Source organism: Streptoalloteichus tenebrarius, assembly GCF_024171885.1.
GTDB classification, from domain to species: Bacteria; Actinomycetota; Actinomycetes; order Mycobacteriales; family Pseudonocardiaceae; genus Streptoalloteichus; species Streptoalloteichus tenebrarius.
In genome coordinates, this window is the sequence record NZ_JAMTCP010000002.1 from 115,344 (window position 1) to 230,686 (window position 115,343).

99 protein-coding genes, 2 pseudogenes and 2 riboswitches (2 of these 103 cut by a window edge) are annotated in these 115,343 nt (G+C 73.6%); of the genes and pseudogenes, 62 read left to right on the forward strand and 39 right to left on the reverse strand.

Translation table 11 applies throughout. From position 1 onward, the window contains the following. Together LX15_RS02275 and LX15_RS02280 are read right to left on the reverse strand one after the other, a co-directional pair. Nucleotides 1-618: the 5' portion of a HAMP domain-containing sensor histidine kinase gene (locus LX15_RS02275; RefSeq protein ID WP_253667759.1), read on the reverse strand. It extends 738 nt beyond the left edge of the window; the window shows 618 of its 1,356 coding nt (coding positions 1-618); its start codon is at nt 616-618; its stop codon lies off the left edge, out of view. Beyond that, nucleotides 615-1,286: a response regulator transcription factor gene (locus tag LX15_RS02280; RefSeq protein WP_301303867.1), complete on the reverse strand. Its 672-nt coding sequence runs from the start codon at nt 1,284-1,286 to the stop codon at nt 615-617. The genes LX15_RS02275 and LX15_RS02280 overlap by 4 nt, the downstream gene beginning before the upstream one ends. Before the next feature lie 69 nt (nt 1,287-1,355). Between LX15_RS02280 and LX15_RS02285 the strand changes: the two genes are divergently transcribed. Next, nucleotides 1,356-3,359, forward strand: a complete 2,004-nt coding sequence (locus LX15_RS02285; protein WP_253667760.1) for a glycoside hydrolase — start codon at nt 1,356-1,358, stop codon at nt 3,357-3,359. Between the two features lie 265 nt (nt 3,360-3,624). Beyond that, entirely contained in the window at nt 3,625-4,503 is an 879-nt protein-coding gene (locus tag LX15_RS02290; protein ID WP_253667761.1) for an endonuclease/exonuclease/phosphatase family protein, read from the forward strand. A 3-nt stretch (nt 4,504-4,506) separates the two neighbouring features. On the opposite strand, the gene LX15_RS02295 is transcribed toward LX15_RS02290, so the two are convergent. Further along, a complete protein-coding gene (locus LX15_RS02295; protein ID WP_253667762.1) occupies nt 4,507-5,439 on the reverse strand; it encodes a TAXI family TRAP transporter solute-binding subunit in 933 nt (310 codons plus the stop codon). A gap of 59 nt (nt 5,440-5,498) precedes the next feature. On the opposite strand from LX15_RS02295, the gene miaB reads away from it, so the two are divergent. Next, complete coding sequence (gene miaB, locus LX15_RS02300) at nt 5,499-6,983, forward strand: tRNA (N6-isopentenyl adenosine(37)-C2)-methylthiotransferase MiaB (RefSeq protein ID WP_253667763.1); 1,485 nt, start codon at nt 5,499-5,501, stop codon at nt 6,981-6,983. After that, nucleotides 6,980-7,483 (forward strand): Rv2732c family membrane protein, encoded by a 504-nt coding sequence (locus tag LX15_RS02305; RefSeq protein WP_253667764.1) that lies wholly within the window; start codon nt 6,980-6,982, stop codon nt 7,481-7,483. The genes miaB and LX15_RS02305 overlap by 4 nt, the downstream gene beginning before the upstream one ends. Nucleotides 7,484-8,157: 674 nt before the next feature. Here LX15_RS02305 and LX15_RS02310 read toward each other — a convergent pair. Next, complete coding sequence (locus LX15_RS02310; RefSeq protein ID WP_253667765.1) at nt 8,158-9,513, reverse strand: DUF349 domain-containing protein; 1,356 nt, start codon at nt 9,511-9,513, stop codon at nt 8,158-8,160. Between the two features lie 216 nt (nt 9,514-9,729). Between LX15_RS02310 and LX15_RS02315 the strand changes: the two genes are divergently transcribed. The 3 genes from LX15_RS02315 to dapF all read left to right on the forward strand — a co-directional run bounded on the left by LX15_RS02315 (nt 9,730) and on the right by dapF (nt 12,300). Next, nucleotides 9,730-10,443 (forward strand): class III extradiol dioxygenase subunit B-like domain-containing protein, encoded by a 714-nt coding sequence (locus tag LX15_RS02315; RefSeq protein WP_253667766.1) that lies wholly within the window; start codon nt 9,730-9,732, stop codon nt 10,441-10,443. Between the two features lie 61 nt (nt 10,444-10,504). After that, the gene (gene miaA / locus LX15_RS02320; protein WP_253667767.1) at nt 10,505-11,413 is read left to right on the forward strand and encodes a tRNA (adenosine(37)-N6)-dimethylallyltransferase MiaA; all 909 of its coding nucleotides are present in this window, start codon (nt 10,505-10,507) and stop codon (nt 11,411-11,413) included. A 47-nt stretch (nt 11,414-11,460) separates the two neighbouring features. Next, complete coding sequence (gene dapF, locus LX15_RS02325) at nt 11,461-12,300, forward strand: diaminopimelate epimerase (RefSeq protein ID WP_253667768.1); 840 nt, start codon at nt 11,461-11,463, stop codon at nt 12,298-12,300. Nucleotides 12,301-12,346: 46 nt separating this feature from the next. Here the strand turns inward: dapF and LX15_RS02330 are convergent, their stop codons facing one another. Then, a complete protein-coding gene (locus tag LX15_RS02330) occupies nt 12,347-13,231 on the reverse strand; it encodes an SMP-30/gluconolactonase/LRE family protein (protein ID WP_253667769.1) in 885 nt (294 codons plus the stop codon). Nucleotides 13,232-13,544: 313 nt separating this feature from the next. Here LX15_RS02330 and hflX point away from each other — a divergent pair, with 313 nt between their 5' ends. Together hflX and LX15_RS02340 are read left to right on the forward strand one after the other, a co-directional pair. Continuing rightward, the gene (gene hflX / locus LX15_RS02335; RefSeq protein WP_253667770.1) at nt 13,545-14,996 is read left to right on the forward strand and encodes a GTPase HflX; all 1,452 of its coding nucleotides are present in this window, start codon (nt 13,545-13,547) and stop codon (nt 14,994-14,996) included. A gap of 106 nt (nt 14,997-15,102) precedes the next feature. Beyond that, nucleotides 15,103-16,206, forward strand: a complete 1,104-nt coding sequence (locus LX15_RS02340; RefSeq protein ID WP_253667771.1) for an SdiA-regulated/phytase-like domain-containing protein — start codon at nt 15,103-15,105, stop codon at nt 16,204-16,206. A 118-nt stretch (nt 16,207-16,324) separates the two neighbouring features. Here LX15_RS02340 and lexA read toward each other — a convergent pair whose 3' ends face one another. Beyond that, nucleotides 16,325-17,071 carry a transcriptional repressor LexA gene (lexA, locus tag LX15_RS02345; RefSeq protein WP_308213400.1) on the reverse strand — a complete coding sequence of 249 codons (747 nt, stop codon included), beginning with the start codon at nt 17,069-17,071 and terminating at the stop codon, nt 16,325-16,327. 396 nt (nt 17,072-17,467) lie between these two features. Between lexA and LX15_RS02350 the strand changes: the two genes are divergently transcribed. The 3 genes from LX15_RS02350 (at nt 17,468) to LX15_RS02360 (ending at nt 21,875) form a co-directional block, all read left to right on the forward strand. Then, a complete protein-coding gene (locus LX15_RS02350; protein WP_253667772.1) occupies nt 17,468-17,953 on the forward strand; it encodes a hypothetical protein in 486 nt (161 codons plus the stop codon). 351 nt (nt 17,954-18,304) lie between these two features. Further along, a complete protein-coding gene (gene nrdR / locus LX15_RS02355) occupies nt 18,305-18,796 on the forward strand; it encodes a transcriptional regulator NrdR (protein ID WP_253667992.1) in 492 nt (163 codons plus the stop codon). A gap of 220 nt (nt 18,797-19,016) precedes the next feature. Next, complete coding sequence (locus LX15_RS02360) at nt 19,017-21,875, forward strand: vitamin B12-dependent ribonucleotide reductase (protein ID WP_253667773.1); 2,859 nt, start codon at nt 19,017-19,019, stop codon at nt 21,873-21,875. A 259-nt stretch (nt 21,876-22,134) separates the two neighbouring features. On the opposite strand, the gene LX15_RS02365 is transcribed toward LX15_RS02360, so the two are convergent. After that, entirely contained in the window at nt 22,135-22,326 is a 192-nt protein-coding gene (locus LX15_RS02365) for a phosphoribosyltransferase family protein (protein WP_253667774.1), read from the reverse strand. Between the two features lie 43 nt (nt 22,327-22,369). Here LX15_RS02365 and LX15_RS33425 point away from each other — a divergent pair. Continuing rightward, nucleotides 22,370-22,663: pseudogene (locus LX15_RS33425) on the forward strand (DNA-processing protein DprA); the annotation flags it as partial. A 589-nt stretch (nt 22,664-23,252) separates the two neighbouring features. On the opposite strand, the gene LX15_RS02370 reads toward LX15_RS33425, so the two are convergent. After that, nucleotides 23,253-23,720 carry a MarR family winged helix-turn-helix transcriptional regulator gene (locus LX15_RS02370; protein WP_253667775.1) on the reverse strand — a complete coding sequence of 156 codons (468 nt, stop codon included), beginning with the start codon at nt 23,718-23,720 and terminating at the stop codon, nt 23,253-23,255. Between the two features lie 92 nt (nt 23,721-23,812). Here LX15_RS02370 and LX15_RS02375 point away from each other — a divergent pair, with 92 nt between their 5' ends. The 7 genes from LX15_RS02375 to LX15_RS02405 all read left to right on the forward strand — a co-directional run bounded on the left by LX15_RS02375 (nt 23,813) and on the right by LX15_RS02405 (nt 29,942). Next, a complete protein-coding gene (locus LX15_RS02375) occupies nt 23,813-24,724 on the forward strand; it encodes an arylamine N-acetyltransferase family protein (RefSeq protein ID WP_253667776.1) in 912 nt (303 codons plus the stop codon). Between the two features lie 117 nt (nt 24,725-24,841). Further along, the gene (locus LX15_RS02380; RefSeq protein WP_253667777.1) at nt 24,842-25,423 is read left to right on the forward strand and encodes a TetR/AcrR family transcriptional regulator; all 582 of its coding nucleotides are present in this window, start codon (nt 24,842-24,844) and stop codon (nt 25,421-25,423) included. A gap of 130 nt (nt 25,424-25,553) precedes the next feature. Beyond that, complete coding sequence (locus tag LX15_RS02385; protein WP_253667778.1) at nt 25,554-26,315, forward strand: SDR family NAD(P)-dependent oxidoreductase; 762 nt, start codon at nt 25,554-25,556, stop codon at nt 26,313-26,315. Nucleotides 26,316-26,380: 65 nt separating this feature from the next. Beyond that, a complete protein-coding gene (locus LX15_RS02390) occupies nt 26,381-26,959 on the forward strand; it encodes a TetR/AcrR family transcriptional regulator (protein WP_253667779.1) in 579 nt (192 codons plus the stop codon). An 85-nt stretch (nt 26,960-27,044) separates the two neighbouring features. Further along, nucleotides 27,045-27,827, forward strand: coding sequence for an oxidoreductase (locus LX15_RS02395; RefSeq protein WP_253667780.1), 783 nt, complete (start codon nt 27,045-27,047; stop codon nt 27,825-27,827). A gap of 205 nt (nt 27,828-28,032) precedes the next feature. Beyond that, nucleotides 28,033-29,292, forward strand: coding sequence for a sensor histidine kinase (locus tag LX15_RS02400; RefSeq protein WP_253667781.1), 1,260 nt, complete (start codon nt 28,033-28,035; stop codon nt 29,290-29,292). After that, nucleotides 29,292-29,942 (forward strand): response regulator, encoded by a 651-nt coding sequence (locus LX15_RS02405; RefSeq protein ID WP_253667782.1) that lies wholly within the window; start codon nt 29,292-29,294, stop codon nt 29,940-29,942. Before LX15_RS02400 ends, LX15_RS02405 begins: the two co-directional genes overlap by 1 nt. Here the strand turns inward: LX15_RS02405 and LX15_RS02410 are convergent. From LX15_RS02410 to LX15_RS02420, 3 genes are read right to left on the reverse strand one after another with little or no spacing between them, the layout of a single operon-like run. Beyond that, nucleotides 29,912-30,499, reverse strand: a complete 588-nt coding sequence (locus tag LX15_RS02410; protein WP_253667783.1) for a DinB family protein — start codon at nt 30,497-30,499, stop codon at nt 29,912-29,914. The two genes, LX15_RS02405 and LX15_RS02410, sit on opposite strands and share 31 nt — an antisense overlap. Beyond that, the gene (locus tag LX15_RS02415) at nt 30,415-31,158 is read right to left on the reverse strand and encodes an adenosine deaminase family protein (protein WP_253667784.1); all 744 of its coding nucleotides are present in this window, start codon (nt 31,156-31,158) and stop codon (nt 30,415-30,417) included. Before LX15_RS02415 ends, LX15_RS02410 begins: the two co-directional genes overlap by 85 nt. A 14-nt stretch (nt 31,159-31,172) precedes the next feature. Then, the gene (locus tag LX15_RS02420; protein ID WP_253667785.1) at nt 31,173-31,316 is read right to left on the reverse strand and encodes a hypothetical protein; all 144 of its coding nucleotides are present in this window, start codon (nt 31,314-31,316) and stop codon (nt 31,173-31,175) included. A gap of 356 nt (nt 31,317-31,672) precedes the next feature. Here LX15_RS02420 and LX15_RS02425 point away from each other — a divergent pair, with 356 nt between their 5' ends. The 3 genes from LX15_RS02425 (at nt 31,673) to LX15_RS02435 (ending at nt 38,869) form a co-directional block, all read left to right on the forward strand. Further along, the gene (locus LX15_RS02425; RefSeq protein ID WP_253667786.1) at nt 31,673-33,523 is read left to right on the forward strand and encodes a Xaa-Pro dipeptidyl-peptidase; all 1,851 of its coding nucleotides are present in this window, start codon (nt 31,673-31,675) and stop codon (nt 33,521-33,523) included. 197 nt (nt 33,524-33,720) lie between these two features. Further along, a complete protein-coding gene (locus tag LX15_RS02430) occupies nt 33,721-37,080 on the forward strand; it encodes a phosphodiester glycosidase family protein (RefSeq protein ID WP_253667787.1) in 3,360 nt (1,119 codons plus the stop codon). A 736-nt stretch (nt 37,081-37,816) separates the two neighbouring features. Continuing rightward, nucleotides 37,817-38,869, forward strand: coding sequence for a DUF4192 domain-containing protein (locus LX15_RS02435; protein WP_253667788.1), 1,053 nt, complete (start codon nt 37,817-37,819; stop codon nt 38,867-38,869). A 119-nt stretch (nt 38,870-38,988) separates the two neighbouring features. Here LX15_RS02435 and galE read toward each other — a convergent pair whose 3' ends face one another. From galE to LX15_RS02450, 3 genes are all read right to left on the reverse strand, one after another. Next, complete coding sequence (galE, locus tag LX15_RS02440; protein ID WP_253667789.1) at nt 38,989-39,951, reverse strand: UDP-glucose 4-epimerase GalE; 963 nt, start codon at nt 39,949-39,951, stop codon at nt 38,989-38,991. Between the two features lie 132 nt (nt 39,952-40,083). Next, nucleotides 40,084-41,262 carry a galactokinase gene (gene galK / locus LX15_RS02445; protein ID WP_253667790.1) on the reverse strand — a complete coding sequence of 393 codons (1,179 nt, stop codon included), beginning with the start codon at nt 41,260-41,262 and terminating at the stop codon, nt 40,084-40,086. Beyond that, nucleotides 41,259-41,948, reverse strand: a complete 690-nt coding sequence (locus tag LX15_RS02450; RefSeq protein WP_253667791.1) for an iron-dependent transcriptional repressor DtxR — start codon at nt 41,946-41,948, stop codon at nt 41,259-41,261. Before LX15_RS02450 ends, galK begins: the two co-directional genes overlap by 4 nt. A gap of 159 nt (nt 41,949-42,107) precedes the next feature. Here LX15_RS02450 and LX15_RS02455 point away from each other — a divergent pair, with 159 nt between their 5' ends. The 5 genes from LX15_RS02455 to LX15_RS02475 all read left to right on the forward strand — a co-directional run bounded on the left by LX15_RS02455 (nt 42,108) and on the right by LX15_RS02475 (nt 48,744). Beyond that, entirely contained in the window at nt 42,108-42,968 is an 861-nt protein-coding gene (locus tag LX15_RS02455; protein WP_301303868.1) for a sulfurtransferase, read from the forward strand. 104 nt (nt 42,969-43,072) lie between these two features. Beyond that, nucleotides 43,073-44,248 carry an acetoin utilization protein AcuC gene (locus LX15_RS02460; RefSeq protein ID WP_253667793.1) on the forward strand — a complete coding sequence of 392 codons (1,176 nt, stop codon included), beginning with the start codon at nt 43,073-43,075 and terminating at the stop codon, nt 44,246-44,248. 38 nt (nt 44,249-44,286) lie between these two features. Further along, a complete protein-coding gene (locus tag LX15_RS02465) occupies nt 44,287-46,992 on the forward strand; it encodes a bifunctional acetate--CoA ligase family protein/GNAT family N-acetyltransferase (RefSeq protein WP_253667993.1) in 2,706 nt (901 codons plus the stop codon). 521 nt (nt 46,993-47,513) lie between these two features. Next, entirely contained in the window at nt 47,514-48,008 is a 495-nt protein-coding gene (locus tag LX15_RS02470) for a hypothetical protein (protein WP_253667794.1), read from the forward strand. Further along, entirely contained in the window at nt 47,974-48,744 is a 771-nt protein-coding gene (locus tag LX15_RS02475) for a GntR family transcriptional regulator (RefSeq protein WP_372502143.1), read from the forward strand. Before LX15_RS02470 ends, LX15_RS02475 begins: the two co-directional genes overlap by 35 nt. Nucleotides 48,745-48,816: 72 nt before the next feature. Here the strand turns inward: LX15_RS02475 and LX15_RS02480 are convergent, their stop codons facing one another. Then, complete coding sequence (locus LX15_RS02480; RefSeq protein ID WP_253667796.1) at nt 48,817-49,371, reverse strand: cupin domain-containing protein; 555 nt, start codon at nt 49,369-49,371, stop codon at nt 48,817-48,819. A gap of 212 nt (nt 49,372-49,583) precedes the next feature. Between LX15_RS02480 and LX15_RS02485 the strand changes: the two genes are divergently transcribed. From LX15_RS02485 to LX15_RS02515, 7 genes are all read left to right on the forward strand, one after another. Beyond that, entirely contained in the window at nt 49,584-50,702 is a 1,119-nt protein-coding gene (locus LX15_RS02485; protein ID WP_253667797.1) for a TIGR03364 family FAD-dependent oxidoreductase, read from the forward strand. Then, complete coding sequence (locus LX15_RS02490) at nt 50,699-51,379, forward strand: phosphonatase-like hydrolase (protein ID WP_308213392.1); 681 nt, start codon at nt 50,699-50,701, stop codon at nt 51,377-51,379. The genes LX15_RS02485 and LX15_RS02490 overlap by 4 nt, the downstream gene beginning before the upstream one ends. A gap of 142 nt (nt 51,380-51,521) precedes the next feature. Then, nucleotides 51,522-52,559, forward strand: coding sequence for a 2-aminoethylphosphonate ABC transporter substrate-binding protein (locus LX15_RS02495; protein ID WP_253667798.1), 1,038 nt, complete (start codon nt 51,522-51,524; stop codon nt 52,557-52,559). After that, entirely contained in the window at nt 52,556-53,629 is a 1,074-nt protein-coding gene (locus LX15_RS02500) for an ABC transporter ATP-binding protein (protein WP_253667799.1), read from the forward strand. The genes LX15_RS02495 and LX15_RS02500 overlap by 4 nt, the downstream gene beginning before the upstream one ends. After that, nucleotides 53,626-54,537 carry a 2-aminoethylphosphonate ABC transporter permease subunit gene (locus LX15_RS02505; RefSeq protein WP_253667800.1) on the forward strand — a complete coding sequence of 304 codons (912 nt, stop codon included), beginning with the start codon at nt 53,626-53,628 and terminating at the stop codon, nt 54,535-54,537. The genes LX15_RS02500 and LX15_RS02505 overlap by 4 nt, the downstream gene beginning before the upstream one ends. Next, entirely contained in the window at nt 54,515-55,312 is a 798-nt protein-coding gene (locus LX15_RS02510) for an ABC transporter permease (RefSeq protein ID WP_253667801.1), read from the forward strand. Before LX15_RS02505 ends, LX15_RS02510 begins: the two co-directional genes overlap by 23 nt. A 47-nt stretch (nt 55,313-55,359) precedes the next feature. Further along, the gene (locus LX15_RS02515) at nt 55,360-55,881 is read left to right on the forward strand and encodes a GNAT family N-acetyltransferase (protein WP_253667802.1); all 522 of its coding nucleotides are present in this window, start codon (nt 55,360-55,362) and stop codon (nt 55,879-55,881) included. Between the two features lie 51 nt (nt 55,882-55,932). Here LX15_RS02515 and LX15_RS02520 read toward each other — a convergent pair whose 3' ends face one another. Both LX15_RS02520 and LX15_RS02525 read right to left on the reverse strand, forming a co-directional pair. Further along, complete coding sequence (locus tag LX15_RS02520; protein WP_253667803.1) at nt 55,933-57,111, reverse strand: RtcB family protein; 1,179 nt, start codon at nt 57,109-57,111, stop codon at nt 55,933-55,935. Between the two features lie 61 nt (nt 57,112-57,172). Beyond that, on the reverse strand, nt 57,173-57,376 hold the full coding sequence (locus LX15_RS02525; RefSeq protein WP_253667804.1) for a hypothetical protein: 204 nt from the start codon (nt 57,374-57,376) through the stop codon (nt 57,173-57,175). A 362-nt stretch (nt 57,377-57,738) separates the two neighbouring features. Here LX15_RS02525 and LX15_RS02530 point away from each other — a divergent pair, with 362 nt between their 5' ends. After that, entirely contained in the window at nt 57,739-58,203 is a 465-nt protein-coding gene (locus LX15_RS02530) for a hypothetical protein (RefSeq protein WP_253667805.1), read from the forward strand. A gap of 131 nt (nt 58,204-58,334) precedes the next feature. Here the strand turns inward: LX15_RS02530 and LX15_RS02535 are convergent, their stop codons facing one another. Beyond that, nucleotides 58,335-59,996 carry a fumarate hydratase gene (locus tag LX15_RS02535; protein WP_253667806.1) on the reverse strand — a complete coding sequence of 554 codons (1,662 nt, stop codon included), beginning with the start codon at nt 59,994-59,996 and terminating at the stop codon, nt 58,335-58,337. Nucleotides 59,997-60,089: 93 nt separating this feature from the next. Next, complete coding sequence (locus tag LX15_RS02540; protein ID WP_253667807.1) at nt 60,090-60,731, reverse strand: hypothetical protein; 642 nt, start codon at nt 60,729-60,731, stop codon at nt 60,090-60,092. A 91-nt stretch (nt 60,732-60,822) separates the two neighbouring features. Here LX15_RS02540 and LX15_RS02545 point away from each other — a divergent pair, with 91 nt between their 5' ends. Further along, entirely contained in the window at nt 60,823-61,563 is a 741-nt protein-coding gene (locus LX15_RS02545) for a tyrosine-protein phosphatase (RefSeq protein WP_253667808.1), read from the forward strand. 315 nt (nt 61,564-61,878) lie between these two features. On the opposite strand, the pseudogene LX15_RS02550 reads toward LX15_RS02545, so the two are convergent. The 3 genes and pseudogenes from LX15_RS02550 to LX15_RS02560 all read right to left on the reverse strand — a co-directional run bounded on the left by LX15_RS02550 (nt 61,879) and on the right by LX15_RS02560 (nt 65,074). Then, nucleotides 61,879-62,864 (reverse strand): annotated as a pseudogene (locus LX15_RS02550) (sigma-70 family RNA polymerase sigma factor). A gap of 228 nt (nt 62,865-63,092) precedes the next feature. Further along, entirely contained in the window at nt 63,093-63,518 is a 426-nt protein-coding gene (gene dtd, locus LX15_RS02555) for a D-aminoacyl-tRNA deacylase (protein WP_253667809.1), read from the reverse strand. After that, nucleotides 63,515-65,074 carry a DUF7782 domain-containing protein gene (locus LX15_RS02560; protein ID WP_253667810.1) on the reverse strand — a complete coding sequence of 520 codons (1,560 nt, stop codon included), beginning with the start codon at nt 65,072-65,074 and terminating at the stop codon, nt 63,515-63,517. The genes dtd and LX15_RS02560 overlap by 4 nt, the downstream gene beginning before the upstream one ends. A 190-nt stretch (nt 65,075-65,264) precedes the next feature. Between LX15_RS02560 and LX15_RS02565 the strand changes: the two genes are divergently transcribed. Next, nucleotides 65,265-66,059 (forward strand): polysaccharide lyase, encoded by a 795-nt coding sequence (locus LX15_RS02565; protein ID WP_253667811.1) that lies wholly within the window; start codon nt 65,265-65,267, stop codon nt 66,057-66,059. Nucleotides 66,060-66,143: 84 nt separating this feature from the next. On the opposite strand, the gene LX15_RS02570 is transcribed toward LX15_RS02565, so the two are convergent. Further along, nucleotides 66,144-67,364, reverse strand: coding sequence for a macrolide family glycosyltransferase (locus LX15_RS02570; protein WP_253667812.1), 1,221 nt, complete (start codon nt 67,362-67,364; stop codon nt 66,144-66,146). Between the two features lie 370 nt (nt 67,365-67,734). Between LX15_RS02570 and LX15_RS02575 the strand changes: the two genes are divergently transcribed. Next, nucleotides 67,735-68,880, forward strand: coding sequence for a J domain-containing protein (locus tag LX15_RS02575; RefSeq protein WP_253667813.1), 1,146 nt, complete (start codon nt 67,735-67,737; stop codon nt 68,878-68,880). Nucleotides 68,881-68,956: 76 nt separating this feature from the next. On the opposite strand, the gene LX15_RS02580 is transcribed toward LX15_RS02575, so the two are convergent. Beyond that, nucleotides 68,957-69,457: a hypothetical protein gene (locus LX15_RS02580; protein ID WP_253667814.1), complete on the reverse strand. Its 501-nt coding sequence runs from the start codon at nt 69,455-69,457 to the stop codon at nt 68,957-68,959. A gap of 233 nt (nt 69,458-69,690) precedes the next feature. On the opposite strand from LX15_RS02580, the gene LX15_RS02585 reads away from it, so the two are divergent. Continuing rightward, nucleotides 69,691-70,263, forward strand: a complete 573-nt coding sequence (locus LX15_RS02585; RefSeq protein WP_253667815.1) for an HhH-GPD-type base excision DNA repair protein — start codon at nt 69,691-69,693, stop codon at nt 70,261-70,263. 131 nt (nt 70,264-70,394) lie between these two features. Then, nucleotides 70,395-70,736, forward strand: coding sequence for a DUF3099 domain-containing protein (locus LX15_RS02590; RefSeq protein ID WP_372502148.1), 342 nt, complete (start codon nt 70,395-70,397; stop codon nt 70,734-70,736). A gap of 70 nt (nt 70,737-70,806) precedes the next feature. Here the strand turns inward: LX15_RS02590 and LX15_RS02595 are convergent, their stop codons facing one another. Continuing rightward, the gene (locus tag LX15_RS02595; protein ID WP_253667817.1) at nt 70,807-71,724 is read right to left on the reverse strand and encodes a pseudouridine-5'-phosphate glycosidase; all 918 of its coding nucleotides are present in this window, start codon (nt 71,722-71,724) and stop codon (nt 70,807-70,809) included. A gap of 29 nt (nt 71,725-71,753) precedes the next feature. Between LX15_RS02595 and LX15_RS02600 the strand changes: the two genes are divergently transcribed. After that, nucleotides 71,754-72,023, forward strand: a complete 270-nt coding sequence (locus tag LX15_RS02600) for a DUF3039 domain-containing protein (protein WP_253667818.1) — start codon at nt 71,754-71,756, stop codon at nt 72,021-72,023. A 1,228-nt stretch (nt 72,024-73,251) separates the two neighbouring features. Then, on the forward strand, nt 73,252-75,099 hold the full coding sequence (locus LX15_RS32150) for a hypothetical protein (RefSeq protein ID WP_301303870.1): 1,848 nt from the start codon (nt 73,252-73,254) through the stop codon (nt 75,097-75,099). Nucleotides 75,100-75,213: 114 nt separating this feature from the next. Here LX15_RS32150 and LX15_RS02610 read toward each other — a convergent pair whose 3' ends face one another. After that, nucleotides 75,214-75,492 carry a WhiB family transcriptional regulator gene (locus LX15_RS02610; RefSeq protein WP_253667819.1) on the reverse strand — a complete coding sequence of 93 codons (279 nt, stop codon included), beginning with the start codon at nt 75,490-75,492 and terminating at the stop codon, nt 75,214-75,216. Nucleotides 75,493-75,767: 275 nt separating this feature from the next. Next, nucleotides 75,768-76,889: a YihY/virulence factor BrkB family protein gene (locus tag LX15_RS02615; protein ID WP_253667820.1), complete on the reverse strand. Its 1,122-nt coding sequence runs from the start codon at nt 76,887-76,889 to the stop codon at nt 75,768-75,770. A gap of 236 nt (nt 76,890-77,125) precedes the next feature. Here LX15_RS02615 and LX15_RS02620 point away from each other — a divergent pair, with 236 nt between their 5' ends. Together LX15_RS02620 and LX15_RS02625 are read left to right on the forward strand one after the other, a co-directional pair. After that, nucleotides 77,126-78,865: a DEAD/DEAH box helicase gene (locus tag LX15_RS02620; protein ID WP_372502151.1), complete on the forward strand. Its 1,740-nt coding sequence runs from the start codon at nt 77,126-77,128 to the stop codon at nt 78,863-78,865. A 105-nt stretch (nt 78,866-78,970) separates the two neighbouring features. Continuing rightward, the gene (locus tag LX15_RS02625; RefSeq protein WP_253667822.1) at nt 78,971-80,146 is read left to right on the forward strand and encodes an ROK family transcriptional regulator; all 1,176 of its coding nucleotides are present in this window, start codon (nt 78,971-78,973) and stop codon (nt 80,144-80,146) included. A 131-nt stretch (nt 80,147-80,277) separates the two neighbouring features. Here the strand turns inward: LX15_RS02625 and LX15_RS02630 are convergent, their stop codons facing one another. Beyond that, on the reverse strand, nt 80,278-80,460 hold the full coding sequence (locus tag LX15_RS02630) for a DUF7455 domain-containing protein (protein ID WP_253667823.1): 183 nt from the start codon (nt 80,458-80,460) through the stop codon (nt 80,278-80,280). A gap of 213 nt (nt 80,461-80,673) precedes the next feature. On the opposite strand from LX15_RS02630, the gene LX15_RS02635 reads away from it, so the two are divergent. Further along, nucleotides 80,674-81,600 (forward strand): EamA family transporter, encoded by a 927-nt coding sequence (locus LX15_RS02635; protein WP_253667995.1) that lies wholly within the window; start codon nt 80,674-80,676, stop codon nt 81,598-81,600. Between the two features lie 967 nt (nt 81,601-82,567). On the opposite strand, the gene LX15_RS02640 is transcribed toward LX15_RS02635, so the two are convergent. Then, a complete protein-coding gene (locus LX15_RS02640) occupies nt 82,568-83,956 on the reverse strand; it encodes an RNA polymerase sigma factor (protein WP_253667824.1) in 1,389 nt (462 codons plus the stop codon). 230 nt (nt 83,957-84,186) lie between these two features. Beyond that, the gene (gene ppgK, locus LX15_RS02645; protein ID WP_253667825.1) at nt 84,187-84,948 is read right to left on the reverse strand and encodes a polyphosphate--glucose phosphotransferase; all 762 of its coding nucleotides are present in this window, start codon (nt 84,946-84,948) and stop codon (nt 84,187-84,189) included. Nucleotides 84,949-85,051: 103 nt separating this feature from the next. On the opposite strand from ppgK, the gene LX15_RS02650 reads away from it, so the two are divergent. Continuing rightward, nucleotides 85,052-85,879: an inositol monophosphatase family protein gene (locus tag LX15_RS02650; RefSeq protein WP_372502154.1), complete on the forward strand. Its 828-nt coding sequence runs from the start codon at nt 85,052-85,054 to the stop codon at nt 85,877-85,879. Nucleotides 85,880-86,117: 238 nt separating this feature from the next. Here the strand turns inward: LX15_RS02650 and cei are convergent, their stop codons facing one another. Beyond that, nucleotides 86,118-86,816 (reverse strand): envelope integrity protein Cei, encoded by a 699-nt coding sequence (cei, locus tag LX15_RS02655; protein WP_253667827.1) that lies wholly within the window; start codon nt 86,814-86,816, stop codon nt 86,118-86,120. A gap of 461 nt (nt 86,817-87,277) precedes the next feature. Between cei and LX15_RS02660 the strand changes: the two genes are divergently transcribed. Next, nucleotides 87,278-87,577 (forward strand): DUF4193 domain-containing protein, encoded by a 300-nt coding sequence (locus tag LX15_RS02660; protein ID WP_253667828.1) that lies wholly within the window; start codon nt 87,278-87,280, stop codon nt 87,575-87,577. Nucleotides 87,578-87,927: 350 nt separating this feature from the next. Here the strand turns inward: LX15_RS02660 and LX15_RS02665 are convergent, their stop codons facing one another. Further along, nucleotides 87,928-88,410 carry a DUF3093 domain-containing protein gene (locus tag LX15_RS02665; protein ID WP_253667996.1) on the reverse strand — a complete coding sequence of 161 codons (483 nt, stop codon included), beginning with the start codon at nt 88,408-88,410 and terminating at the stop codon, nt 87,928-87,930. 72 nt (nt 88,411-88,482) lie between these two features. Here LX15_RS02665 and dut point away from each other — a divergent pair, with 72 nt between their 5' ends. From dut to LX15_RS02715, 10 genes are all read left to right on the forward strand, one after another. After that, complete coding sequence (dut, locus tag LX15_RS02670) at nt 88,483-88,989, forward strand: dUTP diphosphatase (RefSeq protein WP_253667829.1); 507 nt, start codon at nt 88,483-88,485, stop codon at nt 88,987-88,989. Between the two features lie 5 nt (nt 88,990-88,994). Continuing rightward, the gene (locus LX15_RS02675) at nt 88,995-89,660 is read left to right on the forward strand and encodes a DUF3710 domain-containing protein (protein ID WP_253667830.1); all 666 of its coding nucleotides are present in this window, start codon (nt 88,995-88,997) and stop codon (nt 89,658-89,660) included. 117 nt (nt 89,661-89,777) lie between these two features. Then, nucleotides 89,778-90,416, forward strand: a complete 639-nt coding sequence (locus LX15_RS02680) for a LysE family translocator (protein ID WP_253667831.1) — start codon at nt 89,778-89,780, stop codon at nt 90,414-90,416. A 113-nt stretch (nt 90,417-90,529) separates the two neighbouring features. Further along, nucleotides 90,530-90,655, forward strand: a riboswitch (cobalamin riboswitch). An 80-nt stretch (nt 90,656-90,735) separates the two neighbouring features. Then, nucleotides 90,736-92,784, forward strand: coding sequence for a putative cobaltochelatase (locus LX15_RS02685; RefSeq protein WP_253667832.1), 2,049 nt, complete (start codon nt 90,736-90,738; stop codon nt 92,782-92,784). A gap of 40 nt (nt 92,785-92,824) precedes the next feature. Further along, nucleotides 92,825-93,439, forward strand: coding sequence for a cob(I)yrinic acid a,c-diamide adenosyltransferase (cobO, locus tag LX15_RS02690; RefSeq protein WP_253667833.1), 615 nt, complete (start codon nt 92,825-92,827; stop codon nt 93,437-93,439). Beyond that, on the forward strand, nt 93,436-94,797 hold the full coding sequence (locus LX15_RS02695) for a cobyrinic acid a,c-diamide synthase CobB (protein ID WP_253667997.1): 1,362 nt from the start codon (nt 93,436-93,438) through the stop codon (nt 94,795-94,797). The genes cobO and LX15_RS02695 overlap by 4 nt, the downstream gene beginning before the upstream one ends. Before the next feature lie 547 nt (nt 94,798-95,344). Then, a complete protein-coding gene (locus LX15_RS02700) occupies nt 95,345-97,294 on the forward strand; it encodes an SAM-dependent methyltransferase (RefSeq protein WP_253667834.1) in 1,950 nt (649 codons plus the stop codon). An 871-nt stretch (nt 97,295-98,165) separates the two neighbouring features. Further along, complete coding sequence (gene cbiE / locus LX15_RS02705; protein WP_253667835.1) at nt 98,166-99,398, forward strand: precorrin-6y C5,15-methyltransferase (decarboxylating) subunit CbiE; 1,233 nt, start codon at nt 98,166-98,168, stop codon at nt 99,396-99,398. Beyond that, nucleotides 99,395-101,161: a cobalamin biosynthesis protein gene (locus tag LX15_RS02710; protein ID WP_253667836.1), complete on the forward strand. Its 1,767-nt coding sequence runs from the start codon at nt 99,395-99,397 to the stop codon at nt 101,159-101,161. The genes cbiE and LX15_RS02710 overlap by 4 nt, the downstream gene beginning before the upstream one ends. Nucleotides 101,162-101,259: 98 nt before the next feature. Beyond that, nucleotides 101,260-101,754 carry a DUF1203 domain-containing protein gene (locus tag LX15_RS02715; protein WP_253667837.1) on the forward strand — a complete coding sequence of 165 codons (495 nt, stop codon included), beginning with the start codon at nt 101,260-101,262 and terminating at the stop codon, nt 101,752-101,754. A gap of 634 nt (nt 101,755-102,388) precedes the next feature. Here the strand turns inward: LX15_RS02715 and LX15_RS02720 are convergent. The 5 genes from LX15_RS02720 to LX15_RS02740 form a co-directional block, all read right to left on the reverse strand. Continuing rightward, nucleotides 102,389-103,273, reverse strand: a complete 885-nt coding sequence (locus LX15_RS02720; protein ID WP_253667838.1) for a 5-oxoprolinase subunit C family protein — start codon at nt 103,271-103,273, stop codon at nt 102,389-102,391. After that, nucleotides 103,270-103,881 carry a 5-oxoprolinase subunit PxpB gene (pxpB, locus tag LX15_RS02725; protein ID WP_253667998.1) on the reverse strand — a complete coding sequence of 204 codons (612 nt, stop codon included), beginning with the start codon at nt 103,879-103,881 and terminating at the stop codon, nt 103,270-103,272. Before pxpB ends, LX15_RS02720 begins: the two co-directional genes overlap by 4 nt. Nucleotides 103,882-103,952: 71 nt before the next feature. Beyond that, nucleotides 103,953-104,732, reverse strand: a complete 780-nt coding sequence (locus tag LX15_RS02730) for a LamB/YcsF family protein (protein ID WP_253667839.1) — start codon at nt 104,730-104,732, stop codon at nt 103,953-103,955. Nucleotides 104,733-104,745: 13 nt separating this feature from the next. Further along, nucleotides 104,746-105,966: an NRAMP family divalent metal transporter gene (locus LX15_RS02735; RefSeq protein WP_372502164.1), complete on the reverse strand. Its 1,221-nt coding sequence runs from the start codon at nt 105,964-105,966 to the stop codon at nt 104,746-104,748. 68 nt (nt 105,967-106,034) lie between these two features. Further along, the gene (locus LX15_RS02740) at nt 106,035-107,345 is read right to left on the reverse strand and encodes a PA0049 family protein (protein ID WP_253667840.1); all 1,311 of its coding nucleotides are present in this window, start codon (nt 107,343-107,345) and stop codon (nt 106,035-106,037) included. Between the two features lie 305 nt (nt 107,346-107,650). Here LX15_RS02740 and LX15_RS02745 point away from each other — a divergent pair, with 305 nt between their 5' ends. Beyond that, nucleotides 107,651-108,361, forward strand: a complete 711-nt coding sequence (locus LX15_RS02745; RefSeq protein ID WP_253667841.1) for a GntR family transcriptional regulator — start codon at nt 107,651-107,653, stop codon at nt 108,359-108,361. A 970-nt stretch (nt 108,362-109,331) separates the two neighbouring features. Here LX15_RS02745 and LX15_RS02750 read toward each other — a convergent pair. Next, nucleotides 109,332-109,472, reverse strand: coding sequence for a hypothetical protein (locus LX15_RS02750; RefSeq protein ID WP_253667842.1), 141 nt, complete (start codon nt 109,470-109,472; stop codon nt 109,332-109,334). Nucleotides 109,473-110,120: 648 nt separating this feature from the next. On the opposite strand from LX15_RS02750, the gene LX15_RS02755 reads away from it, so the two are divergent. The 3 genes from LX15_RS02755 to cobA all read left to right on the forward strand — a co-directional run bounded on the left by LX15_RS02755 (nt 110,121) and on the right by cobA (nt 113,317). Then, nucleotides 110,121-111,161: a cation diffusion facilitator family transporter gene (locus LX15_RS02755; protein ID WP_253667843.1), complete on the forward strand. Its 1,041-nt coding sequence runs from the start codon at nt 110,121-110,123 to the stop codon at nt 111,159-111,161. A 134-nt stretch (nt 111,162-111,295) separates the two neighbouring features. Further along, nucleotides 111,296-111,419, forward strand: a riboswitch (cobalamin riboswitch). Nucleotides 111,420-111,494: 75 nt separating this feature from the next. Then, nucleotides 111,495-111,941, forward strand: coding sequence for a hypothetical protein (locus LX15_RS02760; protein WP_253667844.1), 447 nt, complete (start codon nt 111,495-111,497; stop codon nt 111,939-111,941). A 128-nt stretch (nt 111,942-112,069) separates the two neighbouring features. Continuing rightward, nucleotides 112,070-113,317 carry a uroporphyrinogen-III C-methyltransferase gene (cobA, locus tag LX15_RS02765; protein WP_253667845.1) on the forward strand — a complete coding sequence of 416 codons (1,248 nt, stop codon included), beginning with the start codon at nt 112,070-112,072 and terminating at the stop codon, nt 113,315-113,317. Nucleotides 113,318-113,918: 601 nt separating this feature from the next. Here the strand turns inward: cobA and LX15_RS02770 are convergent. Further along, nucleotides 113,919-115,343, reverse strand: partial view of a DEAD/DEAH box helicase gene (locus tag LX15_RS02770; protein ID WP_253667846.1) — the 3' portion only. It continues 114 nt past the right edge of the window; only the last 1,425 of its 1,539 coding nucleotides appear in the window; its start codon lies beyond the right edge, outside the window; the stop codon is at nt 113,919-113,921.

A 115,343-nucleotide genomic window follows, 5' to 3' on the forward strand; every position in this document is an offset into this window, starting at 1 on the left:
GGCCAGCTCCACCCGGTGGCCCGGGTCCCGGGTCGCCGCCACCCGCTCCGCCGTGGCCGTGAAGGCGGCGACCGGCCGCAGGCCCGCGCGCGCCACCGCCCAACCGGCCAGTCCGGCGACACCCACGCCGACCAGGCCGGCGGCCAACAGGGCGACACCGATCCGGTTCCGGCTCTCGTCGACGGTGTCGGCTCGGACCGCCACCCGCACGGCCGTACCGGGCACGAGTTGCGCCGTCACCACGCGCACGCGGTGGCCATCGAGGTCGACGTCGCTGAAGTAGGTCGCGTGCTCACCACGCGCGACCGCCCCGGCTTCGGCCGGGACGGGAAGCGTGGCGGAACCGTCGCCCACGACCCGCCCGTCCTCGCCGACCTTCTGGACGCAGGCGGGCGCGGCCAGGAACTGGCAGGGGCCGGACGGGCTCCACGCCCCCGGCTGGTTGGCCTCCAACCGGCGCAGGCGGGTCACCTCCCGGTTCAGACCCCGGTCGATCTCCTGGTTCAGCTCGTGCGCGACCAGCGCGTAGGCGACGGCCGCGAGCGCGGCCACCGCCACCGCGACGGCCGCCGAAGCCGCCAGGGCGATCCGCGCCCGCACCGACCGGCGACGGCTCACGGCGCGCCCAGCCGGTAGCCCACGCCCCGCACCGTGTGGATCAGGCGCGGCTCGCCGCCCGCCTCCAGCTTGCGCCGCAGATAGCGGACGTAGACCTCCAGAGAGTTGGAGCCGGGGCCGAAGTCCCTGCCCCACACCCGCTCGATGATCACCTCGCGTGGCAGGGCGTGGTTGGCGTTGCGCAGCAACACCTCCAGCAACGCGAACTCCGTGCGGCTGAACTCGATCACCCGGTCGCCCCGGCGCGCGGTGCGCGCGGCCGGGTCGACCACGAGGTCGGCGTGCCGCAGCACGGCGGGGTCGTCCGGGTAGGCGCGGCGCAGCAGCGCCCGCACCCTGGCCAGCAGCTCGTCGAGGTCGAACGGCTTGACCAGGTAGTCGTCCGCCCCCGCGTCCAGTCCGTCCACCCGGTCGCCCACGGCGTCGCGCGCGGTGAGCATGAGGATCGGCGTGCGGTCACCGGTGGACCGCAGCCGCCGGCAGGCGTCCAGGCCGTCCAGGTACGGCATCGCCACGTCGAGGACGACCGCGTCCGGCCGCCACGCGTCGATCTCGACCAGGGCCCTGGCGCCGTCGCCGACGGCGCGGACCACGTAGCCCTCGCTCTCCAGCGCCAGGCCCACCGCGTCCCGCACCGCCGGCTCGTCGTCCACCACCAGCACGCGCATGACCAGGGCGATGCTACCGACCGGCCGGTTCTCATCGGACTCTCATCTTCCTCGCCCAGGGTGGCCGCCATGGCACGTGGAGCACGACCGACGAGAACCAGGGCGAGGACGAGGCGACGGCACACCGCCTCCGGGGTCCTGGCCTGCCTCGCCGTGGCCGGCACGCTCGTGACCGGGTGCGGCGGTCAGGCCGGGGCAACCGCCGGGGTCCGGGTGACCGGGGACGACGTGGTGGTCCCCGTGGACGGCGGGGAGGCCGTGGTGCGCCTGCGGTCGCTCGCCGTGAGCGCCAGGGCGCGGGACGGCCAGGAGCTGACGCTGTCCGGGCCGGCAGCGGCAGACCTGGGCCGGGTGGACGGGGTGAGCCGGGAGAACGGCGCGGTGCGCTGGACCTACCCGGACCGCGGGCTCTCGGTCACGGCCGCGGCCGAGGACGGCCGACTCGCCGTGACCGTGCGCTCCAGCCGCGACGGCTCGCTCGTGTGGCCGGTCACCGGCACCGACCCGGCGACGACGTCCGTGGCGTTCCCACGCGGCGAGGGACTGTCGGTGCCCGTCGCCGACCCGTTCTGGAACTCCCCCGAGGCCCGCCTCTCCGGCGCAGAATTCGATCTCGTCGGCGGTCTGACCATGCCCTTCTGGGGGCACACCATCGGCGGTCGGGGCGTCAGCTACATCGCGCCGACCGACATCGACACCAAGCTCCGGTTCGTCTCCGACGGCGGACGGCTGCGCACCGAGGCGAGTCACGTGTTCGCCGAACGCGCGAACACCCGGGACTACACGGTCACGTTCGCTCTCACCGAGGCCACTCCGGTCGCGGCGGCCGAGGACTACCGGAAGTGGCTGGTCTCCCACAACGGTCTCTCCCGACTCCGGGACAAGATCGAGCGCAACCCCGAGGTGGGCAGGCTCGTCGGCGCGTTCCACGCCTACGTGTGGGGCCAGGCGCGGACACCCGAGGGCATCCGCAAGCTCCGCGAGACCGGCGTGGACCGGATGTGGATCGGCTACGACGCGGACGCGGCGGGCATGGGCGCCGAGGCGGTCCGCGCGGCCAGGGACGCCGGCTACCTCGTCGGCCCCTACGACTCCTGGGCCAACGCCCAGGACCCGGCGACGGCCGACACCAGGGCCTCGGTCTGGCCGGGGTCCCTGTGGAAGGACGGATGCGTCAGGGACGCGGCCGGGAAGATCGTCGCCGGGTTCCACGACCGGGGCTGCTACCTCAGCTCCCAGGCGTTGGCCCAGGCAGAACCCGCCGCGCACGTGCTCGCCGACCGCGTGAAGGCCATGACCGCCGCCGGGGCGAACAGTTACTTCCTCGACGTCGACGCCGCGGGAGAACTGTTCGACGACCACGACGGCGCGCACCCGATGAACCGCGCGCAGGACCGGCGGAACCGCCTCGACCGCATGCGGTGGCTGAGCGAGGACCGCAAGCTCGTCCTCGGCTCCGAGAGCGCGGGCGGCTGGGCCAACCCCGTCCTGGCCTTCAGCCACGGATCGGCCACCCCCGTCAACGACGGGCTGTGGCCGGCCGAGCGGAACCGTGAGGAGTGGGGCCGCTACTACCCGCAGGAACGGCCCGGGTTCTTCTTCAAGCCGACCTCGCTGCCGGCCCCGGTCGCGAAGGCGATGTTCGACCCGGTCTACCGCGTCCCGCTCTACCAGACGGTCCTGCACGACTCGGTGATCAGCCTCGACCGGTGGGAGCTGCCCTACTACAAGCTTCCCGAACTCACGACCACCAGGGCGCTGCTGGCGATGCTCCACAACACGCCGCTCAACTTCGTCCTGGACGGCAAGGAGATCGACGCGCACGGTCGGCGGATCGCCGCGCTCCAGAGGTTCTTCGCCCCGCTGCACAACGCCGCGGCCACCGAACCGATGACCGGGTTCCGCTGGGTGACCAGTGACCACCTCGTCCAGCAGACGACCTTCGGCGACGGGGTGCTGACGGTCACCGCCAACTTCGGGAGCCAGACCGTCGGAGACCTGCCCGGCGGCTGCGTCGAGGCGACGCTCCGGGGTGACCACGCGCCGAGGCGACTGTGCCCGGGCTCGCTGTGACACCACTGTCACGGCGCTGTGACGTCGTTGTGGGTGCCGCTGCAACGCCGTTGTGAAAGCCGAGCAGGACCATCGCGTGAACGACCGAGTGAACAGCCGCGTGAACGGCGGTGTGAACGACGGTGTGAACGACCACCCGAACGACAGCAAGGAGATCAGCGGAGTGCTCGACACACAACCTCTCCGACCTGTCCGGGAAGAACACGCCACCAGGGCGTGGCGGCCGGGGCGTCATCGGCGCCCCGGCCCCCGCCGGCGGCGAGACGTGCTCATCGCGGTGGCCGCCGTGGCGCTGGCCCTGGTCCTCGCCGGCCACCGCCTGGTCCCGGACGTCGCCGGCGTCGGCACCGTGCTGGACAGCGGCCTGCCCTGGCTCGGCGCGCTGGTCCCGGTGCTCGCGCTCGTGGCGTTGGTCGGGCGGGCGCGGCGGAGCCTCCTCGCGCTCACCGCGCCGGCCCTGGTGTGGGTGTTGATGTTCGGCTCCGCGTTCGCGCCCGGCGGCGCCCCACCCGGCCCCGCGGACCTGACCGTGGTCACCCAGAACCTCTACGCCCGCAACCCGGACCCCGGGCGCACCCTCGCCGAACTGGCCGCCACCGGGGCGGACCTCGTGGCGGTGCAGGAGATGGCGAACCGGTCCGCCGCCGAGGTCCTCGACGAGGCGTACCCGCACCACGTCGTGGTCGGCACCGTCGGGCTGTGGAGCCGCCACCCCATCCGGGACCACGCTCCGCTCGACCTCGGGCTCGGGTGGCCCCGCGCCCTGCGCGCCCGCGTCGCCACGCCGCGCGGCGAGGTCGTCGTCCTCGTCGCGCACCTGGGCTCGGCCCGCCCCGGGGCCACCGCCGACCGCGACCGCAGCCTCGCCCACCTCACCGAGGCCGTCGCCCGGGAGGACCAGCGCGTCCTCGTGCTCGGCGACCTCAACACCGCCAGCACCGACCGTAGGATGGCCGACCTCACCGACACCCTGCGCGACGCGCAGCGCGAGGCCGGCGTCGGACTCGGCTTCACCTGGCCCGCCACGTTCCCCGTGACCCGCCCCGACCACGTGCTCTTCCGCGGCCTCACCGCCGTCGACGCCGCCGTGGTCCGCACCAGCGGCAGCGACCACCGCGCCGCCACGGCCCGGCTCCGACTGTGACGTCTACTGCTTCTTGGCGTCCCGGTAGTAGCGTTCGGCCCCCGGGTGCAGCGGCAGGGGAGCGGTGCCGATCGCGGCCCGCACACCGATCGTCGCCGCCGCCTTGTTGGCCCTGGCCAACCCGTCCAACGCGGTGAACAAGCCCCTGGTCAACGCCTCGGCGAGGTCGTCCGGCATGTCCGCCCGCACCAGCAGGAGGTTGCGCACCACCAGCGTCGTCACCGGGTTCCCGAGCCGGTAAGTGGAGGCCGGGATCGTGCCCTGGTCGTACACGCGGTAGCGGCGACGCAGCGCCGCCAGCACGTGGCCGAGGTCCAGCAACTGGATCGGCGTCTCCTCCGCCAGCCGCCGCACCCCGGCCGTCGGCAGCCCGCCCGACCAGAAGAACGCGTCCAGCCGGCCCTCCGCCATCTCCCGCACCGACTCGTCGATGCTCAACCGCTCCGTCTGGAGGTCGCGGTCCGGGTCGATGGGGGCTTCGGCGAGCAACCGACGCGCGATCATCTGCACGCCGGACCGCTCCGCGCCCATCGACACCCGCATCCCGCGCAGCTCGGACAGGTTCGTGATCTCCGGATTGCGGCGCACCACGACGTGCATGTAGTCGTCGTGCATCCGGGCCAGCGCCCGCAACGGGGAATCCGGGGTGGGCTCGGCCGCCGCGTCGACCTGGCTGAACACCACGTCCGCGCCCCCGCTGCGCAGCAACTCGATGTTGGCGACCGACCCGGCGGTCGTCCGCACCTCGGAGCGGATGCCCAACTGGTCCGCCCACGTCCTCGCGAGCACCTGGCCCAGCGCGAAGTAGACCCCGTCGGCGCTGCCGGTGCCGATGGTCAGGCGCCGGACCGGCGGCGGCGAGCCGGTGCAGCCCGCCGCGCACAGCGGCAGGCCCGCCAACAGGGCCAGCGCGGTTCGCCGGGGGAACGGGGGCACCAGGGCATTGTGCCCGGCGCGCGCCGTACCCTGGGAGGTCGGGAAGAAGGGGTTGAGGAGTGTCCCGGACCTACCAGATCCGCACCTACGGGTGCCAGATGAACGTGCACGACTCCGAGCGGCTGGCAGGGCTGCTGGAGGACGCCGGCTACGTCCGCGCGACCGACGAGGAGACCGTGCCGGACGTCGTGGTGTTCAACACCTGCGCGGTCAGGGAGAACGCCGACAACCGCCTCTACGGCAACCTCGGCCACCTGCGCCCGGTGAAGAAGGACCACCCGGGCATGCAGATCGCCGTGGGCGGCTGCCTCGCGCAGAAGGACCGCGGCGAGATCGTGAAACGCGCGCCGTGGGTGGACGTCGTGTTCGGCACGCACAACATCGGCTCCCTGCCGGTGCTGCTGGAGCGGGCCAGGCACAACGCCGAGGCGCAGGTCGAGATCCTGGAGTCGCTGGAGGTCTTCCCGTCCACGCTGCCCGCGCGGCGCGAGTCCTCCTACGCCGGCTGGGTGTCGATCTCGGTCGGCTGCAACAACACCTGCACCTTCTGCATCGTGCCGTCGCTGCGCGGCAGGGAGAAGGACCGCCGGCCGGGCGACGTGCTCTCCGAGGTACGCGCGCTGGTCGACGAGGGTGTGCTGGAGGTGACGCTGCTCGGGCAGAACGTCAACTCCTACGGCGTGGAGTTCGGCGACCGGTACGCCTTCGGCAAGCTGCTGCGGGCCTGCGGCGACATCGAGGGCCTGGAGCGGGTCCGGTTCACCTCCCCACACCCGAGGGACTTCACCGACGACGTCATCGCCGCCATGGCGGAGACGCCCAACGTCTGCCACCAGCTCCACATGCCGTTGCAGTCCGGCTCTGACCGGGTCCTGCGCGCCATGCGGCGCTCCTACCGCTCCGACCGCTACCTGTCGATCATCGAAAAGGTGCGGTCCGCCATGCCGGACGCGGCCATCACCACCGACATCATCGTCGGCTTCCCCGGTGAGACCGAGGAGGACTTCCAGGGCACGCTGGACGTGGTGCGGGCGGCGCGGTTCTCCAGCGCGTTCACCTTCCAGTACTCCAAGCGCCCGGGGACGCCGGCGGCCGGCATGGACGTGCAGGTCCCCAAGGAGGTCGTCCAGGAACGCTACGAGCGGCTGGTCGCCCTCCAGGACGAGATCTCCTGGGAGCTGAACCGGGAGTTGGTCGGCCGCACCGTGGAGGTGCTCGTCGCGGAGGGCGAGGGGCGCAAGGACGCCGAGACCCACCGGATGAGCGGCCGCGCGCGGGACGGCCGGCTGGTGCACTTCACCCCGATCGGCGACGCCGTCGACGGCGAGATCCGACCCGGCGACGTCGTGCGCGCCGTGGTCACCTACGGCGCGCCGCACCACCTCGTGGCGGACGGCCCGGTGCTTGGGCACCGGCGCACCCGCGCGGGGGACAACTGGGAGGCGGGGGTGCGGCCGAAGACCTCCGGCGTCACCCTCGGTCTGCCGTCGTTCGGGCCGCCCGCGGCCCAACCCGAGCCGACAGGTGGGTGTTCGGTCCGATGAGCCACGCGTCCAGCCCAGGAGAGCCGGCCGACATGGCCCGGCTGCGCGCCGAGATCGACGCGGTCGAGCGGGGAGTGCTGCGCCACGTCGAACCCGGCCCCAAGGCGCTGTTGGTGACGGTGTGCGTGGTCGGGTTGCTCGTCGCCGCGATCCTGCCGTGGGTCGGGGACACCACCGGCTGGCAGGTGGTGCTCGGGCACTCCGCGCCCGGCCAGCGGATCCACCTGCTGCCGGTGTTGTTCTCCGGCGCGGCGTACCTGCTCGGCGGGTTGCTGTCCGTGCTCACGCTGGCGACGCGGCGCTGGGCGCTGGCGTGGGCCAGCGCGTGGGGCTGCGCCCTGTCCACGGTGTTGGGCGCGTTGGCGGTGTGGACGCAGCAGACCGGGCGCGTGCACGACCCGGGCCCCGGTCCCGGCGCCGGCCTGATCGTCGCGGTGGCGGCGCTGTTCCTGCTGACGATCCAGTGGTTCCGCATCGCGTCGTCCCGCCCCCTGCGCTGACGCCTGTCCGGCCGGGGCCGTCGTGACTGTCGCGGCGGCCCCGGCCCGTGCTCACCGATGGTGAGCAGCGGAACCTTCTCTGTCACGGACACGAAACGCGGCAGGGATGGGGGCGGCGGATCCGGCCTCGATATGTCGGCGTCGGAACCTCGCCGAGGACAGTGAGCGGCGCGACCCGGCAGCGGAAGTGGGTACGCCGGCGCGGCGTGGTGTGTTCCGCCCGACCTTCGAAATCCACCTGATCAGGTTCTCTTCCTGTTCCCACGCGCCCTGGGCGGGAAAAGTGTCAGACCTCGCTGCGACGCTAGAGATGGGGGGATCCCCCTAGTAATGGCTGAAGTGCGCGCGCGAATACCTCACAGGTCAGGGCGAGCGCCCGCACGCCACGCCGAGGGATCACCACATTCGCCTGATCAGGTACTTCTCATGCCAGTCCGCTGTCAGAGAGCGCCTTTTGTCAGACCTTGCCGGCAATGTGGAAAACGGGGGGTCCACCCCCAGTCTTAATCTTTGGTGAGATAGAGAGCGCGCGGCCGACGAGAGCACCGGAGCTTCTGGGCATTCTCCGGCAGTGTGAATTCGCCGAGATCATCAGTAGACGGCGCCGCGCCCGACCCCGCGACGAGAACGGGGGCCGGCCCACACCCCGTGGACCGGCCCCCGTCCTGTGCCGCTCAGCGGTTGCTGACCGCGGCCTCGGCCGCCGCCAGCCACTCGCGCCACTGCGCCGCCTGCGCCTCGGCCTGCTCGGCCCGCCGCCGGTCGCCGGCCGCGCGCGCCTTGGCCGCCTGCGCCTCGAACTGCTCCACCCGCTCCCGGAACTGGGCCACCCTGGCCTCGGCCTCCGGATCGGTGCGCCGCCAGTGCGCGTCCACCGCGGCCCGCACCCTCTCCTCGACCGCGCGCAGCCGGCCCTCCAGCTCGCGGATGCGCTCCCTCGGCACGCGCCCGATCTGCTCCCAGCGCTCCTGGATGCGGTACAGGTGCGCCCTGGCCGCCTCCAGGTCCGCCTTGGGGTCGATGTGCTCGGCCTCGGCGAGCAGCTCCTCCTTGAGCTTGGCGTTCTCGGCGAACTCCGCGTCCCGCTCGCTGAACGCCTCGGACCGGCGGGCGAAGAACCGGTCCTGCGCGGCGCGGAACCGCTGCCACAGGGCGTCGTCGGCGTCCTTCGGCGCCCGCCCCGCGGCCTTCCACTCCGCCATCAGCTCCTTGTAGCGGCCGGCGGTGGGGCCCCAGTCGGAGGACTCGGCCAGCTCCTCGGCCTCGGTCACGATCTCCTGCTTGCGGGCGCGCGCGGCGAGCCGCTGCCGGTCCAGCTCGGCGAAGTGCGAGCCCCTCCGCCGGTTGAACGCGTCCCTGGCGCGGGAGAAGCGCTTCCAGAGCTGCTCGTCGGTCTTGCGGTCGACGCCGCGGACCGCCTTCCACTCGTCCAGCATCGCCCGCAGCCGGTCGCCGGCCGCCTTCCACTGGGTGGCCTCGGCCGCGATCCGCTCGGCCTCCTCGACCAGCGCCTGCTTGCGCGCCACCGCCTCGGCGCGGGCCTGGTCGCGGGCGACCTTGGCGGCCTCGACCGCCTGCTCGGCGCGGGCCACCAGGTGGTCGGCCTTGGCGGCCAGCGCCGCCAGGTCGCCCACCACCGAGGCGTCGGCCAGGCTGTCCCTCAGGTGCCGGGCGCTGGTCAGCGCCTGCTTCGGGTCGCCGGCTCCGGACGCCAGCCGCGCCTGGAGCAGCTCGGCCTCGGTGCGGATGTCGTCGAAGCGGCGGGCGTAGTGCGCGAGGCCCTCGGCCGGCTCGCCGGCCTGCCACGAGCCCACGGCCCGCTCGCCCTCCGCCGTCCGCACGTACACGGTGCCGTCGGCGTCCACCCGTCCCCAGCGCGCCGGGTCGTCGGACGCCGCCGGCACGTGGGGCGCGGGCCGCGCGGGGTCCCCCTGCGCCGGGGACCGCCGCTCCCCGGCCACCTGGACGCCACCGTCCCGGTCCGTGGTCTCCGGGGCCGTGGTCTCCGGGGTCGTTCCGTGCTCGGTCATGCCGGCTTCCTCCTCGCCTGCCCACCTCGTGCCCGCGGCTCGCGGGCGCCCCGCACCGCGGGGCCTGCGCCACCGGGAACGCCGTGGGCCCTGTCCGCCCGAGTTGTCCCCGTGCGCGCATTCAAACAGGTCACAGCGCGCGCCGGTACTCCGATCCCGTTTCGGGGCCCGATCACGCGGTGCCGGACACCGGGCGTCGCCGGCTAGCCTGCCGGAGTGATCGTCGGAGCCGCGGTGCTGCCGCACCCGCCGTTGTTGGTGCCCGAACTGGTCGCGGGCGCGGCCGGCCGGACCGAGCCGGTCCGCGCGGCCTGTCTGGACGCCGGCCGCCGGCTCCTCGGGCGGGCCGCGCGGTGGGTGGCGGTGGCGGCCGACCCGAGCGGGCCGAGGACGGTCGACCCGGCCACGGCGGGCACCTTCGCCGGGTTCGGCGTCGACGTGCCGGTGACGCTCGGCCCCGGCGCCGCCGAGCCGGACGTCGAGCTGCCACTGCCCGCCCTCGTCGCGGGCTGGCTGCGCGGGCGGGTGGGCGCCGAGAGCGTGCGGGTCGAGCTGGTTCCGCCGGACCTGCCGGCCGACGAGTGCCGCCGGGTCGGCGCGGACCTGGCCGCCGGTCCCGAGCCGGTCGGCCTGCTGGTCCTCGGCGACGGGTCCGCCCGGCACCCCGACCGCGCGCCCGGTCGGCCCGACCCCCGCGCGCCCGAGTACGACGGCCGGGTGCGCGACGCTCTGGCCACGGCGGACGCGTCCGCGTTGCTCGCGTTGGACGTCGCGGTGGCGGCCGAGCTGGTCGTCGGCGGTCGGGCGGCGTGGCAGGTGCTGGCCGGCGCGGCCCTGGCGGACGGACGGCGCTGGCGGGCCGAGCTGCTGTACTCGGACGCGCCCTTCGGCGTCGGCTACCACGTCGCCGTCTGGGACCCGGTGGACTGACGGCCGGGCGCTCCCCACCGCTGACCGGCTCGACGCGGCGCCCCACGTACCCTGGCCTGTCGTGACGACCCGCTCTCCCCGTCCCGTCGCCGTCGTCGGCCCCACCGCCACCGGGAAGTCCGACCTCGGCGTCGACCTGGCCCTCCGGCTGGGCGGCGAGGTGGTCAACGCCGACGCGATGCAGCTCTACCGGGGCATGGACATCGGCACCGCCAAGCTCACGGTGGAGGAGCGGCGCGGCGTCCCGCACCACCTGCTCGACGTGCTCGACGTGACCGAGACCGCGTCGGTCGCCGCCTACCAGCGGCAGACCCGGCGGACCGTCGAGGAGCTGCTGGCGGCCGGCCGGGTGCCCGTGCTGGTCGGCGGCTCCGGCCTGTACGTGCGGGCGGTGCTCGACGAGCTGGAGTTCCCCGGCACCGATCCGGAGGTGCGGGCGCGGCTGGAGGCCGAGCTGGCCGAGGTCGGCCCCGCCGCCCTGCACGCCAGGCTCGCCGCCGTCGACCCCGCCGCCGCGGCGGCCATCCTGCCCGGCAACGGGCGGCGGATCGTCAGGGCGCTGGAGGTCGTGGAGATCACAGGGCGGCCGTTCTCCGCCACGATGCCCCGACCGGGGCCCGCCCGCTACGGCACCGTCCTGATCGGACTGGACAGGGAGCCCGCCGTGCTGGACGAGAGGGTCGACGAGCGGGTGCGCCGGATGTTCGCCGCCGGCCTCATCGACGAGGTGCGCGCGTTGGAGGCCGAGGGCCTGCGCGAGGGCCGCACGGCCTCCCGCGCCCTGGGGTACCAGCAGGTGCTCGCCGCGCTCGACGGCCAGTGCGACATGGACACCGCCGCGGCCGAGACGGCGCGCGCCACCCGTCGCTTCGTGCGCCGGCAGCGCTCCTGGTTCCGGCGCGACAAGCGGATCACGTGGCTGGACGCGGCCCGCCCCGACCTGCTGGCCGCGGCCCTGTCCCTCCTCTGACCTCCGCCGGGACCTGCCCGCGGCCCCGACGCACGTAGGCTGACGGGGTGCGCGGTGTGGAGTTCGTGAAGGGGCACGGCACGGAGAACGACTTCGTCGTGCTGCCCGACCCCGAGGGCGTGTTGGACCTGACCGACCGACGGGTGCGCGCGCTGTGCGACCGGCGGAGGGGACTGGGCGCCGACGGCGTCCTCCGCGTGGTCCGGGCGTCCCATGTGGACGACGCACCGTCCGATGTGGACCCATCGTGCTGGTTCATGGACTACCGCAACGCCGACGGCTCCGCCGTGGAGATGTGCGGCAACGGCGTGCGGGTCTTCGCCACCTACCTCGTGAGCGCCGGACTGGCCGAGCCCGGCGAGGTCGTCGTCGGCACCCGCTCGGGACCGCGCCCCACCCGGGTGCGCGCCGACGGCGTCGTCACGGTCGGCATGGGGCCCGCCCGGGTCACCGGGGGCTCCACGGCCAGCCTGGGCGGCACCTCCTTCCCCGGCTTCGTGGTGGACGTCGGCAACCCGCACCTGGCGTGCCTCACGGACTTCCCCGTGGCGGAGTTCGACCTGTCCGACCAGCCCTCCTACGACACCAGCGTCTTCCCGCGCGGCGTGAACGTGGAGCTGGTCAACGCGCTGGACGCGCGGACCCTGCGCATGCGGGTCCACGAGCGCGGGGTGGGGGAGACGCGCTCCTGCGGCACGGGCACGGTCGCGGCGGTCGCCGCGGCGCTGCACGCCTCCGGCGAGCACACCGGCCGCCGGACCGTCCACGTCCCCGGCGGCACCCTCGAGGTGGAGATCACCGAGGACGGCAGCACGCTCACCGGACCGGCGGTGCTGGTCGCCAGGGGCGAGCTGGACGCCGACTGGTGGGCGGCGGCCGACCGCTGACACCCCGCGACGCGCCGCGGCCGTCTCCGGCCCGACTCCTGCCGGCTCACACCCCGGGGACGTCCACCTCGGCGACCTCGAGCCGGCCGAGCCGCCGCTCGGCGACGTCCCGCGGCAGCGAGGAGGGCGCGGTGCAGCACACCAACGTGCGGCGGTCCGGCCCGGTGAGTCCCACGGCGAAGCAGTTCTGGCTGGTCGCCACCTGGTCCATGACCTGGCCGCCGGCGGCCACCCGCAACGCCGAGGGCTGGACGGCCGCCGACACCCACACCCGGTCCTCGACGTCCACGCAGACGCCGTCCGGCGCGACCAGGCGCTCGCGCAGGTCCGCCCAGACGCGCCGGCCGCTCAGGGAGCCGTCCTCGGCGACGTCGAAGGCGAGCAGGCGCAGCCCCAACGTCTCCGCGAGCACGAGCGTGCCGTCGGAGAGCGCCACCATGCCGTTGGGGAACCGAAGGCCGTCGGCGACGGGACGGACCTCGCCGTCCGGCTCCACCAGGGCGAGCGTCGCGGTGGGCGGCTCGGCGTCGGACGCGAGGACCGCGTCCAGGCCGCGCTCGGCGAGCAGGCCGTGCAGGTCGAAGCCGAAGTTGCCGACGTAGGCGCGTCCGTCCGGGCGCACGAGCATGTCGTTGGCGTGGAAGGTGGCCACACCGGACAGGTCGGCGTGGGGCGTCAGCCGCCCGTCTGGCTCCAGCCGCCACACGGTTCGGTCGAGCATCGACACCACGAGCATCCGTCCGTCCGGCAGCCATCCGAGCCCCGACGGCTGGCCGGGCACCTCGCACACCACCTCGCGCGCGCCCGTCCGCACGTCCACGGCGAGCACGTGCCGGTCGTAGAAGTCGGAGACGTAGAGGCGGCCGTCGGGGCCGGTGCGGGGCCCCTCGGCGAAGCGCAGGCCGTCGAGGAGGACCTCGGCTTTCTTCATGATCGCTGACCGTAGCGACCGCCGCCGCGCCCGGGTACCACCCGAACCGGTGCGCCCGCGTTCGACGGTGGGACAAGCGGGAACAGGTCCGGCGCACGTCCCCCGGACGAGCGCCGGACACGCCGAGAGCAGGTTCGGGGCAGGCACGGAACACGTCGAGGAACAGGCATGCGACAGGGGCGGAACAGGCGGGGCCCGGGAGGCGTTGAACGACACGAGAACCGGTCGCCGGTGCCCCATCGACGGCCACCCCGCCACCTCCGGTTGCCGACCTGGGAAAACGGGTAGCCGGGCGTGGGAGCATGGAAGGCGTATGACGGATATCAACCATGACCCCTTCGGGGTCCACGAAGACGAGCTGGACGAGACCCCCTCGACGGGTGACCTGGAGCTGGCCGAGCGGGCCGCCCTGCGTCGGGTCTCCGGACTCTCCACCGAGCTCGCCGACATCTCCGAGGTCGAGTACCGGAAGCTCCGGCTGGAGCGCGTCGTCCTGGTCGGGGTCTGGACCGAGGGGGACTCCACCGAGGCCGAGGCCTCGCTGGCGGAGCTCGCCCGGCTGGCCGAGACCGCCGGCTCCCAGGTCCTGGAGGGCCTGGTCCAGCGGCGCGGCCGGCCCGACCCGGCGACCTACATCGGCGCCGGCAAGGCCAGGGAACTCCGGGACGTGGTGATCGCGACCGGCGCGGACACCGTGATCTGCGACGGCGAGCTGTCGCCCGGCCAGCTTCGGCAGTTGGAGGAGCAGCTCAAGGTCAAGGTCATCGACCGGACCGCCCTGATCCTCGACATCTTCGCCCAGCACGCCCGGTCCCGGGAGGGCAAGGCGCAGGTGGAGCTCGCGCAGCTCCAGTACCTGCTGCCGCGCCTGCGGGGCTGGGGTGAGGCGATGTCCCGGCAGGCCGGCGGCCGGGCCGGCGGCAGCAACGGCGGCGTGGGCCTGCGCGGCCCGGGTGAGACCAAGCTGGAGACCGACCGGCGGCGCATCCACAAGCGGATGGCGAAGCTGCGTCGGGAACTGGCCGCGATGCGGACCGTGCGGGAGACCAAGCGGGGGCGGCGCGCCGCCAACGAGGTGCCCAGCGTCGCGATCGTCGGTTACACCAACGCCGGCAAGTCCAGCTTGCTCAACGCGGTCACCGGCGCGGGCGTGCTGGTGGAGGACGCGCTGTTCGCCACCCTGGACCCGACGACCCGTCGCTCGACCACGCCGGACGGCTGGCCCTACACGCTGACCGACACCGTCGGGTTCGTGCGGCACCTGCCGCACCAGCTCGTGGAGGCGTTCCGCTCCACGCTGGAGGAGGTGGCCGACGCCGACCTGCTGCTGCACGTCGTCGACGGCTCCGACCCGGCGCCGGAGCGGCAGGTCACCGCGGTGCGGGACGTGCTGGCGGAGATCACCGAGGAACGCGACGCGCCGATGCCGCCGGAGCTGCTGGTGGTGAACAAGGTCGACGCGGCCGACGAGGTCGCGCTGGCCCGCCTGCGCCACCTGCTGCCGGACGCGGTGTTCGTGTCGGCCCGCACCGGGGCGGGCATGGTCGAGCTGCGGGAGCGGATCGCCGAGCGGCTGCCGCGACCGGACGTGCTCGTCGACGTTCTGGTGCCCTACACCAGGGGCGACATGGTGGCGCGGGTGCACGCCGAGGGCGAGGTGCTCGCCGAGGAGCACACCGCCGAGGGCACCCAGCTCCGGGCCAAGGTCCGGCCGGACCTCGCGGGCGTGCTGGAGAAGCTCGGCGTGCCCGCGGGCGCGCGCTGACCGATCGCCGACCAAGGCTGATCAGGACGGTCGACGGCCGTGGGCGGGACGAGATCTCGCTCGCCCACGGCCCCCCTCAGGTCCCCGCGCTGTCAGACTGGGCGGGGTGACCAGTCGCCGAGCCCGTGCCCTGTCGTCGGTGTTCTCCGCTGTCTGCGGGGTCGTGCTCGCGCTGGTCGCGCCGCTGGCGCCCGGCGCGGCCGCCGAACCGACGCCACCGCCCGCGTCCGTCCGGCCGACGGAGGTCTGCCAGGTCAGGGACCCCCGCGTGGCCGAGCTGTCGGGACTGGCCTCCGACGGGTCGAACTGGTACGCCGTGCCGGACGGCGGCAGCCAGATCCAGATCTTCGTGCTCGCGCGGGACTGCGCGGTGCGGCGCGTGATCACCGCTCCCGTCGACCCGTACGACGTGGAGGACATGGCACGTGCCGCCGACGGCACGTTCTGGCTGGCCGACACCGGCGACAACCGCAGGCAACGGGAGACGGTCGCCCTGCACGCCGTCTCGCCGAACGGCAGGGCGGTGCTGCACCGGCTCACCTACCCCGACGGGCCGCACGACGCCGAAGCCCTGCTCCTGGACCGCGCGGGCGTCCCGCACCTGGTGACCAAGGAGCCGCTCGGCGGCTCGGCCGTCTACCGCCCCGCGGGTCCGCTCGCCGCGCCGGGGCCGACCGCGCTGGAGAAGGTGGCGACCGTGCGCCTGGGGCCGACCGACACGAAGGGCGGCCCGGTGGCGGGGTTCGGCTCGGTGCTCGTCACCGGCGGCGCGGTCAGCGCGGACGGCACCGTGGTCGCGCTCCGCACCTACACCGACGCGTACCTGTTCAGCGCCCCGGACGGCGACGTCGTCGCCGCGTTGGGTCGGGAGCCCGTGCGCGTGCCCCTGCCGGACGAGCCCCAGGGCGAGGCGCTCGCGTTCGAGCCGGACGGGACCCTGCTGGCCGGCGGGGAGTTCGGGGACCGGGGGTCGAGCGCCCCGATGCGCGCCATCCCCGGAGCTACCCGGCTCGTCGCCCCGAGCACGCCCTCGGCCTCCGCCGCGGGGAAGACGCCACAGCGGGACGCAGCGCCGGATGCGGCGAGCGCCGACGCGTCGGCGTCGGATGACGGGTCGGGGACGCCATGGACGCTCAAGACGCTCGGGATCGCCGGCGTGGCGGTGGCCCTGGTCGTGGTGGTGCTGGGCCGACGGCGCCGGAGCCGGTGAGCGGGCAGGGAGCGGCGGCGCCCCCGAGGCTCCGAGGGCGCGGTGAAGATCGAGAGCCCCGAGTGAGACCGGGAGCCCGAGTGAGACCGGGAGCCCGAGCCCGCTCGGAGCGTGAGGCTCAGAGTCGGCGCAGGACGGCCACCACGCGGCCCAGGATGGCGGCCTCGTCGCCGAGGATGGGCTCGTAGGCGGGGTTGTGCGGCATCAGCCAGACGTGGCCGTCCCGCCGCTTCAGCGTCTTGACGGTGGCCTCGCCGTCGATCATCGCGGCCACGATGTCCCCGCTGTCGGCGTCGGGCTGCTGGCGGACCACCACCCAGTCGCCGTCGGTGATCGCCGCGTCGACCATCGAGTCGCCGACGACCCGGAGCAGGAACAGCGACCCCTCGCCGACGATCTCCCTGGGCAGCGGGAAGACGTCCTCGATGGCCTGCTCGGCCAGGATCGGGCCGCCGGCCGCGATCCGGCCGACCACGGGGACGTAGGCCGGCTGGGCTCCCGAGGGCTGGGGCGCGTCCGCGCCCTCCGAGCCCGTCCCGGCCGCCGCGGACCCCACCGTCGTGGGCTCGCCGGCGGTCGTCGGCCGGCCGGGCCTGGCCCACACGCCGTCGCCGGGCGTGGCGTCCGGGGGCAGCACGCCGACGGTGCGGGGACGCCGGGGGTCGCGCCGCAGGTAGCCCTTGCGCTCCAGGGCGCGGAGCTGGTGGGCGACCGAGGAGGTGGAGGTCAGGCCGACGGCCTCGCCGATCTCGCGCACGCTGGGCGGGTAGCCGTTGCGGTCCAGGTGGTCGCGGATGACCTCCAGGACACGCCGTTGCCGGGCGGTCAGCCCGCCGGACGCCGGGGGCTCCGGGAACGGCCGCACCTCCGCGTCGCCGGCCGCGCCCCCCACCGTGCCGTCAGCGGTCCCGTCAGCGGTCCCGTCAGCGGTCCCGTCAGCGGTCCCGTTGGCGACGCCGCCGGTCACGCGGTCGGTCACGTTGTCGGAGTCGCCGCGGTCGGCGCCGCCGTCGGCGGTCGTGCCGTCCCCGCCCCGCCTGCGTGCCACGTCGCTGCCCTCCTGCCCGTCCGGCTCGCCGGTCACGTGCGCCACAGGATGACGCTAGCCCGGTTCCGTCCGGAGATCAAACACCTGTTCGAAGGATATCCCGCGCGTCGCTTCAGTTCGATCTTCGCTGGTGGTAGACAGTCGCACGGGAGTTCGATCGAACGTTTGTTCGATCTTGGTGGGTCGCGTCGGTCCGGTGCGGGGAGGGGGCGTATGGCCGTCCAGAAGCGGGGGAAGGCGTCGGTGTCGCCGGGGCGGTGGCGGCACGAGGTGGCGGTCCTGGCCTGTGACCTCGTCAGTCCCGGCGGGCCGGGAACGACGCGTCGGCAACGGCACGCCGGAGTCGACACCCGGCGTCCGCCGGGGCGTCCCCGTCCGGTGGTGGCCCCCATGGCGCGCAGGCCGGCTCCCTGTCGACCCCGGCGGACCTCCCAGGTGTGGACGGTGCTCGCGCTCGCGTGCGCGAGCGGTGTCGCCGTCCTCCTCCTCTGGTGGGGCGGGTCGGAGCGGCGCGACCCGCTCCCCGAGAGGACCGGCGCCGTCGTGGTGGTCCCCGGCGAGTCGGTGATGGACGTGGCGCGGCGGGCGGCTCCCCGTCGCGATCCGGACGCCGTGGCGCGGCGCATCAGGGAGCTGAACGCCGTGGACGGTGTCGCGGTGGCCCCCGGGCAGACACTCGTGGTCCCCGTGGACCACTGAGATTGGGACCCTGAGAGGGGCACTGACGCCACCCGTCCCCACCCTTCGCCGTGGGGACGTCCGGAGGTCGCCGACAGGCCGTCCACGGCGTGGCTGGCGGGGTGTTCGGACGGTCCGGCGGAGGGTGTCCGGACTAAGGCAGACGGGTGACACGCGGGTGTCCAGGCCAATTTGCGCGTTGGGCTGCCGAGGCCTAGATTCCCCAACATCTAGTGGTTACACCGCTGTAGTTAGTCCACAGGTTGGGTCTCGGAGCGTACCGGTCGGTCTACGGGCCGTGCTGGCGACGCTGTCCTGACGCACCCCGACGTGGGCTTGCCGGGGCGGTCGGCGCGGAAAGGGGTGACGAAGGTGCGGTGCCCGTTCTGCCGCAACTCCGACTCCCGGGTCGTGGACTCCCGTGAGGTCGACGAGGGCCAGGCCATCCGCCGCCGGCGCTCCTGCGCCCAGTGCGGCCGCCGCTTCACCACGGTGGAGGAGGCCGTCCTGGCGGTGGTGAAGCGCTCCGGTGTGACCGAGCCGTTCAGCCGGGAGAAGGTGGTGCGGGGCGTGCGCCGCGCCTGCCAGGGCCGGCCGGTGGACGAGGACGCGTTGCAGCAGCTCGCGCACCGGGTCGAGGAGTCGATCAGGGCGACCGGGTGCGCCGAGATCCCCAGCCACGAGGTGGGGCTGGCCATCCTCGGCCCGCTGCGGGAGCTGGACGAGGTCGCCTACCTGCGGTTCGCCAGCGTCTACCGGTCCTTCTCCTCGGTGGAGGACTTCGAGAAGGAGATCGCCGACCTCAGATCGGTGCGCACGGCCGGGGCGGCCACCACGCCCGCGGCGGACGCCCCCGGCCACTGAGGCCACTGAGGCCGCCGAGGGCGACGGCGGGCGACGCGGCCCGCACCCACGAACCCGACCGGTGTCCGACGTTCGCGTCGGGCTCCGGCGCGACACCTTGCCAAGAAACAGATCGCTGAGGACAGATCGCTCCAGCAGTGGCGGCGCGGACCGCACCGGACGGGGAGACCGGACGGGGCCGAGGCCGGTCGAGCGAGCAGCAGAGGGAGAGAGACAGGTCATGACGGAGACCGTCGGGACCCCGGCAGCCGGCGCGGGGGAGTCAACGGCGTCGCCGAACGGCAAGCGCCGTGGCGGCAAGCGCCAGGGACTGCGCGTGCGGCGGGTCTACACCACCGAGGGTGTCCACCCGTACGACGAGGTCACCTGGGAGCGCCGTGACGTCGTGATGACCAACTGGCGCGACGGCTCGATCAACTTCGAGCAGCGCGGCGTCGAGTTCCCCGACTTCTGGTCGGTGAACGCGGTCAACATCGTGACCAGCAAGTACTTCCGCGGCGCCGTGGGCACCCCGCAGCGGGAGAGCAGCCTGCGGCAGCTCATCGACCGTGTGGTGAAGACCTACACCGCGGCCGGCGTGGAGCACGGCTACTTCGCTGGCGACGCCGACGCGGAGATCTTCGAGCACGAGCTGACCTGGATGCTGCTGCACCAGGTGTTCAGCTTCAACTCGCCGGTCTGGTTCAACGTCGGCACCGCCTCGCCGCAGCAGGTCAGCGCCTGCTTCATCCTGTCGGTGGACGACACGATGGAGTCGATCCTCGACTGGTACAAGGAGGAGGGCCTGATCTTCAAGGGCGGCTCCGGGGCCGGGGTGAACCTGTCCCGCATCCGCTCCTCGAAGGAGCTGCTGTCCTCCGGCGGCAACGCCTCTGGCCCCGTGTCGTTCATGCGTGGCGCGGACGCCTCGGCCGGCACGATCAAGTCCGGCGGCGCCACCCGGCGCGCGGCCAAGATGGTCATCCTCGACGTCGACCACCCCGACGTGGAGGAGTTCATCGAGACCAAGGCCCGCGAGGAGGAGAAGATCCGGGTCCTCCGGGACGCCGGCTTCGACATGGACCTCGGCGGCGCCGACATCACCAGCGTCCAGTACCAGAACGCCAACAACTCGGTCCGCGTCTCGGACGAGTTCATGCGCGCGGTGGAGGGCGGCGGCGAGTTCGCGCTCCGCGCCCGCACCACGGGCGAGGCCGTGCAGAAGGTCGACGCCAAGGGCCTGTTCCGCAAGATCGCCAAGGCGGCGTGGGAGTGCGCCGACCCCGGCATCCAGTACGACGACACGATCAACGACTGGCACACCTGCCCCGAGTCGGGCCGGATCACCGCGTCGAACCCGTGCAGCGAGTACATGCACCTCGACAACTCGAGCTGCAACCTGGCCTCGCTGAACCTGATGAAGTTCCTCCGCGAGGACGGCACGTTCGACGGCGAGACCTTCGCCAAGGCCGTCGAGCTGGTCATCACCGCGATGGACATCTCCATCTGCTTCGCGGACTTCCCGACCCCGTCGATCGGCGAGACCACCCGGAAGTTCCGTCAGCTCGGCATCGGCTACGCCAACCTCGGCGCGCTGCTGATGGCGACCGGCCACGCCTACGACTCCGACGGCGGTCGCGCGCTCGCCGCGGCGATCACCTCGCTGATGACCGGCACGGCCTACAAGCGCTCCGCCGAGCTGGCCGGTGTCGTCGGCACCTACGAGGGCTACTCCCGCAACGCCGACGCGCACCGCCGGGTCATGCGCAAGCACGCCGCCGCCAACGACCTGGTGCGCACCTACCACCGCAACGACGCCGCCGTGCACGAGCTGGCGACGAAGGCGTGGCAGGAGTGCCTGGAGATCGGCGGCCGCAACGGCTGGCGCAACGCGCAGGCCAGCGTGCTGGCCCCGACCGGCACCATCGGCCTGATGATGGACTGCGACACGACCGGCATCGAGCCCGACCTGGCGCTGGTCAAGTTCAAGAAGCTGGTCGGCGGCGGCTCGATGCAGATCGTCAACCAGACCGTGCCGAGGGCGCTGAAGGCGCTGGGCTACGTCGACGAGCAGATCGAGGCGATCGTCGAGTTCATCTCCGAGCACGGCCACGTGGTGGGCGCGCCGGGCCTGCGCACCGAGCACTACGAGGTGTTCGACTGCGCCATGGGCGAGCGCTCCATCGCCCCGATGGGCCACGTGCGGATGATGGCCGCGGTGCAGCCGTTCATCTCCGGCGCGATCTCCAAGACGGTGAACATGCCGGAGTCGGCCACCGTCGAGGAGGTCGAGCAGATCTACTTCGAGGGCTGGAAGCTCGGCCTGAAGGCGCTGGCGATCTACCGCGACAACTGCAAGGTCGGCCAGCCGCTGTCGGCGGCGAAGTCCAAGGCGGCCGAGAAGTCGGAGAAGGAGACCGCCCCGGCGGTCGAGTACCGGCCGGTGCGCAAGCGGCTGCCGAAGAAGCGGCCGAGCCAGACCGTGTCGTTCACCGTGGGCGGCGCCGAGGGCTACCTGCACGCCGGCTCCTACCCGGACGACGGCCTCGGCGAGATCTTCGTCAAGCTCGGCAAGCAGGGTTCGACGCTGGCCGGCGTGATGGACGCCTTCTCCATGTCCATCTCGGTGGGTCTCCAGTACGGCATCCCGCTGGAGTTCTACGTCTCGAAGTTCATGAACCTGCGCTTCGAGCCGGCGGGCATGACCGACGACCCCGACGTGCGCTTCGCGACGAGCGTGCTGGACTACCTGTTCCGTCGGCTGGCGCTGGACTACCTGCCGTACGAGAAGCGGGCGCAGCTCGGTGTGTTCACCGCCGACGAGCGCGCCGCCCAGGTGGCGGGGGAGACGCCGGCCGCGCCCAGCGGTGGCGACGAGGTGGACATCGAGGGTCTGCGGGCCACGGTGGACGCCAGCCCGCAGCCGCCGGTGCCCAACAACGGTGGTGACCGGAAGGTCGGCAGCTCGACCGAGTTGATCGAGCTGCACGCCGGCAAGGCCGCGGACGCCCCGCTGTGCCTGACCTGCGGCACGAAGATGCGTCCCGCCGGTTCCTGCTACGTCTGCGAGGGCTGCGGCTCCACCTCCGGTTGTAGCTGACCGGATCGCGTTTGACGCAACGTTGGGCGTCATCCGCCTAGTCGGATGACGTGAAGCTAGGAAGGGGAGCCGACTCGCCAGGTCGGCTCCCCTTCCCCGTGACAGCCAATTCGAGCCGTTTCGCGAGCAGGTCCTTCAGCTCCCGGATGTGGAACTCGTGGAGTGAGGGTGTCGGTGCGCGGGTGCGGACTGCGGATTATGGCCGATCTGTTGAGCGCCTCTTCCTTCACATGTCGGTTGTCGACGGCGGGGCATGGGGTCAGGCGCGAATATTGCGAGCAGCCACGAGGCCGAGCACTGTCTTGGCTCCAGCCGTACGCGCCGCCTTGGCGACCCCGGCCATCGTGAAGCCCGTATGATAGATGTCATCGACGACCAAGACGGTTTGGTTGTCAAGGCGCTCGTCGACCCTGAATTCGTCGAGTAGTGTCGAGCGTTCCTTGCGTGTCATGTTCTTTGCGGGCTCCCTGTGATCCCTCCGGGTCGTCTCCCAATTTCCGCCGCGCCAGCGGTGGAGCGCTGGTGCTGCCATGGCTCGAAATAACGTTGTCATCGGCCTGAGCCAGGCTGTTGTCGTTGTTGAGGCCCGTGAGACCGGGGGTACTGTCAAGGCGGGGGAGGCCGCGCTTCGTGGAAAGCGTCCCGTGTGGGTTCTCAGCACCAGCTCGGTGGCAAGGGGTAGCGAGCGGCTTGTCTCGGCCGGAGGGCGTCGGGTGGCCGGCCGGAGCGAGTTGGTGGACGAACTGCGGCAGCTGCGTGCCGAGCCGGCACATCTCCCCTTTGACTGAGGCCCTTGGCCAACAAGCGACGAGGCGCCACGGGTCGCCGAAGCGGATCGTCGTGGTCAGGAAACAATCGGTGTGAAGGTGTTTGGCCGATGTGTCCCCCTCCACAGGACGTCACCTCCTCTCACGGCCGTTCTGTGTGGACAACAGGAAGTGCGGTGAGCTGGTCGTCATCCACTTTCTAGGTGCCGTCGACAGGGGGCCGCTCGCGAAGGTGGACGCGGTGGGCGTGTGGGTGTGTCCACAGAGGACGATGACAGGCCCGGGTGGTGGCGTGCGGGGAGGTCGACGAGCCGTCCTTCCTGAACTGCTGGATCTGGTCGACGAACGGGCTGTGTGGGGTCACCGGTAGACGTTCGCGGCCTGCTCGTACTCCTCGCGCAGGCGGGTGTGACGGTGTCGCCAGCGGCCACCACTGCGTCGACCGGTCCCGGCGGAGGGCGAGATCGGCCATCACCCTGGCCGCCCGTTCGGTCGTGCCGGTTCCCCGTCGAGGTGAACGCCGCTGACGAGCGCGATGACGATCAGGGTGCTCGCCTCCGGTCTCCGGCGTCTGATCACAGTCCCGTCGAGCCGAGCAGGGTGAGGCCTCCTACTCGGCGCTGAGGTTGTGGCGCAGCAGTTCCAGCATCCGGACGAACTCCTGACGCTCGTGGTCGTCGAGGCCGCGCAGCGCGCGGTCGGACAGCCGTCTGACCTCCTCGTTGAGGGCGTCCTGGAGCGCGCGGCCGCGTTCGGTGAGCTGGATGAGCACCAGCCGCGCGTCCGTGGGGTGCGGTCGCCGGACGACCAGGCCGGCGGCCTCCATGCGGCTGGTGGTCCTGGTGACGGTGGGGGTGGCCAGGCCGAGACGGCGGGCGATCTCCCCTGGGGTGAGGTTGTCCTCGCGCCACAGGGTGAGCAGCACGAACTGCTGGCCCTCACGCACGCCGTGTCGGGCGAAGGCCGCCTCCGCCGCCCGCGTCAGCGCACGTTTGGCCGCCCAGAACGCGGGTTGGAAGTCGTCCGCCCACTCCCCGACCTTCCACTCCCGCGCCTCGTGGACGTCCCACTTCCGCATGGCCCCTCCTCGTCTTGACCCCTACTCGTTAGCTGGCTAGCGTTTTCGGGCCGAGGTCATTGTACGGCTAACGATGCGCCCAGGAGAGAACGATGAGGACTCCCGACATGGAGGGTTCGACCCCGGAGTCGAACGTGGGGCCGGACGCCGAACCGGACGCGGGGTCGGACGGGCGGGGCTGGAACAGCGCCCGGCTCGACCTTCCGGCGTACCTGGACCGCCTGGGCCACGACGGCCCACTCGACCCGACGGCGGAGACCCTGCGTCGGCTGCACCGCGCCCACATCCACGCGATCCCGTTCGAGAACCTCGACATCGTCCTCGGCCGTCCGATCCGGGTGGACCTGCCCAGCGTGCAGGACAAGCTGGTCCGCCGGCGCAGGGGCGGCTACTGCTACGAGCACAACTCGTTGTTCGCGGCGGCGCTGGAGCGGCTCGGCTACGAGGTGGGCGCCCTCGCCGTCCGTGTCCGCATGGGCAGCGACAAGATCCGACCGGCCACCCATGCCGCCCTGCGCGTGGTGGCCGAGGGGAGGACGTGGCTGGCGGATGTGGGCTTCGGGGGCGGTGGTCTGCTGGAGCCCGTCGAGCTGAAGGACGGGGCCGAGGCGCGGCAGGGGGAGTGGACGGTCCGGTTGGACCGGGAGGACGTGGCCATCTGGGTCCTGCGGTCGTGGACTCCCCACGGCTGGCTGGACGTCTACAGCTTCGGGCTCGACCCGAGCTACCCCGTGGACTTCGCGGTGTCGAACCACTACGTCTCCACGCACCCCCGTTCGCCGTTCGTGGCGCGACTCGTCGTGCAGCGGTATAGCGATCGGAAGCAGGTCGTCCTCACCGACGACACCCTGACCGTCACGCTGTCCGACGGCACCCGGGACAGCAGGAGGGTCGAGGTCGCGGAGGTGGCGACGCTACTGACCGACGAGCTCGGGGTTGCGCTCGACCGTGAGGAGGTCGACGGGATCCTGCGCTACGCCGAGAAGAACTTCCCGGCGAGCTGAGGAAACCGACGTGGCCGGGGGAGTCGCCGACGTCGGGCTCCCCCCGTAACCGCTCTCCAGCGGGGAACCGACGCCACGTTCTTGACCAATCGGTCTGAAAAGTCCTAGGGTCGACGCATGCCGAGGACGAAGGAGTTCGACCCGGACGTCGCCCTGGAGGCGGCTCTCGAGTTGTTCTGGGAGCGCGGCTACGAGGCGACCTCGATGGCCGACCTCGTCGAGCGGCTGGGGGTCGCCAGGGCGAGCATCTACGCGACCTTCGGGAGCAAGCACGACCTCTACGTGAAGGCGGTCGACCGGTACCTGCGGCTCAAGGACCCCCGGATCGTGGAGTCGTTGTCGCAACCCGGTCCCGTGGTGCCCCAGGTCCGCGCGCTGGTCGAGCGGTACGTCGCGGAGTCCGTGGCCGACGAGCGCCGGCGCGGCTGCCTGGTGGTCAACGCGGCGGTGGAGTTGTCGCCGGTTGACCCCGAGGTGGCGCGCAGGGTCGGGTCCAGTTGGGACACGCTCGAAGTCGCCCTGACCTCGGCGCTGTTCCGGGCGCGGGCGCAGGGGGAGCTGTCGGCGGACAGCGATCCCCGTGCCCTGGCGCGGCTCCTGCTCGCGGTGCTCCAGGGGATCCGCGTCCTCGCCAAGGGTGGTTCGTCGCCGGAGCGCCTGCGGGACGCCGCCGAGCAGGCGTTGCGGGCGCTGCGCTAGTCCCGGGGCGGGTCGTCACTCGCCAGCCCCTGGTTTTCTTGTGCCTTCATTCAAGAATGATCGGTCTTCAATAGGCCTGAGGTTCGTCGTCGCACGGACCGGTGGGCCGTCGCAACCACGGGAGGAATCCGTGAGCACGCAGTTCGCCGACAAGGTCGTCCTCGTCACCGGGGCGGGCTCCGGCATCGGCCGCGCCGTCGTCGTCTCGTTCGCCAGGGAGGGCGCCACCGTGGTCGCCGCCGGCCGGCGCGCCGAGCCGTTGGCCGAGACGGTCCGGCTCGCCGAGGCCGAGGGCGCGTCGGCCTCCTTCGTCACCGTGGACGTGGCCGACGAGGCGGACGTGGCCCGCATGGTGGAGACAGTCGTGTCGCGACACGGCGGACTGCACGTCGCGGTGAACAACGCGGGGACGCTGGGTGCTCCGGCGCCCCTGGCCGACCTCGACGAGGCCACCTGGTCGTCGGTGCTGGGCACCAACCTCACCGGCACCTGGCTGTCGATGAAGCACGAGATCCGTCACATGCGGGCCAACGGGGGCGGCGTCATCGTCAACATCGCCTCCAACGTCGGGCCGCACATCACGAAGCCCGGCGTGGGCGCGTACGGGGCCTCGAAGGCCGGCGTGCTCGCCCTGACCAGGGCGGCGGCGCTGGAGTGCGTCGGCGACGGTGTGCGCGTCAGCGCGGTCAGCCCCGGCGCGGTGGACACGCCGATGTCGATGCGTCCCGGGGAGACCGAGGAGGACCGGGCCGCGCGCATGCGCGAGACCATCCCCGCCGGCCGGGTGGCGACCACCGAGGAGATCGCGGCGACGGTGCGCTGGCTGGCCTCGGACGAGGCGAGTTTCGTGATCGGGCGCGACATCGTCATCGACGGCGGCGCCAGCGCCTGAGAGACGCGGACGCGAGGGTGCGGCAATATTTGACCTTGAGTTACAAAACAACCTAGGGTGATGTCATGGGTCGTCCCAGGAAGTTCGATCCCGAGGTCGCCGTCGAGCGGGCCATGGGGGTGTTCTGGCGCAAGGGGTACGCCGGGACGTCCCCGCAGGACCTGGTCGACGCGCTCGGGATCGGGCGGGGCAGCCTGTACAACGCCTTCCAGGGCAAGAACCAGCTCTTCCAGCGGGTCCTCGTGCGCTACCACGACCAGGAGGCCGTGCGCCTGATCGAGTTGCTCGACCGGCCGGGTCCGGTGCGGGAGCGGCTGCGGTCCGCCCTGGAGACGATCATCGAGGCGGACTTCGCCGACCCGGACCGCCGTGGCTGCCTCGCCGTGAACACCGCGATCGAACTCGCGGGGCGCGACGAGGAGGCCACCCGGCTGGTGCGGCGGATGTTCGACCGCCTGGAGTCGACGTTGCGCGCGTTGGTCGAGGAGGGGCAGCGGTCGGGTGAGATCGACCGGGGTCGGGATCCCGCTGCCGTGGCCGGGTTCCTGTTGAGCGCCATCAACGGCATGCGGGTGCTCACCAAGACCGCCGAGAGTCCCGACCAGCTCCGCCGCATCGTCGACGCCACGCTCGACCTGCTCTGACCCACCCCGGTCCCCCGCGACGCCGTCGCGTCGCGGGGTTCCGTTCGCTCCAGTTTTGTAACTACAGGTCAAGAATGGAGTTCCCGTGGACCTGCACCTGTCCGGCCGGACCGCGCTCGTCACCGGAGCCAGCAAGGGCATCGGCCTGGCCATCGCCCGCCTGCTCCGCGCCGAGGGCATGCGCGTGGTCGGCGCCTCCCGCACCGTCACGCCGGAGCTGGCCGCGCTCGACGTCGAGACGGTGACGGTCGACCTGACCGAACCCGACGCGGGCCAGCGCCTGGTCGCCGCGGCCCTCGACCGGCTCGGCGGGATCGACCTGCTGGTGAACAACGCCGGCGGCGCGGAGAACGCCACCCACACCGACGGCTTCCTGTCGATCGACGACGCCGCGTGGCAGCGCACCCTCGACCTCAACCTGATGAGCGCGGTGCGCGTGACCAGGGCCGCGCTGCCCAGCGTGGTCGAGCGGCGAGGAGTGATCATCAACATCTCCTCGATCGGCGCCCGCTTCGCCCACCCGCCGGTGGACTACGGCGCGGCCAAGGCCGCGCTCACGAACCTGAGCAAGGCATGGGCCGAGGAGTTCGGACCGAGGGGCGTGCGGGTGAACACCGTCTCGCCCGGCCCCACGCTCACCCAGAACTGGAAGGACCCCGAGGGCTTCGCCGGCGACCTGGCCAGGGCCGCCGGGCTCGGCCACGCCGAGTTCCTGGCCTCCCTGCCGGAGACCATGGGCATCACGACCGGGCGGCTCGCCGAGCCCGAGGAGGTCGCGGCACTGGTCGCCTTCCTGGCCTCGCCGCACGCCGCCAACATCACCGGCGTCGACTACCGCGTCGACGGAGGCGTGATCAAGGCCGTGTGACGTGACCGCGTGGTGACCACGGGTGGGGAGCCGACCCCCAGTCTCGGCTCCCCACCCGCTCCCCACCCCGGTCGCCCTCCACCCTGGTCTGCCACCGCGACCAGGTCCTCCCGCCACGGCGGGACCGTGTCCCTCTCCAGAGGGAGACCGAGGGTCCGACACACGACGGAGGTCGGCGGGATGGTGGTCTGACAGACTTCGGAGCGTGTCCGCCGTCGCCACCCGATGGACGCACCGGATGGTGCGTCCGTTCCTCACCAGGGCCACCTACGGCAGGTGGGTGTTCCTGTTGCTCGGTGGCGTCTTCCTGGTCCCCTACGTCGCGCTCTACGCGATGCTGTTCCGGCTGCTCACCGCCGAGCTGCACGGCTCGGACCGCTCGGTGGGCGCGGTGCTCAGCGTCATCGCCGTCGCGATCTCCTGGATGCCGGCGTTCATCCCCGGCGTCCGCGTACTGGAGGCCGCGGCCGCCCGCGCCCTGCTCGACGCCGACGTGCCCCCGGAGGTCGGCGCGCCCACCTCGTGGAGCGCGCGGTGGCGCGCGGCGGCCTGGTTCGTGCTGCACATGGTCGCCGGCGGGCTGCTGACCCTGCTGTTGCTGGTGGTCCTCCCGTTCGCCGTCCTGTTCCTCGTCGGCCCCTACGGGGGCGGCGACCCGATGCTCGACGCCCTGGGTGTGCGACTGGACGGCGTGTTCCCGCTGGTGTGGGTGCCGCTGGCCGGGTTGGTCGTCATCGTGGGCACCTTCCACCTCGGCGGCGCGGTCGGCGCGTGGCTCGGCCGGTGCGCCCCGGCGTTCCTGGGGCCCTCCGCCGCCGAGCGGCTGGCGGAGCTGGCCGAGCAGGCCGACCAGCTCGCCGAACGCAACCGGCTGGCCAGGGAGCTGCACGACTCCGTCGGCCACGCGTTGACGATCACCACGCTCCAGGCCAGCGCCGCGCACCGCCTGCTGGAGACCGACCGCGAGTTCGTCCGCGACGCGTTGCTGGCGATCGAGGAGACCGGGCGGAGCGCGTTGGAGGACCTCGACCACGTCCTGGGGCTGCTGCGGGACGGCGCGGCCTCCACCAAGCCGCAGCCCACCCTCGCCGACCTCGACCGGCTGCTGGCCAAGACCCGGTCGACCGGGGTGACGGTCGACGCCCGCATGACGGGCGACGTGCGCAGGGTCCCGCTGGTGGTCTCCCGCGAGGCCTACCGGATCGTGCAGGAGGGGCTGACCAACGCGCTGCGCCACGCCGGGAAGGTGCCGGTGACCGTGCGGCTCGCGGTCGACGTCGACGAGTTGGAGCTGGAGATGAGCAATCCGATCGACACCGCGCCCAGGAAGAGGGCGCGCGACGGCGGTGGCCGCGGCCTGAAGGGGATCAACGAGCGGGTCGCGATCCTGCGCGGCGCGGCCTCCGCCGGACCCGAGGACGGCCGGTGGCGCGTGGTGGTCCGACTCCCGCTGCGGGCGGCGTGATGGGCACGCGCGTGCTGCTCGTCGACGACGAGGACCTGGTGCGGACCGGCCTGCGGGCGATCATCGACGCGGAGCCGGACCTGTCCGTGGTGGGCGAGGCCGCCGACGGCGCCGAGGTCGGGCCGCTGGTGCGCCGGCTCCGCCCGGACGTGGTGCTCATGGACGTGCGGATGCCGGCGGTGGACGGCATCCAGGCCACCCGGCACATCCTGGACTCCGTCCCCGAGCCGCCCAAGATCCTGGTCGTCACGACGTTCGAGAACGACGACTACGTCTACGAGGCGTTGCGCGCCGGGGCGAGCGGTTTCCTGCTCAAGCGGGCCCGGCCGAGCGAGATCGTGCAGGCGGTGCGGGTCGTCGTGCAGGGCGACTCGCTGCTGTTCCCGACGGCGATCCGCAACCTCGCGGCGCGCAGCCGCAGTCGGGAGGCCGAGGACGGCCTGCGGCGGGCGCAGCTCACCGAGCGGGAGGCCGAGGTGCTGCGGGCGATGGCGCGGGGGATGTCGAACGCCGAGATCGCCGCCGAGCTGTTCGTCAGCGTGCAGACGGTGAAGACGCACGTCAGCAACGTGCTGGCCAAGCTCCAGGCCAGGGACCGCATCCAGGCCGTGATCGCCGCCTACGAGTCGGGGTTCGTCTCGCCCCGGTGAGGCGCCGGTGGCGCCCAGCGGGTTCCGGCGGCGCTGGCCCGGTACAGGTCGCGGAGTAGCGCGACCTCCGCGCCGTGGTGGTGCACCTCCCGGTTGATGTGCAGCACGAGCGCCGCCAGCGGGTAGGCGGCGAACGGACCCTCGGCGGGGCCGCAGGGGCGGGCCAGGTCGTCCTCGTCGAGGGTCGCCAGTCCCGCGGCCCAGGCCGCGTGGTGGCGGTCCAGGAAGTCGAGGCCGGCGGCGGCGGTGCCGGGCCAGTCGACGGTGTCGAGGTCGAACGAGCCGTCCCCGAAGTGCCGGCTGGCGCGCATGCCCAGCACCGGGCCGCCGATGTGCGCGATCCGCCACGCGATCGTGGTCACCGGCGGCGGGGACGGCTCCGGCCACACCCAGTCGCAGACATGGCGTCCGCCGCTGGTCGGGCGCACCGACCAGCACCCCGCCACCGGTTCCCACAGGTACTCGTCGTCGGTCAGGCCGGCCAGCCTGGGCCGGAACTGGTTGGTCCAGTACCAGTCCAGTTGGGCGACGAGCTCGGACCGCCAGTCCACCGGCATGGGGGCCTCCCCGGGCGCCGACCGTCGTGTCCTCCGAGCGTACGGCCGACGTTCCGCGCGCGCGTGGCGTCGTCGCAGAACCCGGCGCGCACCCCGGCGCGCGACAGCTCAGCCAGCTCGGCCGGGGACACGCCGACCTCCGTGTGGCACAACGGGTACTCGTGGTTCAGGTCGGTGTCGGACATGCCGGGGTCGTCGGTGGCGAGCGTGACCGGGACGCCGGCGGCCAGCAGCCGGGGCAGCGGGTGCTCTGCCAGGGAGCGCACCGCCCTGGTCCGCACGTTCGACGGCGGGCAGACCTCCAGCGCGATGCCGCGCTCGGCGAGGTGCTCCAGCAGGCGCGGGTCGTCGACCGCGGTGATGCCGTGCCCGATCCGCTCCGCGCCCCGCTCGCGCAGCGCGGACCACACCGGCTCTGGGCCGGTCGTCTCCCCGGCGTGCGGCAGGCTGCGCAACCCGGCCGCCCTGGCCCGGTCGAACGCCTCGCGGAACAGCTCGGGGGCCGACCTCCAGGCCACCGAGCCCGAACCCGACCGCGCCCTCCGGGCGGTGGCGCAACACCCAGTCCACGGTGTCGAGCCCGGCCCCTTCTCCCCGGGGATGTCGAAGATCCAGACCAGTTCGACGCCGTGCTCGTCGTCGGCGCGGCGCCGGCCCACCGCCCATGCCTCGGTTAGCTGGTGAGGTGCGCGAAGTCGGTGAACTCGGAGAACCGGCGCGGGCGCTCGGGGTCGGTCGGCACGGCGAGGGCAGGCTCGGGGCGGTCGGCGTGCCGGCGGGCGAGGGCCAGGACGGTGTCGACGGAGGCCGATCCCACGAGGTGGACGTGCGGTTCGACCTTGGGCAGCGCGTCGACGAACGACCGGAGGTCAGCGGACGTGGCGGCGCCTTTCCTGGAACGGGGAGGAACGGGGCGGCAACGGCGACGGGCGGCGGTGGGACGCCCTCGCGTCTCACCAGGCCAGCTCGCCCCGCGAGTGGTCCTCGCCGTCCAGCGGCAGGGGAAGAAGGCCGGCCGGGTACGGGTCCACGGCGGGGAGTCTCGCGGACCGGGGCCGGGGCGTGTCAACCGACTTTGGTGTCCACTGTGGACGACGAAAGGGGGATTGACACCGGCCGCGCGCGCGGTGAGGGTGCCACAAGCCGAAGGACCGGAGATCCCGGGAGTTGCCCATGAGATCCGCACGTTCCGCTCTGCTCGCCGCCGTGGTGGCGTTGCCGATGACCGCGTTGACAGGGGGAGTCGCGTCCGCCGCGCCACCGGGTCCCGTCTTCGCCGACGGCCAGGCCCAGCCCGTGTTCGACCCGGCCGACGTGGTCAGGGAGGACGTGTGGGTGCGCGCCCCGGTCGACAGCGACGGCGACGGGCGCGACGACGAGGTGCACCTGGAGGTCGTGCGGCCCCGCGCCACCGACCAGGGCCTGCGGGTGCCGGTGGTCTACCAGGCCAGCCCCTACTTCTCCGGCGGCAACGACGTGACCAACCACAACGTCGACGTCGAGCTGCACGTGCCGGACCGCCACGGCCATCCCGGCGGACGCGACGGGAAGCGCCACGGCGTGGCGGGCGACGAGCGGGTCGCGGCCGCGCTCGGCACGGGCCCGAACGCGGTGCCGATCGGTTGGCAGTACGAGCAGTTCTTCGTCGCCCGCGGCTACGCCGTGGTCTACGGCGAGTCGTTGGGCACCGGCAAGTCCACCGGGTGCCCGACGACGGGCGGCCGCAACGAGACCATCGGCGCGAAGTCGGTCGTCGACTGGCTCAACGGTCGGACGAGCGCCAGGAACGCCAAGGGCGAGCCGGTCCGCGCCGGATGGACCACGGGCAAGACCGGCATGATGGGCGTGTCGTACAACGGCACGCTGCCGAACGCGGTGGCCACCACGGGCGTGAAGGGCCTGGAGGCCATCGTCCCAATCGGCGCGATTTCGAGCTGGTACGACTACTACCGCGCCGACGGCGCCGTCGTCGCCCCCGGCGGGTACCAGGGCGAGGACGCCGACGTGCTGGCCGAGTACGTCCACACCCGCGCCGACCGCGAGATCTGCAAGCCGGTGCTCGAACGGCTCGCCAAGGAGCAGGACCGGGTCACCGGCGACTACAGCGGGTTCTGGGACGAGCGGAACTACCTCAACGACGTCGGCAAGGTGCGCGCGGCGGTGCTCGCCGTGCACGGCCTCAACGACTGGAACGTCAAGACCAAGCAGGTGGCCCAGTGGTACGAGGCGCTGAAGCAGCGCGGCGTGCCCCACAAGATCTGGCTGCACCAGTCCGGCCACGTCGACCCGCTGAGCCTGCGCCGCGAGGAGTGGCTGCGCACGGTCAACCGGTGGTTCACCCGCTACCTGCACGGCCAGCACAACGGTGTGGAGTCCGAGCCGAGGGCCACGCTCCAGCGCGAGGACAAGTCCTGGGTGGACGAGGCCGAGTGGCCCGCTCCCGGCACGGCCGAGGCCGAGCTGCGGCTGCGGCCGGGCGGCCCGACCACCGGCGGGCTCAGCCCGCACGGCCGGCGGCCCGGCGCGCCCGTGGCGGAGAAGCTGACCGACGACGCCACGAAGCGCGCCGAGGACTTGGCCTCGGCGGCCAGCTCCCCGAACCGCCTGGCCTACCTGACCGAGCCGGCGCGCGCCGAGGTGCGGGTCAGCGGCACGACGAAGGTGGACGCCCGACTGTCCTTCGACCGCCCGGCGGCGAACGTGACCGCGCTGCTGGTGGACCGCGCGCCGGACGGCTCGACGCACGTGATCACGCGTGGCTGGACCGACCCGCAGAACCGGCACGGCGCCGACCACACGCAGCCGCTGCGCCCCGGCCAGTGGTACCGCGTCGGGGTGGAGATGCAGCCCGACGACTACGTCCTGAAGCCGGGCCACCGGCTGGGCCTCGTGGTGCTGTCCAGTGACCACGACTTCACCCTCCGGCCCAAGCCGGGCGCCGGCGTCACCGTGGACGTCACGAACACGCGGCTGGTGCTGCCGGTGGTGGGTGGTGCCCGCTCGCTGTTCCGTTCCCTCGGCTGATTCCCTCGTCTGTTCGAACGCGCCCGCGCCGGCCTCCGGCGCGGGCGCGTTCGCGTCGCCGCCCCACGCCTTCCCGATCGGGCGTCGGCCGAACAAGACCATTCGGGTGCCGTTCACCTTCTCGGCTGGTCAGTTGTCACCCACACACGGTCTGATCTAGTCAGGCGTTTTCGGGTCCTGCCCTCGGGGAGGCGCTGATGTCCGGTCGGCTCGCCGCACTCGTGCTCACCGTCGCCACGGCCTCGGCGCTCCTCGCCGGTCCGGCAGGGGGCGCCGAGGCCCCGTTGGGGCCCCGGCCCGTGGAGGACGCGCCGGAGGGGTCCCCGGGGGAACGCGCGACGGTGCTCAGCGCGCCCGGCCGGTTCCGCTCCGCCGCCGTGGAGGACGGCATCGAGACCGACCGGGTGGAGTCCAGCGTCGCGCCCGGCCTGACCCTCACCCAGTTCGACCAGTTCGCCGCCCGGGGGTGGGCGCGGGGCGACGCCCTGTCCGTCGACCTGGGCGAACCCGCGTTGCACGCGCGCTATCTCGGCCCCCACGGGGTTTCGGCCCGTGAGCCGTTGTCGGAGCAGGCCGCGTCCGCCGGCGCGATCGCGGGAGTGAACGGGGACTTCTTCGACATCAACGCGACCGGGGCGCCGCTCGGGGTCGGCGTGTCGGACGGACGCCTGCTCCACGGGCCGGCCCAGGGACACAACGGCGTGGTCGCGGTCGACGACCACCAGCGGCTCGGCCGGGTGGCCGAGATCTTCCTCCACGGCGCGATCACCCTGCCCGACGGGCGGGAACTGGCCACGACGAACCTCAACTCCCCGGTGGTGGCGGAGAACGGCATCGGCCTCTACACCTCCTTGTGGGGCCCGGCATCCCGCCACACCGCCGTGGGGGAGGCGCGGAACACCGTCGAGATCGAACTCCAGGACGACGTGGTCGTCGCGGTGCGGTCACGACCGGCCGAGGGGCCGATTCCCGCCGGCAGGACGGTGGTCCTCGCGCGTGACGCCGGAGCCGAAGCGTTGGCCGGAGTCAAGGCCGGCGACCGTGTGCGCGTGCGGTACCAGCCTCGTGGCGACGCGGCCAGCGTGGCGGTGGGAGGGCTCCAGGTCCTCGTGCGCGACGGAGTCGTGCAGCCGCTCGACGACACCGCCATGCACCCCCGCACGGCGGTCGGGTTCTCCGCCGACGGCCGTCGGATGACGATGGTGACGGTGGACGGGCGACAGGCGGACAGCCGGGGCATGACCCTGCTGGAGCTCGCCCGCCTGATGCGCTCGCTCGGCGCGCACCACGCGCTGAACCTCGACGGCGGCGGCTCCTCGACCCTGTTGGCGCGGCAACCGGGCGACAGCGCCGTGACCGTCCACAACGCGCCGTCGGACGGCGGCGAACGCCCAGTGCCCAACGGCCTCGGCATCACGGCTTCCGGCAGTGGCCGCCTCGCCGGTTTCCGCGTGGCTCCGGCCGTCCCCGGGCGACACGCCGAGCGCGTCCTCGCCGGCCTGACCCGCCGGATGGTGGCGCACGGCCATGACGAGGTGGGCGGACCCGTGGTGACCGAACCCCGGTGGCGGGTCGTGCCGTCGTCGGCGGCCTCGGTGGAGGGGCGGCAGGAGACCGCGGTGTTCCGGGCGGGTCACCCGGGCACGGCGACGGTCGTGGCCGGCCAGGGCCGGGTCGAGGGCAGAACCGAGCTGACCGTGCTGGGGCCGCCGGTGCGCGTCGCCACGGACGCCGGGCGCGTCTCCCTGTCGGGCCAGGGAGCGCGGGGCCGGTTCCGGGTCCTCGGCCACGACGCGGAGGGGTTCGGCACGTGGGTCGAACCCGGCGACGTGGCGCTCGACTACGACCAGCGGGTCGTGCGGATCAGTCCGGACCGGGACGGGTTCGTCGTCGAGGCCGTGACGGAGTCGGGCGCGACGACCGTGACGGCCAGGGTGGGTGGGCTGGTCACGCGCTTCGGGGTCACCGTCGGCACCCGTCCCCACCTTCTGTCCACAATGGACAAGATCGGGGAGTGGCTGGCCAGTGTCCACCCGGCGGTGGTCGGCGCTCGTCTGTCCACTGCGGACGGTCGATCCGGGGACGGAGGCGCTGTCGCGCTGGACTACCGACTCACCGGCACCACCGCGACCAGGGCGGCCTACGTCAACGCCGCACCAGCGCTGGCCCTTCCTGAGGGCACCCAACGGGTCGGAGTGTGGACACAGGGCGACGGGCGCGGCGCGTGGCTGCGCATGACGCTACTGGACGCCACCGGCACCGCGGCCACGGTCGATCTCGCGCGGAGTGTGGACTGGACCGGGTGGCGGTACGTCGACGCGGCCGTGCCGCCGGGGCTCACCGGAGCCATCCGGCTCTCCCGGATCTACGTGGTCGAGACCGACCGGAACCGGCAGTACGAAGGCAGGGTCGTCCTCGACGACCTGACCGCCCACCTCGCGCCGCCGCTGGACGTCCCGCCGGATCCCGCGCCGCACGACGCGGCCGTGGTGACCGACGGCGACCTCGACGCCAGGCCGGGAGCGCTGCGGGTCGCCGTGGTCAGCGACGCCCAGTTCACCGCCGACGCCCCCGACGGCCCGCTGGTGGCCCAGGCCCGCCGGACCTTCCGCGAGGCCCTCGCCGCGCGGCCGGACCTCGTGCTGGTCAACGGGGACCTCGTGGACCGGGGCACGGCCGCCGACTTCGCCCTGGCCCGCCGGGTGCTGGACGAGGAACTGGGCGACCGCGTGCCGTGGCACTACCTGCCGGGCAACCACGAGACCTACGGCCCCGGCGACACCTCCGAGTTCCGCGCCAGGTTCGGGGACACGCACCGCGTGGTCGACCTGCGGGGGACACGCCTGGTGCTGCTGGACTCCTCGCTCGGCTCACTGCGCGCGGGCGGCTTCGACCAGGTCCGCATGCTCCGCGACGCCCTGGACCGCGCGGCGGCGGACCCCGGCGTGCGCGCGCTCGTCGTCACCATGCACCACCCGGTCGACGACCCCGGGCCGTCGGACACCTCCGAGCTGACCGACCCGAAGGAGGGAGAGCTGCTCACCCGCTGGCTCGCGACGTTCCGCGCCCAGACCGGCAAACCAACCGCGTTGGTCGCCGCGCACGCCGGGCTCTTCCACGCCAGCCGCGTCGACGGCGTGCCCCTGTTGATCAACGGCAACTCGGGGAAGGCCCCGGCGGCGGCGCCCGGCGACGGCGGCTTCACGGGCTGGACGCTGCTGCGCGTCGACCCGGCCGACGGGGTGCGCGCCGAGTTCCGCCCCCACGTCGACAGGCTGGAGCTGACGGCCCCGGAGCGGCTGGCGGCGGGGGAGAGCGGCGAGGCGCGGGCCGTGGTGACGCAGGACGGCCGCCGGGTGCCGGTCGCCTACCCGGTCGGCGCGGACTGGGCCGGCTCGCCGGAGCTGCACGTCGGCCCGGCCGACGGGGCGTCGTCCCGGCACGTCGCGGCGTTCGATCCGGCATCCGGGCGGCTGGTGGCGCTGCGGCCGGGGCGGGTCGAGATCGCCGTGACCGTGAACGGCACGCGGACGACGCGGACGGTCGAGATCCACTGACCCGACCGGGGTTCGGCTCGGCGACGTGCCCAGCCCGCGCCTCGCGCGGAACGGAAACCACGAGCAGCCAACCGCGTGATCCGTCGCGGTCGTCCCGCCGCCCACCCCTCCCCAGGAGACAGCCCCCACCCGCCCTGGGGGGCGAGCCCCGCTCCAGCCTACCGGCGAACACCCCGCACCCGAAAAGCACGCCAGTCCGCTGTGGACAACTCCATCCCCTGTGGACAAACCCATCGCCCAACCCGGCGACATGCTTGACATCAGAGGAAAAACGAGCCCAACACCCGCCGTCGGGCCGAGAACGCGATCACCGCAGGACAGCCCCCACCCGCCCTGGGGGGCGAGCCCCGCTCCAGCCTATCCGCCCACCACGCGGCGTCCAAGGGCATCACGCTCCGCTGTGGATAACTCAGGGCCCTGTGGATAACTCCGGAAACCGCCACACCAGACGGAGAAACCAACCCCACCCGCAGCCGCCCTGATCACCAACCCGGGTGAGGGACGACCACGGGTGCCGGGCGACGAGGTACGAACAGGGACACTCGCCAAACACGGCGCACGGGGCGCCGCACGATAGCACCGAGGGCCGACAGAACCTCTTTCCCCAGGCGAAAATCCGGCCTACTTATCCACATCGCCCTATCGGGCTACCGTCGGCGGAGGCCTCTCCTCGAGTTGTCCACAGGGACGGCGAAGCCGGCTTGGCGTCGTCGGCCAGGACCGCGATCGTCGTGCCATGACCACGCCGCCCCACGCCGACATCCGGCTCCGCGACCCTGGCGACCTCGTCGCCGCCGTTCCCCCTCTGCTCGGATTCCACCCCCACGAGTCCCTCGTCGTGATCGCCCTCGGCGGCGAGGAGCCCCACCAGCTCGGCGTCTGCCTGCGCGCCGACCTCGTGCCCCCGGAACACCACCACGACCTCGCGGAGAAGCTCCTCAGACCCCTGCTCAGCCATCGGGCCAGGGGGGTGTTCCTCCTGGTCGTCGGAGGCGGCGGTGCCGACCCGCCCGTCCATCTCCCGCAGCGCGAGCTGGTCGCCGTGGTCGACCGGGTCCTCGACGGCGGTGGCGTGCCCGTCCTGCACTCCCTCTGGACCGCGAAGATCGAGGCGGGCGCGCCGTGGTGCTGTTACCACGAGCCGGACTGCGCGGGAACGGTCCCCGATCCGGCGAGCACCCCGACGGCCGCCGCGGCCGCCGTCGCCGGGTGGGTCACCTTCGACACCCGGGAGGACGTCGCGGCCCAGCTCGCTCCCGAGGACGCCGAGACCATGTCCCGCCGCGCCGCGCTGCTGACCTCCGCCACCGCTGAGGCGGAGCAGGACCGGGTGCTGTCCGGGGCGGCGGCGGCCCGCCGGGACCTCGCGACCGTGCGGGACGCCGTCCGCGCCACGGCCGAGGGGCGGCTGGAACTCGACGACGCGACGGTGATCCGCCTGGCCGTGGCCCTGTCCGACCCGCGCGTCCGCGACGCGTGCCTGTCCTGGGGCGGCGGCGACGCGGCCGCCGCCGCGGAACGGCTTTGGCTCGGGCTCGTGCGGGCGACCCCGCCCCCGGAACGGGCCGAACCGGCCAGCCTGCTCGCGATCGCCGCCTACGTCAGGGGCGACGGCGCGTTGGCCGCCATCGCGGTGGACGTCGCGGAGGAGGCGCGGCCAGGACACCGCGTGGCCACGTTGCTCAGGACCGCGCTCCAGATCGGTGTCCCGCCGGCCCGGGTCGCGGAGTTGGCCGAGGACGCCGCCACCGACGCGCGAATCCAGATCGAGGAGGACGAGACATGGTGAGCCGGCTCGGGACACGCCCCGGGAAACGCTTCGGAAAGCACACGTCGCGGGTCCCCACACCCCGCCTGCGGCGAGGAGAAGGCCCGCGACGTGCGGAAACGATTGACAGGGACGCCCCGTCACGCCCCCTGTCGGGCCCGGGTGAACTCCCAGGCGTCACGGACGATGTCGGCCAGGTCCTGCCGCTGCGGCTTCCAGCCGAGTTCCTGCCGGGCCAGCTCGCTGGAGGCGACCAGCACGGCCGGGTCACCGGCCCGACGCGGCGCGACCACGGCCGGGACCGGGTGGCCGGTCACCGCGCGGCAGGTGTCGATCACCTGGCGCACGGAGAAGCCGGTGCCGTTGCCGAGGTTGTAGACGCGGTGCCGGCCGGGGACGGAGGTCTCCAGCGCGAGCAGGTGCGCCTCGGCGAGGTCGAGCACGTGGATGTAGTCCCGGACGCAGGTGCCGTCCTCGGTCGGCCAGTCGTCGCCGTAGATCTGCACCTGCTCCCGCTGGCCCAACGCGACCTGGAGGACGATCGGGATCAGGTGGGTCTCCACCGTGTGCCGCTCGCCGAACCGGTCGTAGGCGCCGGCCACGTTGAAGTAGCGCAGGCTGGTCGCGGCCAGGCCGTGGGCCGCCGCGTAGGAGGTGATCGCCTGGTCGATGGCCAGCTTCGTGGCGCCGTAGGTGTTCGTCGGCCGCGTCGGCGCGGTCTCCCGGATCGGGGACTCCTCCGGCTCGCCGTAGGTCGCCGCCGTCGACGAGAACACCAGCCGGGACACCCCGTTCTCGTGCATCGCGTCGAGCAGCCGCAGCGACGTCACCACGTTGCCCTGCCAGTACTTGGCCGGGTCCTGCATGGACTCGCCCACCAGGGACTTGGCGGCGAAGTGCAGCACGCCGTCGAAGCCCTCCGCCAGCAGCGGACCGGCCACGTCGCCGACGTCGCCCTGCACGAAGCGGCACCCCTCCGGCACCGCGTCGGCGTGGCCGGTGGACAGGTCGTCCAGCACGACCACCTCGTGTCCGGCTTCCAGCAGCCGCGCCGCGCACACACTGCCGACGTAGCCCGCTCCGCCCGTCACGAGCAGCTTCACGCCCGATTCCCGCCTTCCCCTGTCATGGTTTTCCTGTCGAGATCCTGTCGACCCGGTTCCGTCGGTCGTCCCCCCGGAACCGTTCTCACGTGTCGGTGGCCCCGCCGGCCCTGCCCCGCCGCGCGCCCGCGGTCAGTCCTCCCGGCCGGCGCCCGCCGAGGGCACCGCGGTGAACAGTCGGGGAGCGGTGAAGCCCCGCGCCGCGTACGCCTCGGTCACGGCGTGTTCGACCGCGTCGAGCTTCGAGGTGGAGACCAGCGCGATCGCCGAGCCGCCGAACCCTCCGCCGGTCATCCGCGCGCCCAGCGCCCCGGTGTTCAGCGCTGCCTCCACGGCCACGTCCAGCTCCTCGCACGAGACGCGGTAGTCGTCGCGGAGGCTGGTGTGCGAGGCGGTGAGCAGCGGGCCCACCTCGGCCAGCCGGCCCGCGCGCAGCGCGGCCACGGTGGCGAGGACCCGCTCGTTCTCGGTCACCACGTGCCGCACGAGCGGGCGGAGTTCCTCGGGCAGCCGGTCCGTGGCGGCCGGCAGCTCCTCGACGCCGACGTCCCGCAGGGCCGGCACGCCGAGCAGCTCGGCCGCCCGCTCGCAGCCCCGCCGCCGGTCGCCGTAGCCGGACTCGCTGAGCGAGTGGCTGGCCCTGGTGTCGATCACCAACACGGCCAGCTCGTCCCGCGCGGCGTCGAACGGCACCTGCTCGCCGTGCCCGGACCGCACGTCCAGGAACAACACGTGCTCGCTGGCGCACCGCAGGGACGCGGTCTGGTCGAGCAGCCCGGTCGGCGCGCCGACGAAGTCGTTCTCCGCCCGCTGCACCCACCGCGCCACCTCGTCCCGGCTGGGCGAGCCCTCGCTGTCGGGTGTCAGCCCGGCCAGGTCGAGCAACGCCAGCGCCACGGCGCACTCCAGCGCGTGCGAGGAGGACAGCCCCGCCCCGGTCGGCACGTCGCTGGCGAGCATGACGTCCGCCCCGGTGAGGGGGACGCCCTCCCCGCGCAGCGCCCACGCCACGCCGGCCGGGTAGGCGGCCCAGCCGCTCACCCCGCCCGGCGCGAGGTCGGCGATCCGTACGGGCTCGGCCCGCCGCGGCACGCCGTCCTCGCCGAGGGTGGCCACCGCCAGCACACCGTCGGTCCGCCGGCCCACAGCCGCCGCCGTGCGGTGCGGCAACGCGAACGGCAGCACGAACCCGTCGTTGTAGTCGGTGTGCTCGCCGATGAGGTTCACGCGGCCCGGGGCCGACCACACGCTGTCCGGCGCGCGGCCGTGCTCCGCGGCGAAGGCCGCCGCGGCCCGCCCGCCCGGCCTCACCGCGTGCGCACCAGGACGGCGTGCGCGATCTCGGACGGCAGCCGCGCGGTGCCGTCCTCCCCCCGCACGTCGATCGCCCCGTCCGGGTCGCCGCCGACGGTCACGCGCCCACCGGGCACGACACCGGCCTGCTTGAACTCGGCCATCAGCTCGGGGTCGAGCTGCACGTGCTCGGCGATGCGGCAGATCTCCACCTGCCCGCCGCCGCCCCGCGCCACCTCGTCCAGCCGACGCAGGTCGGCCTCCAGCGGCGGGGCCGGCTCGCCCACGCCCAGCTCGTCCAGACCCGGGATGGGGTTGCCGTACGGCGAGGTCGTCGGGTGCCCGAGGAGCTGGACGAGCTTGCGCTCGACCGCCTCGCTCATGACGTGCTCCCAGCGGCACGCCTCCTCGTGCACGTGCTCCCACTCCAGTCCGATGACATCCACCAGCAGGCGCTCGGCGAGCCGGTGCTTGCGCATCACCGCGATGGCGCGCGCCCTGCCCGACTCGCTGAGCTCCAGGTGCCGGTCGTCGGCGACCACGAGCAGCCCGTCCCGCTCCATGCGCGCCACGGTCTGGCTCACGGTCGGCCCGCTCTGGCCCAGTCGCTCGGCGATCCGGGCCCGCAGCGGGACGACGCCTTCCTCCTCAAGCTCGTAGATCGTCTTGAGGTACATCTCAGTGGTGTCGATGAGGTCGTTCACAACCGGTTCCCCTTCGTCACCTGCGATGCTAGTCGCCTCCGCCGACCGTCCGACGCGCACGGGCGGCCAGCCTCCGGCCGGGCGGCGCGCACGCGGCGACGCGGGGTCGGGTGACCGGGCGGCGCGCGGGGGTTGGGCCGGGCCGCCCGCGGGTGCAGGATGGGCCGCGTGGCTGCGCTGATCACTCCCGCCGAGCTGGCCGAGGCGCTGGCCGGCGAGCACCCCCCGGTGTTGCTGGACGTGCGGTGGCGACTGGGCGGCCCGCCCGGTCGGGCCGAGTACGAGCGCGGCCACCTGCCGGGCGCGGTGTTCGTCGACCTGGACACCGAGCTGGCCGCGCCCCCTGGGCCGAACGGTCGGCACCCCCTGCCCGACCCGGACGCCCTCCAGTCCACCCTGCGTCGCGCCGGCGTGCGCTCCGACCGGCCCGTTGTGATCTACGACACGGCGGACGGCTCGGTGGCCGCCCGCGCCTGGTGGTTGCTGCGCTGGGTGGGGCACGACGCGGTGTCCGTGCTCGACGGCGGCTACACCGCGTGGGTGGCCGAGGGGCGGCCGGTGACCACGGACGAGCCCCGCCCCGAGCCGGGTGATCTCACGGTCCGGCCGGGCACGCTCCCCGTGGTCGACGCCGACGGGGCCGCCGACCTCGCCAGGGCCGGCGTGCTGCTGGACGCCAGGGCGCCGGAGCGCTACCGGGGTGATGTCGAGCCGGTCGACCCGCGCGCGGGGCACGTGCCGGGCGCGCGCAACGCCCCGTTCTCCGAGCACGTCGACGGGACCGGCCGGTGGCGGTCGCCCGAGGAGCTGCGGGAGCGGTTCGCCGCGCTGGGCGTGGGCCGGGACGGCCCGGTCGGCGCGTACTGCGGTTCCGGCGTGACGGCCTGCTCGGTCCTGCTCGCGCTGGAGGTGGCCGGGCTGTCCACGCCGGAGCGCCCGGCCGTGCTCTACGCCGGTTCCTGGTCGCACTGGTCCGCCGACCCGACCCGCCCGGCGGCGACCGGCGACCAGCCCGGCTGAACCGGGGCTCGCCCGAGCGCGGAGGGGCGCTGTTCCCGGCCCGTTCCTGGTCCGAGAAGCCCGAAGACCTCCGCGTCGGGCCGGAGCGCGGGTAGGTTCTCGCCATGGGTGCTCGGGCGGCGATCGTGTGGGACGCGGCGTTCCTCGGCTACGACCTGGGCGGGGACCACCCGCTCGACCCGATCCGGCTCGACCTGACGATGCGCATGGCCACGGCCTTCGGCCTGCTCGACGGCGTGGAGACGGTGCCGCCGCGCCCGGCCACCGACGACGAGCTGGAGCGGGTGCACACCCCCGCGTACGTGGCCGCCGTGCGGGCCGCGCCGACGGCCGGCTGGGACCCGGGGCACGGTCTCGGCACGGCGGACAACCCGGTGTTCGACCGTATGCACGAGTCGTCCGCCCTGATCGCCGGCGGCTCGATCGCCGCGGCCCGACAGATCGTGACGGGCGCGGCCCAGCGCGCCGTGAACCTGGCCGGCGGCCTGCACCACGCGATGGCCGACCACGCCGCGGGGTTCTGCGTCTATAACGACTGCGCGGTGGCGATCGCGTGGCTGCTTGACCAGGGCGTGGAGCGGATCGCGTACCTCGACGTCGACGTGCATCACGGCGACGGTGTGCAGGCCGCGTTCTACACCGACCCCCGGGTGCTGACGGTCTCGGTGCACCAGCACCCGATGACGTTGTGGCCGGGCACCGGCTACCCGGCCGAGTTGGGAGCGGAGGGCGCCGAGGGCACGGCGGTCAACCTGGCGCTGCCCCCCGGCACGCGGGACGACGGCTGGCTGCGCGCGTTCCACGCCGTGGTGCCGTCGCTGCTGGCCGCGTTCCGCCCCCAGGTCCTGGTGACGCAGTGCGGCGCGGACACCCACCGCGAGGACCCCCTGGCCGACCTCGGGCTGTCGGTGGACGGGCACCGCGCGATCTACCGGACCCTGCGTGAGCTGGCCGACACCCACGCCGGTGGGCGCTGGCTGGCGCTGGGCGGTGGCGGATACTCCCTGTTCCGGGTGGTCCCGAGGTCGTGGACCCACCTGCTGGCCACGGTGCTGGACCGGGACGTGGACCCGAACCGGCCGGTCCCGGCGGACTGGGTGGCGCACGCGGCTCCCCTGGCGCCGACCGTGCCGCTGCCCACCGCCATGACCGACGGGTGCGACCCCGGGTTCGCTCCGTGGGACGGGAGCACCGACACGCCGCTGGACGCCGCCGTCCTGCGGACGCGGCGGGCCCTGTTCCCGCTGCACGGCCTCGACCCCGACGACCCGCGCGACTAGTCGCGCCCCGCGCAGACCTGGAGTCCGGTGTGGACGGTGTGACCGAGAACGTGACGGACGCCGCGGCGCCGGCGGCGACGCGGCCCGACCCCTACGACTACCCGGGGCACTGGGTGGCCGACGTCGTGCTGTCCGACGGGGGCACCGCCCACCTGCGGCCGATCACCCCGGACGACGCCGAGCGCCTGGTGGCCTTCCACGGCCGGCTCAGCGAGCGCACCCGCTATCTGCGGTACTTCGGCCCCTACCCGCGCATGCCCCAGCGCGACGTGCGCCGATTCACCACCGTCGACCACCACGACCGGGTCGCGCTCGTGGCCCTGCTCGGCGACGAGATCGTGGCGGTCGGCCGGTTCGACCGGCTGGGCGGCGGCGACTCGGCCGAGGTCGCGTTCGTCGTGGAGGACGGCCACCAGGGGCGCGGGCTGGGGTCGATCCTGCTGGAGCACCTGGCGGCGGCGGCGCGCGAACGCGGGCTGGCCCGGTTCGTCGCCGAGGTGCTGGCGGAGAACACGCAGATGATCCGGGTGTTCCGGGACGCCGGCTACCAGGTGAGCAGGGCGATGGAGGAGGGCGTGGTGCACCTGGAGTTCGCCATCGACCCGACCGAGGAGTCGCTGGCGGTGGCCAGGGCCAGGGAGCAGGCCGCCGAGGCGCGCAGCGTGCACAACCTGCTGCACCCGCGCTCGGTCGCGGTGATCGGCGCCTCCACCGACCAGTCCAAGATCGGCCACGCTGTGCTGCGCAACCTGTTGGGCGCGAACTTCGCCGGTCCGGTCTACCCGGTCAACGCCGAGCACCGGTCGGTGCGCGGCGTGCGCGCCTACCCCTCGGTGCTGGACATCCCGGACGCGGTGGACCTCGCCGTGGTCGCGGTGCCGGCGGCCGGCGTCGACGAGGTCATGGACGCCTGCCTGGCCAAGGAGGTCAAGGCGCTGGTGGTGGTCACCTCCGGGTTCGGCGAGACCGGCCCCGGCGGGTTGTCCGCGGAACGCCGGCTGGTCGCCGAGGCCAGGGCGCACGGCATGCGGGTGGTCGGGCCGAACGCGTTGGGTGTGGCCAACACCGACCCCGAGGTGCGGCTGAACGCCACGCTGGCCCCCGTGCTGCCCGGTCGGGGGCGGGTCGGGTTCTTCGCCCAGTCCGGCGCGCTGGGCATCGCCATCCTGGCCGCCGCCGCGGAGCGCGGGCTGGGCCTGTCCACGTTCGTCTCGGCCGGGAACCGCGCCGACGTCTCCGGCAACGACCTGTTGCAGTACTGGGAGACCGACCCGGCGACCGACGTGGTGCTGCTGTACCTGGAGTCCTTCGGCAACCCCCGCAAGTTCGCCCGTCTGGCGCGGCGGCTGGGGCGCACCAAGCCGATCGTCGCGGTGAAGTCGGGCCGGCACGCGATCAGTCCCGCGCTCGCCGCGACCGGCGTGCAGGTGGACGAGGCCAGCGTGCAGGCGCTGTTCGAGCAGGCCGGCGTGATCAGGGTGGAGTCGCTGGCGCAGCTCTTCGACACCGCGTTGCTGCTGGCGCACCAGCCGTTGCCGGCGGGGCCGCGGGTGGCGATCGTCGGCAACTCCACCGCGCTGGGCGTGCTGGCCGCCGACGCCGCCCTGGCGGCCGACCTGGAGCTGGCCTGCGACCCGGTGGACGTCGGCTCCTCGGCCGGGCCCGAGGAGTTCGCCGCCGCCGTGCGCCGCGTCGCCAGCCGCGACGACGTGGACGCCCTGGTGGTGGTGTTCGTGCCGCCGCTGGCGGTGCCGGGGACGGCGTACGCGCGGGCGTTGCGGGAGGCGTCGGGCGGCGGCTCGACCGTGGCCAGCAAGCCGGTGGTCTCGACGTTCCTCGCGGTCGAGGGCGTGCCCGCCGAGCTGGCGGTGCCCGGCCCCGACGGCTCGCCGGGGCCGGGCTCGGTCCCGTCCTACCCCAGCCCGGAGCGGGCGGTCATGGCGTTGGCGCGGGTGACCCGTTACGCCCGCTGGCGGTCGGCTCCGCAGGGCCACTTCGTGCGCCCGGACGGAGGCATCCGCCAGGCCGAGGCCCGGGCCCTGGTCGACGAGTGGATGACCGGTGTGGGGGGCGAGCGCCGGCTCGACGACGACGCGGCGGTGCGGCTGCTGGCGTGCTACGGCGTGAACGTCGTCCCGTTCCGTGTGGTGTCCAGTGTGGACGAGGCTGTGGCGGCGGCCGGGGCGCTCGGCTACCCGGTCGCGCTCAAGTCGACGAGCGCCCGCCTGCGGCACCGCAGCGACCTCGTGGGTGTCCGGCTGGACCTGAACTCCCCGGACGCGGTGCGCACGGCCTACCTCGCCCTCCGCGAGGTGTCCGGAGTGGACGAGGTCTACGTGCAGACCATGGCGCCCAAGGGCATCTCCTGCGTCATCGGGCTCCAGGACGACCCGTCGTTCGGCACGCTGGTCTCCTTCGGGCTCTCCGGCGTCGTCAGCGACCTGTTGGGCGACCGCGCCTACCGCGCGGTCCCACTGTCCGATGTGGACGTCGCCGCGCTGGTCCGCGCGCCCAAGGCCGCCCCGCTGCTGACCGGCTACCGGGGCGGCGAGCCGGCGGACCTGTCCGCGCTGGAGGACCTGGTGCTGCGGGTGGCGACGTTGGCCGAGGACCTGCCCGAGGTGCGTTCGCTCGCGCTGGAGCCGGTCCTGGCCTCGGCGGCCGGCGCCTACGTGACCAGCGCGCGCATCACCCTCGGCCACCCGCCGTCCCGGCCGGACACCGGTCCGCGCCGGCTGCGGTGAGGTCGTGGGGCGGGTTCGGGAGGCCCGACGGCGCCACGCGCGGGCGTCAGCGGTCCGCACGTCCCGTCCGGTGTCGCGCGACGCCGGGTGGCGGAGGCAGTTGCCTCCGGATCGGGTGAGCGGTGACGCTCATTCGTGGGTGAGGGCACGGCTGTCGCTGTCAACTGGTTTTGTCTCGGCCATGGCGAGTTATCCACAGGCGTTCGAGTTGTCCACAGCTTGGCGTCATCGCCTGGTGGCGGGGTGTGGTGGGCGGATAGGCTGGAGCGGGGCTCGCCCCCCAGGGCGGGTGGGGGCTGTCCGCTGGGGTGGTGGAAGGCGGCTCTCGGCGGGACCCGTCGGTAAGGCGGGAGGAACCCCGTCGAGGGCGACGATTCCGGTGTCGTGGCGCGGGTCGTCGGCCTGCTGCTCGTCCTCGCCGTGCTCTACGTCGCCGTTGGGTCGGCTGTGCCCTCGGCGGCTCCGGCGGGTCGGCGGGGCTGCTCGGCGTCGTCACGACGATCGCGGCGGCGCTCGCGTCGATGGCGTTGGCGGAACGCCGCTGGCCGGTGTTCCCGGTGTTGCTGGTCGGAGTCGCCCTGCTCGTCGTCTGTTCCGAGGTCGCCCACTGGCGCCTGCGCGACCACGGCGTCCGCGTCACCGTGACGATTGTGGAGTCGAGCTGTGAGCCCGGCCGTGCCCGGTGCGCCCCGCACTACCGCGTGCGCCGGCCCGACGGGAGCGAGCTGGGCCGCCCTCTGTCCCCGCCGGCCGGAGCCCGCCACGCCCCAGGGGACTGGGTGGAGGTGCTGGAGGACCCGGACGGCGTGCTCGCGCCACAGCGGGTGTCCGACATCAGGGACGACGCGGGACGTCGGCCGCCCTGGTGGCGCTGGCGGTGGTCGCCGCCGTGCCCGAAGAGCCCCGTCGTCGGAGTCTGCTCGCCCTCGGCCCGCGGGGGCGGTGATCAGGGAGTCACGTCCTGTGCCTACTGTGCGCGGTGTGGGAGAGCGACCTCCGCGGCATCGCGCGGGTGAACCGGTGCGCGCGGGGATTCCCGACCACGGCCGGATCCCCCGCTACTACGCCGTCAAGACGAGGCTGTTGGACCTCGTGGCCGAACTGGGGGAGGGCGCGGCGCTGCCCTCGGAGCGTGAGCTGGCGGAGCGCTTCGGCGTGTCCCGGGTGACCCTGCGGCAGGCGGTGGGTGAGCTGGTCCTGGAGGGCCGCCTCCTGCGTCGCCAGGGCAGCGGCACCTTCGTCGCGCCGCCGAAGCTGGTGCAGCCGCTGGCCCTGGTCAGCTACACGGAGGGCATGCGCCGTCAGGGCGTGGTTCCCGGTCGCACGCCGGTGACCGTCGAGCGTCTGGCGGCCGACGACGGCCTGGCCGCCGAGCTGCGCGTGCAGCGGGGGGACCCCGTGGTGCACCTGGAACGGGTCCTGCTGGCCGACGGCGGGCGTGTCGGTCTGGAGTCCACGTACCTGCCGGACAAGCGCTTCCCCGGCCTGGCGGAGGATTTCGACCCCACCACGTCGCTCTACGCGTACCTGCGCGAGCGCAGGGGCGTGGTGTTCGCCGAGGCCGAGGAGCGGCTGGAGACGGTACTCGCCACGCCGAGGGAGGCGTTGCTGATCGGGACGAACCCTGCGCTGCCCATGTTGTTGCTGCACCGGGTGTCGTTCGATCCCGACGGTGTGCCGATCGAGCGCGTGCGCTCCCTCTACCGGGGTGATCGGTTCAGTTTCGTCACCCGCCTGCGCGCCGACGCCTGACCCGCCCTCCGCGCCGGGCCGGTCCCGGGGCGGGCTCGTGCCCACCGCCCCGGGACCGGTGCTCGGCGGACCTCAGCGGGTCTTGAAGCTCTTGCGCGTCTCCCACTTGGCGGCGGCCGGTCCCTTGGCCATGTCCACGAAGTAGCTGTCGTGGTGGACGAAGAACGCCGCCCGCTCCTCGTCGGTCATCGACGCGAGGTGGGCGATCCCCTCGAAGTAGCCCTCCCTCGCCGCGCCGGGCGCGAACAGCATCAGGAAGTCCACGGGCTCGCCGGACTCGTTGCCGAAGGAGTGCAGGCCACCCGGCGGGACGTAGAGGAAGTCGCCCTGGTTGGCGTCGAACCAGCGCTCGCCGTCGAACACCCGCAGCGAGCCGTTCAGGATGTAGAACGACTCGGACATCGCCTTGTGGAAGTGCGGGCTGGTGCCCTGGGCCTCGGCGGTCATGTGGACGTGGTAGAGGCCGAAGTCGCCGTTGGTGGACGACTTGGTGGCCAGGTAGTCGGTGCGGCCGCCGGTGGGCGTCGTGAGGTCGGACGGGGTGTCCGAGGGGCGGAACACGGCGCTGATCTCGCCCTCGTCGCCGTGGTAGCGGGGCGCGGGGTAGTCGTTCTCCAGCCAGGACATGTCGTCTCCCCAGGTGGTGGCTGTGGTCCTGTCGCGATGACGCGTCGTACGACGTTCACTATCTCAACATTGACCTAATGAGTACTAAGAGACCTTGGTCACGTAGATTGTCACGAATGGATAACTCATCTAGTCCAACTTTTCGCGCCGGTTCACCTGGCGTTCGGTCGGGGGACACGGGGCGGTCGCCGTGGCCGACGACCGTTCCCGGCGTGCGAGTAGCAGTAGTGGGCGGCGGTGTCCTCGGCACCATGCACGCCTGGCAGGCGGTGCTCCGCGGCCACGAGGTGATCCATCTGGAACGCGAGCCCGAGGCACGGGGCGCGTCCGTGCGCAACTTCGGTCTCGTCTGGGTCAGCGGGCGCGCGGACGGCGAGGAGCTGGAGACGGCGCTGCGGGCCCGCGAGCTGTGGGCCGGGCTCGGCGAGCGCGTCCCCGGACTCGGCTTCCGGGCGAACGGTTCGCTGACCGTGCTCCGGACCGAGGCGGAGCTGGCGGTGGCCGAGGTGTTCGCCGCCGGGCCGGACGCGGCGGCCCGCGGCACGAGACTGGTCGACCCCGCCGAGGCGCGGACCGTCAATCCCGCCCTGCGCGGCGCGTTCCTCGGCGCGCTCTGGTGCGAACGGGACGCCGCGGTGGAGCCGCGCGTCGCGCAGCCGGCGCTGCGGGCGCATCTGGCCGCGACGGGCCGCTACACCTGGCTTCCGGGACGTGAGGTGCGCGAGGTCGACGCCAGGGGCGTCCGGGACGACCACGGCGACCACCACCACGCCGACGTCGTCCTCTTGTGCACCGGCGCGGCCCTGTCCGGTCTCGTCCGGGAGATCGCCGGCCCGGTGCCGGTGCGCCGCGTCCGCCTCCAGATGATGCAGACCGAGCCGCTCGACGAGCCCCTGACCACCTCGGTCGCCGACGGCGACAGCCTCCGGTACTACCCGGCCTACCGGGGCGTCGAGCTGGACGCCCTCAACGCGAACCAGCCCCAGCCGGCCGTCGCGGCCGAGCACGCCATGCAGCTCCTCATGGTCCAGCGCGCCGACGGCGGCCTGACCGTCGGCGACACCCACGGCTACGACGAGCCGTTCCCGTTCGACGTGGTCGAGGAGCCCTACCAGCACCTCCGGCAGGTCGCCGAGGCGATCCTCGGCCGCCCGCTGCCCCCGGTGCGCCGCCGCTGGGCCGGGGTCTACGCGCAGTGCCGGGACACCGGCCAGGTCGTGCACCGGCAGCGCGTCGCGGACAACGCCTGGTTGGTCACTGGCCCGGGTGGGCGCGGCATGACCTGTTCCCCCGCCATCGCCGAACGCACCGTCGAGGAGATCGGACTGTGAGCACCTCACTCATCGAGCTGGTCGTGCTGGACATGGCCGGCACCACCGTGCTGGACGGCGGCCTGGTGGAACGCGCCGCCACCCGCGCGCTGACCGCCGCCGGCGCGGCCGACCTCGACGCGGGGCTGGAGCACGTCCGCCGCACCATGGGACAGTCCAAGATCGACGTGTTCCGCGCGGTGCTGCCGGACGAGGACTCCGCCCAGCGCGCCAACGCCGAGTTCGAGACCGCCTACGCCGAACTCGTGGCGGAGGGCCACTGCGCGGAGGTCCCCGGCGCGGCCGAGACGATCCGCGAGCTGCGGCGCCGGGGGAGGAAGGTCGCGTTCACGACGGGCTTCGCCCGCCCCACCCAGGACGCGATCCTCGCGGCGCTGGGCTGGGCGGACCTGGTGGACCTCGCGCTCACTCCCGCCGACGCCGGCCGGGGCCGCCCGTACCCGGACATGGTGCTGACGGCCGTGCTGCGGCTGGGCGTCAGCGACGTGCGCGCCGTCGCCGTCGCCGGCGACACGCCCTCGGACATCCTCACCGCGCGTCGCGCCGGCGCGTCGGTCGTGGCCGGGGTGCTGACCGGCGCGGGCACCGCGCCCGAGCTGACCGAGGCCGGCGCCACCCACGTCCTGCCCTCGGTCCGCGAGCTGCTGGACCTGCCCGGCCTGTCCGAGCACCGCTGACCGGACCGCTGACGAACCCCGCCGACGGGCCGGGCCGACCTGGCCCGGCCGGCGGGTCAGCGACATCGGCCAGAACACCAGCCAAGCCACCAGCACCGAGCAGAACCGACAGATCCGACTGTCCCGCGCGGAAAGGACCCCCATGCGACGTTGGTCGCGCATCGCCGTCGCCGCCGCCCTCGCCGCCGTCGTCTCGCTGGTCGCCGCCTGCGGGGGCACCGGCGGCGGCGACGGCGGAGACGACCGGAAGGTCGTGCTCTACACCGCCGACGGCCTGGCCGACTGGTACGGCAAGCGGTTCGCCGAGTTCCGGGACCGCACGGGCATCAGCGTGCAGGTCGTGGAGGCCGGCTCCGGCGAGGTCGTCTCCCGACTGGAGAAGGAGCGGGGCAACCCGCAGGCCGACGTGGTCGTCACGTTGCCGCCGTTCGTCCAGCGCGCCGCCCAGCAGGACCTGCTGGCCGAGTACCGCGCCCCCGGGACCGAGCACGTCCCGGCGCGGGACCCGAGTGGCCGGTACGCCCCCCTGATCAACAACTATCTGGGTTTCATCTACAACCCCGAGCTGGCGAACCCGGCTCCCCGCACCTGGGACGACCTGCTCGACCCCCGCTTCCAGAAGAAGATCCAGTACTCCACCCCGGGCCAGGCGGGGGACGGGACGGCGGTGCTGCTCCAGCTCCAGCACGTGCTCGGCGAGCAGGGCGCGCTGGACTACCTGGCGAGGCTGGAGGCGAACAACGTCGGCCCGTCCTCGTCCACCGGCAAGCTCCAGCCGAAGGTCGCCAAGGGCGAGATCCTGGTGGCCAACGGGGACGTGCAGATGAACCTGGCCACGATCACCAGGGACCGGTCGAACTTCCGGATCTTCTTCCCGTCGGACGCGTCCGGCAGGCGCTCCACCTTCGCGCTGCCCTACGTCGCGGGGCTCGCGCGGAACGCGCCCCACGGGGACAACGCGCGGAAGCTGCTGGACTTCCTGTTCTCCGCGGAGGCCCAGAAGACCGTGCCCGAGGCGTACGGCCGGCCCGCCCGCACGGACGTCACGGCGGACGGCGAGATCGCCCGTCAGCTCGACGACGTGCTGCGCGACGTGGAGATCTGGGAGCCGGACTGGGACCGGGTACTCGCCCGGCTCGACGCCGACCTCGCCGCGTACGCCAAGGCGGTGGGCCGGTGAGCGCGCCAGCGGTGGAGCTGCGCGGCGTCTCCGTCCACTTCGGACGGACGGTGGCGCTGCGGGAGCTGGACCTGACGGTGGGGCGCGGTGAGGCGCTCGCCCTGCTCGGCCCCTCGGGCTCGGGCAAGTCCACGGCACTGAAGGCGGTGGCGGGGTTCGTGCGCCCGCACACCGGTCGCGTGCTGCTGTCCGGCGAGGACGTCACGGACCTGCCGCCGCACCGGCGCGGTCTCGGCGTCGTGGTGCAGAACTACGCGCTGTTCCCCCACATGCGCGTCGCCGACAACGTCGCGTTCGGCCTCCGCGCCCGCCGCATGCCCCGGCGACAGGTGGAGGAGCGGGTGTCGGAGGTGCTGTCGATGGTCGGCATGGCCGACTACCGACGGCGGTTCCCGCGCGAGCTGTCCGGCGGCCAACAGCAGCGCGTCGCGATCGCCAGGGCACTGGCGATCCGCCCACCGGTGTTGTTGCTGGACGAGCCGCTGTCGGCGCTCGACGCCGCCCTGCGCGAGGAGATGCTGGCCGAGCTGCTGCGGCTGCGCGGGGAACTGCCCGACACCGCCCTGGTCTACGTGACCCACGACCAGGGGGAGGCGCTCGCCCTGGCCGACCGGATCGCCGTGATGCGCGACGCCCGGCTGGTCGAGGTCGGGCCGACCGACCAGCTCTACCACCGGCCCCGCACCGAGTTCACCGCCTCCTTCCTGGGCGCGGCGAACCTGCTGCCGGTCGAGGTGGTCGCCGCCCCCGGCGACGGTCCGGCGACGGTGCGGCTCGCCGGGGCCGAGTTCCGCGCCGAGCCGACGGGCGGGCCGGTGGCCGCCGGCGCACGCGCCGCGCTGGGCGTCCGGCCGCACCGGGTCGAGGTGCGCACTGACGGCGGCATGCCCGCCCGGCTGCTCGCCGTGCAGTGGCGGGGAACGGGCTTCCGGCTCGACCTGGAGCTGGACGGCGGCACCCCGCTGCGCGCTGAGGTGTCCTCTGTGGACGGTCTACCCCCGGTGGGCGCCCGCGTTGGAGTGTCCATCCCGGACGGTTGTCCGCTGGTGACGACGGGAGCGGGTGGATGACCGCCGTCGCCGCGTCCGTGCCCGCCGTCACCCGCCCCACCCGCGTCCGCCGACGCTGGGCGTCCGTGCTGTGGCTGCTGCCACCGCTGGTCGTCGTCCTCGGGTTCTTCTGCTACCCGCTCGCGTTGGTGCTCCGCCAGTCGTTCGTGACCCGCTCGGGCGAGGTCAGCCTCGCCGTGTGGCAGCAGGTCGTGACCTCGCCGGAGTTCACCGCCGCCCTGGGCCGCACCGTGCTGCTCTCGCTCGGCGCGACCGCGGGATGCGTGCTCCTCGGCACGTTCCTGGCCCTGGTGCTCGCGTTCGCCCCGTTCCCCGGGGCCCGCGTCGTCTCCCGGATCGTCGACGCGGTCCTCGCCTTCCCCTCGTTCCTCATCGCGCTGGCCTTCACGTTCCTCTACGGCAGCGCCGGCGTCCTCAACGCCGCGCTCGGCGGTCAGGGCGGCGGCCCCGTCGACTTCCTCTACGGCCCGTGGGGCGTGCTGCTCGCCGAGGTCACCTTCTACACGCCGTTCGTGATGCGTCCCGTGCTCGCCGCGTTCGCCCAGGTGCCCTCGGCGCAGCTCGACGTGGCGGCGAGCCTCGGCGCCCGGCCGGCCCTGGTGCTGTGGCGGGTGGCCCTGCCGGAGGCGTGGCCCGCGCTGGCCTCCGGCGCCTGCCTGACCCTGCTGCTGACCATGAACGAGTTCGGCATCGTGCTGTTCGTCGGGGCCAAGGACGTGATCACGCTGCCGATGCTCGTCCACACCAAGGGAATCGTGACCTTCGACTACCCGGCGGCCTGCGTGGTCGCCGTGGTCAACGTCCTGCTGTCCGTGGCGCTCTACGCGGCCCATCGGTGGGTCTTCCGCGTCCTGGGCGCGGGCCGGTCGGGGGAGGGGAGGCGCGGTGCTGTTCCGAACCCGGCGTAGCCGGTTCCTGCTGTGGCTCGCGTTCGGCGTGCTGTTCGGCGTGGTCATCGCCGCCCCGCTGGCGATGGTGGGTCTGGCCGCCGTCGCCGGGACGTGGAACGGCGTGCTGCCCGCCGAGTACACCGCCCGACACCTCGCGGACGCGGCCAGCGGCGACGCGCTGGCCAGCGCCCTGGTCAGCGTGCAGACCGGCCTCGTCGCCTCCCTGGCGGCGGTCCTGGTCGGCACCTGGGCGGCGCTGGCCGTGCGGTCCGCGCCCCGCCCGGTCCGACGCGTCGTCGACACGCTGCTGCACCTGCCGGTGGCGGTGCCGTCGGTCGTCGTGGGCCTGTCGCTGCTGGTGGCGTTCAGCCAGCCCCCGCTGGCGCTCAACGGCACGCGGTGGATCGTGCTGGTGGCCCACCTGGTGATCGTGCTCCCGTTCGGCTACGGCGTGGTGTCCGGCGCGCTCGACCGGGCCGACCCCGCGTTGGCCGAGGTGGCCGCGAGCCTCGGCGCGCCGCCCGCCCTGGTGCTGTGGCGGGTGCGGCTGCCGCTGCTGGCGCCCGCGCTGTCCGCCTCGGCCAGCCTCTCCCTCGCGTTGTCCATGGGGGAGGTCGGGGCCACGGTCATGCTCTACCCGCCGGACTGGCGCACGCTGCCGGTCTCGGTGTTCGCCCAGGCCGACCGGGGCGAGGTGTTCCTCGCGGCGGCCAGCACCGTGGTGCTGCTCGGCCTCACGCTCGTGGGCCTGCTCACCCTGGGCCTCGCGAAGGGCAGGGCGGCGGAGCGGTGAGCGTTATTCGTTCGGCCCCGCCGCCGAGGAATGGTTAGCGTCGCCCAATGTCCGTCCCTGAACTCCTGACACCCCGTCTCCGCCTGCGCCCGCTCACCCGCGCCGACGTCGACCCGCTCCACGAGCTGCTGAGCGACCCGGACGCCGCCCGGTTCCTGCCCTTCCCCGTGACCCGGGAGCTGGTGCGCGACCACGTCGAGGAGCTGCTGACGGCGGACAACCCGGAGGGCATGGGCTCCTACTCGTGGGAGGACCGGGAGACCGGTGAGTTCGTCGGCCACGGCGACCTGCGCCCCTGCCCGGAGACGGGCGACGGGCGGGTGGAGATGGGCTGGTACCTGCTGCGGAAGCACCAGGGGCTGGGCCTGGCCACCGAGGCGGCCCGTGCCGTGCTCGACCACGCCTACCGCACGGTGGGGCTGGACCAGGTGATCGCGCTGGTGCACGAGGAGAACGAGCCCTCGGTCCGCATCGCCCGTCGACTCGGGTTCGTGCCCGAGTCGCGGGGCACCTACTACGGCGGCCCGCACATCCTCTTCACCCGCCCGGCGGATCCCGCCGCCCACTGAGGCCCCGACGCTCCCGGGTCCCCCTGCCGAGGGGGACCCGGGAGCGTCCCGTCAGCCCTTCACACAGATGATCTGGCGCAGCTTCGCGACGACCTCGACCAGGTCGGACTGGTTCGCGATGACCTGCTCCAGGTCCTTGTACGCCGCGGGGATCTCGTCCACCACCCCGGCGTCCTTGCGGCACTCGACGCCCGCGGTCTGCCGGGCGAGGTCCTCGGCGGTGAACCGCTTCCGCGCGGCGTTGCGCGACATGCGCCGGCCCGCCCCGTGCGAGGCGGAGCAGAACGACTCCGGGTTGCCCAGCCCGCGCACGATGTACGAGCCGGTGCCCATCGAGCCCGGGATGATGCCCAGCTCGCCCCAACCCGCGCGGATCGCGCCCTTCCGGGTGACCAGCAGCTCCTCGCCGTAGTGCACCTCCTCCGCCACGTAGTTGTGGTGGCAGGAAATGGGCTCCTCGAACCGCACCTGCGGGAAGTGCCGGCGCAGCACGTCGCAGATCAGCCGCATCATGACCGACCGGTTGCGCCGGGCGTACTCCTGCGCCCAGTACAGGTCGTGCCGGTAGGCCGCCATCTGCGGGGTGTTCGCGAGGAACACCGCCAGGTCCGGGTCGGGCAGCTCCGCGTTGTGCGCCAGCCCGCGCGCGACCTCCATGTGGTACTGCGCGAGCAGGTTCCCGATGCCCCGCGACCCGGAGTGGAGCATCACCCACACCTGGCCGTGCTCGTCCAGGCAGATCTCGATGAAGTGGTTGCCGCCGCCGAGGGTGCCCATCTGGTGCAGGGCGCGGCTCCGCTCGTTCTGGACGCGGTCGGTCAGCTCCCCGAACCGGGACCAGAACTGGTCCCAGTCCGCGGCGTCCCGCTGGTCGAACGCGGTCGCCCTGTGCTGGCCGAAGCCCACCGGCACCGCCCTCTCCACGGAGGAACGCAGCCGCCGCAGGTCGTCCGGCAGGTCCTCCGCCCGCAGCGACGTGCGCACCGCGCTCATTCCGCACCCGATGTCGACCCCGACCGCGGCCGGGGACACGGCGTCCCGCATCGCGATGACCGAGCCGACCGTCGCGCCCTTGCCGTAGTGCACGTCCGGCATGACGGCGACGTGCTTGACCACCCACGGCAACGCCGCGATGTTGCGGAGCTGCTGCATCGCCTGGGACTCGACGTCACCGGCGCGGGTCCACAGCCGGATGTCCACGTGCTCACCAGGGATGGTCTCGATCGCCATGTCACCCAGCGTAGGCGCGCTGTCGACCGAAATCCGCTGGTCGAGCGAGCCGCCACCCGGTTCAGGGCAGAGAGGGCCGGGCATTGTTGTCCGGATGAGCGCGCGAGAGCTCCAAGGCGAGCGTCTCGCTCCGCTCCTCCGCCGCATCAGCCGAGGGAAGCTCCAGCGCGTCGGCGATCCGCTGCCAGGCCCAGCCCTGCTTCTGCGCCCGGTCCATGAAGGCGGCCTCTGACTGGTTCCCGACCCGCCGATGACGCACGAGCACCTGCCTCCACCGGTCCAGCACCCCCGCCGGGCAATGCGCGGTGACGACCTCGGGAGGCTCCCCGATCGAGGCTGTCCACTATGGACATGAGGTGTCTCGCAAGCTCCCGGCGATGTGCGGAGACAGTTCCGCCCACACGCGCGCCAGAAGGCACCCCCACCACGAGCGAGGGGCGTGATCGACTGACGGGGCCGGCAGGGGGCTTGACCCTGGCCTCACCCGACCAGACGCACCTGACAGGGCGACACCTGTCCAGGGGCGAGACCGAGGGCGGCCCCCGAAGACCGGTCCTTCGCCCGCCGCCATGCAACCTCGTCGGGGGACGCTCCCGTCCCCCTGGCATGAGACGGCTAGCGAGTGCGGTGAGTGTCAGCGCCGCGTTGGTGCTCGTGGGCGCCTGCGGCGAACAGCGACCAGAGATCGGGTTCGGCGCGCCGCCGGCCGGTGGCTCGTCGTCGACGAGCGCGACCTCCGAACCCCCCGACGCGGACGTGCCGACCCCGAAGCCGCCCGGCGGCGGCCGGGCCCTGCCCCAGGACCGGGTCGACGCCAGCGCCCTGCCCGACGGGTACCCGCGGCTGGTCTGGCTGGAGGGCGAGGACGGAAAAACCCTCGGAGCCTACGGCCAGGAGGGTGGTTGTGGCAGGGTGGACGCCAAGGTCACCGAGCAGACCCCGCAGCGGGTGCGCATCCTGTTCACGGAGACCGTGCCCACCAGCGGGCCCTGCACCATGGACCTGCGGTACCCGCCGCGGACCGTGACGCTGGACGCCCCGCTCGGTGACCGCCAGGTCGTGTTGCTCCAGCAACGCGTCGACAACAACTAGGCCCACCCGGCCGCGAGCAGGGCGCGGACGGGAGGAGCCACGGCTGTGGGACCGCGGGCCCTCCTCCGGTCCCTCCTCCGTGGCGAGGACGCCCCGGTGGCCCGCCCTCGCGCCACCGGGGCGTCACCCCCTCAGCGGCGGAACGAGATCTGGAGCGTCGGCTGGCTGGTGCCGGCGAAGAAGTCGTTGCCCTTGTCGTCGACGACCACGAAGGCGGGGAAGTCCTCGACCTCGATCTTCCAGACCGCCTCCATGCCCAGCTCCGGGTACTCCAGGACCTCCACCTTCCTGATGCAGTCCTGGGCGAGGCGGGCCGCCGGGCCGCCGATCGAGCCGAGGTAGAAGCCGCCGTGCCGCTGGCACGCCTCGGTGACCTGCCGCGACCGGTTGCCCTTGGCCAGCATCACCATCGACCCGCCGGCCGCCTGGAACTGCTCGACGTAGGAGTCCATCCGGCCGGCGGTGGTCGGGCCGAACGAGCCGGAGGCGAAGCCCTCCGGCGTCTTGGCCGGGCCGGCGTAGTACACCGGGTGGTCCTTCATGTACCGCGGCATCGGCTCGCCCGCGTCCAGCCGCTCCTTGATCTTGGCGTGGGCGATGTCCCTGGCCACCACCAGCGGGCCGGTCAGCGACACGCGGGTCTTCACCGGGAGCCGGGACAGCGTCTCCCTGATCTCCGCCATGGGCCGGGTCAGGTCGATCCGCACGACCTCGTCGGAGAGCTGGTCGTCCCGCACCTCCGGCAGGAACCGGGCGGGGTCGCGCTCGAGCTGCTCCAGGAACACGCCGTCCGGGGTGATCTTCGCCTTGGCCTGCCGGTCGGCCGAGCAGGACACCGCGACGCCGACCGGGCAGGACGCGCCGTGCCGGGGCAGGCGGATCACGCGCACGTCGTGGCAGAAGTACTTGCCGCCGAACTGGGCGCCGATGCCGAACTGCCGCGTCATCTCCAGGACCTGCTGTTCCAGGTCGAGGTCACGGAACGCGTGTCCCAGCGGCGAGCCCTCGGTGGGCAGCGTGTCCAGGTACCGCGCGGAGGCGAGCTTGGCGACCTTGAGGTTCTGTTCGGCCGACAGGCCGCCCACGACGATCGCCAGGTGGTAGGGCGGGCACGCGGCCGTGCCCAGGCTGCGCAGCTTCTCGTCCAGGAACCGGGCCAGCCGCGTCGGGTTCAGCAGCGCCTTGGTCTCCTGGTACAGGAACGTCTTGTTGGCGCTGCCGCCGCCCTTGGCCATGAACAGGAACTCGTACTTGGGCGTCGTGCCGGGCGCGCTGTACAGCTCCACCTGGGCCGGCAGGTTGGTGCCGGTGTTGCGCTCCTCCCAGAACGTCACCGGGGCCATCTGCGAGTACCGCAGGTTGAGCTGCTGGTAGGCGTCGAACACGCCCCGGGACAGCGCCTCCTCGTCGGCGCCGCCGGTGAGCACCGTCTCCGTGCGCTTGCCGATCACGATCGCCGTGCCGGTGTCCTGGCACATCGGCAGGACGCCGCCGGCGGAGATGCAGGCGTTGCGCAGCAGGTCCATCGCCACGAAGCGGTCGTTCGGGCTGGCCTCGGGGTCGTCCACGATCGCCCGGAGCTGCGCCAGGTGCGAGGGCCGCAGCAGGTGCTGGATGTCCCGGACCGCCTCCCTGGCCAGCAGGGAGAGCACCTCCGGCTCCACCTCCAGGAAGCGGCGCCCCGCCGCCTCGACCAGGCGCAGGCCCTCGGTGGTCACGAGCCGGTACTCGGTCTGGTCCTGGCCGAGCGGCAGCACGTCGGTGTACTGGAACGTCGTGGTGGTGGCGGTCACGTCGCGGGCTCCCTTGCGCGCGTTCGGGTACCAGCGGACCGTACCTCGGCCTCCCGATTCGACCGGCCGCCTCCGGGTGTGATCCGCGTCGGGCTACTCGTCCAGGTACCGGAAGCGCTCCCCGGCCGGCACCGTCTCCACGCGCCCGTCCCTGACCCGCCACTCCACGGCCCCGGTCACGTCGTCCTCGGGTGTGGCGAGGAAGAACCCGACCACCGGGTCGCCGTCCTCGTGGTCGCCGTCCTCGTGGTCGTCGTCGAGGGGGCCGTCGTCGGCGTCGTCGTCGATCGTGACGAGGTCGATCTCGTCGGCGTCGATCACCACGTGGTCGATCGCCGCGACCTCGTCGTCCAGCACGTCGTGGTCGAGATCCTCGTCCTCGTCCTCGTCGTCGTCGAGGTCGTCAAGGACGTCGAGGTCCTCAAGGTCATCGACGTCGTCCTCGTCGGTGCCTGCGGGATGGCCGGCCTCGCCGGGGAGCCGGGCCGGCGCGGCGGCGATGGCCCTGAGCTGGTCGAGGAACGACGCGACGTCGGTGTCCAGGATGTCGGCCCCGAAGAACGCGTAGTTGGTCCACCCGCCGGACACGTCGGGGAACGCCCAGCCCGCGCCGTTCCGCCCGCCCCTCCCGGACGCGACGATCTGCCTGATCCGGTCGAGTTGGCGGTCGTCACACTCGAGCCAGCCCCTGACGGCGACGTAGCTGCCCACGCTGATCCCCCTGTCGTGCGGCACACGGCCCCTGGCTAGCAAACCGGAATCCCGGCCGGAAGGCACGCGGATATCGTCGCGGCGTCGAGGAAACCGCCCGTTCAGGAAGGCCAGCATGACCGCGACCGACGCCCAACCCGTCCAGCGACCCGACCGCATGGTGAACCTGCGCGACCTCGGCGGCCTGCCGACCGAGGACGGCCGGCGCACCCGACCCGGCGTGCTCTACCGCGGTGACGCGCCGCACGCCGGCGACGTCGCGCCCGAGCACCTGCCGGTGTGGCCGCCACGCGTCGTCGTGGACCTGCGCGCCCGGGTGGAGTACGACGGCGTCCCCCACCCGCTGGAGCGGGACCCGGTGCGCGTCCACCGTGTCCCCCTGCTCGACGACCTCGCGGCGGCCCCGCAGCCGACCCCGGTGACGGTGCCCTCGTTGACCGCGATCTACACCCATCTGCTGAGCGAGTGCGGGGCCGACCTGGCGAAGGTGCTGGGCATCCTGGCCGCCGCCGAGGGACCGAGCCTCGTGCACTGTTCGGCGGGCAAGGACCGCACCGGCGTCGCCGTGGCGTTGTTGTTGCGCACCGTCGGTGTCCGGCGGGACGCCGTCATCGCGGACTACGTGCTCACCGACGCGAACATGCCGGGCGTGATGCGGCGGATGATCGGGAACCCGATGCTCCCGCCAGGTGTCGACCCGCAGGCGGTGCGCGAGCTGATGTCCGCGCCGGCCGCCGCGATCGAGGTCGTGCTCGACCACGTCGACGAGCACCCGGGTGGCGTGCGGGGCTGGCTGGTGGAGCACGGCGCCGACGAGGCGGACCTGGACCGCTGGACGGCTCGATTCCTGGGCTGAGGCCCAACCCCGTCCTGAGGCCCAGTCCCGTCCTGAGACCCAGCCCCGCCCTTCCCACCCGGGACAGGAAGCGGGACCGGGAGTGGGCGAGCCCCGGACGGCGCGGTCACCGGGTTGCCCCGGTCGCGCCGCCCGGGGCTCGACCCCGAGAAAGTCGGAAGGCCGGGCCGGCCCCCGACCGTCCCGACCTCCCGGGGAAAGCGACCACGGAACGTGATGAACCGCCGCCCGCGCCGCGTCGTCTGTCTTCCAGGCCAACCTGCCGTGACCGCAGTCACAAGTCAACGCGGCCGTTCGGGTGAGTTCGCCGACCGGTCAGCTCGCGTACGCGCGGAGCCGCTCGGCGCGGTCGCCCTGGCGCAGCTTGGCCATGACCTCGCGCTCGATCTGACGCACCCGTTCGCGGGACAGGCCGAACCGCTTGCCGATCTGGTCCAGCGTCTTGGGCTGGCCGTCGTCGAGGCCGTAGCGCATCCGGATCACGTGCTGCTCGCGCTCGTCGAGCGTGGCCAGCACGCGGCGCAGGTCGTCCTGCAACAGCCCGGAGATCACCGCGTTCTCGGCGTCGGTCGCCTCGGCGTCCTCGATGAAGTCGCCCAGTGGGGCGTCCTCCTCGGCGCCGACCGGCATGTCCAGGCTCACCGGGTCCCTGGCGTGGTCGAGCAGGTCGGAGACCTTCTCCACCGGGATGCCCGACTCCTTGGCCAGCTCCTCGTGGGTGGCCTCGCGGCCGAGCTGCTGGTGCAGCTCCCGCTTGATGCGGGCGAGCTTGTTCACCTGCTCCACGAGGTGGACCGGCAGCCGGATCGTGCGACCCTGGTCCGCCATGCCCCTGGTGATCGCCTGGCGGATCCACCAGGTGGCGTAGGTGGAGAACTTGTAGCCCTTGGTGTAGTCGAACTTCTCGACCGCGCGGATCAGGCCGAGGTTGCCCTCCTGGATCAGGTCCAGCAGGGGCATGCCGCGGCCGGTGTAGCGCTTGGCGAGGCTGACCACGAGCCGGAGGTTGGCCTCCAGCAGGTGGTTCTTCGCGACCCGACGACCCGACCGTCCCGCACGAGCTCCTCCAGCTCGGCCTGCCGCTTCGGCGGCAGTCTGCGCGCGGTCTCCAGCATGTGCTGGGCGAACACACCCGCCTCGATCCGCTTGGCGAGCTCGACCTCCTCCTCGGCGGTCAGCAGCTTGGTGCGGCCGATGCCGTTGAGGTACACCCGCACGAGGTCGGCGGCGGGTCCCTGGGCGTCGAGGTCGACCTCGGCGGCGGGGTAGTCCGGGTCGAAGGCGGTGTGCGGGACGGTCATCGAGCTCCCTCCCCGAGTGCGGGCGGCTGGTGTGCGAGCGGGCGTCGCACACCGGCGCTACGCTGCGCGGTGAGCTTCGTGGCGACGCTCAACGCTGTTCGGCTGGTCATCAGGGGGAACGACCGCGATCGCGGTTTCGTTCCCGAGTCTCTGTTTGCAGGACGTCGCAGCCATCACACGGGTTGCCCGCCAAAGCTGAAGAAAACCTGAGAGTCCGCCCGCTCCCGCTCAGACCTCCAGCAACACCGTGAACGGCCCGTCGTTCACGCTCTCCACCGCCATCATCGCGCCGAACCGCCCGGTCTCCACGCGCGCTCCGCGCCGCCGCAGCTCCGCCACCACGGCCTCGACCAGCGGTTCTGCCTCCTCGGGGCGGGCGGCCGCCGTCCACGATGGACGACGGCCCTTCCGCGCGTCTCCGTACAGAGTGAACTGACTCACCACCAACAACGGCGCTCCCGTGGTGGCGCACGAACCCTCGTCCCGGAGTACCCGCAATTCGTGCACCTTGCGCGCCATGGTGTTGGCGTTTTCCATGGTGTCCGAGTGGGTGACACCCAGAAGAATGAGAAGGCCCGGTTCGTCGAGCGCGCCGACCACCTCGTCGCCGACCGTCACCCTCGCCCGCGTGACGCGGGTGACCACCGCCCTCACCGCGCGCCCTCCGCCGGAGCGCCCGCCGGGCCGCTCACCGAACCGCTCGCCGGGGTGTCACCCAGCCACTCCGCCGGCACGAGCATCCCGTGCCGCACGAGGTCCCGGACGACCGAGGCCGCCGCGGCCGCGAGCGCGTCCACCGGCTGGTCGTGGGCCACCGCCAGCAGCCCCACGAGATCGCCGAGGGGGAGCGCGCCCCGACACCCCGCCAGCAGCGCCGCCGCCAGCTCGTCCACCTCCTGCTGCCAGCCCGGCCCGTCCATGCGGTGCAGGCGGCGCACGAGCGGCGACCAGCCGTCCTCGGCCGGTCCCGACACCTGCTCCAGCACGACCGTCGGCGGCACCGCGAACCGCGCGGCCAGCAGGTCGCCGTCCCCGGGGTGCTCCCGCAGCCAGCTCACGCGGTCCAGCCACGCCGCGGTCTCCGCGCCCAGCGGGTCGTCGAACGCGTGCCGCAGGTCCTCGCAGAGCACCTCGCCGGCCGCGCCACCCGTCCTGCGCAGCGTGACGAACCCGAACCCGACGCCCTCCACGTCGTGCTCGGCGAACCAGTCCAGCCACGCCGCGGTCTTCGCCGCGCCCTCCGGCGACCGGGGGTCCACGCCGGCGTCCCGCAGCCACGTGCCCACGTAGAGCGCGGGGTCGGCCACGTCCCGCTGCACGAACCAGGCGTCCACGCCCTCAGGCACCCACGACGCGACCCGCTCGCCCCAGTCCTGCCCGTCCACGTGCAGCCAGGACGCGAGGAGCTGACCGTGGCCGCCCTCGTTGAGGAAGGAGGGGAGCTGCCGCACCACCAGCGCGCTCGCGTCGTCGCCGCCGAGCCCGGAGTCGCGGTAGACGTAGTCCACCCGCGCGGGACCCACCACGAACGGCGGATTGCACACGACCTGGTCGAACCGCCGGCCCCTGACCGGGTCGAACCATTCGCCCCGCACCAGCTCCACGTCCAGCCGGTTCAGGCGGAACGTCGCGGCGGCCAGCGTGAGCGCGCGCTCGGACACGTCCGTCGCGGTGACCCGGCCGGCGTGGCGCGTCGCGTGCAGCGCCTGCACGCCGCACCCGGTGCCGAGGTCGAGCAGCGTCCCGACGGGGCGGCGCGCGGTCGCCCTGACCAGGCTCAGCGACGCCTGCCCGATGCCCAGCACGTGCTCGGCGGGCACGGGGCCACCCCGCACCTCGCTGTCCAGGTCCGACACGACCCACCACGAGCCGTCGTCGTCGCCGTACGGCCGCACGTCCAGGCCGGCGCGCAGGCCGCCGTTCGCGGGCACCAGCAGTCCGGCGCTCACGGCGTCGTCGATGTCGAGCGGGACCAACGCGGCGCGCACCGCGCTCTCCGGCTCGGTGTCGCCGAGCAGGAACAGGCGCACGAGGGTGCCGAGCGCGCCCGCGTCGCGGGTGGCCCTGCGGACCGGCTCGGGCTCTCCCCGGCCGAGCGCGGCCTGGGTCCCCTGGCCGAGCAGGGCCAGCACGCCGTCCGCGTGGTAGCCGGTGTTCTCGAACGCGTCACGCAACCGGTCGCATCGCTCACCGGTGAGTTGGGGCAGCATGCCGTGATCCTCACACGCGGTGCGCGCGCTCGCGGTGTCAGCTCGGCCGTTCGGGGAGGGCCCGCCGGAGCCGTTGACACCCGCCGGCGACCGCTGGTCTGATCAGCGTCGCTGTTAGGAAAGTTTCCTGCCCAAACCCGTACCGCACACGACCCCTCGCACCGGACCGGACCAGGAACTGGAGACGACTGTGACGGCACGATCCTCCGGCGGGCTGGGCCGCCGCGCCCTGCTCACCTCCGCGCTCGGCGGCGTGGTGGCCCTGCCGTTCCTGCGGGCCACCGCCGACGCCGCGGCCCCGACCTGGGTGCTGCGTTGGAAGCCCGACCCGGCCAGGGACGGGCTCGACGCCTTCGAGGGCGTCGAGGACGACAGGGCCAACTCGCACCCCGGGGTCCGGCACATCACGGTGCGGGGCGACAGCTACCGCTTCGACATGCACACCCAGGACCGCGACGGCGCCGACCGGCAGCGGCAGGAGGTGAAGGGCATGCGCGCCGGCGGCGTGGACCTCGCCATGCTGCGCGGGGAGACCTGGCGGTTCAGCTACTCGATGTTCATCCCGAACACCCTGCGCGCCACCAAGACCTTCACCCACGTCATGCAGATGAAGAAGCCGGGGCAGGGGACCTCTCCGATCCTGGTCATGTCGCTGCGCCAGCACAGCGGCGTACCGAAGATCGAGATGAAGGTCTTCGAGAGCAACACCCTCGTGGGCGCGACCGACCTGGCGCCGTTGCAGGACAAGTGGATCGACACCGAGTTCGAGCTGCGCATCGGCGACGCCCCCGACGGGGAGGTGCGGTGGATCGTCCGGGACGGCGGGCGCACGGTGCTCGACGCGCGGAAGACCGGCGTGGACCTGTGGATCGGCGACCGGGTCCGGCCGAAGTGGGGCATCTACCGCTCGGTCGAGGACCCCACCGGAGCGCTCCGCGACTGCCACCTGTTGATTCGGAACCTCCGGGCGTACCAACGGAAATGACGCCGTCCTGGCGCCACCGAGGGTCTGTTTGTCCACAAAGGACAAAGGGGGTGGGGGCGGCGAACACCGCCCCCACCCCTTCCGTCACCGCCCGCAGCGGGCCGAGGCCAACCGCGCCTCGATCACGTCCACGGCGGCGGAAGCGCCTCCGGCCGCCCTGGTCTCCTGGCGCAGCGCCCACGCGCGTTCACGCACCGGGCCGTTCGCCGCGACCGTCAACACCGCTTCGCGCAGCGACGCGACGGTCACGTCCTCGGGCCGCAGCACCCGTCCGACACCGAGCTGCTCGACGCGCTTCGCGTTGACCCTCTGCTCCGCCATCTGCGGGATCGCCACCATCGGGACGCCGTGGTACAGCGCCTCCATCGTGCTGCCCATGCCCGCGTGCGTCACAAACAGGCTGGCCTCGGAGAGCACGGCGAGCTGCGGCACGTGGGCGTGCACCTCGACATTCGCCGGAGCCGGACCGAGCAGCGCCGGGTCCATCCGGTGCCCCACCGACAGCACCGCGTGCCACGGCAGGTCGCCGAACACCTCGAAGCACGTCCGGTAGAACTCCGGCCGCTCGTTGTAGGCCGACCCCAGCGACACCAGCACCACCGGCCGGCCGTCCTCCGGCGCGTGCCACTCGCCCTGGAAACCCCGGTCGCCCAGACACGGGCCGACGAACGCGAACTCCTCGGAGAAGGTCTCGCCCCGGTACTGGAAGGCCCGGGGCACGAGGACGATACCGCCGTTCAGCACGTGTCCGAAGTGCTCCTGCGGAGTGCGTTGAATGTCCAGTGAGGACAGAAGTGCGGAGATCCGCGACATGTACTGGCCGAAGGCCGGTTCGTCGATCGGGTCCATCTCCTCGTGCATCGACCAGTGCTCGTTCATGGCGAGGTACTCCCACATGTGGATGGCGGGAACACCCCACCGCTCCGCCAGCAGCCGGGCGGCGACCGTGGGATCCTCGGACAGGACGATGTCCGGCCGGTCGTCGCGGAACGCCGCCTCGAACTGCGGCAGCGCGTTCTCCGCGTCCCGCAGGATGAGCAACTGCCCCTCCTGGAGGTTCTCCGGCCATTCCGCCTGCGGACCCGACGGCAGGATCGAGCGATAGACCACCGGCGTCGCGCCGGCCGCCGCCACCCGGGGCGCGAACTCCTCGGTGACGGTGTAACTGACCCGGTGGCCCCTGGCGACCAGCTCGCTGACGATGCCGAGCATCGGGTTGACGTGCCCGTGCGCCGGGACGGTCGAGACGAGGACGTGCGCCGGAGCGGTCCCGCTGATGTGAGACGTCCCGTTGATGTGAGACATGGTTGAACCTCGTGGTCACGATTCGCGTGGTTGGGAAGTCCGCACGCCGACAGGGCCGGAGGAGCGCGACGTCCGTCCACGTCGGCGTTCACGCGCGGGCGCGCGTCCGGCTTGCGGCAGCGGAGAAGGAACGGCGGCCTCGCGTCACCGACCGGCGACGCGGGAGGAGGCCGCGACCACGCGGAGTCAGAGGTACAGGACCGCGAACGGACCGAAGATGGGACCCATGGGGCCGACCGTAGCCGACCGGCCAGCCCGCACGCCTCCGGTTTACCGGACCCGCACTCCGTTGATCATGTGCCGCCCGCGCCGCGCCGGTTCGCCCCGACCCCCTATGGTTGCCGCGCATGCGCGGGAGGTAGGCGGAGTCGTGCCTGAAGTCGACTACTACGAGTTGCTCGGCGTGGACCGGGCGGCGTCGGCGGCGGAGATCAAGTCGGCGTACCGGTCCCTGGCCAAGGTCATGCACCCGGACGCCGGGGGCACCGCCGGCACCTTCCGGTTGCTCAGGCAGGCGTACGAGACGCTGACCGACCCCGTCCTGCGGGCCGAGTACGACCGCCGGGGTGAGGACGACCGGCGGGGCGAGCCGCCGACCCCCGCCGCCCCCCGCGCGCGGACCTCGTGGGCGCGGCCCCGCGGCGCCGGCCGCACGACCCGTGCCAGGAGCTTCGGCGACGATCCCGACTTCGTGCCCGAGGCCCCGCACGTGGCCGTCGACGACATCCCCTGGTGGCATCGGACCAACCCCGAGGAACCGATCAGGTACACGCCGTACACCGGTCCCGGGCACGCCCCGCTCGTGACGGCCCTGGGCGGGGCTGTCCTCTTGTTACCGGTCCTCCTCCTGGTGGACCTCACCCCGCTGCTGCTCGGCCTGTGGCTGCTGGTGCTGGTGGCCGCGGCGGCGCTCGTGCAACGCCTCGTCCGCGCCTACCTCACCGCCGCCCGCGCCGACCGCGACTTCGCCGCCGAGTTCGACGGCCGGCGGGTCTACGGCCAGCCCGGCCGTGAACGGGACGAGTACGGCGAGCGGCTCACCGCCGACCTGCTGGACCGGTACCTCACCCGGCTGCCGGGCGCGCGGATCTTCCACGGCCTCGCCGTGCCCGGCTCGGTGTTCGCCGACGTCGACCACGCCGTCCTGTGTGGACGGCGGCTCGTGCTCGTCGAGTCCAAGTCGTGGTTGCCCGGCCATTACGGCACCGACGAGAACGGCACCCTCTACCGCAACGGCCACCTCTTCCGGGGCGGCGGTGTCCGGCTCCCCGAGGCCGTCGCCCGGTACCGGGAGCTGTTGCCCGACGTCGAGGTGCGCGGCGCCCTGCTGATCTACCCCAGCCGGGCCGGCGAGGTCACCACGGACGAGCCCGCCGACGTCCCCGCCCCGCCCATGACCCCCGAGTGGTTCGTCCGCCAGGTGGGGGAGTGGCTGTCGCGGGAGCCCGTGACCGTCGACAGGGAGGTGTTCCGCAGGGTGCTCGGCCAGGTGGTCTCCGATCCCGCCTCCGTGTGACGGCGCGCCCGCCCGAGCCGTACGAACACCTGCCCCCCACGACCCGGACGCCGCGCCCTGACGGCCTTTCAGGGCGTCAGGGCGCGGTCGTTTCAGCGGAGTCCGGCCTGACAGGCCTCGTCCTGTCACCTTTCTCGGCTTTTCGGTCGTCTGGCCCTGGGTGAACTGGCCTTCCCCTGGTGTCCCTCTCCCGCTTCACCGCGTCCTGGTTCAGGCCGACCGCGCCGAACAGCACCAGCGGGGCTGCCGCGATCGCCCAGTACCACCCGCCCCCGGAGAGGCTCAGGTAGACCAACCACGTGCCGGCGGCGAGCAGGATCGAAGCAAAAACGATGCCGAACGTGTTCCTGCTCTTGGTTTGCTCGTCGAGGACGTACTTCTTGAGCCGTGCTTCGACATGGGACAGCGCGTGCGCTCGGGAGGCGCTGACCTCAGGAAGGTCCTTCGCGATCTCGAAGATCGTTTTTATTTCGGCGAGCCGTGCGGCGCGTGCCCCCCGTACCTCCCAAAGTTTGAGGAGTCCGGCGGTGACCACCAGAACTGGCGCCATCACCTTCGACAGTGTTTCCAGATCCATTGAGCGAGTGTGTCATCGAAAGCGCTGCGTCGCCAAATCAGAATCGGGTGGTGTGTTGACCACCTGCGTGATGCCACGTCTCGAATCTGATATTTGGCCTGGCGCTGTTCCGTGAGGAGTGTGTCCAATCGTGTTGGCAATCAGGAAATATCGGTGAAGGGGTGCGCTCGCCGGCGACGAGACTGCCGGTCGAAGGGATCGCGGGGAGGACCGACCTGTGCGAACCTGACCCCATGACCCGGACGCTGCGCCTGGCCCAGGACCGGGAGGCGGACGAGCTGCTGACCCGCGAGCCGTTGGCGTTGCTCTTCGGCATGCTCCTTGATCAACAGGTCCCGATGGAACGCGCGTTCGCGGGCCCGAAGCTGCTGGCCGACCGGATCGGCGGGCTCGACGTCCACCGCGTCGCGGAGATGGACCCCGACGAGTTCGCCGCCGCCTGCGCCGGCCCGCCCGCCATCCACCGCTTCCCCGGGGCGATGGCGAAGCGGTTGCAGACGCTGAGCCGGTACCTGGTTGACCGCTACGACGGTCGCGTCGAGGCGCTGTGGACCGACGGCGACCCGGACGGCCCGGAGGTCCTGCGGCGGTTGAAGGACCTGCCGGGCTTCGGCGAGCAGAAGGCGAGGATCTTCCTCGCGCTGCTGGGCAAGCAGCGGGACGTGCGACCACCGGGCTGGCGGGAGGCCGCGGGCCCCTACGGCGAGGAGGGCTCGCGCCGCTCGGTCGCCGACGTGGTCGACGAGCGCACCCTCCAGGAGGTCCGCGCCTTCAAGAAGCAGATGAAGGCGGCCGGGAAGGCCTGAGGCCCACCCCGTCGGCTGTCCGGTTCCGCCTCGTCCGCCCGACCTGTCCGGTCCGGCCTCGGCGGGTAGCACGAGGATCTCGCGGACGAAGGGGCGGGGCCGGGTTTCCCGCCGGCCCGGCCGGTGGGACCATGGGAAGGGGAGGTGGAGTCGTGAAGGGTTCGCAGCGGGACGACAACCCGGTCCTCATCACCGAGGCGGCTCCGTCCTACGACGACCAGCACGCCGCGCGGCGCCGCAAGTACGCGATCATGATGTCGCTGCGGTTCCCGTGCCTGGTCGCCGCCGGGCTCAGCTACCAGGTGCCATGGCTGGCGCTGTTGTTCATCCTGCTCTCCGTGCCACTGCCGTGGATGGCGGTGCTCATCGCCAACGACCGCCCGCCGCGCAAGGCGGAGAAGGCGAGCTGGTTCCGGGCCAGGCGGTCCGACCGCCAGCTTGAGGCGCGGGAGCACCCCGTCATCAACACCTGACGCGGTGGCGGCCCGTCCCCACCCCGGAGCGCGGGGCGGGGACGGGCCGCGCTGTTCCGGTGGCCCGGTCTCACGCGGGGCGGCGCTCGGCCAGCACCACGGCGACCTCGGCCGCCAACTTGGCGTTGGCCAGCACCAACGCGACGTTCGCCGCCAAGCTCGCCCCCTCGCTGCGCTCGTGGAAGTGCGCGAGCAGCACCGGCGTCACGGCCTTGCCCCGCACCCCGCGCTCCCTGACCACGTTCTCGCCCTCGGCGAGCAGGCGGTCATGTGTCGCCCTGTCCATCTCGTGCTCGGGCGGAACCGGGTTGACCAGCAGCACACCCGCCGAACCCGGCACCGACGAGCGGTGCGCCGCCACCACCGCGGCGGCCTCCGCGGGGGTGTCCACCCTCCACGGCACCTCCATACCGGAATCCCGCAGGTAGAAGGCGGGGAAACGGTCGGTCCGGTACCCGAGGACGGGCACCGAACGGGTCTCCAACGCCTCGAGCGTCGCTGGCACGTCCAGGACGGACTTCACGCCGGAGCACACCACCAGCACCGGGGTGTCGGCCACCACGTCGAGGTCGGCCGAGATGTCCCACGTCACCGCGGCGTCGCGGTGCACTCCGCCGAGACCTCCCGTGGCGAAGACGCCGATTCCCGCCGCGTGCGCGAGCGCCGCCGTGCCGGCCACCGTGGTCGCGCCGCTGCGACCCAGCGCCAACGCCGGCCCCAGGTCCCGACGCGACAACTTGGCCAGCCCCGAGCGCCGGTCGCACACCCGGTCCAGCTCCTCGGCGGAGAGCCCCACCCGCGGTGCGCCGTCCAGCACGGCGATGGTCGCCGGCACCGCGCCCGCCTCGCGCACCGCCCGTTCCAGCTCGTCCGCCACCTCCCGGTTGCGGCCGGCCGGCAGGCCGTGGGCCAACAGTGTGCTCTCCAACGCCACCACCGGCCGGCCCTCGGCCAGGGCCCGCGTCACCTCGTCAGCGACTCGGAGCACGTCACCACCCGCCTTCCGCGTGAGGCATCATGGATGGCGTGAGCACTGCCACCCAGACCCGCCCGGACGTCGACACCCGTCCCGAGGGCACCGACCGGACCGGGGACGACACCCCGAAGATGTTCCACTACGTGCGCAAGGCCAAGATCGCGGAGAGCGCGGTCATGGGCACGCACGTGGTGGCGCTGTGCGGCGAGGTGTTCCCGGTGACCCGCTCGCCCAAGCCCGGCTCGCCCGTGTGCCCCGAGTGCAAGCGCATCTACGAGTCGCTCCCGCCCGGCGGCGACGGCGGCGAGTGACCAGCCCCGACACCACCCTTCGAGGGTGAGCGCCCGGGAGGCGCTCCGCACCCGTTCCACGTTGTCGAGGTTCTCGGGTGCGAGCCTCCCCGGGCGTCCTCTGGTCCGGGTTGGCCTTCCGACGAGGCTCCTGGGGCAAACGTGGTGTGCGGCTGTCGCGAGCCGTCACCACCCCTTGTCTCCCCGGGGGCCTCGTCGCGTTCCCACGGTCGAGTCGGGGGAGAACCTGGCCTCGGTTCGTGTTCCCTGCGGCGGAGCCTGGCGCCGATTGCCGTCCGCCTGACCACCCGGCACGACGATCACTCACCCGACTGTCCCGGCACCCATGCGACTTTCGCCGCGAGGTGAACCAACGACGCATGCGCTGACGACGGACACCAGAAGAACCTTCAATCGGAAAACCGTCAGAGGTTTGGCGGTCGCCCATCGGTTCCGTCGTCGCCCGGTCGCTATTCGCTGCTGTAGCTCGCTCACGGGCTCGTTTTCTCGACCTTCGCAGTCCCCCTGGTGTCCTCGACTCACCTCCGCCCCGCCGACCTCGCGGATTAGTGGGGGTGCACTCGTACGCGTCGGCATGCTCAGTAGCGCTCGCACTCGCGCTCCGGGGTTGATCATCCTCTCGGGGTGTCGAAGCGCCCAACGTGTCAAGTGCCCCGCGATGAGTGGGGATTTTCATGCGCGACGGGGAAAGATGATCGTGGCCATGGGAGTGCGCTTCTCGCTGCCGTCGGCAGAAACCGCTTTCGCCGTTTTCGGACGACCCGCAGCAATCGGGTGAAGGCGCACGACGGGTGCCCAGAGTCGAGGGTGGCTGACGGCTGGACCCTCGATCTGCTCAGGCGTGGGGCGTTGGTCGGCGGGCCGGTGTTCACCGCCCGAGCGTGGTCGGTCCGATCGGCCTTCCGCACCCCTGACGTCCCCGGATCGGGGTCGCGCCCGCCGTCCGGAGGACGTCGCTCGGCCTGGCCCTGCGGCTGGCGTTCACCAGGGGCGTCGTCGGCGTCAGCCGTCCGGCTTGGTGGGGTCCTCGGGACGGGTGGAGCCCGTCGCACGGCCTCAAGAAGCGCGCCCCCGCCCCCGATGTGGATCTCAGCCGACCGGCGGCGATCTTCGGCTCGTCGTCGGCCGAACGACGCGCCCCCGGTCGCCAGCGGCCACCCCGACCACCCGCTCCGGACGCCGGCGCCGTGGGGAGGCGCCACACCCACAAGACCGGAGGAGACACATCTTGCGTCCCTGGACGAAGCGCACCCTGCACGCGGCGGTGCTGGCCGCGGGGGTCGCGGCGATGACGACGACGCAGGCGTCCGCGGCGCCGGAGCACGAGCGTCCCCACTCCACCAGCCACCCGGTGGCGACCGACGCCGACCAGCTCGTCGCTCCGGCGAAGGGGACCGGGGCCAAGCCCGCCGCCCGGCCCGCCGGCGACGACGACGGCGCCACCAACCCCAGCAAGGGAACGAAGCCGAACGGTGGGGCCAAGCCCGCCGAGACCACCAAGCCCGCCAAGCCCGCTGACACGACCAAGCCCGCCGACACGACCAAGGGCTCCCAGGGCGCGAACAAGGGCGCCACGAAGCCCCGCCCGCAGGAGGACCCCACCCCGGAGTCCTTCGGCAACCCGATCCCGGTGTCGACCACCCCCGAAGAGGTCAAGGTCGAGCTGCCGCTGGACACCTGCCACGGCCCGTACGCGCAGTCGCCCGGCAGCAAGCGCATCCCGTGCGCCGACACCGGCGTGCACGCCACGCTCCCCAACGCCCCGGTGCAGGCCGGTCTGGCCGCCGCCGACACGATGGAGACCACGCTCGGGCAGGCCAGCAACCATCTCGCGCAGGAGCTCAAGAAGCGCCCCCAGTCCCCCGCCACCGCGCTCCACGCGACCGGCCAGGCCCTCAACGGCACCGCCAACGGCGTCGCCCACGAGATGCACCAGGACCGCCCCCTCACCGACCTCCGCCAGGTGGAGGCGCTGCTCGACGTGCTCCAGGGCCGCCGGCCGCTCGCCTCCGCCATCCCCGAGGCGCCGATCAAGCCCGTGACCCCCGCGCCCACGGCCTCCGAGCCCGCCGCGTCCGCCGCGTCCACCGCGCCCGTCGAGCCCTCCGCGCGCACCTCGCGTCCCCCGCAGCCCGGCCGACCCCAGTTCGGGCTGACCGGCGGCCTGGAGAACCTCGGCATCATCGACGGCGCCAACCGGCTCGCCAAGCTGGAGTTCGCGCCCTACGACTCCAAGCGCCCGCAGGCCCTGGCGGCCGGCGACTACGGCGTGGAGGCCGACCTGGTGCACGGCCAGACCATCGAGCCGTTCAGCAAGCCGCTCACCCTGCCGACCCTCGACGAGCTCGAGGTGCTCCAGCCGCTGCTGAGGAAGGAGACGCTGCGGGGCCTGTCCCGGCCGGCTCCGGACATCGTCAACGGGCCCCAGCAGTCGACCAACACCCTCGGCATGCTCATGCCGATCACCAAGAACCAGAACCACTTCCCGGCGTCGTTCGCGACGGGCGACCAGCCCATGCCCAGGTCCGGCGAGCCCACGCCGAGGGCCGGCAAGCTCGCGCCGGGGACGCAGGCGCTCACCAACGGTTCCAACCCCGTCTCCAAGCTGCTGAGTGACGCGCTCGGGAAGACCCCGCTCAGCCCCAACAACCTCGGGCTCGGCCCCAAGCCGAAGCCGAAGCCCGCTCCCCAGCCGGTCGTCGACGAGGACGAGGACGACGACACGTCGGTCGAGGAGATGAGCGGCGCGGAGGCCGAGGCGGCCGCGGCGGAGGCTCCGGCCCCTCCGGCCCCCGGTGCGCCGGAACCCGCGGGAACCCCCGTTCCGGTGACCGCGACTCCCGTCTCCACCCCGGGTGACGGCGCCCAGGGCGAGGGCGTCCCGGCCACGACCAGCGCGGCTGACGCCTCGGGCGCGCCCGACCAGTCGGGTGGGTCCGGTGGCAAGCGCAAGCCCACCCTCGACCCGGGCATCCCGATCCACGCCTTCCAGGGCAACACCGAGGTCAACGACCTGCTCGGCCAGGTCACCTCGCCGCTGTCCGGCGCGCTTCCCCAGGCCCTGCCCGGCTCCTGACCCTCCTCCGCAGCGGGTGGTGACGGGCCCGGAACCCACGACCGTGGGTTCCGGGCCCGTCGTGTCCGGTGCGCCTCCGCCCGACGGCGGCCCGGCGCGCCCAGCGTTCGTGGATCAGCGGGTGCCGTAGATCATGGTGCGCAGCTCCGACTCGCCGAGCCCGCCCCAGACGCCGTAGGTCTCGTGCACGCTCAGCGCGTGCTGCCGGCACTCGCGCATCACCGGGCAGCTCCGGCAGATCGCCTTGGCCCGTTCCTCCCTGGCCCGCCGGGCGGCGCCCCGCTCCTTCTCCGGATGGAAGAACAGCGCGCTGTTCATGCCCCGGCAGGCGGCATGGAGCTGCCAGTCCCAGACGTCGCTCACCGGCTTCGGCAACCTGCGAGTGTCGGCCACGACCGCCTCCTCAAGCCTCGTCCGCTGCACTGTTGGGGTGTTCGTGGGCGAACCGGTCGCCGCCGAGCGCCACGAGCACCGACAGGTGCCCGAGGGGACGCCGTGGCGGTGTGGTCGGTCTCCGGGCGGATGCCCTCCGTCGGCCGGGACCGGTGACTCCGGCCCGCCTGCGGTGTCCCTCGGGTCTGTCGTCCCGGGTCGGGTTGCCCCGCCCTTCCGGGGTCAAACCTGACGTGCGCTGGACCACAGAGTGACGGCAAACCCCGAGTGGGGTGTCACTCCGCTGGGGGTGAGGGGGGAGTTTCGCGACGCAGGGGGATCGTGTCCTGGGTGTCGGCGGGGGAGGGCGCGGTGTGCGTCCGTTCGGCGGCCCTGGCGCGCGCCGCCTGCCGGCGTTGCCGCCGGGCCTGGTCGGCCTGCTCGCGGCGCAGCCGCTCGGCCGCGCGCTCCATCTCCAGCCGACGCCAGCGCCGGCGCTCCCTGCGGGTCATCCTGGCCGGCCACATCTCCTGGATCGTGTTGTTGAAGTGCGCCCCCAGGACGATGGCGAAGCCGATGAAGAACGCGAACAGCAGGAACGCGATCGGGGTGGCCAGCGCGCCGTAGGTGTAGCCGGTGCCGGTGATCCAGCTCATGTACAACCGCAGCCCGGAACTGGCGAGCAGGAAGACCACCATGGCCATCACCGCCCCCGGCAGGCCCCGGTGCCACGGCAGCTTCCTCGGCAGCGCCACCTTGTAGAGGGTGGCCAGGGCGATCATCAACAGCACGCCGGTCGTCGGGTAGTAGAAGCGGTCGACCAGGTTCTCCACGGTCGGGTGCCACGGTTCGGGGAAGACCCTGGGCAGCAGGCCGGGACCCAGCGCGAGCAGCGGCAGCACGATCACCGCCGCGATCAACCCCACCAGGTACAACAGCAGCGCGACGATCCGCTGCCAGACGACGTTGCGCACGTTGTACTGCCCGTGCGCCACGGTGATCGCGTCGACGAACGAGGCCATCGCCGACGACCCCGCCCACAGCGACAGCACGAAGCCGATCGAGACGATCTCGCTGCGACCCCTGGTCAGGATGTCGGCCACGGTCGGCGCGATGATCCGGTCCACCACGTCCAGCGTGAACACGGTGCGGCAGAATCCGATGATCTTCCCGTGGACCGTGTCGACGATCTCCCTGCCGAACCAGTCCCCGACGAAGCCCAGACTGCCCAGCAGCCCGAGCAGCAGCGGGGGCAGCGACAACGTGATCCAGAACGCCGCCTCGGCCGACTCCGAGAAGATGTTGTGGTCCCACGCGCGGGACAGGGTGCGCGTGAACAGACGCAGCGGCCCACGGGGTACCGGGCTCTGCCGGGAGGCGGTGCCGCTGCGCCCGTCGTCGTTCAACCGAGGACCCATCGCGGCCCAAGCATGGTGCATCCCCCCTGCTCCCGACAGCACGCCCCCGGTGCGGTCGGCGTGTCGCGCCGTCCCGCCGCGTCGCTCGCCGGGCGGGTCGACCCCTCCAGGTAGAGTGCCCGATGGCCCCCTTCTCGCGTGCGGCGTCGGAGCCGGAACCTGACCCGACGCGCGCACCAGTGGGGGCATTTGCACGTCGTGGAGCCGGTGCGTCAGTGGAAGGAGCGGCAAGACTCGTGGCCCAGCCCGTGCCCGACTCCCCGGCCCCCTCCGCCGCGACGCGGCCCCTGCGCGCGTGGCAGCGCCGCGCGCTGACCCGGTACCTGGCGACCCGGCCGCGGGACTTCCTCGCGGTCGCGACGCCCGGCGCCGGCAAGACCACGTTCGGGCTGCGGGTGGCGGCGGAGTTGTTGGCCGACCGGACGGTGGAGCAGGTGACCGTGGTCACCCCCACCGAACACCTCAAGCACCAGTGGGCGGCCGCGGCCGCCGCCGCGGGCATCCCGATCGACCCCGAGTTCCGCAACTCCATGGGTGTCACCTCGCGGGACTTCCGCGGCGTCGCGGTGACCTACGCCCAGGTCGCGGCCCATCCCTCGCTGCACAGGGTCCGCACGGAGAACCGCAAGACGCTGGTGATCCTGGACGAGATCCACCACGCCGGCGACGCCAAGTCCTGGGGCGAGGCCACCCGCGAGGCGTTCATGCCCGCCGTGCGCCGCCTGGCGCTGACCGGTACCCCGTTCCGCAGCGACGACAACCCCATCCCGTTCGTCACCTACGAACCGGACGCGGACGGCACCCAGCGCAGCAAGGCCGACCACTCCTACGGCTACGCCGACGCGTTGCGCGACGGCGTCGTCCGACCCGTGGTCTTCCTCGCCTACTCCGGAGAGGCGCACTGGCGGACCAGCGCCGGCGAGGAGTACACGGCGCGCCTGGGCGAGCCGCTCACGCAGGAGCAGACGGCCCGCGCGTGGCGCACCGCGCTCGACCCGACCGGCGAGTGGATGCCCGCAGTGCTCGCCGCCGCCGACACCCGGCTGACGCAGCTCCGCAACAACGGGATGCCCGACGCCGGCGGACTGGTCATCGCCTCCGACCACGTCACCGCGAAGGCGTACGCGCAGATCCTGCAACGCACCACCGGACACGAGCCGGTCGTGGTCCTGTCCGACGACCCCAGGGCGTCGGCCAGGATCGACGAGTTCTCGGCGTCGGACGACCGCTGGCTCGTCGCGGTCCGCATGGTCTCCGAGGGCGTCGACGTCCCGCGGCTCGCGGTCGGCGTCTACGCCACCAGCGCCTCGACGCCGCTGTTCTTCGCCCAGGCGATCGGCCGTTTCGTGCGCGCCCGGCGCCCCGGCGAGACGGCCAGCGTGTTCCTGCCCAGCGTCCCGGTGCTGCTGGAGCTGGCCAGCCAGTTGGAGGCGCAGCGCGACCACGTGCTGGGCAAGCCGCACCGGCCCAAGGAGGGCTGGGACGACGAGCTGGTCGCCGACGCCAACCGGCGCAAGGACGAGCCGGGCGAGGACGAGCGCTCGTTCACCGCGCTCGGCGCGTCCGCCGAGCTGGACCAGGTGATCTACGACGGCTCGTCGTTCGGCACCGCCGCGCTGGCCGGGACCGAGGAGGAACAGGACTACCTCGGCCTGCCCGGCCTGCTCTCACCCGACCAGATGAGGGCCCTGCTCCGGCAGCGACAGGAGAAGCAGCTCGCCGAGGCCACCCGGCGCAAGGCGGCGGAGCCGCCGCCCCCGCCGCCGGAGCCGGCCGCCAGGCCGCAGACGGTCCAGGAACGCCTGGCGAACCTGCGGCGGGAGCTGAACACCCTGGTGGCGCTGCACCACCACCGGACGGGCAAGCCGCACGGGCGCATCCACTCCGAGCTGCGCAGTTACTGCGGGGGACCGCCCACGCCGATGGCGACCGTCGAGCAGTTGGAGGAGCGCATCGCCACGCTCCGCTCATGGTGAACCGGGGGCGGTAGCCTACGCGCCACCATGGCGCGACGCCCGGTGGTGACCACCCGGCGCACCGGCGCACCGGCGCGGCGGGCCGGCTCGGGAGGAGGGGAGGCGATGGCGAGTCCACCCACCGCGGGCGCCCGGCCGGACGACGTGCGGCGGCACAACCGCGCGGCCCTGCTCCGGCGGCTGCACGTCGACGGCCCCTGCACGCGGGCCGCGCTGGCCACCGAGCTGGGCCTCAACCGCAGCACGATCAAGACCCTGGTCGACGGCCTCACCGACGCCGGCCTGGTGGCCGAGCAGGTCCCCACCCGGCGGGCCGGCGCGGGCCGCCCCTCGCTGTTGGTGGTGCCGAGGGCCACGGCCGTGGTGGTGCTGGCGGTCGACGTCGGCGTCGAGCAGCTCACCGTCGCGACGGTCGGCATCGGCGGGGACGTGCTCGGCCGCCGGAGCTGGGTCCTGGAACGCGGCCGGGTGCACCCCGTGGACGTGGTGGACCGGGTGACCGAGGCCCGGCGGCGGCTCGCCGACGAGCTGGGGGTGGACGCCGTCGCGGTCGGCGTGTCCGTGCCCGGCACCGTGCGGCGCGCGGACGGGCAGGTGCACGAGGCGCCGAACCTGCACTGGACCGACGTGCCCCTCGGCGAGCAGCTCTCCCGCGTCCTGCGGCTGCCGGTGCAGGTCGGCAACGACGCCGACCTCGGCGGTCTGGCCGAGCACACCAGGGGCGCGGCCAGGAACACCGCGGACGCGCTGTACCTGTCGGCCGACGTCGGCGTGGGTGGCGGCGTGATCTCCGGCGGGGTTCTGCTGCGCGGCACCGGCGGGTACGTCGGCGAGCTCGGGCACATGGTCGTCCGCCCGGACGGACGACAGTGTTACTGCGGGTGCCGGGGATGCTGGGAGACCGAGGTGGGGGAGGACGCGGTACGCCGAGCCCTCAGCCTTCCGGGAGATGCCGACCGTGCGGCGATCGTGGCCGAGCTGCGGTCGCTGGCCGACGACGCCGAGCTGGCCCGGCACCGGCTCCGCGGCGTGGCCGACTGGTTGGCGCTCGGCCTGGCCAACGCGGTCAACCTCCTGGCCCCGGAACTGGTGGTGCTGGGCGGCCTGCTCGCGGCGCTGCCGCCCTCGGTCGTGGCCGAGGTCGAGGAGGTGGTCCGCCGGCGCAGCATGGTCGCCAGGGCCTCCGGCCACCTCCGGGTGGCCACCGCCGCCCTCGGCGGCGAGGGACCCCTGTTGGGGGCGGCCGAACTGGCGTTCGAGCCGGTGCTCGCCACGGTGTGACGTGGACACCCCCGACCGACGCCTCCCGCGTCGTCAGCCTCGCCCACTCCACCAGCGGAAACGCCGACGGGCGGGGACCTGGTCGGTCCCCGCCCGTCACTCGGCCTCGTGGCGCGGACGCGCCACCGGTGTCACGCGCCGTGCGTGATCTCCGCAGCGAGCTCGCGCAGCTTCGGCTCGTGCTCCCGGGCGTGGTGCCCACAGAACAACAGCTCGCCCCCGGAGGGGAGAACGGCGCGCACCCGTGCGGCGGCCCCGCAGCGGTCGCAGCGGTCAGCAGCGGTCAGCTCGGGGCGGGTGAGCGTTCCAGGCATCTCGATCTCCCTCCGTCCCGGCGCCGGCACCGCCGACGCCCTCATCCGGCTGCGACCCCGTTGGGTGTCCCACAGGTGGGGTTCCCGGTAATCGCTAGCTCCACTCTTGCAGACGCCGGGGCGGCCGTCAGTGTTCCCGTCCCACGTGGCGAGCCAAGTCACGTCGAAACAACTCGGATGCAGCAGTCGTCGCTGGTCAGGGAGGATCAGATGATGCTCCGAACCACTCGTTCGCTCTCCGCGAAACAACTCCCGGCCCCGGTGTTGTTCCTGGTCGGTGGTTGTTCGATGTACTTCGGCGCGGGCGTCGCCGTCCGCCTTTTCGACCAGCTCACTCCGTCGGGGGTTGCCTGGCTGCGCCTGCTCGGCGCCGCCGTGGTGCTGCTGGCCTGGCGGCGGCCCGGCCGCGACGCCTGGCGGGGCCGTCGACTGGTGCTGGCCGGCGTGTTCGGACTCACCACCGCGCTGATGAACGTCGTCTTCTACGAGGCCATCGCCCGGCTGCCGCTCGGCACGGCGGTCGCGGTGGAGTTCGCCGGGCCGGTGGCGGTCGCCGCCTTCGGCACCCGCACCCGCCGCGACCTGGCCGCGTTGGCGCTGGTCGTGCTCGGCGTCGGCCTCATCGTCGACGTGCGGTGGTCGGGCAGCGCGACCGGCGTGGTGCTGGCGATCTCCGCCGCCGCGCTGTGGGCCGGGTACATCCTGGTGGGCAAGCGGGTGGCCACCGGAGGGAATGGGCTGGACGACCTCGCGGTGGGCTTCGCCGTGGCCACCGTCCTGCTCAGCCCGCTCGCCTGGGGGACGGGGTCGGTGTGGGGGTCGCCGTCGCTGCTCGGGCTCGCGGTCGGCGTCGGTGTGCTCTCCAGCGTCGTGCCCTACGCGATCGACCAGATCGTTCTCCGACGGGTGGGGCAGGCGCGGTTCGCGTTGTTGTTGGCCCTGCTGCCGGCGACGGCCACGCTCATGGGGCTCGTCACGCTCTGGCAGGTCCCGTCGCTGAGCGAGGCGCTCGGCATCGGCGCGGTGGTCGGGGGAGTGGCGCTGCGGAGCCGGGAGGGCACGCGGCAGGACGAGCGCGCTCCGGCGGAACCGGGCACCGACCCGGACCCGGACCCGTCTTCCCGTTCGGCGTCTCGCTGACCCGCTCTCGACCCCGGACGCGCGCCCGCCAGCGCCATCGGGCTGGTTCCTGGCGGGCCGCCACGGCCCCGAGACCCCGGGTGCCCCTTCGAACGTTCCCCCCAGGTCAGCCCCCACCCGCCCTGGGGGGCGAGCCCTGCTCCAGCCTACCGGCGAACACCCCGCACCCGAGGGTCACGCCAGTCCGCTGTGGACAACTCCGTCGCCTGTGGACAAACCCATCGCCCGACAGGAGGACAGGCTTGACACCACCCCGAACATCAGCCCCAGAACATCCCGCCCTGCCGCGGAAAGACACCGGCCCCGACACCGGGCGGGCGGAAGGCGCCGCCTCCGACACCGGGTGGACACGAGCCCCACCCCTCGCCGGACCGGGATCACCATCACCCGAGGACAGCCCCCACCCGCCCTGGGGGGCGAGCCCCGCTCCAGCCTACCGGCCGGCCACTCGCCGTCACAGTGGAGAACACCGCGCTGTGGAGAACACGGAGGGATGTGGACAACTGAATGATCGCGCCGGAAGCGCTGATCCTTCAGGAGTGATCCCGACCCCGCTCATGCCCCAACAGAGATCCGACGAAAGCGGTAGCGCACCGAGAAAAGTGAATGCTCTTGGCGACGCCCGCCATTTCCGCGCCCCTGTCCTTGTTCCGCGCCGCGCGAACAAGACCACGGGGGAGTGAACTGCCGAAGATCGGCCGTGAGCTACCGCACGTGACGGGCGTCGGCGAGAGAACAACTCCGTCGGGGGATCGACAACACCGCCTCCCCTTCCAGAGCCGCCCACCGAGTCACCCAGCGTCACTCGCGCCGGGCTGCACGAACCACGGGGAACGGCGACGCGGAAGACCACGGTGCGGGAAACGACGACGGCCCCGTCGGCCCGAGGATCGGGCCGACGGGGCCGTCGGGCGAAACCACTGTGCCGCCCGGACTCCCGTCGGGCTGTCGCCCGCCGGCGGCGCGGTCAGTCCAGGTAGTCCCGGAGCACCTGCGACCGCGACGGGTGGCGCAGCTTCGACATCGTCTTGGACTCGATCTGCCGGATCCGCTCCCGGGTCACGCCGTAGACCTGGCCGATCTCGTCCAGCGTCCTCGGCTGGCCGTCGGTGAGGCCGAACCGCAGCCGGACCACGCCGGCCTCCCGCTCCGACAGCGTCGCCAGCACCGACTGCAACTGGTCCTGGAGCAGCGTGAACGACACCGCGTCGACGGCCACGACCGCCTCGGAGTCCTCGATGAAGTCGCCGAGCTGGCTGTCGCCCTCGTCGCCGATCGTCTGGTCCAGCGAGATGGGCTCCCTGGCGTACTGCTGGATCTCCAGCACCTTCTCCGGGGTGATGTCCATCTCCTTGGCCAGCTCCTCCGGGGTGGGCTCGCGGCCCAGGTCCTGGAGCAGCTCGCGCTGGATCCTGCCGAGCTTGTTGATCACCTCGACCATGTGCACCGGGATCCGGATGGTGCGCGCCTGGTCGGCCATGGCCCTGGTGATGGCCTGGCGGATCCACCAGGTGGCGTAGGTGGAGAACTTGTAGCCCTTGGTGTAGTCGAACTTCTCGACCGCGCGGATCAGGCCGAGGTTGCCCTCCTGGATCAGGTCCAGGAACGCCATGCCGCGGCCGGTGTAGCGCTTGGCGAGGCTGACCACGAGCCGGAGGTTGGCCTCCAGCAGGTGGTTCTTGGCCCGCTCGCCGTCCCGCACGATCCACCGCAGGTCGCGGCGAAGCTGCGGGGAGAGCTTCTCGCTCTCCTCCTCGGCCCGGCGCAGCCGCTCCGCCGCGTACAGGCCGGCCTCGATCCGCTTGGCGAGCTCGACCTCCTCCTCGGCGTTGAGCAGCGCGACCTTGCCGATCTGCTTGAGGTAGGCGCGGACCGAGTCGGCGGAGGCGGTGAGCTCGGCGTCCTTGCGGGCCTGGCGCAGCGCCTCGGACTCCTCCTCGTCCCAGACGAAGTCGCCCTCGGCCTTCTCCTCCTCCTCCGCGGCGGCCGGCTCGTCGGCGAGGTCGGCCTCCAGGTCGCTGAGGTCGACCTCCTCCAGCTCGACCGACTCGTCGAGCTCGGGGTCGCCCTTGCCCTTCTTGCCGCCCTTGGCGGCGGTGGCCTTGCCGCCCTTCTTGGCGGCGGTCGCCCTGGTGGTCTTGGTCGCGGTCCGCCCGGCAGCCGCCTTCTTCGCAGTGCCCTTGGCGCCGGTCGACCTCGCCGACGGGGCGGCAGTCTTCCTGGTCGAGGTGGTCTTCGGGGTCTCCTCGACGTCGGCCGGGGCGGCCGTCTTCCTGCTCGAAGCGGCCCTGGCCGACGTGGCGCCGCCCGTGGTGGCGGCGCTGGAGCGTCGGGTTGCGGTTTCTGCGGCTGCCACGTACGCCCTTTCGCGACGGTCGACTGGTGGATCGACTGCTTCCTGGGCGGGCCGGAGGGCGCGAAACCTCGGCCGCCAGCGGTCGGGGGGAGATCCGTGATCCGTCGTCACGGACCGTTCCATTGTAACGACGTCGGCTGGCCGGGGGTGCGCCGCGAGCCGGCCTGTTCGCCGGCCCGGCGGCGTCCTCCCTCGTCAGAGCCGGTTCCGCCGGCCACCGGGTCCGCTGATCAGAGCAACACCCCTGCCGAGGAGGCGGTCGCGGCGCCCACGATCCCGGCGTCGTTCTTCAGCGTCGCGGGCACGACCTCGGTGCGCACGTCGAGCAGCGGCAACCACTTGTGGGCCTTCTTGCTCACCCCGCCGCCGGCGATGATCAGGTCCGGCCAGATCAGGTCCTCCAGCGCCCTGACGTACCGGCTCACCCTGGCGGTCCACTCCTCCCACGACAGGTCGAGTTCGTCCTTGACCGAGGCGGCGGCCCTGGTCTCGGCGTCGTGGCCGTCGACCTCCAGGTGGCCGAACTCGGTGTTGGGCACCAGCCTGCCGTCCAGGAACACCGAGGTCCCGATGCCGGTGCCGAAGGTCAGCAGCACGACGGTGCCCTCGCGCCCCGCGCCCGCGCCGAACCGCATCTCGGCCATGCCGGCGGCGTCGGCGTCGTTGAACACCGCCACCTCCTCCGGCCGGCGGCCCAGCCGCTGGGCGAACAACGCGGCGGCGTCGGTGCCGATCCACGCCTTGTCCACGTTCGCGGCCGTGTGGGCCACGCCCCGCTTGACCACGCAGGGCAGGGTCACGCCCAGCGGGCCGTCCCAGCCGAACTTCTCCACGATCTCGGCCACCACGTCGGCGACGGCCTCGGGCGTCGACGGTTGGGGGGTGGGGATGCGCAGCCGCTCCCCCTCCAGTGCGCCAGCCTCGACGTCGACGACGCAGCCCTTGATCCCGGACCCGCCGATGTCGACCCCGAACCCGCGGGTAGTGCCCATCCCGTGGACCTTCCTACTCGATTCAGACGACAGTTGGGCAGACCTTAGGGCATGACCGCCCACCCCAACCATCCTCGCGCCACGGGACGGACGATGTGGTCGGATGGGGGGCGTGGCAACCGCAGAGCACGTGAAGGACGGGGAGGACCTGCGCGCGGTGGCGGTCCGGGTCGCCGGTGAGGCGGCCGAGCTGGTGCGCCGGGTGCGGGAGTCGGCGGTCACCGAGGTCGACACCAAGAGCAGCGAGACCGACGTGGTCACCGCCGGTGACCGGGCGGCGGAACGGTTGATCCGCCAGCGCCTGGCCGAGCTGCGTCCCGGCGAGCCCGTCCTCGGCGAGGAGGAGGGCGGCGGGGCCGGCGCGGAGGACGGCCTGTGCTGGGTCGTCGACCCGATCGACGGCACCGTGAACTACCTCTACGGCTACCCCTGGTACGCGGTCTCGGTGGCGGCCCGGCGCGAGGGGCGCTCGGTCGCGGGCGCCGTGGTCGAGCCGGTGAGCGGCCGGGTCTGGAGCGCGGCCAGGGGGCACGGGGCCTGGTGTGACGACACGCCCCTGAGGGTCTCCCCGGCCTCCCGGCTCGACCTGTCCCTGGTCGCGACCGGCTTCGCCTACGCGGCCGAGCGCCGCTCCCGCCAGGCGCGGGTGATCGACGGCCTGCTGGGCAGGGTGCGCGACATCCGCAGGAGCGGCTCGGCCGCCCTGGACCTGTGCGCGGTGGCCGCCGGCTGGGTCGACGCCTACTTCGAGCACGGGCTCAAGCCGTGGGACTGGGCGGCCGGCGCGCTCGTCGCGGAGGAGGCGGGGGCGCTGCTGCGGCTGCCGGGCACGAGCGGCGACGACCTGGGGGACATCACTCTCGCGGCCGCTCCGGGGATCGCCGAGGACCTGCTCGCCGTGCTGCGTGAGGCCGGTGTCACCGCGGTGTGACCCGTTCTCGGGCTGGTCGGGACCTCTCATGACGACGGGCGTGTGGTGCGCGCCGCACTGGTCACGCCCGTCGTCTGGCCCGCCAGGACCCAGGAGCGGCCCGTCGTGCATCGGGCCGCCAGAAGCCGTCAGGAAGCCGCCAGCCGTCAGCCGCCAGAAGAGAGATCGACCACAGATGGCGACGCGCGGCGGGCCTTTCCGGACGTCGGGTCGGGCTGTCAGCGGTGGACCCGGGCTGTCAGCAGTGGACGTCGCGGGCCTCGGCCAGCAGGTTGGCCTCGATCGGCGGGCGCCCCGCCTCGGCGGCCTGGCCGCCCTCCGGCGTCGGCTGCCGCTCGCCCCACGACCGCAGGTCGGCCAGGACCCGCTTGGCGGCGTGGTTGGGCTTGATGTCCCCGAACTTGCTGCCCAGCGCCAGGTCGACCGTCGCGTCCTGCCGCTCGTCCCGCACGAGCTGGGCGCACGGCACGAGCAGGCTCAACGTGCGCGCGGCCCCCGCCCCGTTGGGGCCGAAGCGGATCTGCCCGTGGCAGTGCATGTCGAAGTTCGGGTAGACCGGGTCGTTGCCCGGCTCGGCCGCCTTGTTGACGCCGGCCGCGTACAGCTCCTCGGCGACCAGGCTCGCCTGGTTGCGCTGGCCGTTGGCGTTGAGCACCCGCACCTGCACCCTGCTGGGCACGGCGGGGTCGGTGCGGTCCAGCGAGTCGCGGCCCAGCACCTGGCCGGCCTTCGGGGGAGCCTGGCCCTCGGGCGCGGTGGAGGGCGGCGTCGGCGGGTTGCAGTTCGTCGCCGCGTCGATGTCGGACGTGCTCCGGAACACCTTCGTCCAGACGAAGACCGACAGCACCCCGAGCACCACGAGCATGATCACGGCCGGTAGCGGCCGGCGCCGCCGGTAACGTGGGATCTTGTTGCCCAGCGCGCTCGCGGCAGACACGTCCTCCCGTCCTCCCTGGCCTGCGCCCCTCGTGCCCAGTGGACCCCGTGCTGATCAGCCTAATCCGTGCGGTGCGACCGCGCGCGGGCGTGTCCGCCCCCGCGTGCCACCCGGTCGTAGCGCTCGGGAGTTGATCAGTAGCGCTGTGTCACGACTGCTGCATCGCACCATGTCGACAACGCCATGACAAGACGCGGACCCGGTGGTGGCGGTTGCGTGGCGCCCCTGTCGCTGTGCGCAACCCACCACAAACGAGTGACCGGGTGAGTGGGGGGTTGCGCGGTGGGCTACCCTCTCGGCGCTCTGGGACTCCGGTGACGGGTTGCGAATCGATTCCGCAAGGCGTTGGGGCCAGGGGGAGAACCGAGACCTCCGTCACTACGACGGCGGGCACAAACTCGCGCGCTGGGACGTTGTCCAGCGGCACGAACCACAGTCATTGACCGCAGGGGTGAATCACGATGGCCACCGACTACGACGCTCCGCGCCGCAGCCAGGAGGAGGAGCTGGCTGAGGACTCGTTGGAGGAGCTCAAGGCGCGGCGCAACGAGACGCAGTCCGGTGTGGTCGACGTCGACACCGACGCGCCGGACGAGAACTTCGAACTGCCGGGCGCGGACCTGTCGGGTGAGGAGCTCACCGTCAAGGTGCTCCCGAAGCAGGACGACGAGTTCACCTGCTCGCGCTGCTTCCTGGTGCACCACCGGAGCCGGCTCGCCGAGGAGCGCAACGGGCAGATGATCTGCCGCGACTGCGCCTGATCCTCCTCGTCCCGTCCGGGTCCGCCCGCCGCGCGGCGGTTCGTCCGCCGCGGGGAACGGCGCACAGCGGGGACGTCACGTGATGTCACCGCCTCGGCGGTCTCGTCGTCGCCACGTTCCCGGACGGCCCGACCGGTTCCGGCCGTCGCCGGCTCCCGGGAAGGACGACCACACGGCGCGGGGCGCCTGCCACCACGGCAGGCGCCCCGCGCCGTTTCCGTTCGTCTCCCGGCGTCCGCCGCCGGCGCGCCCGCGCGTTCTGGTCTGACGTCGCGCCGCCACGACGGCCGGCCGCTCGCCGCCGCCGCGCGACGCTCTCCCGCGTGTCCCGCCACACCGCATGACGGGCGTCAGGCCGGGCGCTCCTCGCGCAGGATCGCGGCCAACCGCTCGGGATCACGCACGCTGAAGATCCAGTAGGGCGTGGGGTCGTCGGGGTCGGTCAGGTGCACCCGCAGCAGCGGCCCCACCCAGCCCCGGTGCGTCAGGAACGCGGCCGGGTCCAGCTCAGGGCCCAGCGCCCTGCGCTTCTGGTCGGCCGGCACGATCTCGACGTCGCCGACGAACCTCAGCGGCAGGTGGGCCTCGCCCACCCACAGCTCGTCGTCGACCACCCGCACCCGGACCCGCCCCATCCACCACAGCCAGGCCAGCACCAGGCCGATCGTGACCACGTAGGGCAGCCACGAGCGGACGCCGGGGTAGCCGCGGTGCACGGTCGCCGCCATGATCGCCGCGCCCAGCAGGGGCAGCGGGTACCACGTCAGGGGGACCGTGAGCCGCTGCTCGAACCGGACCTTCCCGTCGGGCCGCCGCCCCGGTCGCTCGCTCACCTCGCCGGCACCTCCGCGCGCCGCCGCCGCACCTACGTCCTGGGTCACGGCGCCAGGGTAGTCTCGCGCCTCGTGTCCGACGCTTCCCCGTCCCGGGTCGAGGTCCTGCTGACCCGGCTCGACCCCGAGGTCCCGGTGCCGGCCTACGCCCGTCCCGGGGACGCGGGCGCCGACCTGGTGACCACCAGCGACCTCGTGCTGCCGCCCGGCGAGCGCGCCGTGGTCGGCACCGGGATCGCCATCGCCCTGCCGACGGGGTACGCCGCCTTCGTCCACCCCCGATCGGGGCTCGCCGCGCGCGTCGGGCTCAGCGTGGTCAACACGCCGGGCACCATCGACGCCGGCTACCGGGGGGAGATCAGGATCTGCCTGGTCAACCACGACCTCCGCGAGCCGGTCGTCCTGCACCGCGGCGACCGGATCGCGCAGCTCGTCGTGCAACGGGTCGAACAGGCGCGCTTCCTGGAGGTCGCGGAGCTGCCAGACTCGGCCAGGGGAGCCGGCGGATACGGCTCCACCGGCGGGCACGCGGTGCTGGGGCCGGCGGCGGAGGCCGCCGGCGGAGCGACGGAGGGCTAGAGGGCATGTTCGGATGGCGGCGCCGACGGCGTGGCGGTGACGGCGGGGACGGCTCCGCCGAGGCGGCCGGGACCAGCGGGGACCGGCACGAGCCGATCGACCCGGCCGACGCGGAGGCCGACGGGCCGTTCGACGCGACCGAGGCCCCCGAGGACGAGCTGTCGCGGCTCGACCTCGGCTCGGTGCGCATCCCGGTGCCCGACGGCGCGCAGCTCCAGGTGGAGGTCGACCCGGCGGGGCCGGTGCGCGCCGTGCACGTGGTCACCGAGATCGGCCGGCTCACCGTGAACGCCTACGCCGCGCCGCGCAGCAGCGGGCTGTGGCGGGAGATCAGCCGGGAGCTGGTCGAGCAGCTCCGGTCCGACGGCGCGCGGGTGAGCAGGGTGCGGGGCGAGTGGGACGACGAGCTCGTGGCGTCCTCCCCCGAGGTGGCGCTGCGGTTCGTCGGCGTGGACGGCCCGCGCTGGCTGCTGCGGGGCGTGGCCGCCGGGCCCGTCGACAACGCCGAGGAGCTCGCCGAGCTGTTGCACGACGTCGTGCGGGGCACGGTCGTGGTGCGCGGCCCCGAGCCGCTGCCGGTGCGCACGCCGTTGCCGATCGAGCTGCCCGAGCCCATCGCGCGGCACATCCAGCAGGCGCACCAGGCCCAGCAGGCGCAACAGCAGGGCTGATCCAGCACGCCTCCGCGCGGCGCCGGGGTTCCCGGCGCCGCGCGGGCCGGAGCGCGTGGCCGCGGCGTGCGGCGCGACCGGGGTGACGAGATCACCCCGGCCGGCTACCGTGCCGCCATGCCCGACTCCGCCGAATGGTTGGTCTTCCTCAGCGCCACGCTCGTCTTCGCCGTCGTGCCCGGCCCGGGAATGCTCTACGTGATCGCCAGGGCCCTGTCCGGCGGCTGGCGCGAGGGCGTGCGCTCGGTCCTGGGGACCGCCGCGGGCGCGACCGTCCACGTCGTCGCGGCCGCCGCCGGCCTCTCGGCCGTGCTGGCCACCTCCGCGACCGCGTTCACCGTCGTGAAGCTGGCCGGCGCCGCCTACCTCGTCTACCTGGGCGTGCGGGCGTTGGTCGCCAGGGACGAGGGCGCGCGCGTGGAGCTCGGCGAGGCCGCGAGCCAGCGCCGGGGGCGCGCCACCTTCCTCCAGGGCGTGGTCACCGAGGTGCTCAACCCGAAGACCGCCCTGTTCTTCCTCGCCTTCATCCCGCACTTCGTCCACGAGGACCGGGGGTCGGCGCCGCTGACCTTCGCGGTGCTCGGCGTGGTCGTGGTCGGCGCCGCCATGCTCGCCGACCTCGTGGCGGTGACCTTCGCCGGGCCGCTCGGCCAGCGGCTGGCCCGCGACCCGCGGTGGCGGGTGCGGCAGCGGGTGGCGAGCGGGTTGACCATGATCGGTCTCGGCGGGGCCCTGGTGCTCGCCGAGAACGCCTGACCGTCGCGTGTGGACCGACCGCCGCGCGGCGTGACACGCGCGACGACAGACATGGTTGGTCGCCCCCGACGGCGTCTGCGACGATTCCGAACCGACCGAACGAGGGGTGTGCGAGGAAGCCGGTGCGAGTCCGGCGCGGTCCCGCCACTGTGACCGGGGAGCGATCCTCCCGCGTGCGCCACCGGGGCAACGGCCCCGGGAAGGCCGGAGGGGAGCGGTGATCCGGGAGCCAGGACACTCCGTCCCTCGTGCCAGGACCTCCACCGGGCGAGGACACCCGAGGAAGGACAGATGGCATGACTTCGTGCCGTGAGCGTTCGTGACGGCCCGCTACCCGTTCTCCGCCGTCGTCGGACATGACGACCTCCGGCTGGCGTTGCTGCTGACCGCCGTGCACCCCGGGATCGGCGGTGTGCTGGTCAGGGGTGAGAAGGGCACCGCCAAGTCGACGATCGTGCGGGGGCTCGCGGCGCTGCTGCCGCCCGTGGACGTGGTCCGGCGCTGCCGGTTCGGCTGCGACCCGGCCCAGCCCGACCGCGGCTGCCCCGACGGGCCGCACGGCGACCTGTCCGGCGAGGCGGTCGAGCGCCGGCCCGCGCGGCTGGTCGAGCTGCCGGTCGGCGCGACCGAGGACCGCCTGGTCGGCTCGCTGGACCTGGAGCGCGCGCTGACCGAGGGCGTGCGGGCCTACCAGCCAGGACTGCTCGCCGCCGCGCACCGCGGCGTGCTCTACGTCGACGAGGTCAACCTGCTGCACGACCACCTGGTCGACCTGCTGCTGGACGCGGCCGCGATGGGCAGGGCGCACGTGGAGCGGGAGGGCGTGTCCGTCTCGCACGCCGCGTCGTTCCTGCTGGTGGGCACGATGAACCCGGAGGAGGGCGAGCTGCGGCCGCAGCTCCTCGACCGGTTCGGGCTCACCGTGCACGTGGCGGCGGCCAGGGACGTGGAGACCAGGACCGAGGTGATCCGCCGCCGGCTGGCCTACGAGGCCGACCCCGAGGGTTTCGCCAGGGGCTGGGCGGAGGCCGACGCGGAGCTGGCCGCGCGGATCGCGGCGGCGCGCCGGGCGCTGGACACGGTGGCGCTGCCGGACGCGGAGCTGCGGCGCATCGCCTCGGTGTGCTCGTCGTTCGAGGTGGACGGCATGCGCGCCGACCTCGTGGTGGCCCGCACGGCCATGGCGCACGCGGCGTGGCGCGGCGCGGACGCGGTGTCCGAAGTGGACGTCGAGGTGGCGGCGCGGCTGGCGTTGCCGCACCGCAGGCGGCGGGACCCGTTCGACGAGCCGGGCCTGGACGAGGAGCAGCTCAGCCAGGCGTTGCGGGACGCCCGGTCCGAGGTGGACGAGCCCGACGAGGACCCGGAGCCGCCGGAGGGGCCCGACGGTCCCGGCGGCGGTCCCGACCAGCCGGACGGCGGCCCTGACGGGAGCGGCCCCGGCGGTGGCGCGCCCGACGCCGGGTCGGACGGCGGGCCGGACGCCGAGCGACCCGAGCGGCCCGAGGAGCCGGCGCCGGGCAACGGCCGGGCTCCCGCCGACCGCCCGCCGGCCGTGCCCGCGCCCGCGTTCCGCGCCCGCCTGCTGGAGGTCCCCGGCGTCGGCGAGGGCGCGCCCGGCCGCCGGTCCCGCGCCAGGTCCCGCACGGGCCGCGTGGTTCGTTCGTCCACTGTGGACGGTTCAGGGCTGCACCTGGTGGGGACGCTGGCCGCCGCCGCGCCCCACCAGTCCTCCCGGGGCCGGCGGGGCTCCGGCCTGGTGCTGCGGCCCGCCGACCTCCGGCTGGCCGTGCGCGAGGGCCGCGAGGGCAACCTCGTGCTGTTCGCCGTGGACGCCTCCGGCTCCATGGCCGCCCGACAGCGCATGTCCGCGGTCAGCGGCGCGGTCCTGTCGCTGCTGCGCGACGCCTACCAGCGCCGCGACAAGGTCGGCATGGTCACCTTCCGCGGCGGGAGCGCCGAGGTCGCGCTCCCGCCCACCCCGTCGGTCGACGCGGCCGTGGCCCGCCTGCGCCACCTGCGCACCGGGGGCCGCACCCCGCTGGCCGAGGGCCTGCTCACGGCCCGCAGGGTCCTGACCGTCGAGCGGCTGCGCGACCCGCGCCGCCGCCCGCTGCTGGTCCTGGTCACCGACGGCAGGGCGACGGTGTCGGTCACCGGCGGCGACCCGGTGGCGGACGCGGTGCGCGCCGGCGCGCTGCTGGCCGCCGAGGGCGTCGCCGCGGTCGTCGTCGACTGCGAGCAGGGGCACGTGCGCCTCGGCATGCCCGCCCGCCTGGCCGCCGCGCTGGGCGCGCCGTGCGTCCGGTTGGAAGAGTTGTCGGCCGAGCAGGTCGCCGGCGTGGTCCGCGCGGCCAGGGCCGCCTGAGGCGCCGGCGGGGACCGGCGCGGAGGAGGAGGACGTTCGCATGCCGCAGGGCAAGCCGGCCGTGGTGCCGGAGGACGGGCTGACGACCCGGCAGCGCCGCAACCGGCCGCTGCTGCTGGTGCACACCGGACCGATGAAGGGCAAGTCCACGGCGGCCTTCGGGCTCGCCCTGCGGGGCTGGAACCAGGGCTGGTCGATCGGCGTGTTCCAGTTCGTGAAGTCGGCCAAGTGGAAGGTCGGGGAGGAGAACGCGCTCCGCGCCCTGGGCCGGCTGCACGAGACCACCGGCGAGGGCGGCCCCGTCGAGTGGCACAAGATGGGCGAGGGCTGGTCCTGGGCGCGCAAGCAGGGCACCGAGGAGGACCACGCGGCCGCCGCCAGGGAGGGCTGGGCCGAGATCGCCCGCCGGATCGCCGAGCAGCGGCACACCCTCTACGTGCTCGACGAGTTCACCTACCCGCTGAAGTGGGGCTGGGTCGACGTCGACGAGGTGGTCTCGACCCTGCGGGACCGGCCCGGCCACCAGCACGTGGTCGTCACCGGGCGGGACGCGCCGGCGGCCCTGGTCGACGCCGCCGACCTCGTCGTGGAGATGACCAAGGTCAAGCACCCGATGGACAACGGCCAGAAGGGGCAGAGGGGCATCGAGTGGTGATCCCCCGACTGGTGGTCGCCGCGCCCGCGTCGGGCTCGGGCAAGACCACCGTCGCCACCGGCCTGGTCGCGGCGCTGCGGCGTCGCGGCCGGGCGGTGGCCCCGTTCAAGGTCGGCCCGGACTACATCGACCCCGGCTACCACGCGCTGGCGGCGGGCCGGCCCGGCCGCAACCTCGACCCGGTGCTGGTCGGGGAGGACCGGATCGGCCCGCTGTTCGCGCACGGCTGTCGGGGCGCCGACATCGCGGTGGTCGAGGGCGTCATGGGCCTGTTCGACGGTCGCTCCGGCACCCGCGGCCACGCCTCCACCGCGCACCTGGCCACCTTGCTCGCCGCCCCGGTGGTGCTGGTCGTCGACGCCAGGGGGCAGAGCAGGAGCCTCGCCGCGCTGCTGCACGGCTTCCGGGGGTTCGACCCCGCGGTGCGGCTGGCCGGCGTCGTGCTCAACCGGGTCGGCTCCGAGCACCACGAGCGCGTGCTGCGCGAGGCGTGCGACGAGGTGGGGCTGCCCGTGCTCGGGGTGCTCGGCCGGCACAGCGCCCTGGCCGTGCCGTCCCGGCACCTCGGCCTGGTCACCGCGGCCGAGGGCGGCGACGACGCCCGCCGCGCCGTGGCCGCGATGGCCGACCTCGTCGACGCCGCCGTCGACCTCGACGCCGTGGTCCGGCTGGCCGGCTCCGCGCCCGAGCTGCCGGTGACGGCGTGGGACCCGGCGCTGGCCGTGGGGGCCGAGGAGCGACGCCGCCCCGTCGTGGCGGTGGCGGGTGGGGCCGCCTTCACCTTCGGCTACGCCGAGCACACCGAACTGCTCCGCGCCGCGGGGGCCGAGGTCGTGGTCGTCGACCCGCTGCGGGACGAACGGCTGCCGGAGCGGACCGCGGGGCTGGTGCTGCCGGGAGGCTTTCCCGAGCAACACGCCGCCGAGCTGGCCGACAACGCGGCGCTGCGGGCCGAGGTGGCGCGGTTCGCGGCGGCGGGACGGCCGGTGCACGCCGAGTGCGGCGGCCTGCTCTACCTCGCCGCGGAGCTGGACGGCCGCCCGATGTGCGGCGTGCTCGACGCGCGGGGCCGGATGACGGAGCGGCTCACGCTCGGCTACCGGGACGCGGTCGCCGGGACCGAGTCCGCGCTGCACCCGGTCGGGGCGAGGGTCAGCGGCCACGAGTTCCACCGCACGGTGCTGGAGCCGGGTGTCGGCGCGTCCCCCGCGTGGCACTGGCGCGGTCCGACGGGACGCGCGCTGTCCGAGGGGTTCGTCTCGGGCGGGGTGCACGCGTCGTACCTGCACACCCATCCGGCGGGAGACCCGGCGTCGGTGGCCCGGTTCGTGGCCCGCTGCGCCGACCTGGCGTCCTGAGCCGGCGTCCTGAGCTGGGCGCGCGCTCCTTCCCTGGTCCTGCCCCGGCGACGGGCGGTCGGCGTTCTCGCGCGCTGTCGCCCAGTGTCAAGGCGCAGTGTCAAGGCGTGGACATCACATTCGCGACATCGGGTGATCCTGGTGCGTGCGCCCCTGGCTCGGCCCCCGTCTGGCACCGGGACTTGAGACCCCCGAGGGGGTGGACCGAGGATGATCGCGGCGCAGGCAGCGGGCGTCCTGGCGGGCGCCCTCCCGGTTCCGCCTCCCGGTCCGCTCGGGGCGGAGGGCGGGCCGGGCGGGGCTGCGAGAGATGATCGACGGGGCGGTACGGTCGTGCCCGACAGGGGCGGCCGGCGCCACGCGGCGCTCCGCGACGGGCCAGGCGACGGTGGGGCGTCGGACCGGGCCGCGGAACGCCCGGCCCCGGCACGTCGCCGCCACGCCACTGGTTTGTCCACAAGGGACAGACGAAGGTGGCGGGGCGAGGCCCCACGCCCCACCCGTCCACCGTCGTCCTCCCGCACCGACGTGGGAGAGGGGAGCAGTTGTGAGCGACGCCGACGAGCCGACCACCCGCGTCGGGCGGGTCTCCTTCATCGGCGCCGGACCCGGTGCCGCCGACCTCCTCACCGTGCGCGGCGCCCGCCGCGTCGCCGAGGCCGACGTCGTCGTGTGGGCTCCCGGCCACGTCGCCGCCGAGTGCGTCAGGGAGAACGCCCGCCCCGACGCCGAGATCGTCGACTCCTCCCGGGTCAGCGAGGACGACGTCGTGGAGATCTACCGGCGCGCGGTGCGGGACCGGCTCCTGGTGGTCCGGCTGCACTCCGGCGACCCCACGCTGTGGGGCTCGCTGCGGGACCAGCACGAGACCTGCCGCCGGCTCGGCCTGGAGGTGGAGATCGTGCCCGGCGTCTCCGCCGTCTCGGCCGTCGCCGCGGCGGTCGGGCGCGAACTCGCCCCCGAGGCGGGCGCCGAGGGCACGCGGTCGGTGGTCTTCACGCGACCGGAGGGCGGCGGGACCGCGCTGCCGGACCGGGAGCGGATCCGGGACCTCGCCCGGCACGGGGCGACCATGGCGGTCTTCCTGTCCGCCTCCCGCACCGCGCAGCTCGCCGAGGAGCTGCGCGCCGGCGGCTGCCCCGAGGACACGCCGATCATCGTCGCGTCCAAGGCGACCTGGCCGGACGAGGTGCTGGTGCACACCACGCTCGCCGAGCTGGAGGAGACCGTCAAGGCGCACAAGCTGTGGCGGCACGCGTTGTTCCTGGTCGGCAGGGCCCTGGCGGCGGGAGGGGCGCGGTCGCGGCCGTACCAGGCCGGCCAGCCCCGCACCTACCGCAGGTCCGACCCGTCGGCGCGTCGCCCGCAGCGACGCGTGGGGCAGCGGCGGGACGCGTCGACGGCGGTCAGGGCCACGGCGAAGGACAACCAGCCGGGGAGGGGCGACCAGCCGGGGAAGGGCGACCAGCCGGGGAAGGGCGACCGGTGGGCGGAGGACGCGGGCCGGGCCGAGCCGACGCGTTCCCGGGCCGAGCCGACGCGTTCCCGGGCCGTCCGGCCGGACGCGGAGACCGCGTGGTGGGCGGTGCGGAACTGGCAGGAGAGCGCGAGGAGCGGTGGCGCGCGCTCGGCGGGCCGGTCGTCCCGGTCGCCTCGTCGTGCCGCTGAGCCGCAGACGCTGTTCGACGCGGGTCAGGACGTGGTGTCCGAGGAGCGCGTCGGTGTTCGTGAAGCTCACGAGACTCGTGAAGTTCGGGAGGCTCGTGAAGTTCGCGGAGCTTCGGATGTCCAGCCCGTGACGCTGGTGGCGGCCTCTGCGGATGACGCGGCTTCTTTGTCTACTGTGGACACTCCGCATGTGGACCCCGGTTCGCTGGAGTCCGGGGAGTCCGTGGAGTCCGTGGAGTCCGGGGCGCTGGAGATCTCGGAGCCCGTGGTCGCCGTGGAGTCTTCGGAGACCCGATCCGCGCCGGAGGGCGGCGAGACCATCCAGACCGGCGGCGAGGCCGCGGCCCCGGGTGTGTCGGAGAACGGTGCCGGGGTGGCGTCCAGGCCGATGGCGGCGAGTGTGCCGGCCGTGAAGTCTGTGGCGGACGTGGAGGCTGTGGCCGACGTGGAGGCTGTGGCGGAGGTGGACGGCGAAACCGCTGTCCAGCCGGCTGTCGAGACTCCCGCTGGGGAACCCGTCGTCGACGCGACGACCGACGAGCGGCCGGTGAAGCCGGTCGGCCGGGTGGCCGCCGCGACGAGCACGGCCGGTCGGGTGACCGCCAGGGTCACGACCACCCGGACGCGCCGTGCCAAGGCCGGCGAGACCGCCGCCGAGCCGGCCGGGGGAGAGCGGAAGAAGAGCGCGGTGACGCGTGCGGGGCGCGGGCGTGCCAAGTCCGGTGAGGAGCCGGCGTCGGAGCAGGCCGAGACCGCGACCCCGAAGACTCGCGCGGTGAAGAAGGGCAGCCGGACCGTGCGGGGGCGGGGTTCGTCCTCGACCGCCTGACAGGTTCGCGGTCAGTGGTCCGGGCCGGGGTTCGGTGACGGATGGACGGGGCGGACAGCGCCGGCTTGCGGCTTGCCGTCTTCCTGTTTGTCACATTCGTGTCACTGGCCCCGGTTTGTCCTTTTCGGGATGGGGCACGGTTCTGGCTGATTCGCCATTCCGGCTGTTGTCTTGATCCAACGCTGGTTGTCCTGGGTTCACCGCTGTTGTCCTGGTTCGACAGCGGGCGCTCGCGTTCACGGTGGTGCGGAGCCATCGACGGGTGGACGGCTCGGTCCTGGTGCGGCGCATTGGTCGGGGTGGGTTGGCCTGGGTGACGCGTTCGACGGTGGGGCCCGGTGCTTCTCGGACGGTGACGCGGTTGCCTGGTCGGCAACGCGCTCGGATGCCCAACCCTCCAGTTCACCATGCTGGTCTGACGTTCTGGTTCGTCGTCCTCCGTTCGGGAGCGGAGTTGTCCACAGGCTCTCCAGTTGTCCACAGTGGATCTCTGTGCGGTTCCTCGCGGGATCGTGAGCCGATAGGCTGGAGCGGGGCTCGCCCCCCGGGATGGGTGGGGGGTGTCCTGAGGTAGGGGAAGATCGGGCGGCTGGCGCCCGCCGGGGAAGTCAGGGCGTCGTTCGTGATGCAGGACGGTGGTGTCCGCGCCGTGGAGTGGGCATTCCGGGGGAATGGATGATGTCGTCCAGCCCGAGGCGCGCCGCGCGCGAACGGGCCGTGGTCACCTCCCCGCGAGAAGCGCGCAGGACCTCCTGACCTGGACGCGAGAGCGGGGAGGAACGGCCGATGGCGCCCCGCCGGCCCCGACATGGTGGACTTTCCCGCGACAGCGGGTTCGCGCGAGTTCGACCGAAGCGAGGTGAGTGACGGCGTGACGGTGACCGTGGTCGGGATTGACGGTGACGCGCTGCCGCCGGCCGCCTCGGCCGTGGTGGAACGGGCCGAGGTGGTGGTGGGCGACCGGGAGCGCCTGGCGCGCCACGCCCCCGACGGGGCGCTGGCGGTCGGGCTCGACCCCCTCCCTCCCGCCCTGGACGAGGTCGAGCGCGCCGCCGGCGCCGGGCAGCCGGTGGCCGTGCTCGTCGCCGGCGACCCCGGGCTCGACGTGGTGCTGCGCGCCCTGCGCGCCAGGGGGCTGCGCCCCGCCGTGGTGCCGACGGTCTCCACCGTGCGGCGGCTGCTGGCCCGTCTCGGCCGCCCCGCCGACGACGTCGTCGTGGTGAGCGCGCACGGCCGGGACGCAACGCGCGCGCTCAACGTGTGCCGGGCGCGGCCCTCCGTGGCCGTGTTGACCGCGCCGGGAGCGGGGCCGGCCGAGATCGGGGCCGGCCTCGTCGGCTGGCGTCGCACCCTCGTCGTGGTGGAGGACCTCGGCGGCGAGCGGGAGCGGGTGGTCTCGGTGGACCCCGAGGAGGCCGCGCGGCGCACCTGGTCCGATCCCGGCGTCCTGCTCTGCCTGGCCGACCCGGACGCGCTCGCGCCACTGGCCTGGCACGCCGGCGGCGAGCCAACGCCACCCGCCGGGGGCTGGGCGTTGCCCGAGGACGCGTTCGCCCATCGCGACGGGATGGTGACGCCGGCCGAGGTGCGGGCCGTGGCGCTGGCCCGCCTCGCCCCGCGTCCGGGGGAGCTCGTGTGGGACGTCGGCGCGGGGTCCGGCGCGGTCGCCGTGGAGTGCGCGCGGATGGGCGCCGCCGTGATCGCCGTCGAGCGGGACCCCGTGCAGTGCGTGCGCGTCGTGGCCAACGCGGGCACGCACCAGGTCGACGTGCGGGTGGTCGAGGACGAGGCGCCCAGGGGGTTCGCCGGACTGCCCCGGCCGGACGCGGTGTTCGTCGGGGGCGGCGGCCCCGAGGTGGTCGCCGCCTGCGCCGACCTCGGCGCCGACCGGGTGGTCGTGGCGCTCAGCGCCTTCGACCGGCTCGGGTCGACGCGGGACGTCCTGCGGGCCGCCGGGTACCAGGTGGCGGGCTGCCAGATCTCCGTGTCCCGGATGGCGGAGCTGTCCGGCGACCCGACGGGCGCCACGACCGGCCTCACCGCGACGAACCCGGTGTTCCTGATCTGGGGCGCCGGGCGGAACGACCAGAGAGGAACCCCGTGATCGGCCTGTTCGCCGCCACCGCCGCCGGCCGTCGTGTCGCGACCGAACTCGCCGCGCACCTCGGGCCGGACGCGGTGGTCGTGGACGGCCCGGTCCGCCCGGCGCTGCACCGGATGTGGCCGCGCCTGGGCGCTGCGGTGGTCCTCCTCGGAGCCGGGGCCACGGTGCGGCTGGTCGCGCCCCTGCTGTCCGACGAGCAGACCGACCCCGGCGTGGTGTCGGTGGACGAGGACGGCCGGTTCGTCGTGGCGCTGGCCGGGGCGCACGCCGGGGGCGCGAACACCCTCGCCGAGCGGGTGGCCGAGATCCTCGGTGGCACGGCGGTGCCCACCCCCGGTGGCGACGCGACCGGCACGTCCGTCCTGGACGAGCTGGTCGAGCTGCTGGACGCGGAGGTCGACGGCGACCTGGTCGCGTGCGGCGCGGCCGTGGTCGGCGGGGCCCCGGTGCGGCTGGTCAACCCGCTCCGGTTCCCGTTGCCGGCGTTGCCGTCCAATGTGGCGTCCGATGTGGACAGTCCAGAGTGGACGATCATGGTCGACGACCGGATCCCGGTCGAGCCGGACAGGGCCGCCGACTGGCCCGGCCACCCCGTGCGGCCGGCGGAGGGGTCGCTGCTCCGGCTCGTGCCGCGCACCCTGGTGGTCGGCGTCGGGTCGTCGACCGGCGTGGCGACCGGCGCGGTGACCTCCGCGTTGTCGCTGGTGGAGAGTGAGCACGGGTTCGACCTCGGCGCGGTCAGGGCGTTCGCCACGATCGACACGAAGGCCGCGGAGCGGGGCATCCTGGAGGCGGTGGAGGACCACGGGTTCTGGAACACCGACACCGAGCTTCCCCTCCTGCGCTACCCGGCGGCCGTGCTGTCCGAGGTGGACGTCCCCAACCCCGACGAGGCCGTGCGCGCGCGGACCGGCACGCCGAGCGTGGCCGAGGCCGCCGCGCTGCGCGGCGCCGCCGAGCTGGCGGCGGGCGGCGCGGTCGAGCTGGTGGTGGACAAGATCCGGGGCGACGCGGTGACCGTGGCGGTGGCCAGGGTCCGGCCCCGCGGTCGGCTGGCCGTGCTCGGCCTCGGGCCGGGCGCGGCGGACCTGCGCGCCCCGCGCGTCGAGGCGGAGCTGCGTCGCAGCGCCGTGCTCCTCGGCCTCGACGGCGACGTCGAGCGGGTGCGGCACCTCCTGCGCCCGGGCACCAGGGTCAGGACGGGCGGTCCGGGCGGGAACGAGGCGCGGGCCCGCCAGGCCGCCGAACTCGCCGCGAACGGGGCCGCCGTCGCCGTGGTCGTCTCGGGGGACACCAGCCTCGACGAGCTGTCCGGGCCCGCGTTGGACCAGGTCGGGGCCGACGTCGAGCTGGTGGGCGTGCCGGGAGCCACCGACGTGCTCGCCGCGGCCGCCCTGCTCGGCGCGCCCCTCGACCACGACCACGCGGTGATCAGCCTCGACGACCCCCGCGTGCCGTGGGAGGACACCGAGCGGCGGCTGCGGGCCGCCGCCGAGGCCGACCTCGTGGTCTGCCTCCGCCACGCGGGCGACGGGGACGGGCGGTCGCGCCGGGCGCTGGAGATCCTGCGGGAGCGGCGTTCCCCCGACACCCCGGTCGGCGTCGTCCGCGCCGGCGACCTCGGTGATCGACGGGTCTGGACCGGGACCGTCGCCGAGTTTGATCTGTCCTATGTGGACGATGGGGCGACGGTGTTCGTCGGGGCCTCCCGCACCGCTCTCGTCGCCGGACGCCTGGTCACCCGCCACCGGCCGCGCGCGTGAACGTGATCTGGCTCGCGCAACGCCAGGTCCGTTAGCCGCCAGCACCGGACGCCGGACGCGGTGAGGCTTGTTCCCACCGAGAGGGAAGGAGCAGCGCCATGTCCGGCTACCGTGTCGTCCCCGTCGCCGAGGAAGTCGTCGCCGAGGTCCGACGCACCCGCACCGCGCCCGACTACGGGCACCCCGCGTGGTTGGAGGAGAAGCACGAGGCCGGCGCGGCGTGCCGGGTGTGCCTGACCCGGTTCGCCGCCGACGAGCCGCGCCTGCTGTTCACCTTCGACGCCTTCCGCGGCCGGGCCGTCCCCCCGCTCCCCGGCCCGATCTACGTCCACGCCGCCGAGTGCGAGCCGCACGACGCGGACACGCCCCTGCCGCCGTACTTCCTGGGCAAGCCCGTGACCTTCCAGGCGTACGGCGAGGGACGCCGGCTCGTGGTCGAGCGGGAGATCCACCAGGACGTCGAGGAGGCGATCGCCGACCTCCTCGCGTCGCCGGAGGTCTTCTACATCCACGCCAGGAGCGTGGACGCCGGCTGCTACCTGTTCACCGTCGAGCGGGCCGTCGAGCAGGCCACGGACGCGACCCGCGCCTGACGCCCATGGCGGGTGACGCGGCGACCACGCCGCGCGCCGGGAGGAGCTGGCCGCGCGGCGTGGGGTCGTGAGATCCGGGCTCCAGGTACGAGGACGTGCCCTCCAAGCCAGATGAGCAGAGTGGTCAGATCGATCACCCTCAGTAGGAGGTGGCGGTCTGTCGTAGCGGGTGGCGATGGCGTGGAACTGCTGGAGCTGGTTGCAACAGCGTTCGACGACGTCGCGGCGCTCGCTGGCGGCTCGCGTGGACCGGAGGTGGGTGGGCGGCCACCGGCCACCGCCAGAACTGGTTGTCGATCGTCTTCCACGGCCATGACGTTCGACAGGTCACGCGATGCCGCCCCTGTCCTCGCCTTGGGCAGCACCCCCGTTGATCACCCCGGCACCTCGTCCACCCTGGGACGTCCCCCCGCGTCCGAAGCGGGTGACACGGCGACCACGCCGCGCGCCAGGAGGAGCTGGCCGCGCGGCGTGGGGTCGTGAGATCCGGGCGCCGGGCGTGAAAGGCGCGCGGTGTGCCGACGCCCGTCCGCTGAGGGACGGGTCGGCCACGCCGAGGACTGGGCAGGTCACGCCGAGGGACGGGTCAGGTCACGCCGAGGGACGGGGTCAGCCACGCCGAGGACGGGGCAGGTCACCAGGTCGGCTGGGTGACGCGGAACCGGAGCCGCGTCCCCGGCCTGGCCTGGGCGGCCCGGTCGACGTCCTCGGCGAGGACGACGGCGATGACCGGGTAGCCGCCGGTCACCGGGTGGTCGGCGAGGAACAGGGTGGGCTGGCCGGAGGGCGGCACCTGGAGGGCGCCGCGCACCGTTCCCTCACTGGGCAGCTCACCGTCCCGGCGCCGCTCCAGCACCGGTCCCGCCAGCCGCATCCCCACCCGGTCGCTTTCCGAGGTCACCTGGAACGGCTCGCGGCCGAGCGCCGCCACCGCCTCCGGGGTGAACCAGTCGTCCCTCGGCCCCAGCCACACCCGGAGCACCAGCTCGTCGTCCCGCGGGGGCGCGACCGGCGCGAGGTCCACGGGGGGCAGCGGGCGTCGCGGCTCGCCCACCGCGAGCACGTCCCCCGTGGCGAGCGCCCCGGGGCCGATCCCGGCGAGCACGTCCGTCGACGACGAGCCGAGCACGGCGGGGACGTCCAGGCCGCCCCGCACGGCGACGTAGTTGCGCAGACCCCGCGTGGGCGGGCCGAGCCGCAGCTCCGCGCCCGGTCGCAGCCGCAGCACGCTGTTCACCGGCTCGGGCCGGCCGTCGACGGTGACCGGGCACTCCGCCCCGGTCACCGCCACCACGAGGTGGTGCCGCGCCCGCACCGCGAGCCCCCCGAAGGTCACCTCGACGGCCGCGGCGTCCTCCGCGTTGCCGACCAGCCGGTTGGCCAGCCGGAAGGCGGCCCGGTCCGCCGCGCCGGACCAGCCGACGCCCAGCCCGGCCAGTCCTGGCCGCCCGAGGTCCTGCACGGTGGCCAGGATCCCGGGGGAGAGCACCTCGACCTGCCGCACGTCGACCCGCCTCACGTCTCCTCCACGAACCGCACGGTCGTGCCGGGCCGCAACAGGGCCGGCGGGTCGCGGTCCACCTGCCACACGACGAGGTCGGTGCGGCCGATGAGCTGCCAGCCGCCGGGCGAGACCCGGGGGTACACCCCGGTGTACTCGCCGGCCAGCGCCACCGCCCCGGCCGGGACCCGCGTGCGCGGCACCGCGCGCCTCGGCACCCGCAGGCGGGGGTCCCCGCCCGTGAGATAGCCGAACCCCGGCGCGAACCCGCAGAACGCCACCGTCCACTCGGAGCCCGTGTGCGCGGCGACGACCTCCCGCTCCGTCAGCCCGGTCAGCCGGGCGACCTCCGCGAGGTCCTCCCCGTCGTACCGCACCGGGACCTCCACCCGGTCGCGGCTCTCCCGCTCGTCCCACACCGGCTCGGCGCCGCGCACCGCCGCTGCCACCGCCCGCAGGTCCGTCTCGTCGGGGCCCAGCCGCAGCAGCAGGGTGCGGGCCGCCGGAACCATGTCGACCACGCCGGGCGGGGGAGCGGCGCGCAGCGCCGCGTACAGCCCGACGACCCCGGCGCTGTCGGCCAGCTCCACCAGCAGCGCCCGGTCGCCGCACGGCAGCAGGCGCATGTCCCAGTTGTCCACAGTGGACTCCAACGGCCGCGCCGTCCCGCTCGGCGCCGTCTCCGCCGTCCCCGCCGTCATGCCGCGAACGCCCTGGGCCGCACGCCCGCGCGCTCCAGCCCCGCCCGCAACGCGCGGGCCGCCTCGACCGCGCCCGGCGTGTCGCCGTGCACGCAGATCGAGTCGGCCCGCAACCGCACCACGGAGCCGTCGACCGCGACGACCTCGCCCCGGGTCGCCAGCGTCAGGCCGCGTTCCGCGATCAGCGCGGGGTCGTGCAGCACCGCGTTCGGCTCCCGACGCGACACCAACGTGCCCTCAGGGGTGTAGGCGCGGTCGGCGAACGCCTCGTGCCGCACCGGCAGCCCGGCCTCGGCCGCCAGCCGCAGCCACACCGCGCCCGGCAGCCCCAGCACGGGCAGCGCCGGGTCGAACTCCCGCACCGCGTCCACCACCGCGGCGGCCTGCTCCTCGTGGTGCACCAGGGTGTTGTACAGCGCGCCGTGCGGCTTGACGTAGCGCACGCACGTCCCGGCCGCCCTGGCGCACGCGTCGAGCGCTCCGAGCTGGTAGAGCACGTCGGCGGCCAGCTCCTCGGGCGCCACGTCCACGAACCGCCGGCCGAACCCGGCCAGGTCCCGGTACCCCACGTGCGCCCCGACGCTCACCCCGCGCTCGGCCGCCAGCCGGCACGTGCGGCGCATCGTCACCGGGTCGCCCGCGTGGAAGCCGCAGGCCACGTTCGCGCTGGTGACCACGTCGAGCAGCGCGGCGTCGTCCCCCATCCGCCAGTTCCCGAACCCCTCGCCGAGGTCGGCGTTGAGGTCGATCGCGGCGGTCCCGTCGGTGCCGATCATGTCTCCTCCTCCGTCACGTCCACAGCGCGCCGAGCGAGCCCAGCGACTTCCAGCCCAGGTACACGGTCACCAGCCAGGCCAGCGCGCCCAGCACGACCAGCCAGCGCGGGTAGCGGTAGCCCCCCATCAGGTCCCGCCGCCGCGCCGCCACCCACAGCAGCAGGGCCATGCCCACCGGCAGGATCAGCCCGTTGAACGCGCCGGCGAAGATCAACAGCTTCGCCGGGGCCTGGCCGGCCAGGGCGAAGACCGCGGTGGAGACCGCGATGAACCCGATCACCAGGCTGTTGCGGTGGCGGGCGAGCCGGGGCGAGGACCCGGTCACGAACGTGACCGAGGTGTAGGCCGCGCCGATCACGGAGGTGATCGCGGCGGCCCACAGCACCAGGCCGAAGATCCGCAGTCCCACCTGGCCGGCCGCGTGCTCGAACGCGGTGGCCGCCGGGTTCGAGCTCGACAGCGTCACCCCGGCCGCCACCACGCCGAAGACCGCGAGGAACAGCAGCAGCCGCATCACGCCGGTCACCAGGATGCCGGTGATCGAGCTGCGGCTGATCTGGCCGACCGCGGCGGGGCCGCTGATCCCCGAGTCGACCAGCCGGTGCGCGCCGGCGTAGGTGATGTACCCGCCGACCGTGCCGCCGATCAACGTCGTGATCGCGGCGAAGTCGACCTTCTCCGGCACGACCGCGTTGCGCAGCGCGTCGCCCACGGGCGGCTCGGAGACCACCGCCACGTAGGCCGTCATCCCGATCATGACCAGGCCGAGCACGACGACGATCCGGTCCATGGCGACACCGGCCCGCCTGCTGACGAACACCGCGATCGCGACCAGCGCCGACACCACGCCGGCCAGCGTCGGGTCCACCCCGAGCATCGCGGCGCCGCCCAGGCCGGCGCCGGCGACGTTGCCGATGTTGAACACCAGCCCGCCGAGCACGACCAGGAACGACAACAGCCAGCCCGCGCCGGGCACCACCCGGTTGGCCAGCTCCTGGGCGCGCAGCCCCGACACCCCGATGACCCGCCAGACGTTGAGCTGCACGGCCAGGTCGACCAGGATCGACGCGACGATCGCGAAGGCGAAGGACGCGCCGAGCTGGCCGGTGAACGTGGCCGTCTGCGTGATGAAGCCGGGACCGATGGCGCTGGTGGCCATCAGGAACATCGCGCCGAGCAGGGTGCCGCGCGCGCCCTTGGTGGTGCCGCCGACCGTCATGGTCTGCTCGCCCACGGGCTACCTCCAGGAAGAAGGGGCGGGCCGGCGGCCGGGTTCCTCCCCGCCGCCAGGCCCGCCGTGACTCACGGTGCGGACGCGCCCGCCCTCACCAGGGCGACCGTCTGGTCCGCGATGGCCCGCCGACGCCGCTCGAACGCGGGGTCGGTGAGCGCCGTGCCCGAGTCGGGCAGGCCGAGCACCGGCGTGTGCAGGTGGCCACCGCGCACGTCGGTGGCGCCCAGCCCCAGCCGCAGCCGGTTCGCGCGGTACATGCTCTCGTTGGACAGGTAGTCCCCGCCGCTGCCGGCGGCCGCCGCCGCGCCCGGCGTCGGCTCGTCCGTGCGGCACGCCTTCTGGCCGGTACCCGGCGTCCCGCCGACCGGCCACTCGCAGAACTCGCGGTTGAGCGCCACGGCGTACGGGCCGGTGCCGGCCTCGACCATCCGCTGCCACGGCAGGGTGGTCTCGATGAACTCGTGGGCCGGCTGCGGCCACCCGGCGGCGGCCGGAGCCGGACCGGTCGCGCGGACCGCGTCGTTGTCCGGGGACCCGCCGCGCCAGCGACCCGCCCACCGCTCGATGTCGAACCGCTCCGGCCGGCCCTGGCTGATCGTGGTGATCATGTCGACCTGCCGGCGGCCGGCGCGCAGCCACGGCCCGTAGGCGGCCTCCACGACGCCCTCGTCGAACCCGCCCCACAGCACCGGCAGGGTCACCGCCTCCACGACCACCCGGCCGTGCGGGGTGTCGAACGTGCGGCCGTCGAGCTGGAGGGCCGCCGCGCCCGAGGGGTTGCTGGTGCGCACCCCCTGGCCGTCGAGCCGGAACGGGTCGAACCCGCTGACCAGCACGCGTCGCACGTGCGGGTCGGCCGGCAGTCGCACCGAGTCGATCCCGCGAGCGGCGCGGTCCAGGGTCCGGACCAGTTCGGCCCGTCGGGCGGCGTCCAGGGCGAACGGCGCGCGCCACTGGCGCACCGCCCTGGTCAGGTGCAGTCGCGCCCAGTACAGGGGGCGGTCGTCGTACCGGTCCGCCCCGCCCAGGTCCGGCCGACGGCCCTGCGCGCGGTCCACGGCGGTCCGCCACAGCTCGCGGCCCCGCTCGGTCACCAGCCGCTCGGCCTGGCCCCGGGTGCGCACGCGGCACAGGTCCCGGACGAACCGGTCGACCTGCCGGTCGAACCCGGCCTGCCGCACCAGCTCGGGGCCGACGGCCGGGCCGCCCGGCTCCAGGGTGGCGTCGAGGCGCCGCTCCTCCACCGTCAGCGACGCGGCCGGGTCGTAGCAGGTGGCACCGGACTCCGGCCCGGCGGACGCCGTGCCGGGCAGCGCCACCAGGGGCGCGACGGTCAGCGCGGCGAGCAGTAAACGCCGGGGCGTGCGGGGACGAGCCATGGGTTCCTCCCGATCGTGGGCGCGGGGCCGACCGGACGACGTGGCGGCGCGGTTCGGTGACGCGTCGTAGGTGGTACGCGGCCGAGGACCGGGTGGGGTCCACGGCGGAGGGCACTCGGTCGTGTGGTGACCACGCACCCGGTTCCGTGATGTGGACGACACCCTAAGGATCGTTGAACAATCCTTCAATACCCAGTTCCGTGAGCCGGGACCGGGAGGGCGCCCACGGCGATCTAGACTCGGCACGTCGTCCCAGGTCGGACCCGCCGACCAGGGGCGCGGCGCGCGCGACGGGGTGGAACACGATGGCGACCACGCGGGACCAGGGCTGGCTCGACGCGGTGGTCGCCGGCCGGGACCGCCTGGAGCGCTCGACCACGGCCGAACGCGTCGCCGACCTGCTGCGGGCCCAGATCCTCGAAGGCGCGCTCGCCCCGGGGCTGCGCCTGTCCGAGGAGGCGCTGGGCGGCGCGCTCGGTGTCTCCCGCAACACGCTGCGCGAGGCCTTCCGCCTGCTGGTCCACGAGCGGCTGCTCGTCCACGAGTACAGCCGGGGCGTGTTCGTGCGGGTCCTCACCGTCGACGACGTCGTGGACCTCTACCGGGCCCGCCGGCTGGTCGAGTGCGCCGCGCTGCGCTACTGGCCCTCCGCGCCGGAGGCGGCCACCACCGCCGTGCGCCGCGCCATCGCGGAGGCGGAGGCGGCCGCCGCCGACGACCGCTGGGTGGACGTCGGCACCGCCAACATGCGCTTCCACCAGGCGATCGGCGGCCTCGCCGGCAGCGACCGGATCGACGCGGCCGTCGCCGGCCTGCTCGCCGAGCTGCGCCTGGCCTTCCACGTGATGGGGGACCCGCGGACCTTCCACGAGCCCTACGTGGCCGGCAACCGGGCGATCCTCGAACTGCTCACCGCCGGGGAGGTCGAGGAGGCGGTGCGCAGGATGGACCGCTACCTCGTGGAGGCCGAGGAACAGCTCGTCGCGGGCTTCGCCCACCTCGACACCACCCGCTGACGCCCTCCGCGACGTTCACCGAACCCGTGACCGGCCCGTGGGGTCCCTGCCCAGGTCCTAGCGTGAGTTTTGACTTGTTCGGCGGGGTCGTGGGTTGCTTGACCTGGTCTTCGTGCCGCGTGTGGATTTCGGATTGTTTGCGCTGGTGACGGTGTGGATGTCGTGGCGTGGAGCGGGCTGGCGGTTGAGCCGTCCTGCGGGGCGTCCTGGGTCGGGTCGTGAGGGTTTCGGCACACCGGGACAGGCCAGTTGTGGATGCGGGTTCCGAAATCCCCGCCGGACCCGGGCCGGGGTGAGCCGTCGGACCGGGGCCGGGGTTTCCCCGGGGGCGGCGCAGATCGGTGGCGAGGTCGCGGGCGAGGCGGAACTGGGTGTCGGCGGTGAGCAGCAGCCAGCTCCAGCGGTCGGCCGCCTCCGGGTCCCGGAGCGTCGAAGTGGTCCAGCCAAGGGGCTGTGTGAGCACGCGGAAGGTGTGCTCGATATCGAACCGGCGCGGGAACGTCCGCCACGCCAGATTGACCCCGGCCCGGGTGAGGTTGGTGCGGGAGTGCCAGAGCCAGACGGGGTTCGCCGATCGCTGTGGAGGGCAGACGCTCGACCCGTGGCCGGATCACGGCGCCTTCCCAGGTGGGGCAGGCTCGGCGTCGTGGCCTGTCCCGGCGATGCGGTGGGTCAGGCGTGGGCGCGGCCCGTCCCAGGCTCGGATCAGCGCCGGCCCGTGAGAGCCGGGTGGTGGTCTCGGTGGCGATGTTGGGTTCGCCCCCGGTGTTCGGGTCGCCGAAGACGAACTCGCTGCCCTGGCGGCGGGGTCTGCCCCTCGTGCCGGGCAGGTGAGCGGGGCCGGGCGAGGCGGGACCCGGTCCGAGCGCATCCGCGCGCAGCACCGGGGTCGGGAGACCGGCCAGCACGTGGGCCAGTCGGGGGGCGTCGTAGCCCGCGTCGGCGACCAGTGGGATCTCCGGACCCCCGGTCACCCGTGGCCGGCGGCGATCAACCGTTGCACGGCATCACGGATCTGCCTGGCGGTCACGCTCGGGGCGTCGTCGTCGGGCGCGAGCCGGACCGTGTCCAGCGGCGCGGTCCACGAAGGACACCCGGTTTCCAGGGCCACGACCAGGAAAGTAGGGCCAGCCGGGGACCATCATGTGCTGGTGCTTGCCCCGACTGTGGGTGTGGCACAGGATCCGATGTGCCGCCGGTGTGTGCCTCCGGGCGAAGCCAGCAGGTCACATCCACCGCGAGCACCAGCCGCCTGCCCGCGGCACGTGGCAGCGGCACCCCGGGTGCCCGGGTCGATGTCGACACGCCCCGGGCCAGCGCGGCACAGCCGCTGCCATGCCCGCGTCGATGCTCACCGGTCAGCGACAGCTCCCCGAACACGCCGGTGTCACCGGCATGTGCACAGTGATCAACTGAAGCAGCCCTTGTCTCGATCTTCCATCTGTCGCAGGAGGAATGATCGACCCAGGGCTTCACTCATGATCAATCAGGATCTCACCCGGCCGCTCAGAGATTGAAACTCAAGCTAGCCGTGGATCGGGTGGTGTTCTTCCGCGCGATCCGGGTTGCGTTGCCCCGATACCGCAGAGGGTCGGCGGTGGTCGTCGTCGTGGGTAGAGGCGGGGAACGACGTCCGGGCGTTCGGCTGAGGCGAGGAGCTTGTGTCGCAACCGCATCGCTTGTGCAGGAGGGAAAATCTGGCAACCGCACCTCCTTGGCATTTAGTCCACAGTGGACATTTTCCTGTAGTGTCCCGGCCATGGCAGGCCACAAGCATGGTCACGGCCATGCGCACGGACACCGGCACGTCCCTCGGTCGGGAGCGCTCGCGCGGCTCCGCCACCTCCTCACACCGCACTCCCACGACGTGGCGGACAAGGTCGACGACCACCTGACGGCCAGCCGCGACGGCCTGCGCACGTTGTGGGGATCGTTCGGCGTCCTGCTGGCCACCGCCGCGGCCCAGGCCGTGGTGGTGGCGGTGACGGGGTCCGTCGCGCTGCTGTCCGACACCCTGCACAACGCCGCCGACGCCCTCTCCGCCGTCCCGCTCGCCGTGGCGTTCACCCTCGGCCGGCGCGCCGCTACTCCTCGCTTCACCTACGGATTCGGCCGCGCCGAGGACCTGGCCGGCCTGGCCGTGGTGCTGCTCATCGCCGCCTCCGCCGCGCTCGCCGCCGTGGAGTCGGTCCGCCGCCTGGCCGAGCCCCGGCCGCTCCAGCACGTCGGCGCGGTGGCGGCCGCCGCCGTCGTCGGCTTCCTCGGCAACGAGGCCGTGGCGCGCTGGCGGGTCCGGGTCGGGCGACGCATCGGCTCCGCCGCGCTCGTCGCCGACGGCCTGCACGCCCGAGCCGACGGGTTCACCTCGCTCGCCGTGCTGGCCGCCGCCGGGGGCGGCGCGCTCGGGTGGCCGTGGGTCGACCCGGTCGTCGGCCTCGCCGTCGCCGCCGCCATCCTGTGCGTGCTGGTCGGCGCGGGCCGCCAGGTGCTCGGCCGACTCATGGACGCCGTCGAGCCCCAGGTCGTCGCCGACGCCGCCCGCCTCGCCGCCGCCACCCCCGGCGTGCTCGCCGTGGAACAGGTGCGGCTGCGCTGGTCGGGCCACGGCCGGCTCGCCGAGCTGACCGTCGTCGTGGACCGGGAGGCGAGCCTGCTCACCGCGCACGGCATCGCCCACGAGGTCGAGCACCGGCTGCTGCACGGCGTCCACCGGCTCGTCCGCGCCCACGTCCACCCGCACCCCGCCCCGCTGCCGGGCACCGACGACCACGCCGTCGTCGCGCACCACGCCAGGAGCTGATGGGCGCGGCCTCCCGTCCGTCCTCTTCGGACGGTGGTCCTCGTCTGGCAGGCGCGTGCCGGCCGGTTTCCGCCTCAACCGACCGGGATTGACCACACACCCCGCGACCAGCCAGGATGCCTCCGCCGACGTGGAGGAACCCGGTGCGAGTCCGGGACGGTCCCGCCACTGTGACCGGGGAGCGGACCCCAACCACGGCCACGGCCCGCGAGGGCTGGAAGGCCGGGGACCCCGCCGTGATCCGGGAGTCAGGACACTCCGCCCGGCCACGCCCCGCGCCGCGGACGCGTGCCCGTCGACCCTCGGGCGAGGAACCCCAGGAGGTCTGGTCCCATGACGTCGTCCGACGCCGCCCCGCCCCCCACACCGAGCGGGGCGTGGCCGCCCGGCGAACGCCACCGCCTCGCCGCCGTCGGACTCCTCCCCGCCACGGGGCACGCGACCGTCGTGCGGGTGATCGCCCCGCTCGTCGCGGTCGGCTCGATCGGCGAGGCCCGACTGGCGGGCGCCCGACAGCTCGGTGCCCTCGTCTCGCTCGTCGTGGCGGTGCTCCTCCTGCCCTTGATCGCCGTTCTCGACGCCGCTGTGCTGCGCTCCCCGCGCCCACTGTGGCGGCAGGTGCGACGCGGTGATCTCGGTGACGCCAAGGTGGACCGGACTGTGGGCGGCCGCGCTCCGCTCCACCGCCTGCTCGGCGGCCGGCTGCGCGGCCTGACCCTCTCCTCGTCGCACATGTGCGTCACCGTGGGCGGCGTGACGGCAGGGGTGGGCGCGGCGTGAGCGACCCGACCCCCACCGACGGCTCCCCCTCCCGTCAGGACGGACCCGCGAGCGGCGAGCACGGCGCGGGTGGCCACGGTCACGGCCCCGGCCATGGACATTCCGCTGGTCATCGGCATGCTCATGACATGCACGCTGAACAGCACTACCTCGCCGGTCTCGACCTCACCGGACGCCGGGTGGTCGTGGTCGGCGGGGGGACCGTGGCCCAGCGCCGGCTGCCCCGGCTGGTCGCCGCCGGCGCCGCGGTCGAGGTGATCGCCCCCGACGTGACCCCGGCCGTGGAGGGCATGGTCGACGCCGGCGAACTGGTCTGGCACCCCCGGACCTACGCCGACGGCGACCTCGACGCCGCCTGGTACGCGATCGCCTGCACCCCCGACGCCGAGGTCAACGCCGCCGTCGCGGCCGAGGCCGAACGGCGCAGGGTGTTCTGCGTGCGCGCCGACGTCGCCGAGGGCGGCACCGCCGTGACCCCGGCCGTCGGCGAACACGAGGGCCTGCTGGTCGGCGTGCTGGCCGGGGGGCGGCCCCGCCGCTCCGCCGCCGTCCGGGACGCCCTGCTCGGCGCGCTGCGCGAGGGACGGGTGCCCGACCACGCCGACCACGCCGAACCCGCCGACGCCCCGTTGCCCGGCGTGGCGTTGGTCGGCGGCGGCCCCGGCGACCCCGACCTCGTCACCGTCCGCGGCCGACGCCTGCTGGCCAGGGCGGACGTGGTGGTCGTCGACCGGCTCGCCCCGCGCGAGCTGCTCGACGAGCTGCCGCCGCACGTCCAGGTCGTGGACGCGTCCAAGATCCCCTACGGCCGGGCGGCCAGCCAGGACGCCATCAACGCCACCCTGGTGGAGCACGCGCTGGCCGGCCGGTTCGTGGTCCGCCTCAAGGGCGGCGACCCCTACCTGTTCGGGCGCGGCTTCGAGGAGCTGATCGCCTGCGCCGAGGCGGGCGTCCCCGTCACCGTCGTCCCCGGGGTCACCAGCGCCTTCGCCGTGCCGGCCGTGGCCGACGTCCCGGTCACGCACCGCGGCGTCGCCCACGAGGTGGTCGTGGTGTCCGGCCACGTCGCCCCGGACGACCCGCGCTCGCTGGTGGACTGGCCCGCGCTCGCCCGCCTCCGAGGCACCCTCGTGCTGCTCATGGCGGTGGAACGCGCCGGGGAGATCGCCGAGGCGCTCCTGACCCACGGCCGCGCCCCGGGGACGCCGGTCGCGGTGATCCAGGAGGGCACGACGCGGAACCAGCGCGTCGTCCGGACGACCCTGGGTGTGCTGGGCAAGACAATCGAGGCCGAGGGCGTCCGCCCACCGGCGATCATCGTCATCGGACCGGTGGCCGGCCTGGCCGCCGAGCTGCCCAGCCCGTCCCGATCCTGAACACACACCGACCGGCGCCCGTCCTCCCGCGGGGGCGGGCGCCGGCCGGTGCATTTCTCCGTGACGGAAGCCGTCAGGCGTGCCGTCGTCATCTTCCCGGTGTTTCTGTCCGCGCCGTCCGTGTCATGCGTTTCGTACCGGCCGGTCCCGGGGTGGTCCGTCCGGACGTGAAGCGTCGCTGTCGTCCGCTTCGCGCGGGCCCGGCCCCCGGTGCGTGCGTCCGAATGCGGGTCATCTCTTTGTTGCTTGTGTCGGTGGGCTCTGTGGTGAGCCCGCCCGGATGTGAAACGTCGCTGTCGTCCGCTTCGCGGGTCCGTTCCGGTTGGTTCGTCCTGAAGTGAGCGTTGCCGCCGTGCGCTTCGCGCCAGTGCGGTCCCTGGTGGCTGCGTCTGGGAGAGGGTTCGTCCCTGTCGTGCGCTTGTGTCAGTCAGCTCTCCGTGAGTTCGTGCCGAATGGCCCTTCCTGTCGCCGGCTTCATTCGGGTGGACAGCAGAACGCCCGGCTGGTGTCCCAGCCGGGCGTTCCGAATGTCACTACAGGCGACGAACACCGTCACCGGAGGCGGGCTCCTGGTCTGACGTCGTCAACACCGTCCGTCGCGTCAACGACCCTCGCGCGCCGGGCGGTCGTGCCGGTCGCCGAACTCGCGACGCGGACCGCGGTCCCGCCGCTCGCCCTGGTCACGGTCCCGGCGCCACGACCGGTCGCCACCACGGTCGTGCCGACCCTGGTGGTCGCCACGGTCCCGGCGCTCCCCGCGCCAGCCGCCCCGACCACCCTGCCGGGGACCGCCGAACCGCTTCCCACCGCCGCGACGCGGCGTGGGCTCGTCCACCACCGGGACCCCGCTGGGCTCCCGGGCGCCGGTGATCCGGGCCAGGTCCTCGCCGTCGGCGTCCACCCGGGTGCTGATCGGGTCCACCCCGGCCTGCCGGGTCAGCGCCTGCACCTTCCGTCGCTGGTTCGGCTGCACGATCGTCACGACCGTGCCGGCCTCCCCGGCACGCGCCGTGCGACCGGCGCGGTGCAGGTAGTCCTTGGCGTCGTTCGGCGGGTCGACGTGCACGACCAGGTCGATCCCGTCGACGTGGATGCCGCGCGCGGCGACGTCCGTGGCCACCAGCACCTGGCTGCGGCCCTCGCGGAACTCGGCCAGCGTCCGGGTGCGGACCGCCTGCGACTTGCCGCCGTGCAGGCCGCGCGCGCGGACCCCCACGTCGCGGAGCTGCTCGGTCAGCCGGTCCACGGCCTGCTGGGTGCGGGCGAACAGGATCGTCCTGCCCTCGCGCGCCGCGATCCGCGACACCACGGCCGACTTCTCGCCCCGGCCGATCAGCAGCAGGTGGTGCTCCATCGTCGACACGCTCGCCGCCGGCGGGGAGACCGAGTGCGTCACCGGGTCGACCAGGTACTGCTTCACCAGGACGTCGACGTCGCCGTCCAGGGTCGCCGAGAACAGCAGGCGCTGTCCATCGGGAGCCACCAGGTCCAGCGCGGCGCGCACGTCGGGCAGGAAGCCGAGGTCGGCCATGTGGTCGGCCTCGTCCAGCGCCGTGATGCCGACCTCGGAGAGCACGCAGGTGCCCTGCCGGACGTGGTCGTTGAGCCGGCCCGGCGTGGCGATGAGCAGGTCGACACCGCGCCGCAGCGCGCTGACCTGCTTCGGGAACGAGGTGCCGCCGACGACGACCGAGCAGGTCAGGCCCAGGGCGCGCGCGAACGGCGCCAGCGAGTCCTGCACCTGCATGGCCAGCTCGCGGGTCGGCACCAGCACCAGGCCCCTGGGGTGCAGCGGGCGGCTCTCGCCGTCGCTCAGCCGGACCAGCATCGGCAGGCCGAAGGCCAGGGTCTTGCCCGAGCCGGTCTGGCCGCGGCCGAGCACGTCGTGCCCGGCGAGCGCGTCCGGCAGCGTCGCGGCCTGGATGGGGAACGGGTGGGTGATGCCCCGGTCGCGCAGGGCGCGCACCAGGGCCTCGGGCAGGCCGAGCTCGTCGAAACCGGGCAGGTCGGCGGCGTCGGTCAGCGG

Bases quoted from the DNA above. Each gene is read 5' to 3' on its own strand.
- LX15_RS02280 (WP_301303867.1), bottom strand. From the start codon at position 1,286: ATGCGCGTGCTGGTGGTGGACGACGAGCCGGCGGTGCGGGACGCGGTG.
- LX15_RS02285 (WP_253667760.1), top strand. From the start codon at position 1,356: ATGGCACGTGGAGCACGACCGACGAGAACCAGGGCGAGGACGAGGCGA.
- LX15_RS02305 (WP_253667764.1), top strand. From the start codon at position 6,980: ATGAGCCACGCGTCCAGCCCAGGAGAGCCGGCCGACATGGCCCGGCTG.
- LX15_RS02310 (WP_253667765.1), bottom strand. From the start codon at position 9,513: ATGACCGAGCACGGAACGACCCCGGAGACCACGGCCCCGGAGACCACG.
- LX15_RS02330 (WP_253667769.1), bottom strand. From the start codon at position 13,231: ATGAAGAAAGCCGAGGTCCTCCTCGACGGCCTGCGCTTCGCCGAGGGG.
- hflX (WP_253667770.1), top strand. From the start codon at position 13,545: ATGACGGATATCAACCATGACCCCTTCGGGGTCCACGAAGACGAGCTG.
- LX15_RS02350 (WP_253667772.1), top strand. From the start codon at position 17,468: ATGGCCGTCCAGAAGCGGGGGAAGGCGTCGGTGTCGCCGGGGCGGTGG.
- LX15_RS02360 (WP_253667773.1), top strand. From the start codon at position 19,017: ATGACGGAGACCGTCGGGACCCCGGCAGCCGGCGCGGGGGAGTCAACG.
- LX15_RS02365 (WP_253667774.1), bottom strand. From the start codon at position 22,326: ATGACACGCAAGGAACGCTCGACACTACTCGACGAATTCAGGGTCGAC.
- LX15_RS02370 (WP_253667775.1), bottom strand. From the start codon at position 23,720: ATGCGGAAGTGGGACGTCCACGAGGCGCGGGAGTGGAAGGTCGGGGAG.
- LX15_RS02375 (WP_253667776.1), top strand. From the start codon at position 23,813: ATGAGGACTCCCGACATGGAGGGTTCGACCCCGGAGTCGAACGTGGGG.
- LX15_RS02380 (WP_253667777.1), top strand. From the start codon at position 24,842: ATGCCGAGGACGAAGGAGTTCGACCCGGACGTCGCCCTGGAGGCGGCT.
- LX15_RS02390 (WP_253667779.1), top strand. From the start codon at position 26,381: ATGGGTCGTCCCAGGAAGTTCGATCCCGAGGTCGCCGTCGAGCGGGCC.
- LX15_RS02405 (WP_253667782.1), top strand. From the start codon at position 29,292: ATGGGCACGCGCGTGCTGCTCGTCGACGACGAGGACCTGGTGCGGACC.
- LX15_RS02410 (WP_253667783.1), bottom strand. From the start codon at position 30,499: ATGCCGGTGGACTGGCGGTCCGAGCTCGTCGCCCAACTGGACTGGTAC.
- LX15_RS02425 (WP_253667786.1), top strand. From the start codon at position 31,673: ATGAGATCCGCACGTTCCGCTCTGCTCGCCGCCGTGGTGGCGTTGCCG.
- LX15_RS02430 (WP_253667787.1), top strand. From the start codon at position 33,721: ATGTCCGGTCGGCTCGCCGCACTCGTGCTCACCGTCGCCACGGCCTCG.
- LX15_RS02435 (WP_253667788.1), top strand. From the start codon at position 37,817: ATGACCACGCCGCCCCACGCCGACATCCGGCTCCGCGACCCTGGCGAC.
- LX15_RS02455 (WP_301303868.1), top strand. From the start codon at position 42,108: ATGGGCCGCGTGGCTGCGCTGATCACTCCCGCCGAGCTGGCCGAGGCG.
- LX15_RS02460 (WP_253667793.1), top strand. From the start codon at position 43,073: ATGGGTGCTCGGGCGGCGATCGTGTGGGACGCGGCGTTCCTCGGCTAC.
- LX15_RS02470 (WP_253667794.1), top strand. From the start codon at position 47,514: ATGGCGTTGGCGGAACGCCGCTGGCCGGTGTTCCCGGTGTTGCTGGTC.
- LX15_RS02480 (WP_253667796.1), bottom strand. From the start codon at position 49,371: ATGTCCTGGCTGGAGAACGACTACCCCGCGCCCCGCTACCACGGCGAC.
- LX15_RS02495 (WP_253667798.1), top strand. From the start codon at position 51,522: ATGCGACGTTGGTCGCGCATCGCCGTCGCCGCCGCCCTCGCCGCCGTC.
- LX15_RS02505 (WP_253667800.1), top strand. From the start codon at position 53,626: ATGACCGCCGTCGCCGCGTCCGTGCCCGCCGTCACCCGCCCCACCCGC.
- LX15_RS02515 (WP_253667802.1), top strand. From the start codon at position 55,360: ATGTCCGTCCCTGAACTCCTGACACCCCGTCTCCGCCTGCGCCCGCTC.
- LX15_RS02520 (WP_253667803.1), bottom strand. From the start codon at position 57,111: ATGGCGATCGAGACCATCCCTGGTGAGCACGTGGACATCCGGCTGTGG.
- LX15_RS02545 (WP_253667808.1), top strand. From the start codon at position 60,823: ATGACCGCGACCGACGCCCAACCCGTCCAGCGACCCGACCGCATGGTG.
- LX15_RS02560 (WP_253667810.1), bottom strand. From the start codon at position 65,074: ATGCTGCCCCAACTCACCGGTGAGCGATGCGACCGGTTGCGTGACGCG.
- LX15_RS02570 (WP_253667812.1), bottom strand. From the start codon at position 67,364: ATGTCTCACATCAACGGGACGTCTCACATCAGCGGGACCGCTCCGGCG.
- LX15_RS02580 (WP_253667814.1), bottom strand. From the start codon at position 69,457: ATGGATCTGGAAACACTGTCGAAGGTGATGGCGCCAGTTCTGGTGGTC.
- LX15_RS02585 (WP_253667815.1), top strand. From the start codon at position 69,691: ATGACCCGGACGCTGCGCCTGGCCCAGGACCGGGAGGCGGACGAGCTG.
- LX15_RS02590 (WP_372502148.1), top strand. From the start codon at position 70,395: ATGGGAAGGGGAGGTGGAGTCGTGAAGGGTTCGCAGCGGGACGACAAC.
- LX15_RS02600 (WP_253667818.1), top strand. From the start codon at position 71,754: ATGGATGGCGTGAGCACTGCCACCCAGACCCGCCCGGACGTCGACACC.
- LX15_RS02615 (WP_253667820.1), bottom strand. From the start codon at position 76,889: ATGGGTCCTCGGTTGAACGACGACGGGCGCAGCGGCACCGCCTCCCGG.
- LX15_RS02625 (WP_253667822.1), top strand. From the start codon at position 78,971: ATGGCGAGTCCACCCACCGCGGGCGCCCGGCCGGACGACGTGCGGCGG.
- LX15_RS02630 (WP_253667823.1), bottom strand. From the start codon at position 80,460: ATGCCTGGAACGCTCACCCGCCCCGAGCTGACCGCTGCTGACCGCTGC.
- LX15_RS02635 (WP_253667995.1), top strand. From the start codon at position 80,674: ATGCTCCGAACCACTCGTTCGCTCTCCGCGAAACAACTCCCGGCCCCG.
- ppgK (WP_253667825.1), bottom strand. From the start codon at position 84,948: ATGGGCACTACCCGCGGGTTCGGGGTCGACATCGGCGGGTCCGGGATC.
- LX15_RS02650 (WP_372502154.1), top strand. From the start codon at position 85,052: ATGGGGGGCGTGGCAACCGCAGAGCACGTGAAGGACGGGGAGGACCTG.
- LX15_RS02660 (WP_253667828.1), top strand. From the start codon at position 87,278: ATGGCCACCGACTACGACGCTCCGCGCCGCAGCCAGGAGGAGGAGCTG.
- LX15_RS02675 (WP_253667830.1), top strand. From the start codon at position 88,995: ATGTTCGGATGGCGGCGCCGACGGCGTGGCGGTGACGGCGGGGACGGC.
- LX15_RS02680 (WP_253667831.1), top strand. From the start codon at position 89,778: ATGCCCGACTCCGCCGAATGGTTGGTCTTCCTCAGCGCCACGCTCGTC.
- cobO (WP_253667833.1), top strand. From the start codon at position 92,825: ATGCCGCAGGGCAAGCCGGCCGTGGTGCCGGAGGACGGGCTGACGACC.
- LX15_RS02715 (WP_253667837.1), top strand. From the start codon at position 101,260: ATGTCCGGCTACCGTGTCGTCCCCGTCGCCGAGGAAGTCGTCGCCGAG.
- pxpB (WP_253667998.1), bottom strand. From the start codon at position 103,881: ATGCGCCTGCTGCCGTGCGGCGACCGGGCGCTGCTGGTGGAGCTGGCC.
- LX15_RS02730 (WP_253667839.1), bottom strand. From the start codon at position 104,732: ATGATCGGCACCGACGGGACCGCCGCGATCGACCTCAACGCCGACCTC.
- LX15_RS02740 (WP_253667840.1), bottom strand. From the start codon at position 107,345: ATGGCTCGTCCCCGCACGCCCCGGCGTTTACTGCTCGCCGCGCTGACC.
- LX15_RS02745 (WP_253667841.1), top strand. From the start codon at position 107,651: ATGGCGACCACGCGGGACCAGGGCTGGCTCGACGCGGTGGTCGCCGGC.
- LX15_RS02755 (WP_253667843.1), top strand. From the start codon at position 110,121: ATGGCAGGCCACAAGCATGGTCACGGCCATGCGCACGGACACCGGCAC.
- LX15_RS02760 (WP_253667844.1), top strand. From the start codon at position 111,495: ATGACGTCGTCCGACGCCGCCCCGCCCCCCACACCGAGCGGGGCGTGG.
- cobA (WP_253667845.1), top strand. From the start codon at position 112,070: ATGCACGCTGAACAGCACTACCTCGCCGGTCTCGACCTCACCGGACGC.